This is a genomic window from Arcanobacterium urinimassiliense (assembly GCF_900119495.1).
Classification (GTDB): Bacteria; Actinomycetota; Actinomycetes; order Actinomycetales; family Actinomycetaceae; genus Arcanobacterium_A; species Arcanobacterium_A urinimassiliense.
The window spans coordinates 1357466-1439147 of sequence record NZ_LT632435.1; the positions used below are offsets into that span (position 1 = coordinate 1357466).

Here is an 81682-nt window from a genome sequence, read left to right on the forward strand (position 1 = left end):
GGTCAATAATGATCCAGTGGTATCTCAGACTATAAAAGTGGTATTTGTGGAAAACTACAACGTATCACCAGCTGAGCACATCATTCCTGCTGCAGATGTATCGGAGCAAATCTCCACAGCTGGAAAAGAAGCTTCTGGTACTTCCAATATGAAGTTCATGATGAACGGCGCGCTCACTTTAGGCACAATGGACGGAGCCAATGTGGAGATAGCCGAAGCAGTAGGAAAAGAAAATGCCTATATTTTCGGAGCTCTAGAGGAAGATTTGCCTGAGCTACGCCGTGGATACAATCCACAAGCTGTGGCAGAAGAAACTCCGGGACTGCGCCGCGTGCTAGATGCCTTTACCGATGGCACTCTCAGTGATGAAGGTACCGGCATTTTCCATGATTTGCAGCTTTCCCTCCTCGAATCCAACGGGTGGGAAGAAGCCGATGTGTACTACGTGCTCGGTGATTTTGCTGATTATCGGGAAACTCGCGACCAGATGGCCGCAGATTTCTATAGTGATCGGCGGCATTGGGCCCAGATGTGCTGGAAGAATATCGTCGAATCTGGGCGTTTCTCTTCCGATCGCACCATCAGTGACTATGCGGAAGAAGTTTGGAAGATTTCTCCTTCCGCTATCTAAATCCATAATTTCTATTCCAGAAGCCTAGCGCATTTCGAAATTTCCATTTCCTAAAGCGTTAGGCTTCTGGAATACTATAAATAGAATCAGTAGCGCAGTTCACAAGATATTTTGGGCAGTGAAGGTGGATACCATGGTGAAAAAGACGGCAGCGAAAACTACTTCTCCGCAGCCATCCAAAAGCAGAAAAAATAATCGAGAAAACACTCGTAAATCTGCGCCAGTTTCTCCGCCTGCCCAGCAACCTGCCCCCTACTACCGTATTGGCCGAATTCCCATAACGAATGTATACCCCGCTTTAGAAAACGGAGCACTTCCAGCAAAAGCGGTAGAAAATGAATCTATTCCGATTCGCGCCACTATCTTCCGAGAAGGCCACGATCAATTCGGCTGTGAATGCGTGCTCGTGAATCCCGCTGGCGAAGAAGTGGCCACTGCGCCGATGGTCGATATCGCTCCTGGGCTGCGCCGGCATGAGGGATGGCTCCGGCCAACTTATCCGGGCGAATGGAAATTTTTTGTACGTGCCTGGTCAGATCCTTATGCTACTTGGCATCACGATGCGGAAATTAAAATTAATGCGGATATGGATGTGCCTTTAGTGCTGCTCGAGGCCGCCGCCGTCTTAAATAGAGCTATGAAGAATATGCCACGGGGATCTGCCGAGCGGCAAACTTTGCGGCAAGCCTTAGAAATAGTCAATAAAAAGCGCACTCCCGCACTCCAGCGCTATGCGGCCGCCACATCCGCAGCTGTGCAAGAAGCACTCTCCCGCTATCCGCTGCGCGATTTTATTTCTACTTCTGCACAGTTCCCGCTGCAGGTAGATAGAGAACGAGCTCTCGTAGGCTCCTGGTATGAGATTTTCCCGCGCACTGTGGGAGCCCACTTCGATAAGCAACAGCAAAAGTGGATTTCCGGTACTCTACAAACTGCACGCGCTGGTTTGGATCGGATTGCTGATATGGGGTTTGACGTCGTCTATCTGACGCCGGTACACCCAATTGGCACTACCAATCGGAAGGGTAAAAATAATTCCTTGATTGCCGGCCCGGACGACCCCGGTTCTCCTTATGCAATTGGCAGCGCCGAGGGCGGGCATGATGCAATTAACCCCGATTTAGGGAATTTTGCTGATTTTGATGCTTTTGTGGCCCGGGCGAATGAGCTAGGTATGGAAGTCGCGCTAGATATTGCCTTGCAGTGTTCACCCGATCATCCGTGGTTAAAGGAACATCCAGAATGGTTTACTACCCGTGCGGATGGCACAATTGCTTTTGCGGAAAATCCACCGAAAAAATACCAGGATATTTACCCGCTCAATTTTGATAACGATCCAGAAGGCATCTACCAGGAAATTAAAAGCATCCTCGAGCTCTGGGTGGCACATGGGGTAACTATATTTAGAGTAGATAACCCACATACCAAGCCACTGTGCTTCTGGCAACGAATTTTGGAATACTTCCATCGGGTACATCCGGAAGTAATTTTTCTTTCCGAAGCTTTTACCCAGCCCCCGATGATGCAAACTCTGGGCATGCTGGGATTCCATCAGTCTTATACTTATTTCGCTTGGCGTAATGAAAAAACGGAGATTGAAAAATATTTATTAGAAGTATCGCACGAGAGCGACTACCGAATTAGACCTGCTTTTTGGCCGACTACTCACGATATTCTTACTCCTTATATGCAGCAGGGAGGCCTCCCCGCTTTCGCTATTCGCGCCGTACTCGCCGCGACTGGCTCCCCTACTTGGGGTATCTATTCTGGATATGAGCTAGTAGAGAATGTGGCTCGCCCCGGATTTGAAGAACAAATCGACAACGAGAAGTACCAGTTAAAAGAGCGCGATTTCGCAGCGGCAGAAGCAAATGGCATAGCTAATTTACTGCAGATGCTAAACGGTATCCGCGCTCGGCATATTGCCCTGCGGCGCTTACGCAATGTACAGATTCACGGTACCAGTAACGATAAGATTCTGTGTTTCTCTAAAATTGCTCGCCCGGAAGAAAATAACGGCAAGTTAGATGCCGTGCTCGTGGTGCTAAATCTAGATCCCTATGCTTCCCGCGAAGCTACTCTCTACCTGGATCTTTCTGCTTTTGGAGCACATGGACGCAGCGATGACGGCGCGGTATTGAAAGTATATGATGAGATTTCTGGAGAAACGTACTACTGGAATAGTCATCCTTATGTGCGCCTCGACCCCCATGGCCGGGTAGCTCATATTCTAAATGTGCAGGTGATTGCTGATGAAAACTGCTGAAGAAAATATAGCCGATTTTATCCGCCCCGAGGGTACAGCAGATTTAGAAATACTGCTCAATTCCTGGATAGGGGCGCGGCGCTGGTTTACGGGAGAAAGAAAAAATCCCGCAGCTGCTATTACCGGAATTTTTGGAATAGCTAAGCAAGAAGATGCTTTTACTGCTCTGTGTAACGTCCGGAGTGGCAATACCACCTATTTAGTGCCGCTAACTTTCCGCAAATACCCAATTGCTACCGCACTTCTCGCCGATAATCCCCAAGCTTTACTAGGAGAATGGGCGCAGGGCGGAGAAAAATATGCCGTAATCGACGCTACTGAAGATCCGCAAGGGCAAATTGCATTATTACAAACTTGTTTCGGAGAAACTGGCCCAGCTACAGCACACCCGGGCGAGGTTGGCAATATCTCTGCCCAAGCTCTCCGCGGCGGTACCGCCGGGCTGCCGGGAATTGAAAAAATACAGCCATTGCGCTCGGAACAATCGAATACCTCGATTATTTATTATTTTCCAGCTGCGCCCGAAGCTGAGCACACTAGTACTAATACACCGCACGAAGCAGGAATTATTCTAAAACTTTTCCGCATTGCCCACTGTGGAGCTAATCCTGATATTGAGCTACAGCAAGCGCTAGATAAAGCGGCTCCCGGATTAGTGCCAAAGCAGTACGGAGCAGCAGAAATGCAACTACCAACGGGCACCGCGGCCATTATGACGGCGCAGGAATTCATTGCCGGAGCGAAAGATGCCTGGCAAGTATTCCAAGAAGAATTAGCACTTCCTTCTGGAAAAGTAGCTGATCCAGCCGAAATTATAGCTTTAGGCCGCCTTACCCGCGATATTCACCTCGTACTGGCACAGATTTTCCCGACTGCCGAAGTAGACGGAATTGTAAAAGAAAATATCTATTCCACTTGGATTAACCAGGCGCAGAAAGCGGTGGAAAAAGCTCCCGAGCTGGAAAAATACCGCGAAAAAATCACCGAAATTTTCACCGCTGCCACGCAGGTACCCTGGCCGTTGCGGCAAAGAATGCATGGAGATTTTCATTTAGGGCAAGTGTTGAATGCACCCGGACGAGGCTGGGTGGCGCTAGATTTTGAAGGAGAGCCACTCCGTTCTTTAGCCGAACGCACCGCTCCTGGATTAGCGTTGCGCGACGTAGCAGGCATGTTACGCTCTTTCTCCTATGCAGCAGGAGCGGCAGAATTAGCTGGCCGCCCGAGCACTGCCACTGGCCCGTGGGAGCAAGAAGCCACGCAGCTGTTTATCCAAGGCTACGGAGCCTTGGCTGAGCGAGAGCAAATTTTACTGCGCGCGCTCCTCCTGGAAAAAGCACTTTACGAAGTAGTATACGAAGCTACTTATCGCCCGCGCTGGCTCCCTATTCCGATTCGCGGAATACAAAAACTGCTGAATAATCCCTAGTTTTTTGTGTAAGTTCTTCAGTTATCCCCCAGTAAATTTGAAAACATGAAAGAATAAGACCATGAACTCCAAAGCTATTCCCGTTTCTCCTGAAGTCCTATACGCAGTCTCGCAAGGTGCGTATCATTCCCCGCACGACGTATTGGGGCCGCATACGGACGGAGAAAATCTGACGATTCGTGTGATTCGCCAACTCGCTGATTCCGTAACTATTATTACTGCAGATGGGGAGTATCCAGCTACACACGAACACAACGGAATTTGGGTAACTGTCTTAGAAAATTCCGATATTGTAGATTATCGAATCCGAGCCACCTACGGAGAAGATGAGCTGGTAACTGACGATGGTTATCGCTTTTTACCCACAGTAGGCGATGTAGATAAGTATTTATTCGGAGAAGGACGCCACGAAGAACTGTGGAAAGTACTGGGCGCACATTTACAGGATTATCAGACGGAACTGGGCGAAGTAACGGGCGTCAGTTTTTCCGTCTGGGCGGCTAATGCGCGCGCCGTGCGGGTAGTGGGCGATTTTAATGCGTGGAATGGCGAAATTTCGGCTATGCGTACCCTCGGAACTTCGGGAATTTGGGAACTCTTCGTGCCGGGAGCTAAAGAGGGGCAAAAATATAAATTCGAAATCCAGTATCAGGATGGCTCTTGGCATCAGAAAGCCGATCCGATGGCGCGGCGCACAGAAGAACCTCCTTCTACTGCCTCTGTGATTACTGATTCTCAGTTTGTCTGGGACGATGATGAATGGATGGAGAAACGGACAACGAAGGATGTTCACTCTGGGCCGATATCTATATATGAAGTACATATCGGATCTTGGCGAAAAGGACTTTCCTATCGCGAACTAGCTGCCCAATTGATTGGGCACGTAAAATATCTCGGTTTTACACACGTAGAATTTCTCCCCGTAGCGGAGCATCCTTTTGGGCCTTCTTGGGGCTATCAAGTGACTTCCTACTACGCTCCCACGGCACGCTTCGGCACCCCAGATGATTTCCGCTATCTCGTCGACGAATTGCATAAAGCGGGAATAGGCGTAATCGTAGATTGGGTGCCAGCACACTTCCCTAAAGACGATTGGGCGCTGGCTCGTTTTGACGGTACGCCGCTTTACGAAGATCCCAACCCGCTCCGCGGCGAACACCCAGATTGGGGTACGTATGTATTTAATTTTGGGCGCAATGAGGTGCGGAATTTCTTAGTGGCTAATGCGCTGTATTGGCTGGAGGAATTCCATATTGACGGTATCCGCGTGGATGCAGTAGCTTCTATGCTCTACCTAGACTACTCCCGCGAAGATGGCCAGTGGCAGCCGAATATCTACGGTGGACGGGAGAATCTCGAAGCTATTTCCTTCATTCAAGAAGTAAATGCTACTGCCTATCGCAGCCATCCGGGGATCATGATGATTGCCGAGGAATCTACGTCTTGGGGTGGCGTCACCGGTTTGACGGAAAATGGCGGGCTGGGCTACGGCCTCAAGTGGAATATGGGGTGGATGAACGACACCCTCCGTTATATGCAGGAAAAACCCATCAATCGGCGTTGGCACCATGGGGAGCTCACTTTCTCCCTGGTCTACGCTTTCTCGGAGCATTTCCTCCTGCCGCTTTCACATGATGAAGTCGTACACGGTAAAGGTTCGTTGTATACGAAGATGCCAGGAGATCACTGGCAAAAACTAGCTGGACTTCGCCTACTCTTCGGATATCAGTGGTCGCATCCAGGTAAACAGCTACTCTTTATGGGGCAAGAATTCGGGCAGATTGATGAGTGGAGCGATAATCGTTCCTTGGATTGGTGGCTTACCGATAATCCGGGGCATGACGGCGTAATGTGCTGCGTAAAAGCTCTCAATGAAGTGTATAAAGCCCACCCGGCTCTCTGGTCAGATGATTTCACTAATTCCGGTTTCGAATGGATTGACGTATCAGACGGAGATAATAATGTGCTCTCTTATATACGTAAATCTGCAGACGGAAAAGAAGTAGTAGTAGCGGTATGTAATTTTGCCGGAATACCACATAATGACTACCGGGTAGGATTACCGAGCGGCGGCACCTGGGATGAAATTTTCAACTCTGATGCCTGCGAATTCGGCGGCAGCGGAGTAGGAAATATGGGCAGACTAGAGGCAGAAGAAATTACTTGGAATGGCCGCCCCTATTCAGTAAAGATGCAGCTTCCTCCGTTTGGAGTGGTTTATTTTACTCCGCATAAGGAAACTGCTAGCGAAGAATAAGAATCTCTGAGACTGAGCAATGACGAAAAAAATTCGACTTGTAGATTTAGCTAAGCAAGCAGGAGTTTCTACTGCCACCGTATCTAGAGTGCTGAATGACAAAGGATCAGTGGCGGTGGAAACTCGCCACGCGGTGCTAGCTGCTTTAGATTTATTGGGCTACGAACGCCCGGAGCGGCTACGAGAGCGCGGCGGCGGGCTAATCGGCCTGATTCTGCCGGAACTCACCAATCCGATTTTTCCCAGCTTTGCCCAGCATCTGCAGACCATGATGAGCATGCAGAATTACACTCCCCTATTTGGTACCCAAGTAGCGGGAGCTACCACTGAAGATGCTTATGTGGAGGCCATGCTGCGCCACCGGGTATCAGGCCTAATATTCGTATCTGGTCTCCACGCCGATTTAACGGCTGATTTAGAAAGATATGAAAGAATTACTGCGCGCGGTATTCCTTTTGTGACTATCAACGGCGCAAATCCGCAGTTAGACGCCCCTGATTTTTCAGCTGACGATTATTCTGCTGTCACCCAGGCTATGCGTTATTTAATAGCTCAAGGCCATAGCCGCATTGGACTCGCTACTGGCCCGCTACGTTTCGTACCGGCCAAAGTAAAAGCCGATGCCTATCGCGATGCCTTGCAGAAATTCTTACCCAATATACCTCCTATGCATGCCGTTACTCTTTTCACCGTAGAAGGTGGGCAATCAGCGGCACAAGATTTAATAAAACGCGGCTGTACGGCAATTATTTGTGGTTCGGATGTAATGGCACTCGGAGCAATTCGCTTTTGCCATCACGCGGGCATTCGCGTGCCGCAAGATGTATCTATAATTGGCTATGATGATTCACCACTTATCGCTTTCTCCGATCCGCCACTCACCACTCTCCGGCAACCGGTGAAAGCTATCTCCGAAGCAGCTATTAATGCCTTAATTACCAATATCCAAGGCACCAATACGATAAATAATTCTATGCGCTTTGCTTCTGAGCTAATTGTGCGCAGTTCAGCAGGGCCAGTAAATAAAAATAACCGCAGCTAGAATGGCTGTTTTAACTAGCTAACTAGCTATCCAATTAACCAACTATCCAACTAGCTAATTATCCAACTAGCTAATTATCCAACTAGCTAATTATCCAACTAGCCAGCTAGAACGGCGTATGGCTGAAACAGGAAATTACTAGAACAGCAAATTAGTAAGCTCACGCCGGGCTTGCTTCACAGTTGGATCTTCGCTACCTACTACCATAAATAACTCTAATAGCCGTTTACGCAGTTCTTCACGAGATTCGGCGGTATTATCCGCTATTCTATCTAGCAGTCGAGCAAAAGCCGCTTCGGGTCTTCCAATCGCTACCTCTACATCCGCGGCAGCAAGATGAGAATTTATATCTGCCGCCGGCGCTGCATTAGCTTTTTCTAAAATTTGCTGTAGCCCGCTCGGTTCTCCCAGCGGATTAAGCGCTTGTATTCTCTCCAATAAATCAATTTGTGCCAAAGCAGATTTAGCCACGGCGTCGCGCGGATTTTCCTTTAACGCCGCATGATAAGCTCGCCGCGCCGCCGGTAAATCATTTGCCGCAAGAGCAGCTTGCCCTTCTTGGTGTAAAGGGGGAATTTCTGGAGCAGCTGGAGCAGTATCTTCTCCGTCTAATACCCCGGTAATTCCGTATTTAGCTGCAGCTTCAAGCAGTTTCTCTAACGTGAGCGCTACATCTGCTTCTTCCGGTACGCCGGTAAAAAGCGGAATTGGCTGGCCTTGCAACAGAGCAGCAGCCGCCGGTAAAGCTTCTACCCCAAAGGCGGCAGCCACTTCTCGCTCTTTTTCGCAATCCACTATCCCTAGCTGCAACCGCCCCGCATAATCAGATATTAAGCGGCGCAGCAGCGTCAATAATTTTTCCGAATTAGAGGCCTGCGCGGTATGGAAAGCCAATACCACTGGCACCTGCGTAGAAGTACTCAGTACGGCAGATAAATTACTCTGCGTGACCTCTACAATCCACTCCCCCGGCACTTTCTGCCCGGCGGCAGGAGCTTTCGGTGTCGCACTTTTATTTTGTAATCCAGAAAGATCTACTGCGCCAGCTAAAGATCCCGAAAAAGAATTCATATCCACTTTTACTCTGCTTTCGTCACACCTAATAGAGTCGGTATAGAAGCACCGATTACTCCGACTGTTTTATCCTTTGCATCTGCGGGTGGAATATAGAAACTCACTAATACCCCATAGGAAGCAGTGACCGGATGGTCTACCGCCACCACTCCTTGATTATTTTTTGTAGACATCGCCCCAATATCTCCGCGCAACTGTAATTTAGCTCCGGCGGCAGTGCGGGTAATTTCTACGTTATAGCGCAGTTCTCCCATAATCACTAAACCGCCGTCTTCAGTGGCAACTCCCGCTACTCCGTGCTCCCCTGGAGCAAAGGTAGTCTTTACCGTACCCAAATTACCGACCGTGCTAGTCAAAGAATCCTGCTGCGCGGCAATTTCGGTATAGAGCAAATCTCCCGTGGTAAATTTGATATCTCCCAGCTTCCGCGCCTTATTGTATTCCACATAGGCGGGTAAAACTGCCGCCGGATCTACAGCATATTTATCTGCTTCTACCTGCGGGAAACCTGGTACATCGTTGAGCTTAGATTGTAAATTTGGCAATTTGGCCGAGGGAAATACACCGGTCTGCCCCCAGAGTTGATACTGCCCACGCGGGCCAGCTTGCCGCCAAAAAGTGAGCGTATTGAGGTTTTGCCCAGCAGCCGGTTCTGCTACTACTGCTGCTGTACGCGGAAAAGCCGCACCAGAGAATATGGGATTTGCGGACTTTTCGAGCACTAATTGCGGTAGCTGCCAACTCTCACCCCGAATTTTCTTCAATTCGTATTGCGCACTGCGATAAGCAAGCAGCGGATTAGCAATTCGCCCTCCTAGTTTATTGATATCTAGAGCCGAATCGGCTTCGGCAGCTGCTCCAGCAGTAGCCTCTACTATGCTCTGAAATTTTGCTTTCGGAAGGATAGTCTCTCCCGCTTCATTCGGGGCGGGCTGGAGCGAATTAGGGGCACTACAAGCAGCAGCAAATACACAAGTAAAGATAAGCGGGAATACTCTACGCGCTACTCTTTCCCATTTTTTCGACGCATCTTTTTGCGTACGAGAAGATTTCGAATCACTAAATTTTTTATCTACGAAATTCCACATATCTTTCCAGCTACGCACTTCTCCAGAAGACCCGCCGTCTTTATCTGACTCATCATCAGCGTCTTTATCGCCGACTTGCTCAGCTGCATCCTGCTCATCATCTTGCTCAGCTACTTCTTGGCCATCTGCTCCGTAAGTATCTGCACCCTGAGCATCCGTATCCTGATCAGTTTCCGCTTGATTATCCACCTCTTGCGCATCTGTGTCTTGATCAGATACCACCTGCTCTGCCTCTTTATCCACCGCAACTGCGGTTTCTAAATAGTCATTCGCGGGCGTATCACCAGCGGGATCTTCCGCTAGTTGATTCTCTGGCTGATCCTCTGGGAGAATGACAATTCGCTCTTCGGCTGCCAACTCTCGATTCCGCAGCTGCTCCGCATTCGCAATGCTCGGCAAAATAGCAGCTCCTAAGGCATGATTAGTGTGAGCCACTTGCACTTCTCGATCGGTAGCTGGATCAGCTAAATCCCCTTTGAATACTGGCAATACGGTAGTTTCTGCCGCAGCATTAGTTGCTTTATTCCGGCGCCGTTCCCGCTCTCTTTGAATGAAATATGCTAGACGCTGTCGCTCGGTGCCGTCGCTAAAGAGTAAATACAAACCAATTAGGGAAATAAGTATGCCGAAGAAAATACGCTGTATCGTGGAGAATCCCCGTTCCTGCACTTTCCAGCTAATAGTAATTTCTGGCGTAGTGGCCTGCGAAGTGGCAATAATAAGAGAACGATTAGCTTTCTCCGGAACTTTATAGGTTATATCAGCCATATTCTCGGCTTTTCCGGATTCCAACCACATATCGGATACAGACAAGGCAAAAGTACCAGCTTTTAAGGCCGCCGCGTCACTTTTGGCTACTTCGGCATCCCCCGCCTGCGTATCTAGTAGCGCCTTACCATCTTTCATTCCCTTTATTTGTGTAAAATGAGAATTTTCTACATAGGATTGCACATCTTTACTATTGCCAATTCCCCACATAATCTGGGCATCTGGCGCAGAAACTTTAATATGGAGATTGCTCATTTCCTCATTCAAAAGGCCAGGAGCAGTGATGAGAAAATTACCTTCTCCTGCTGGCACCTGCATCTGAGCTTTATCGTTACTGTGGGCAATTCCCAATATAAGAAATAGCAATGCCAACAGTAAACCGCCTACAGCACAGACGATACCGGCCATCTTCTTTATCGATGCTTTTTCCACAGTTACGCTCTCTAATAAGGTAGGTTTCTCCCGGGTATAAAACTCCGTTCTTCATCAATTATAATAATATATGGACTATGTGCCGATGCGAATCGGGCAAAGAATATGAATATCTGGCCGAAATGGAGAAAAAAAGCATGAGTGGCGAAGAAGCAGAATTTTCCGTAGTTATGCGCGGCTATGATCGGGCACAGGTAGATCAGAAGGTAGGGGAACTTACTGATATACTCGGCCAGACTCGTGCGCAAGTGGCTGAATTAGATAGCCAGATTTTGCAGCTATCCGGAAAACTTGCCCAAGCACAGGCAGAACTGCGGGAAAATAGCCGCCCCTCTTATGCCGGCTTGGGAGCGCGGGTAGAGAAACTGCTGCGCGCCACTGAAGAACAAGCTTTAGATGTGATGACGCATTCGCGGCGGGATGCCGAGAAACTTCTGGAAGATGCCCAGCGCAAAGCGGAGAATCTGCGGGCAGAGGCAGAGCGGGAAAGCCGTGATATTTTAGAAAAAGCACAGAAAGACGCCGCTAATTTAACTGATACCACCAAACGAAATGCAGAAGAGAAGACGGCTGCCGCCGGAAAAGTTAGCAGTGAAATGCTGGAATCGGCGCGGCGTGAAGCGGAAATGATGCGCACGCGCGCCGAAGCAGATGCCCAGACTCTCACCACGCAGACCGCACAAGAAATAAATACTTTAAAAGTAGAAGCTGCCAGTGCCGCTACTGCTCTCCGCAGCGCTGCCCAAAAAGAAGTAGCGGAAATGCGCAGCGCTGCCGCACAAGAAACTGCAAAATTACGGGCAGATACCGAAACTTTGGTCACTACAATGCGGGCAGATGCAGAAAAAGAAATTACCGAGCGCAACCAAGCGGCAGCTGCGGCTTTAGCGGCACAAGAAGCCGATTTACGCGAAAAAGCCGAAGCAATGCTGCAAACAGCTGAAAACACTGCTCAGCAGGCTGAAGCGCGCGTAGCCGAAGCTACAAAACGGGCTAGCGAGTTGCGCGCTGAATCTACGCAACAAGCGGCAGAAATACTTGCGGAAGCTCGCACGGAAGCAGCGGATATACTGGCAAAAGCACGGGCAGAAAGTCAGCAACTGCGGGCGGCAGCTGAAGAAGAAAGCACCGCTAAGCGTCGCGCCGCCGCTGAATACGTAGAATCTCTAGAGGCACAGCGCGCCGCTCTCACATCATATTTAGAGGATATGCGTGGAGTGCTGAATAATTCGGAAAATTCTCTCGCACTAGACGAAATGCTGAAAGCAGCTGCAGAAAAGGCAGCGGCGGGAGAATAGCGCAGATGCGCGCGAGTGCAGATTACGCAGCGCGCGCTGCCGCATAGAATTCGCGTAAAATCTTCGCTAAAGCGAGCGGATTCTCTAAAGCGGTAAAATGCCCGGCGGCGGGCACTTCTCTGAGCTGAGCATTGGCACTCCGCTCTCCCCAAGCAGCTAGAGCAGCGCGCGCACAGGTAGGATCGTCACTTCCGCGAATAAGATAGATCGGCCCAGAAATTTTTTCTACAGCTGTTTCATAGCTAGCGCGCCCTGCCATGGCTTCCTGTGCCCATTTCAGCCCGTCTTCTGGTATAGCTGCCAAACGTAACCGTAAATCCTGCCTTATTTCAGCAGTCGCCGCCGGCGAAAGCATAGTCTCCGGCCAATCGCTAAGCGCAATTTTTCCTTGCCCCTGTGCAGCTTGGGCAATAATCTCTTGCCGGCGCGCCCGCTGGGCGGCAGTATCAGCCGCAATATTCGTATCCATAAGTGCTAAAGCTCGCACTTGCGCATAGTGGCTGCAAGTAAATGCCGCAGCTGCCACTCCTCCCATAGAGAGCCCGCCCAGTGCAATTTTTTCTATTCCGAGCTTCGTTAAAGTATTTTTTAAGGCCTCCACGTAGGCACTAATACTTCCAGTTGCGGAGAACTCTTGCCCCGGGCGCGAACAGCCAAAGCCGGGGGCGTCTATCGTGAGCACATCAATATCATCTAGAAGTAGGCGCACCTTATCCCACATACTCCCATCTAAAGGAAGGGCGTGTAGCAACACTAACGGAAGCTCACTCTCCGGGCCACTGCGCTTATAGGCCAGAATTTTCTCCATCTTAGCTATCTCTTCTCTTTTAGAAATTTTCCTTATCAACGCTTTATCTTCGCTTTATCTTCGCTTTATCTTCTCCCGCGCGCCCGCCAACAAGCAGTATGCCAATGCCGCCGCTCCCGCAGTCCCGCTTCTCTGCCAAACCAATTTTCTTCCGTCCACGCCACTTCGTGCGCTTCCCCTATAGATATAGTTCCAGAGCAGCCAGGGCAAATATAGCGCTTTTTAGCACTTTGAATATGATGCACTTTATACTCACGGCCATCTTTGCCTATTTCTTGGCGCGTATAGCCCAGAATACGCTCCGTATTAAGCGGGCGCACCACTCGGCTATATTTGCGAGATTTCCGCATTAAAAGAGCCTATCTTTAAAAGAGCCTATCTGCTGCATCATTCAATCCGCGCATTTCATCATAATCTAGAATCAAGCAGGAAATTCCCCGATCCTCTGCCAAGGTACGTGCCTGCGGCTTAATTTCTTGCGCCGCGAATACCCCATGCACCGGAGTAATTGTAGAATCACGCCGCAGGAACTCTAAATAGCGCGTAAGTTGCTCTACGCCATCTATTTCGCCCCGCCGCTTCACTTCCACGGCAATATGCTCTCCTAAAGAATTTACGAGCATGAGGTCTACCGGACCGATAGGAGTGGGGTATTCGCGGCGCACTAAGCGCATATCTGCGCCTACTAGCTCTACTTGCTCCGCGAGCAGCGCTTGCAGATGAGCTTCTACCCCGTCTTTCTGCAGGCCTGGTTCATTGCCAAATTCATATTCAATATCAGAATAGACGCTAAAGACCTGGATATTTAATTTATCTTCGGTCTTGCGATGCACCACTTCCCAAACTTCAGTTATACCCGCAGTGGCTTCTTCTGCTGTCGCTTCCCGAGTATGTAAATCGCAGGGCGCACTCATCCAATTCAAAGGCTTATAAGAGCCCCCGTCAGCATGTACGAGCACCGAGCCATCTGCCTTCACCATAATTAGGCGAATAGCCGGCTCTAAATGCGCATCTAAGCGCCCGGCATAATCCACTGCGCACTTGGTTATCACTAAGCGCATCAGCTTATCATCTCATTCCTCTATCGCGTGGCCGCTCTCCACTAGTATCCGGATATTATCGGAATCCACCGTCATGAACCCATTACTAATTTCTGCATAGTTTTTCTGGCCAGAATCAGTGGTATAACGGACTTTTCCGGGCACTAGTACCGCCAATACCGGTGCATGCCCCGGAAGAATTCCCATTTCTCCCTCATAAGCCGGCACCACCACTTCGGATACTTGACCCGTGAAAATAACTCCGCGGCGCGATATTATATCCAGTTTCATTACTTAGTTTCCTGCTGAATCTCATACCAGCGGCGTTCGATATCTTCGATACCTCCGATATTAAAGAAAGCCTGCTCCGGTACCTGGTCATATACGCCATCACAGATACGCCGGAATGCCTCGACCGTTTCGGCGACCGGCACGGTAGAACCTTCTACACCTGTAAACTTCACTGCCGTATAGGTATTCTGCGATAAATACTGCTCAATCCGGCGCGCCCGTGCCACAGTAATCTTATCTTCCTCGCTCAGCTCGTCTACACCGAGAATGGAGATAATATCTTGCAACTCTTTATTCTTCTGCAGAATCTGCTTGACGCGCGTAGCTACCTCATAGTGCTCTTTCCCTACATACTGCGGATCAAGCAAACGCGAAGTGGAAGAAAGCGGATCTACTGCCGGATAAAGACCGCGGGAAGCAATATCACGCGAAAGTTCCGTAGTCGCATCCAAATGCGCGAAAGTAGTAGCCGGCGCCGGATCGGTGTAATCGTCAGCCGGTACATAAATAGCCTGCAGAGAAGTAATCGAGTGACCGCGGGTAGAAGTAATACGCTCCTGCAAAGCACCCATCTCATCAGCCAAAGTGGGCTGGTATCCTACTGCCGAAGGAATCCGCCCTAACAGCGTGGATACCTCAGAACCGGCTTGGGTGAAGCGGAAGATATTATCGATAAAGAGCAATACGTCTTGATTCTGCACATCACGGAAATACTCCGCCATGGTCAACCCGGAAAGAGCAATTCGCAAACGCACCCCCGGCGGCTCATCCATCTGGCCGAAGACCAGCGCCGTCTTTTCCAGCACGCCCGCTTCTTCCATTTCCATAATCAAATCGTTACCTTCACGGGTACGCTCGCCAACACCCGCAAATACGGATACACCACCGTGATCTTGGGCCACGCGCTGAATCATCTCTTGAATAAGTACCGTCTTCCCTACACCAGCACCTCCGAAGAGACCAATTTTTCCACCCTGAAGATAGGGGGTGAGTAAGTCGATTACCTTAATGCCCGTTTCGAACATCTTTGTCTCTGGCTCCAGCTGTTCGAAGCCCGGAGCAGAACGGTGAATCGGCCAGCGCTCTTTTACTTCTAGCTTCTCGCCTTCCTCCAGATTCAAACAATCGCCCACCACATTAAATACGCGCCCTTTTGTAGCTTCCCCTACCGGCACTGTGATTGGAGCACCCGTATTTTTCACCACTGCTCCCCGCACCAAACCATCGGTAGGAGCCATGGCAATACAACGCACAATATCGTTTCCGAGATGCTGCGCCACCTCGAGAGTCATCTTCCGCCACTGCGCATCTGCACTGGCACTATCGCTATTGATATTTTGTGCCTCGGTGGTGAGAGCATAGTTAATCGCCGGCAGAGCATCCGGCGGAAACTCTACGTCCACTACCGCCCCAATTACCTGCACTATCCGCCCATCTGAGAGGGGACGCGCGTCTGTATTCTGAGTCTTATCTTCGACGGTCATTTATCTCTTCCTCTTTGCTCCCGGCAGCTACCGCTACCGCATTTATTTGCCAGCCAGCGCATCTGCACCGGAAACAATTTCTGTTATTTCTGTAGTAATTTCAGCCTGACGAGCATTATTAGCTTGCCGGACATAATCATTAATAAGTTCACGAGCGTTATCGGTGGCCGATTGCATCGCTCTCTGGCGCGAAGCCAATTCCGAAGCCGCCGCCATCAGCAATACCGAATGGATACGCTGCGACACATACAGCGGCAGTAAGGCATCGAAAACCTCCTGCGCCGAAGGCTCAAATTCGTAGAGTGGATACTGAGTAAAACTCTTATCCGCACTTTCTTCTGCGCTATCTTCTTCCTCATCTACCACAACCAGCGGCAGCATACGGCGAATTTCTACCGTCTGGCGCACCATCGATTCAAAACGAGTCGATACCACGTGCAGTTCTGCCACGCCCCCAGCTGCGGCCGGAGCTAAAAATCGCGCTAAGAAAAGCTGCGCAATTTCCAGGGCAGTCTCATTAGACGGCTTATCTGATTCTCCCGTCCAGGCTTTCTCTATTTTTTCACCCATGAAGGAGTAATGAGATTCTCCCCGCCGACCAAATACAAATAGTATTGGCTCTTTACCGGCGGCACGTAAATCTTCAAGAAGCCCATCCGCTTCCCGCAGCACAGAAGCTGAATAGGCTCCCGCCATGCCGCGATCAGAAGTAATCACAAATACGATTACCTTATTAGTATCATTACGCTCATTAACCAAAGGGTGGTTAGTCTGCGCATGCACAGCTACAGCTGCCAGAGCTGCGGTGAGCTCTTTCGTATAGGGATCAGCTCCTAAAGCCTGCTTACGGGCTTTCCCAATCCGAGATGCAGCTATTAGCTCCATCGCCCGAAATACTTTTTCAAGCGTGGAGGTAGCTTGAATCTTCTTCTTGTAAACTCGCTGGCTAGCTCCCACGGTATTCCCTACTTCTTAAGCACAATTTTCTCTTGCGCAGATTCTGCGCTCACTTCTTCCTCCGGAAGCTTAGCCGCATTGGCTTCTAAATTAGCCAGGAAGCTCTCGTGAAAAGCTTTCACTTCCTTCTCTAATTCTGCTTCCGTCTCGGGGGTGAGCAGTTCCGTATCCGCGATTGTGGAAAGTATCTGAGAATTATGCCGGAGATAATCCAAAAGCTGCGCTTCATAAGCATGTACTTTTATCACCGGTATATCGTCCATAAACCCATGCGTACCTGCCCACACCGAAACTACCTGCTCCTCTATTGGATAAGGCGTATTTTGTGGCTGCTTAAGCAGTTCCATTAGCCGTTCACCACGAATGAGCTGCTTCTGAGTGGCAGAATCCAGATCGGAAGCGAACATCGCGAAAGCTGCCTGCGCCCGATACTGCGCCAAAGTAATCTTCAGCGTACCGGCCACTTTCTTCATCGCCTTAATCTGGGCATCTCCACCCACACGCGATACGGAAATACCCACATCTACTGCCGGGCGCTGATTGGCATTAAACAAATCCGACTGCAAGAATATCTGCCCATCCGTAATCGAAATTACGTTAGTCGGAATATACGCCGATACATCATTCGCCTTCGTTTCAATTATCGGCAAGCCAGTCATTGAACCGCCGCCATAAGCGTCCGAAAGTTTCGCACAACGCTCCAGTAAGCGAGAATGTAAGTAGAATACATCGCCCGGGTAAGCTTCCCGCCCCGGAGGTCTTCTAAGTAGCAGCGACATCGAACGATAAGCTTCCGCCTGTTTAGAAAGATCATCGAAAACGATTAATACGTGCTTAGAATCGTACATCCAGTGCTGGCCAATAGCAGAGCCAGTGTACGGTGCTAAGTACTTAAAACCAGCCGAATCAGAAGCAGGTGCGGCAACTATGGTCGTATACTGCAAAGCTCCGGCGTGCTCCAAAGTAGCGCGCACCGAGGCAATAGTAGAACCTTTCTGCCCAATTGCCACATAGATACAACGTACTTGCTTCTGTGGATCGCCAGTCTCCCAGTTTTCTTTCTGATTCAAAATAGCATCGATAGCGAGGGCCGTTTTTCCAGTCTGCCTATCGCCAATAATGAGCTGCCGCTGCCCCCGCCCAATCGGAATCATGGCATCAATTGCTTTTAATCCCGTATGCAGCGGTTCGCATACCGATTTCCGCATCATCACGCCGGGAGCCTGCAATTCCAGAGCGCGCCGCCCCTGCAGGTTAGTGATATCTCCCAGACCATCAATGGGATTACCTAGTGGATCTACCACTCGCCCTAAGTAACCATCGCCTACTGGCACGGAAAGCACTTCGCCGGTACGGCGTACTTCCATACCTTCCTGAATCATCGAGAAATCACCGAGCACTACCACGCCGATTTCTTTTTCTTCAAGATTCATTGCTAAACCTTGCGTGCCGTCTTCAAATGTCAGCAACTCGTTCGCCATCGTACCGGGCAGCCCGGACACACGCGCAATACCGTCTGCCGTCTCCAGTACCTGCCCGACTTCTTCCCCAGCCACCTGAGCTGGCTCATAAGACTCTACGAAGTTGCTCAGCGCCTCCCGAATTTTCTCGGGTTGGATGCCTAGTTCAGCCATTCCTCTTCCTCGTTCACTCTCAGCGGCCTCCGCCGCATTTATTTAAGATTTTTTGCAAATTTTTCCCGCACCGCTGCCAGCCGTGCTCCTAAAGTACCGTCAATTACCTCATCGCCCACGCGGATGCGCAATCCGCCGCCAATACTCGTATCAATAGTGGTATGCAAGCGTATATCCGCTCCATACTTCCTACTGAGAATATTGCACAATCGCTCTTCTTGCTCACTGCTCAGGGGCACTGCACTCAACACCGAAGCCACCAAATGTGCTCCCCGCTCCGCAGCAATATCCATATATCTACTGATAACCCGAGTAAACGATTCTTCTTCGCTCAGCTGCAAAGCCCGGAAAATAAGCTCTTTACCATAAGGATTAATATCAGAGAATACCTGCTCTGCTAGTTTTTTCCGCGCCGCCAGTTCGATATGGGTATCAGCCAAGGTGATACGTAAATCGCGCTCCCGGCTGAGCAGCCGCAGTAACTTATACAGTGATTCTTCCGTACTCTCTAAAAGATTAACGCGCTCCGCACCTGCCAGCACCGATTGAGTCGCTAAATTATCTAGCGCCACGCAAAAATCTTTTTCTTCTGCCCAGTTCGCAGCAATTACCCCGCTCAACAGATCTTGTACTGCTCCACTCACGCTATTGGCAAATACTTCCGCTGCCAGACGCTGGCGGTCTTCCATTGGGCGAGCACTATCAGCAAGAGCTCCTAATAAAGTGGCATTCTGCTGTAAAAGATCGCGCACCGCATATATTTCCTGCGCAAATTTTACTTCCTGCTCTGGGTGCTCTCGTAAAAGAGCATTCCAGGAATCCACTAAATTTCTTAAGGCAACTTCACTTCCGGTACGCACTAAGCCTCCCGGGAATCTGCTTTTTGCCGAATCGAATCTTGCTCTAATTCATCTAAGAATCGATCAATGACCCGCCCAGCCAATTCCTTATCACTCACTGCTTCGCCTATAATCCGCCCCGCCAAATCAGTAGCTAGAAGTCCGATATGAGCTTGCAGAGTACGAGAGGCAGCTTCTTGATCTGCTACGATACGCTGCTGAGCAGAATCAACGATATCAGCAGCATCATCGCGCCCCTTCATCTGGGCATCAGCAATAATCATCCGCGCATTTTCTTGAGCTTTTTCTCTGATTGATGCCGCTTCTTGCTGAGCAGAGGTGACTTCTTTGCGCAACTGTGCCTGCGCTGCCGCGATTTCTTCTTGCGCAGCAGCCGCAGCCTGCAAGCCGGCGTCAATCTTTTCTCCCCGCTCTTCTAAAAGCTGGGAGAAAGTAGGCCAGGCAAATTTATAAATCGCAATTGCCACAATTACGAAAGCGACCGTACCCCAAAGCAAATCCGGCAAAGCCGGCACCAATAGCTGGAAGCCACTGGCAGAAGCGGAGGCGGATGCAAAAATAGCCGTCTCCATAATCATCAGAATACGAATCCAGCGGCGAAGCCAATCAGACCCAGTGCCTCCGCAAAGGCGATGGCCAGAAACATATTAATACGCAGATATCCCTTCAGCTCTGGCTGCCGAGCGGTAGATTCCTGCGTCTTCGCGCCAATCATACCAATAGCCAGCGAAGGTCCTAGGGTGGCGATACCATATCCAATAGTGGCGATGCTACCAGTCATATTTAATTTCCTTTTCTGTGTTGTTATCTGTTTATGAAAGTTTATTCCGATATTGACATCAATACGTAGACGCCGGAGAGCATAGTAAAGATGAATGCCTGCAAAGCGGCCACGAAAATTTCGAATACTACAAAGACGATTCCGGCTAGCAGCGTGAGCGTACCAGCCCCCACCCCGATAGCACCGGAGATAGTGAAATAGAGGTAGTTAGTACCTAAGAAACAAAGCACCAGGATGAAATGCCCTGAAACCATATTCACTAAAAGACGCAAGGCAAGGGTGATTGGGCGCAATATGAAGGTCGAAAATAGCTCAATCGGAATCATCAGTATGTAGAGCGGAGCCGGTACCCCTGGGGGCATAAGTGAATTGCGGAAAAACTTAATACCCGAATTTCTTACGCCTGCCACTATAAAGCCGATATAGGCATAGATGCCGAAGATAAGGGGCATACCGAAAAGAGAAGTGCCGGCTATTTGCAAACCGGGTATCACGCCCGTCAAATTCATGAAAAGAATGCCGAGAAAAAGTGTGGCTAAGAAAGGCTGATAGGGGCCGGCTTTAGGCCCGAGAATCTGCTCCCCGATTTGTACTCGTGAAAACTCTAAAAGCGATTCCACCGCACTCTGTGCTTTTCCCGGCACTAAGCGAGCGCGCCGCGAATAGAGGAACATAATTAGGAAAAGGCAGAGCACCGCGATTAGCCGCACTAAAATAATACGATTCAAGGCAAAAGGAGTGCCCGCAAAAAGAATCGGGGCTGGATCAAATTCTCCTGCCAAAGAAGGGCCAGTAAAATCATTTCCCGCGGTAGCGGTGAAGTAAGCAGGGACGATGAGACTAAGCGGAGTATTCACTATCCATTTAATCCTATTCTAAAAATTTTTCCGCCTCCGCCCACGCGGCATCGCTGGATCCGGAGCAAAACCTAACGTTAATACTCTACATGAGAATTGCCGTATCAGCCAGCCCCGGGGCAGGTAAAAACGAAGATATTTTTTAAAGATCAGAAGTAGAAAAATCCGGGCCGGGGGCGCGCAAAATTACCAGCGAAGCTATGCAGAGTGAAATCAAGAGTCCGGCTATAAAACCGCCGCAAACTCCGCCGAGACTGGCAAAATTTCCTACTCGTACCACTACGAGAGCTATAAAAACTAAAAGTATTTTCCCGCCGTAGCTGATAAGACTAGAAAGGACGCTGTATTTCGGGAATTTAGCCGTAATATGTGCCTCAAATATCCAAGAAAACATATTAGAAATGCACACTGCAAAAAGACCGATTGCTACTCCGATTCCCAGCTGGGGCTTTCCCAAAATTATTCCCAAAATTCCTCCCAGGGCAGCACATAAGAAACAGATGCCGGTGGAGAGAAGAGAAACTAGACGCAGAATTTCTCCCGCATCGCGCCGTTTTCCAGGTATCCGGCGGTGAAAATGGAAATTATGAAACATCAGTAGCTATTTCTCGCTGGGGGAACAACTCCGGGGGCAGAGTCAACCGCAGACACAGAATCAGCTACAGGTGCAGAATCAGCTGCGATTGCGGGGTTGTGTTTTGCGGAGAATTTTTGGACGGTCAAGTAAATACTGCCCAGTATCGCCACTCCTATCAGAGCTAGCACCCAAGAATAGGGAAAAATCGTATATATAACTCCGGAAAAAGAAGCTACTCCCGCCCAGAGATAGAGCACTAAAACTGCTGTCACTTGTGAATGACCTCTGCGAAGTAACCGATGATGCAAGTGGCCAGAATCAGCCATAAAAGGAGAACGCCCTTGACGTAGACGCCGTACTACCGCCCAAGAAAAATCTATGAGCGGGATTAAGAGAATAACTGCCGGGATTAGGAGTGGCATAAAGGCGGGCATCGCCACTCGCATATTTACATTCGCCGGATCTATCTGCCCAGTAATTAGAATAGCCGCCCCGCTGATTACCGCTCCGAGCATAAGAGCCCCGGAATCCCCCATAAAAATCCGCGCGGGATGAAAATTATGCGGCAAAAATCCGGCACATACACCCACCAATGCTGCCACCACTGCAGTGGCCACTGAAGCGTAATCTCCCGGGGAAGATATCCGTACTAGATAGTAGGCGTAGCAGAAAAAGGCACAGGCAGCGATACCGATTACCCCTGCGGCGAGGCCATCTAAGCCATCAATAAAATTGACGGCGTTCACCACTACCACCACTACCAGAATTGTGCCGATAAGAGTAAAACGCTCCGAACCGATAGTGATACCGAGAAAAGGTAAAGAAATTAGCTGCACTCCAAACCAAGCCATGATTCCGGCAGCGAGAACCTCCCCCGCCAGTTTCGTATACCAATTCAATTCCCAAATATCATCAACTGTGCCGACCAGACACATAAATCCGGAACCGAGCACAATTCCCCACGCAGCTGAGTTGGGAGAATAGACATCCTGCAAAAAAGGGATCTGAGAAGCAAGTACAAAAGTGATAAGTAGCCCTAGATACATTGCGGTACCTCCCAACCGGGCTATCGGCACTTTGTGCACATCTCGCTGCCGCACCTGCGTAATAGCTCCGACGGAAAGGGCAATATGCAGTATTAAAGGTACGAGGAGATACGTGATTACTGCTGCAAAGAGCATAATCAGCAGATATACTCTCACTCCGCTACCTCCATTTGCGTAACTTCTGCCAGTGTTGCCGCCGGAATAGCGCCGGCGCGAAGAATATGTAATTGTGGAGCAGTATCCGAGAAGCTCACAATAGTTGAAGCCGTGCCACCCGGAGATTTTCCACCATCCAGATAGAGACTTATCGCTTCTCCAAGCTGCTCTTGCGCCGTTTCAACGCGGAGAGCCGGTGGATTTCCGCTCTTATTGGCACTGGTGACGGCGAGCGGGCCCGTCTTTTCTAAAAGAGCGAGAGTAAAAGGATGGTTGGGCATTCGCAAAGCGACCGTGCCGTGCGTTTCTCCTAAATCCCAGCCCAGAGTAGGGCGAGCCGAAAAAATCATCGTCAAGGCACCTGGCCAAAATGCTGCGGCAAGAGCGCGGGCTGGGTCTGGAAAATCAGCCACTAGTTCCAGAGCTTGCTCGATATTTGCTACCAGCACGGGAGAAGGCTTCTGGCGCGTGCGCGATTTAGCAGTTAAAAGCGCGTTCACTGCGGTGGCATTAAAAGGATCAGCACCAATGCCATATACCGTATCCGTAGGAAGGCAAATTACTTCTCCGCGTTTTACCGCTGCCAGTGCTTGCGCAATTGCAGCCGAACGCTTTTCCGCGGTTTGGCAATCCCATATCTGCATATTTTCCTCCCGCCTATATCCTACTCAGATTTAGGAAATTCGGGCAGCTGCCCCGCCGAATTTTCTGAGCTCACTTACGCATCTGCGGCGATACCCTCTGCATAGAGCCAGCGTTCTCGCCCGTTATAATCCTGGCCAGTCTGCACCTGCGCAAAAAACTTTTTCGCCTCCGCGCGCAGCGCTGCTCCCTGCGTATCGTCATGCTCCATTATAAGAGCCCCACTGGAATTGAGCAGCTGCGCGGAATGCGCAATTAACTGTCGGGGTATTTCTTCGCCGCGCGTCCCTCCGCCGAAGAGGGCAATCTCTGGATCAGCTTGCACTTCTAGGCTCAGTTCTCTTCCGGCGGGAATATACGGTGGGTTTGTGATTACTAAATCCACTTGACCGGCTAGTTCGCACAGCGCAGTGCGAGCATCACCCTGCAAGAAAATAACGGGATTCCCATAGCGAGCATTATTACGAAGAGCGGATTCGTAGGCGATAGCAGATATCTCTACCCCATACACTTTAGCGCGGGGACACTCCGTAGCTAGCGCCAAAGCAATCGCCCCTGACCCGCTACATAAATCAACTACCAGCGGATTTTCCCGCTTAGCGAGAAAATTCAAAGCAGTTTCCGCCACCAACTCCGTCTCCGGGCGCACAATGAAAACTCCCGGGCGCGCTTCTAATTCTAAGTAACGAAACCACATTTTCCCTAGGAGATGTGCCAGTGGCACGTGGTGCGCGCGCTGAGTGAGTAGGTGAAAAAAATAGCTCCGCGCAGCAGTAAAAGATTCGGGGAATTTTTCTACACTTGCTTCCGCCAACCATTTCACCTGCGGGAAAGTACTTTCCACCCCAGCTTCCGCCAGCTGTGCTACTCCAGCGCGAATCAATTCCTGCCATTGCGGCGCCTGCTGCACTTGCTCACGCCATTCTTGCTCGCACATCTAGGCAACTTTCGTTAAAAAGTTACTCATTTTCCGCTGCTTGCGCGAGCCGTTCGGCGTTATCGGCGTCGATGAGCGAATCAATTACTTCTTGCAGATTGCCATCTAGCACCGCGTCTAAGTTATAAGCCTTATAGCCAGTACGATGATCGGAAATCCGATTTTCCGGGAAATTATAGGTACGTATCCGCTCCGAACGGTCGACCGTACGTACCTGCGAACGCCGCTGCGCCGCTTCTTTTTCGGCCTGCTCATCTAACTGTTGCTGGCGCAACCGCGCCCGCAATACCCGCATAGCTGCTTCGCGGTTGCGAATCTGAGATTTTTCATCTTGCATCGACACCACTATTCCCGTAGGAAGGTGGGTGATACGCACTGCCGAATCAGTCGTATTTACGCTCTGCCCACCCGGACCTGAAGAACGGTAGACGTCGATACGTAAATCATTATCATTAATCTCTATTTCTCCGGGGTCATCTACTTCGGCAAATACCAATACTCCGGCAGCTGAAGTGTGGATACGCCCCTGAGATTCTGTGACTGGCACCCGCTGTACTCGATGTACGCCCGCCTCAAATTTCATGCTCGCCCAAACTCCTGCCGCTGGATCTTCCGGCACTTGTTTCGCTTTGATAGCAAGCTGCACATCTTTATATCCACCCATATCGGTGAGATTGGCAGAGAGAATTTCGGTACTCCAGCCCCGCCCTTCTGCATAACGCTGATACATACGCAATAAATCTCCGGCAAAAAGAGCCGACTCTTCTCCGCCTTCTCCCGCTTTGACCTCTAGAATTACATCGCGAGAATCATCGGCATCGCGCGGAATAAGTGCATCGCGCAAAGCGGTAGCGGCCTCTGCCACCTTTTCTTCTAAAGCCGGCAATTCCGGAGCAAAAAGCTCCGCATCTTCTCCGCCAGCTGCTACGATTTCTCGCATATCTAAGTAATCTTGCCGGGTCTTTTGCCAATTTAGGTAATGATTAACAATATGCCCTAGTTCCGCATAGCGCCGACCCAAAGAGCGCAGCTTTTCTGGCTTTCCCAACACCTCCGGAGAAGCCATCTGCTTTTCAATATCCTTGTATTCAGCCAATATGGCTGCCGCTGCCGGAAATTCCGCCTGCGCATCTACTTTCTGCTCTTCCACCGTTCCGCCTTTGCTTTGCTAACTACGTTTTTATACGCCGAACGCCGGTACCAGAGTACCGGCGTTCGAAAATACAAAACTACTTATTACGCTTGCCGTAACGGGCTTCGAAGCGTGCTACCCGCCCGCCGGTATCCAGAATCTTCTGCTTACCGGTGTAGAAAGGATGGCATGCAGAACATACATCCACCCGCAAATGATCGCGCTCCAGCGTAGAACGGGTATCAAACTCGTTCCCACAGGTGCAGCTGACGTGGATATCTGTATATTCGGGGTGAATTCCCTGCTTCATTATTACTCCTTGGATCGTTTTCTGCTCTGGGTCCACTTCCGAAAACGGCTAGCGGTGAACCAGAAGCCGACGGTATATTACAACACTTTTTTTAGGTATTTTCCAGCTAGGTGAGTAATCACTCACCTGCATTCTGCATACCGCGCACAATGGACATTAAAAATTCCTTATTGGACTCGGTATTACGCATTCTATTGAGGAGATAGTCCGAAGCACCTTGCACATCCAAAGTGCCCAAAGCCCGCCGCAAATGCCACACAATCTTCAGCTCTTCTGGGCTGAAGAGAAGTTCTTCCCGACGAGTGCCCGAAGCATTTACATCTACCGCCGGGAAAATACGCCGATCTGCTAGCTCGCGCGAAAGGCGCAACTCCATATTGCCGGTGCCCTTGAACTCTTCGAAAATCACTTCGTCCATCTTCGAGCCCGTCTCTACCAATGCCGAAGCTACGATAGTGAGCGAGCCACCGTTTTCTATGTTGCGAGCTGCTCCGAAAAACTTCTTTGGCGGATAGAGTGCCGCTGCGTCTACTCCACCCGAGAGAATACGCCCAGAAGCTGGAGCTGCTAAGTTGTAGGCGCGCGAAAGCCGAGTGAGTGAATCGAGCAGAATTACTACATCTTGCCCTAATTCCACCAGCCGCTTGGCGCGCTCGACTGCCAGTTCTGCCACTATGGTGTGATCGGAAGCCGGCCGATCGAAAGTAGAAGCTACTACTTCCCCATTTACCAGGCGCTGCATATCGGTAACTTCTTCGGGGCGTTCATCTACCAGCACCACGATTAAATGTACCTCCGGATTATTATGCGCGATTGCCATTGCCAATTGCTGCATAATAATGGTCTTTCCCGCTTTAGGAGGAGATACGATCAGCCCGCGCTGCCCCTTTCCGATTGGAGCCATCAAATCGACTACACGCGTGGTGAGCCCTTTTTTCGTGGTTTCCATCCGCAACATTTCTTGCGGATAAAGCGGCGTCAGTTTATTAAATTCCGGACGCTCAGCCGATTCTTCCGGAGAGAGCCCATTAATAGCGCTGATTTCCACTAGCGGGTTATATTTATGAGTCCGCTGCCCCCGGCGCATATTATTCTTTGCTGGGCGCACAAAACCGGAGACGGCATCGCCGCGCCGCAGACCGTATTTCTTAATTACCTGCTGCGATACATAGGCATCATTCTTGCCTGGCAAATAGCCGCCCGTGCGCAAATAAGCATTTTTTCCAGCTTGATCGAGGATTCCCGCCACCGGCAGCAGTACTTCTTCATTGCCATCTGCTGCAGCTAAAATTTCTTCTTCTTCATAGTCACTATCATCTGCACTGTAGTTTTTCTCTACCCGCGCAGTGGCCTCACTATGCCGATCGCGATTCTTCTCGTTGCGATTCCGCGCGCGATCACGGCGGTGGCGTTCCCGCTTATTCTGCGGACGCTCGTCCCCTGCAGCATCTTCTTTATTCTTATCTCTATTCCGATGCGCTTGGGCACGGCGCGCAGCAGCGTCACCAATCGCCTCTAAAGCCGCTTGCTTATCAGCAGGAATTTCTAAATCTTCTGTTTTTTCTACCGAAACCCGCGGCGCCTTCGCCGAGGCACTCGAATCCATATGCGCTTCTAAAGCAGCAATATAATCAGCTTTTCGGGAGCGGGGCGGCATCTTAATACCGAGCTCTGCCACCATTTTCTTTAATTCCGGTAAGAGTTTTCCAGCTAAATTGCCGGACTTCTGGGAGTTTTCGCTCACTACTTTCCTTCGCTAAGTACCTCTATAAGGTATGCAAATATTACTTTTACTAATCACTAAAAATTACGGAAGTGATATCGAGGCAAAGCGGCTATCAAATATCCTCCAAGAATATGCCATCCTCTAGGAATAAGCCGAATACGCTGCGAAACGAATTTTATTCAGATTCGCTCTTGCCTGCTTCATATTCTTGCACATTTAAAGAAAAAAATAAAATAAGCACTGAATCCTGCTATGTGCCATTCCCTACAGCTAAAGATGCCTTTTAGAGTAATTGCGCACCCGCGGCCGGGCGCGAAGATATCAATGTAAAACCTTGCTCACTGATAGTGCGGGCGAGTGCATCAGGCACCTCGGCAAAAAGCAACAAAGTGGGGCCAGCTCCCGAAACGACTACCGGCCAGCCGGCTTTGCGCAAGGCCGCGAGCAAATCTGCACTGTGCGGCATTTGCTCCGCTCGATAATTTTGATGTAAACGATCAGCGGTAGCGGAAAAAAGCAAATCTGGGCGGTGTTCTAACGCATGCACTAAGAGTGCGGCGCGTGAGAGATTAAAAACGGCGTCTGTATGCGGCACTTTTTCCGGCAAAGCCGTGCGTGCGGCCGCGGTAGAAAGTACCTCCTGTGGCACCAATAAGGTGGTGTGAATTTTTTCTGAAACAGGTAGCTGCACCGTATTTATCTCTTTTCCTTCTACCCAGGAAAGAGTCGCCCCTCCGTAAATACAGGGAGCGGCATTATCTGGATGACCTTCATAAGAAGTAGCCAATTCCAGAACCGTCTTATCATCTAGCACCTCTGGCTGGTCTATTATGCCACGTACCAGCATGATTCCGGCTACTACCGCCGCTGCAGAAGATCCGAGGCCTCTTCCGTGCGGAATATGATTTCGGCAAATCAAATCTAAGCCGGCGCGGGGCAATCCCAATTTATCTAATAAATCGTTAATTACCGTGATGATTAGATGCGATTCATCGCGCGGTACCGTATCTTTCCCTTCACCTAGTACCGTAACCCGCGTCGGGCCAGTAGTGAGAGAGACGAAAACTTCATCCCACAAATCATGCGCCATTCCGAGACAGTCGAAACCTGAGCCGAGATTTCCCGAAGTAGCAGGTACTCGCACCCGCGCATTTTCTTTTACAATCCGCATTTTCGCTCTTTTCTACTTCCGGTGCACTTCCGATTAGAAAAATTTTCTCCCACTACAGCTGCAATGCCTGGCGTACCGCAGCAGTATTCGGCGGAAGAGGCTCTTGGGTAAATTCTCGGCCTTGCAGAGCTGTGGCCGTATCTTTTAAGCCATTTCCCGTGACGGTGCAGACGATTTGCGCCCCCGCCGGCACTTCATTCTCATTTGCCGCCGCCAATAAACCAGCCACCGAAGCAGCGGAAGCTGGCTCTACAAAGATACCGGTTTCGGCCGCTAAGAGTGCCTGTGCCTGCAAGATTGCACTATCTTTCACTCTTCTTATCCAACCGTGCGAATCTTGCTTAGCAGCTTCGGCGTAATCCCAAGAAGCCGGATTACCAATTCGAATCGCCGTGGCTAGTGTTTCCGGTTTCTCCACTGGATGCCCTAGCACTAGCGGAGCAGCTCCCCAAGCCTGTACTCCCCACATCTGGGGCACTTTTTTCGCCACCGGAGGGAGACGCCGCGCAGTATCATCCAGAGAAGCAGCAGTAGTTTTCCCTGCATACTCCATATACCCCATCCAATAAGCGGTTATATTTCCCGCATTTCCTACCGGCAATACGTGAATATCCGGCGCATCTCCTAAGGCATCTACAATCTCAAAGGCGGCAGTTTTTTGCCCTTGTAAGCGATAGGGATTAATAGAATTAACTAAAGCCACTGGATATTTATCCGTCAGCTCCCGCACAATCCGCAAGCAGTCATCGAAATTGCCGTCAATAGCAATCAACTTTGCCCCGTGCACAATCGCTTGGGCCAGCTTTCCCGCCGCAATTTTTCCAGCCGGTAAAATTACTGCGCATTCCAAACCAGCCGCCGCCGCGTAGGCCGCAGCTGAAGCGGAGGTATTACCGGTAGAAGCACAAGCCACTACTTTCGTATCGCTTTGGCAAACGTGGCTAATAGCTGCCGTCATTCCTCGGTCTTTAAACGATCCAGTCGGATTTGCTCCCTCTACTTTTATGTAGACTTCGCCTCCAACCTTTGCACTCAAAGAACGGGAATAAATGAGCGGAGTGCCCCCTTCTTGCAGGGTAACCACCGGATCGGAATCCGAAAAAGGCATCCGCTCTAAATACTCGTAAATAACCCCTTGCCACTGATGTGCCATTATTTATCCTCCACCTGCAGTACTTTTGCTGGCGCGCCCGCCGCTAATTTATTCAATTCAACTACCGCGGCATCAATATCCGCCCGCCGCGCCATATGCGTAATAAAGATAATCTCTACCGGCTGCTTCTGCACCTGCGCAGCATTATCTTTATCGCTTTGCGGCTGACCTTCCTGGCTCACGGTAGAAAGAGAGACGTTGTGCTGCGCAAATATGCTCGCCATCTCTGCCAACACTCCCGGCCTATCTGCCACTTGTAACTTGATGTAGTAACGAGAACGGAAATCCCCTTTAGCGAGTATCGGATGGGAACCATAGACTATTTCCCGCGGAGCTTGCCCTCCATATACTCGTTTTCCAGCTGCCGCCACCAAATCTGAAAGCACCGCAGAAGCAGTAGGCGCTCCGCCGGCTCCACGGCCATAGAACATCAAACGGTCGGCAGATTCGGCCTCAATCATTACCGCATTGAAAGAATCACTCACTGTGGCCAGCGGATTTTCTTTCGGCACCAATGTAGGAGCTACGCTAGCTTCGATTCCACCTTGCCCCTGCGTGTCTTTACGAATCCGCGCCGCCGCAATTAGCTTAATTACGTAGCCGGCTTTTTCAGCCGCCTTAATATCTTCCGCAGTCACATCTCGAATACCAGTTATTTCCACATCATCTAGCCGCACCCGGGTGTGGAAAGCTAGCGAAGCCAGAATAGCGATTTTCGCGCCCGCATCTAAGCCGTCGATATCGGCACTCGGATCTGCTTCCGCAAAACCTAGCTCCTGCGCGCGTGCAAGCGCTTGGGAAAAATCTGCTCCCGTGGTGTGCATTTGATCGAGAATAAAATTGGTAGTGCCGTTCATAATTCCCAGTACTTGCTGGACTCGATCACCCGCCAAGGATTCTCTTAAGCCGTAAACTACCGGCACCGCTCCGGCCACCGCCGCTTCGTAGTAAAGATCTACATCATTAGCAGCAGCTAGTTCATAAAGTTCCGGCCCGTGAGTAGCCAAAAGGGCTTTATTGCCCGTAACTACCGAAGCTCCATTTTCTAAAGCGGCCCGTACATAAGCATGCGGTGGATCAATTCCACCGATAAGCTCGATTACGATATCTGCTTTCTTTATCAGCTCCAAGGCATCGGTGGTAAATAACGCCGGATCTACCGGTAAGTGACGCTCTTTTTGTAAATCATTTACTAAAATTCCCACTAATTCGAGACGAGCTCCTGCGCGCGCCGCGAGAATATCTGCCTGTTCGCTAAGCAGCCGCGCTACTGCGCTCCCCACTGTACCGCAGCCCAACAGAGCTACTTTTACGCTTTTTTCCACTGCTTTCCTCGCTATTCTTTTCCCGACTCTTCTCAGTTTACCCTAGGTCAAGAGCTAATAAATCTGCTACTGTCTCCCGGCGAATAAGCATTTCTGCTTTTCCGTCTCTCACCCCTACCACTCCGGGGCGAGGAATCATATTGTAATTAGACGCCATTGCTCTTCCATAGGCGCCCGTCACCGGTACCGCTAATAAATCCCCTGCTTTAATATCCGCAGGTAAAGCTACATCATGCACCACAATATCACCGGATTCACAATGTTTACCCACTACGCGGGCGCGCTCTAGGGGAGCGAGAGAAGTGCGCGATACGAGTGCCGCGGTATAATCGGCCGCATAGAGAGCTGGGCGAATATTATCTGACATTCCTCCGTCGACGGAGATATAACGCCTAATTCCGTCGGCTAGCTCCACCTCTTTAACCGTACCTACCGTATAGAGAGTGCATACAGCTGGCGCGATAATCGAACGCCCCGGCTCAATAGATACGCGCGGAGCTGGCAATCCGGTTTCCGCAATATGAGCGCCTACTTCTGCCGCTAAGGCGCAGGTAAATTCTTCTGGAGTAGGCGGAATACTATCTAATTCGGTGTAGCGCACTCCGTAGCCACCTCCGAAATCAATCTCAGATATTTCCGCTCCTTGCGCCATCGCCCAAGCTCTTTCCGCTAAAAGAATGCGAGCTGCCGCCCGAAAACCATCTAATTGTAAAATCTGCGATCCAATATGCGAATGTAAGCCCTGTAAGCGGATATAAGGTAACTCTAGGGCGCGTTTTATGGCTAGATGACTGGCTCCACTCGGAATTGAAATACCGAATTTTTGATCTTCGTGCGCAGTGGCAATAAATTCATGCCCACCGGCATGTACTCCCGAGGTGAGACGCAGGTATATGGGAGCTATTTTTTTCTGCGCAGCAGCCAGCTCATTTACTAGCTCCAATTCCGCTATTGAATCAACCACGATATGAGCGAGGTTATTCTCCAAGGCGGCAGTAATTTCCGCACGGGATTTATTATTGCCATGCAAAGCACAGCGCTCTCCCGGCACTCCGCCTGCCAAAGCAATCTGTAATTCTCCCGCCGAAGTGGCGTCAATATAGAGCCCGTCTTCCCACATCCACCGGGCAAAAGCCTTCGAAAGAAAAGCCTTTCCAGCATAATAGACGTCTCCACCCGCAAGATCAGCAAAAACATTATCGAGAGCTTTTTTCCAGCGCCGCGCGCGGGCCCGGGCGTCTGCAATATCGAGAATATAAAGCGGAGTGTCAAAACGAGCAGCTAAATCACTTACCGGAATTTTCGCCACCGCATACTCCCCCTGCGGAAGTACTTCCACCTGCTGCGACCAAATTCCGCTCCAGCTATTATCTGGGCGAGGGGCAGCTACATTTTCCAAATTCATCTTTTCCTCCTGCTCTGCCCGATGCGACTCTGGCTCTCTACTCTCACATTTGCTGCGGAGCTGCTACTCCCAGAAGCTGTAATCCATTTGCTAATACTTGCCCGGCAGCGTCATTCAACCATAAACGCGCCCGATGCGTAGCAGTCACAGGATCACTAGCACGCGGAGTGACACGCGATTTACCATACCAAGCATGATAGGCCCCCGCTACTTCCTCGATATAGCGCGCAATTCGGTGCGGTTCGCGCAGTTCAGCTGCTTGAGCTACCACTTCCGGATAGCGAGCTAAAGTGGCGAGCAGATCCTTATCCGCCTGCGTATTTAATAAAGCCGGATCAAAATCACGCCGTTCTACTCCATGCTCTTGTGCATTGCGCGCTACTGAACAGATACGCGCATGCGCATACTGTACGTAATAGACGGGGTTATCGTTGGTGTGCGCAGATATGAGTGCTAAATCAATTTCCAAAGGTGTATCCATTGCACTGCGTACCAACGAATAGCGCGCCGCATCTACTCCGGCTGCTTCTACCAAATCGCTGAGCACCACCACATTGCCGGCTCGTTTCGACATCCGTACCGGCTCCCCATCCTGCAGAAGATTCACCAATTGCCCAATGAGGATTTCCATGTTTTTTCCGCTGCCGGCTTCATCTCCAAAAGCGCGCGCCATCGCATACATCCGCCCGATATATCCGTGATGGTCAGCCCCTAGCAAATAGATGGCACAGTCGCTTCCCCGCCGGCGTTTATTGAGGTAATAAGCGATATCACCCGTAAAGTAAGCAGTCTCTCCGTTAGTTTTTATTACTACCCGGTCTTTATCATCGCCGAATTCTTTAGTGCGCACCCACGTCGCGCCATCTTTTTCGTAGAGGGCACCCCGCTCTCTTAACTGCTTTAAGGCTTCTTCTACTTCTCCCGAGGAGTAAAGAGAATCTTCATGAAAATAAACATCAAATTCCACTCGAAAATCGATAAGTTCCTTTTTTATTTCTGCAAACATCTGTGCGACGCCGTATTTACGGAAAAGCTCCTGCGCTTTTTCGCGCGGAAGTCCGGCGAAATCCACTTCCGGATGCTCCGCCTGCACCTGAGCAGCGATATTAGAAATGTATTCTCCACCGTAGCCATCTGCTGGCACTTCCTCTCCACGCGAGCGCGCAAGAAGGGAAGAAGAAAATCTATCTATTTGTGCGCCATGATCATTGAAATAGTATTCACGTACCACTTCCGCACCGGTAGCTGCCAAGATTCGCGCTAAAGAATCACCCACAGCCGCCCAGCGTGCACCGCCTATATGGATTGGGCCAGTGGGATTAGCGGAAACGTACTCCAAGTTAATTTTCTGCCCTTTATTGGCGGTAGAAGTACCATAAGCAGCTCCCGCTTCCACAATACTGCGCGCTAATTCTCCTGCTGCTGCCGCCTGCAAATAAATATTGAGGAACCCCGGGCCCGCTACTTCAACTTTGGCAATACCGCTTTCCTTACGCAGCTCAGCAGCTAAAATCTCCGCTAAATCGCGTGGAGCTAGTCCCGCTTTTTTCGCCAACTGCATAGCGATATTAGTAGACCAATCGCCATGCGCTCGGGCCCGCGGGCGCTCTACTCGCACGGCAGGCATATCCGTATCCGCAAAAGTAATTTCTTTATTCGCACGCACTTGGTGCAATGATTTCGCAATAAGTTCAGCAAGTTCCTCAGGAGTCATAATTGCATTCTACCGAGCCGTGCGGCAGAGCCTCTAGCGAGCGGAGGTGAACTTAGCCATTAAGTAATTTGCTCGGCTGCAATGTGCTACGTGTGACACTTCAAAAACTTAGTTCGGAATCTGCCGGCGTTCACTGCTACACTGAAATCCGATACAAAAAGTATCGCAAATATATCTGCCCCGATAGCTCAGGGGATAGAGCGTTCGCCTCCGGAGCGAAAGGTCGCAGGTTCGAATCCTGTTCGGGGCGCAGATTAAGAGTTAATTCAGAACTCAGCTAATTCTAAACTCAGTTAATTCTGAACTCAGCTCGCACTCGGGGTGGGCGGCAAACCTTTTTCACCCGGCTTATAAATCTTCCCGGAGAACTTAGGATTCAGAAATACCTCTTCACACAAATAGGTATCGATTTCCTCCTCCGTGAGCAGCCCTAATTCTAAAACCACTTCTTTTATATTTTTCCCACTCTGGGCGGCAGTTTTACCAATTAAATCGCCTTTTTCATGCCCGAGAATATCGTTGAGATAGGTGACAATACCGATAGAATTCATGACGTAGGAGCGCATAATCTCCCGATTCGCCGTAATTCCCTCAATGCAGCGCTGGCGCAACGTACGGCAAGCATTAGTGAGCAACTGGAAAGACTCACTCATCGCCTCCAAAATCACTGGCTCCATCACATTTAGCTGCAGCTGGCCGGCCGCAGCCGCCAGTAGTACTGCCGTATCGTTGCCAATCACCTTAAAGCAAACTTGATTTACCACTTCCGGAATTACCGGATTTACTTTTGCGGGCATAATCGAAGATCCGGCCTGCATCTGCGGCAAATTTATTTCATTCAATCCCGCTCGCGGCCCCGAAGAAAGTAACCGTAAATCATTACAGATCTTAGTAAGATTGTGTGCCAATCTTTTCAAATGCGAATGAATAAGCACATGGTCGCCGTTGTCATACGTAGCTTCCATCAGGTCAGGAGCATTTTTAATAGCTAAACCTGTAACTTCAGCTAGTTTTTCTGCCACTACTTGCGAAAAACCATCCGGCGTATTTACTCCAGTGCCGATTGCCGTGGCTCCCGAATTGACGTACAGCAATTTTTCCGCATCTTGCGCCAAGGCCGCTTTGGCACTCTGAATAGAACTGGCGAAGGCTTGAAATTCCTCCCCGAGACTCATCGGCACGGCGTCTTGCAACTGGGTACGCCCCATTTTCAGCATCCCCGCAAATTCTCTACCTTTTGCAGCTAAAGCAGCCTCCAGCTTTTCCAGCTCTTCCAATAGACACAATACTTCTTGGTATACAGCGAGACGAATCCCCACCGGATACGTATCGTTGGTGGATTGAGATTTATTCACGTGGTCATTGGGGTGAATAATATCGTAACGCCCTTTTTCATACCCCAGTGCTTCTAAAGCTAAATTAGCAATCACCTCATTGGTGTTCATATTGGTAGAAGTACCCGCACCACCCTGAAATAGGTCTACTGGAAACTCCTCAAGGCAGCGCCCTTTTTCCAGAACTTCATCGCACGCTTCCACAATAGCTGCAGCTATATCTTCTGGTAGTACTCCTAACTCAGCATTCGCAAGTGCACAGGCTTTTTTCACCTGCACCATCCCGCGCACAAATTCCGGAATATCCCGCACTTTTTTATTCGAAATCTGGAAATTTTCCAACGCCCGCTGCGTGTGGATTCCGTAGTATGCACTATCCGGCACTTCTTTTTCGCCAAGTAAATCGGCTTCCTTACGATTCGCCATTGAATTCTCTCTTATCGGTGAGTTAAAAATACAAACTAAAGCGACAGAACATTCTCCGCCTAATCGCATTCTATTACTCGGGCCGATTTTCTGCCTTAGATGCCCAAAATTCCTCTATTACGCACCGCGCCCGGCTCGGCTCATCGGTTATCAAAGCATCTATACCGAGCTCTAAAAGCCGGCGCATCTCCACTTCTTCGTTAATAGTCCATACGTGCACCGCTAGACCCCGCTGATGGCACAGCCGAATAAAAGCCGGAGTGATAATTTTTATTCCGTAAGCTGCTACCGGCACTTGTACCGCTTCTACTTTTTGCTTATTGCCAGGTACAAACCAGCAAAGAATATTTTGCAATGGAAATGGCAAGTGTGCAGCTAATACCAGCAAAACCAGCGCTCCTTCCCCGAGCGAAGAGGTAACTCCTGGGAGAAGACGGCGCAATACTTTCAAGCGCATTTCACTAAAGGAACTGAGAGAAATCCGCTCCTGCGCATCATGAATTTTAATTTCCCGTACTAAATGCCGTATTACCTGCCACTCTTTAGAATCAATATTCAAGACTAGCTGCGGAAATTTTTCTAAAACATCTGCAAATCGCAATAGAGAATGCCCCGAGTGATCCCGCACCTCGGTCAACTCTGCCCAAGATTTATGCGCAATTTTTCCGCGCCCATTCGTCGTGCGCTCCAAAGTATCGTCATGAAAAATTACTACTACGCCATCGCGGCTGGCGTGCACATCACTTTCAATATACTTAAAACCTTTTTCTTCCATATTGGCAAAGGCGAGAAGCGAATTCTCGGGCGCCTCGTTTCCCCCCGCGCGATGTGCAAGAACTATTGGTTTTTCCTGTAATTTCCACATTCTACCGGTAGCAGACATAATCAAACCTTTCCGGGTACGCTCGCATAATACGCTCTGCTCTTATTCTACCGACAGAAATTTTTCTAAGTACGAACTTTACCAACGAGAATTTCTCTAAATAAGAGCTTTACCGGCAAAAAATTCCGAAATAAAAGTTTTATCGGAAAAAATTTATCTCTAAGCGGTTTACCGGCAGGAACTTCCGATATCTACCGCGCCGTGCTTAGTTAAAAACTCTGCCGGATCTATCGCACTGGTCTTCATCCCAGCTCCTGGGTGGATTTCCAGATGCAAATGCGCGCCCGTAGAACGCCCCTGCGATCCCACAGCAGCAATTACCTGCCCTGCTTTTACTTTATCGCCCGCAGCTACATGGATACCGTCGTCATACATATGCAGATACCAGCTAGTGAATACTTCACCTTTTATCTCATGCTGAATCACAATTATATTCGCAGAGCCAGTCTCCGCTGTCTTCCCCGCAGCCAATACAGTACCATCCGCAATCGCATAAATCGGGGTACCAGCTGGAGCTGAATAATCTTGACCTTCGTGCATCTTAGCAGCACCACTGAAGGGATCAGAACGCACCCCAAAAGGAGAAGAAATCGTATAAGTGCCGCTCCGCATGGGGGAATAAATAATTTCTTCTGCGCTAGGAGCGAGTGCCCCAATTAGGGAATTCGCTCCTACCTGCGGCAAGCAATGTGCCCGCCCCGAATGGAGCGCCTCTAAAGCAGCCTGCATTTTTGCCGTCTCATCTGCTCCGGGCGCAGCCAATAAAGTATCGGGAGTAGTGGCAGAATCTACTACCACTTCCGAGAGCAAGGATTGCGCAGCGGTGAATTTAGGAGCCGCAATAGCTGCTTGCACTTGCACGAGCGCCATAGTACTCAAAGCTGCAGCTCCTGCTGCTATTAAGCTAGACATAAAAGAAGGAACTGGCAAACTCTGGCGAACCTGCTGTAGATGTTTAGCTGGAAAACTACTTTTTTGCGGAGGATATTTCGCCAAAGCTGGCATATAGGCAGTCACCGCGGCCGCAGAAGCACTTTCCGGCGCCGCCGCAATGAATTCCTGAGGCGAATCTGGCGAAACAGCGGATACTTGGGATGCCGAAGCTTTCTGCGCCGCCAAGCGGATTTCGCGGCGGGAAGGTAACCTCCGCCCAGCGCTATCTATTGCCAAAATTTTCCCCGCTTCGTCGTTATTTTCATCATTTGCGGCCGCTCCGCTATCTTAAAGAATAACGTTTTGATAACGGAAAGGCTAGCGGTTACGAGTATCTTCTCCGTGATACCCTCCACACCTATTTTATTAGCCCAAATGAAAGAAACTATTGCCGCTATATATTGGAATTTATCGCTGGTAAGAGCGCTATTTAGAGCCAGCAAATAAAGCTCAGGCATCGCCGGCACAACAAAGCCTTTCATTCTTAAAATCAGCGCCTTACTCTCCAGAGTAAACCCCTTTTACCGCAAAACAGCAGAGCTCATTATCGCCAAAGCAACACCTTTGTCTCTATAAAGTAAGTACCTGCGGCGGCATTTCTTTATAAGTTTTACGCGAAAAATAGTTAGAATATGGGCAGTGCCTTTAAAACAAGCAGCTGAAGGGTAATCATGAAGCGAAATCTACGAGTCTTTTTTGTAGGAGACGAGCTAATTGCCGGACTAGGTGATAAACGTGCCCTCGGCTGGAGCGGCCGGGTGGTGGCACGCACTCCGCTGGATCCCCCACTATTAGCTATCAATTTGGCTTTCCCGGGCGAATCTTCTGCTGCTTTAACTAATCGCTGGGAAGAAGAAGTGCTGCCCCGGCGCAGCAAGAATGCCGATAATCGCCTCGTAATTGGCCTCGGCTCCCACGATTTAGACGCCGGCTTGAGCTCAGCTCGCTCTCGGCTGTATCTAGCGAATTTATTGGACAATGCCGAACGCCATCAACTGGCATCATTTGTAGTCGGGCCGCCGCCGCGCCCCGATGTGGAACCGGCTCGCCTTGCCGAATTATCGCGAGCGTTTTCCGAAGTCTGCTCTCGCAGAGATATTCCCTACGTGGATACCTACGAGCCTCTTTCTAAACACGCCCAGTGGGCTACCGATATGGCTATTTCCGGCGGATATACCCCTCGCCAAGCCGGATACGGGCTAATAGCTTGGCTAGTTTTGCACCACGGCTGGCACCAATGGCTCGGAATAAATTCTGCTGATTTATTTTCCGAATAGACTTTAAAAAATAAACTTTCAAAAATAAAAATAGAGGTGAGAAACGGAGTTTCTCACCTCTGATTTTACTAATTTAGCAATTGGGCTTTTTACCGTGATTTGCTTTCTTCTTCCGGCGTGTACGCCGTTTATCTGCCCGCTTAGACATAACTTTGCTCCTTAAAAATTATTGACTGCCGGTTATCCAGTGTAGCGAAAAATACTGCTTTCAGCATCAGAAAGTGGCAAGCATAAAAGTAGTATTCCTCTCGCTTTCTCCGGCACTGACAAAATCTAATCCGTACAATCTCTTCTAATAGTCAGCTGTGTAATGCGTAGCCGCAGCGAGCGCGGAGCAAGATCCGTGAAAGAACGGCGAATAACCGCGCGCACTCGCAATTCTGCTCGGATCGTCTCTAAGCAATTTTCACAACCGCGACCATGCTCCAGCAGTCGATGCGCATACTCCGCCGGCACTTCGTAATCGAGTAATTCAAAAAGATGTTCTAGTAATTCATCGCAGCGGCAGGCGGCTCCACAAGTACAATCGGAACCACCGTGACACGGACAAGCATCTAATTCCGCCATTAACTCAGCGATTTTTTCTTCTGCAGATTGCCCACTCATTTTTCTTCCTTTGCTTGGTAGCCCTGCTTGCGAGCATAATCGCGCAATATTTTTCGCAACTGCATCCGCCCCCGATTCAAACGCGACATCACCGTGCCCACCGGAGTTCCCATAATCTCTGCTATTTCCTGATAGGAGAAACCCTCAATATCAGCTAAATAGACTACTGTGCGCCGTTCTTCCGGAAGGGCGTAAAAAGCTTCCTGAATTTCCTGGTTAGGCAGGTTCTCTATCGCTTCTGCCTCTGCCGACTGTAACCCCACAGCGTGATGAGAAGCGGCTTGATATTCGTGCCATTCTTCTACTTCCGCATGGTCAGATTCTTGCGGTCGGCGCTGACTTTTCCGGTAATTAGAAATAAAAGTATTGTTAAGGATGCGATAGAGCCAAGCCTTCAAATTCGTGCCCGGCTTATATTGGTGAAATTTAACAAAAGCCTTGGTGAAAGTCTCTTGCACTAAATCTTCCGCATCCTGTTTATTGCGGGTAAGACGCAGAGCACCCGCATAGATTTGATCGAGAAGCGGCAAAGCCTCCCGAGCAAATCTTTCTTCCAGCTCTTTCGCAGACTCCGCGGGCGGAGCAAGAACTGCATTTTTTTCTTTATTCATCATTTCTAGGATACTAAAAACGCCGCGCTCCTACTTCTCCGCAAACCACTTTCACAAGGTATTACTTTTTTAGAGAAAATTAGAGCTAAATATGCCGTCACCTAAAAAATATGCCTACACTTAAGATGCAAATCATTCGCCCTCTCTATAAGCGGAAAAGGATTTACTATGCCAGCTTCGTCTGCTTTCTCTCGTCTCTTAATTGCCGCTCCCTATATTGCATCTGGAGCTGATGCCCTACTGAATTCCCAAGCCCATCGAAAGCAGGGAGAAAAATTTGCCACTTGGCTAGAGAAAATCGGCATCAAATTCCCCGTAGAGCATTTACCTCTTATTACTCGGATTAGCGGCGGAGCCATGCTTGCCGCCAGCAGCGCACTGGCCGCGGGTCGATTTAGAAGACTCGCTGCAGCCGGGATTCTCGCCTTGCAGATACCAGTTTCTCTAGCTCGGCACCCTTTTTGGGAGCAGGAAAATTCAGAAAAGAATTTCGATATTCTCTACCTATTATCAGATGCCCTTCTGCTCTACGCAGCACAGGTTGCCGGCTGGAGCAATGAATATCGCTCTGCCAGCCACAAATAGTAGCGAAGTAAAATCCTGATGCCTGATTTATGGCCAGCCCCTCTTGCCGGAGCAGTAGCCGGAGATATTAATTTACCTGCTTCTAAGTCCGCTACTAACCGTCTGCTTATACTAGGGGCATTGAGTGAAAGACCCACTACTCTCTATTCCCCACTCCAAGCGGAAGATACTGATTTAATGGTGAGCGCTCTCCGTAATTTAGGGGTGAAAATCGAGCAAAGCGATACTGCTTGGAAAATATATCCCGCACCTTTACACGGCGAAAAAATTTATACCGGATTAGCTGGCACGGTAATGCGTTTCCTATTGCCGCTAGCTGCCTTAGCAAACGGGGAAAGCCTTTTTCACTGCACTGAACAAGCTGCGCGCCGGCCAATTTATCCGTTAATAACTGCCTTAAAAGATTTAGGTGTCGAAGTAGAAACAGCCGGCAACTCCCCCGCTGCCACTTTTCCTTTACGTATAAAAGGGAGCGGGCAAATAACCGGCGGAAAAATTCAGCTTGATGCGGCCGCTTCTTCCCAATTTATCTCTGCCTTACTTTTGGCTGCACCTCGTTTCCAACGCGGTTTAGAGCTAGTAGCTCCTGCTCCGCTCCCGTCATTTCCCTATATCGAAATGACGGCACATATGCTCCGCCAAGCGGGAGGAAAAATTACCGAACTGCACTCGGCAGAAATAAACTCTGCCGCGAGCGCATATCATTGGCGTATAGCGCCGAGCTCACTCCAAGTAGCTGCCCAAAAGGTAGAAGCTGATCTCAGTAATGCCGGGCCTTTTCTCGCGGGAGCTATGGTGAGCGGAGGAAAAGTGCGCATCGTAAATTGGCCGGCACACAGCCACCAACCAGGGATAGCTTATCGGGAGATATTTAGCCAGATGGGCGGAAAATTTTCGCACTGCCACTGCGAAGATCACAGCGGAAATCTAATTCTCACTGCCCCATCCACTCTAAAAGAAATAGATGTAGATTGCCGCGCCATTGGCGAATTAGTGCCCACTTTAGCTGCTGTATGTGCCTTTGCCGCCGGCACTTCTTATCTGCGCAATATCGCTCATCTGCGCGGCCATGAAAGTGACCGTTTAGCAGCTCTAAGTAGTGAATTAGCGAAAGTAGGTGTAAAAGCACGCATAGTTGGGGGCACTGACTTAGAGATCACTCCTCCCCGCTCCCAGCCCAATGCAACCAATCTGCCTAATATCCCTAGTCTGCCCAATGGAGCGCCGCGCGATATTGCGGCGCCCGATATTATTATTGATGCACATAATGATCACCGTTTAGCCACTTTCGGAGCTATTTTAGGAATGCGCATTGCGGGTATTAAGATAGCAGGCATAGCGGCCACTGCGAAAACTTTTCCAGATTTTCCCCGGCAATGGAAGGAATTTTGCCGTTGAGAAGAGATATCGGCACTGATGACTATCGCGTACGGGTGCGCCCAGGTAAAGGCTCCCGCCCGCGTACAAAAATTCGCCCTGATTACTCCCGCGCTCCTCGCGCCCGCGTATATCGGGTGGATCGTGGCCGTTATCATATGCGGTTACTTACAGATGGCACACCACTCGTAGGAGTGAAAGCGCGCGAACTTCCGCCGGGAAGCGTAGTGGTAGGCGATATCTGCGCGGTAGTGGGAGATCTTTCTGGAAAAAAGAATACTTTGGCGCGCATTGTAAAAGTGGATGATCGCCAGAGCGTATTACGCCGGAGCAGCGCGGAAGGAGAGAAAACCGGCGAAGAAAGAGTAATTGCTGCCAACGTAGATCAGCTACTTATTATTAGCGCCTTGGCGGATCCCCCGCCGCGCATCGGCATGATTGACCGTTGCCTTGTGGCTGCTTATGACGGCAATATCCGCCCAATTTTGGTGCTCACAAAAGCGGATTTAGCTTCTCCGGCAGCACTTTTAGCTACCTACCAAGATTTAGCTCTCCCCACCGTCATCACCTCTGCGCAAGTAAATACACAGCAAAAAGCCGAGATTAACGCAGAGAGCCTCCGCGAATTGCGCTCCTACCTGGAGGGGAAAGTTTCCGTACTGATTGGGCATTCCGGAGTAGGTAAATCTACTTTGATTAACGCCCTCGTGCCCAGCGCTAATAGGGATACCGGAGCCGTAAATGAAGTGACGGGCAGAGGCCGGCACACCTCCACTTCCGCTATGGCTTTTGCCCTACCGGAATCCGGAGTAGTGATAGACACTCCTGGTATCCGCACTTTTGGAATTTCCCATATCGATACGGAAAAACTACTGCCTAGTTTTCCAGATCTAGCAGAAATAGCAGCTGCTTGCCCCCGCGGATGCCGGCATAGAGAAGGAGAATTAGAATGCTGCCTCGGGGAAGTATCCGAAGCGCATCTACGCCGGCGCGTAGCTTCTTTCCACCGTCTTCTGGCAGCTATTGACGTACCGGAGTGGGATAAAAACTGAGATAGTACCTACTCGCTCATATTTCCACGTAGAATATGGCTATGGCTAAACGTTCTCGACTTTCCGACGATTTACAGGTAATTTCCGGCATAATTGATCAGGTAGATCATTTTACGAAGCAGCGCTTTCGCGCCTTAGATTTACAGGTAGAGACTAAACCAGATTTCACTCCCGTCACTGATGCCGACCGTGGCGCAGAGAAAATTATCCGAAATATGCTGGGTAAATACCGGACAAGAGACGCCATATTTGGAGAAGAAGAGGGCGAAAGCAGCGGATATTCTAACCGACGGTGGATTATTGATCCTATCGACAGCACCAAGAATTTTGTGCGCGGCGTGCCGGTGTGGGCCACTCTAGTCGGCCTAGAGGAAGACGGAGAGATGGTCTTAGGGATGGTCTCCGCACCTGCCTTACATCGCCGCTGGTGGGCAGTAAAAGGGCTGGGCGCCTATACCGGACGTTCTTGGACCACCGCCCAGCCGTTGCAGGTATCACGAGTGAACCGTATCGAGGATGCTTCTCTTTCCTATTCTTCTCTCCAAGGCTGGCAAGAGCGCAACCAATTGCGCGCTTTTCTCCGCCTCGCCCAGGCCGCTTGGCGCACCCGCGCTTATGGTGATTTTTGGTCGTATATGCTCGTAGCAGAGGGCGCCGTAGATATTGCAACCGAGCCGGAACTAGAACTTTACGATATGGCGGCACTCGTACCGATACTCACCGAAGCGGGCGGGCAATTCACTGACCTCGAAGGAAATCCAGGGCCGTACGGGCGCTGTGCGCTGGCAACGAATGGAATTCTGCACGCCGATGCACTCGAAGTACTTCACTCAGTGCGGGATAACGATTAATTGTGCGTATTCTGCATACTTCTGATTGGCATCTGGGGCGGAGCCTGCGCGGCGCAGATTTAACTCCTGCTTTTACCCAATGGTGCGATTATTTGGTGCAGTTAGTTAAAGACGAAAAAATTGACGCGGTGCTTATTGCCGGAGATATTTATGATCGCGGTGTGCCACCAGTGCTTATGGTAGAGCTGCTCTCTCAAACTCTCCACCGGCTTTTAGAGCATACTCAGGTGGTAATTACCTCTGGAAATCACGATTCTCCCGGGCGCTTAGGTTTTGCTTCCGAATTGCTGCGCGCCGGGCTCTATATCCGCACCAACGCCGCTGCCTGCTCCCAAGCTATCCCCTTGCGCAATGCCGTAGGAGAGATAGGAGCTTTGGTATATGGAATTCCTTATCTCGATCCCTATTTGGAAAGTAGCCGTTTATCTACTTCAAAAGAGGAAGTTGCGCGCAGCCACAGTGCAGTAGTAGGCGCGGCATTAAAAAATATCCACCGCAGCATTAAAAACGGCGAATATGCCACTGCTCCCCTCCCTCGTATCGTGATGGCGCATGCTTTTGTGACGGGCGGAGAGAGTAGTGATTCAGAAGTAGATCTGCATATTGGTGGAGTAGATTCCGTCCCCGCTTCGATATTCCATCTTCCCGCAATTAATGACCAGGAACCACTGAATTATATTGCCCTCGGGCATCTGCACAGCCCCCAAAAAATTACTGCTAAACAGGCACCGCTGATGCGCTATAGTGGCTCTCCGATTGCCTTTTCTTTTTCGGAAGAGCACCACAAAAAGAGCTCCGTGCTGCTGGAATTTGCAGAAAATTCTCCCGAACTTCCGCCGAAAATTACGCTTCTACCATCACCCGTCTATAGACCTTTAGCTACCTTGCAAGATAGCTACGATGCTTTGCTTTCCGCGAAGTACGATTCGTATCAAGAGCATTTTCTCCGTATTTACGTGCAAGATGCACAACGCCCTCTCAATATGAATGCCAATCTGCGCCGCAAATTTCCCTATGCTTTGGAGATATACCACTTAGGAGCGGAAAATACGGCGCAGGGAGAAAATAGGGGAAATGGGGAAACCGCCGTGCAGAAGAATTCTGGAATATCTGCCCCAAGCCGCGCGAGTGCGCAAGAAATACTGGAAGAGTTCTTCCTTGCCAACGGTGCGGCAGCGCTCGCGAAAAAAGAAAAAGAACTTCTCGATGTGCTGTGGAGGAAAGCCCAGCAAGAAGAGCAAGAATTATGATTATTCGGCGGCTAGAATTTTCGGGGATTGGCCCCTTTGGGAAAAAACAGAGTATTGATTTTACCGAACTCACGCAGAATGGGATTTTCTTATTAGAAGGCCCGACCGGTGCCGGAAAATCAAGTATTTTAGATGCCCTCGTATTTGCACTCTATGGGAGCGTAGCGGGGAAAGATAGCTCCGACGAGCGCCTCCGCTCCACCTATGCATCAGCGCAAGAAGAATCCTATGTAGATTTAATCTTCACCACTAGCAGCGGCACTTATCGAGTGTGGCGCAGTCCAGCGTGGAAAAAGCCCAAGAAACGCGGGGAGGGCTTTACAGAGCAGGCACAGAAAGCGCGGCTCTGGAAACTTTCGGAAGCAGCATTAGAAAGTGGAAATTTAGAAGACACCCAAGCCATCAGCTCACAGACGCGTGAGTCTAATCAGGAGCTACGCGAAATTATTGGGCTAGATAAGCAACAGTTTTTACAAACCGTGCTGCTACCCCAAGGGCAGTTTGCCGATTTTTTGCGGCTGAAATCTGCAGAAAGGGCGCCGCTCTTAGAAAAAATTTTTGCCACTACTCCGTATCGAAATCTGGCGGAGCTGCTGCAAAGCGAAGCCCGCAAAACCCAAAAAGAGATAGCGGCGGCCTATACTTCCTATCAAAACGCTATCGAAACTTGGTTGGGGATTGAGGCGATAGATAGTGATATTCGCGCAGAGATCACAGCTGCTCGCGCGGATTTAACCGAAATATTTCCCGCCAGCGCTAGCTGCGATAAAAAGCTTTTGACGCTTTTAACTCAGGGCGCGGCAGCCCTGGCAGATAGTGCAGTTAAAAAAGCAGATAATGCCCAAGCAGCGCGTGCGACTGCCGAAGAATTTCGCAGCCGCTGGGAAGCAGCGAAAGATTTAACAGCAGCGCTGGAGTTACGGGAAAAATTAGAAGCGGAGTGGGAAGAACTGCAAAAAGAGAAACCAAAAATCTCTGATCTGCGCCAGCAACTAGAAAAACACCAGCAGAGTACTACCGCCTACAAGGAATTACAAAGCTGGCGCCAGCAGCAGGAAAACTACACAGAGCAGCTAACGGAACTATTAGCAACTGCAGATACAGAAACTACCGAGAAATCTACAGTATCTGCTGCTGAGCTAGATTCTCCAGAGGCTGCCGGTACGGAAGCAAGGGCAGCCACCACAATAATTAATGCAATAGGGGAAATCGGCGAAACTTTTTCCGCAGCGGTAAGCCAGCTCGAAGCAAAAATTTTTTCTCCCCCAGCAGCGGCCTTGGAGCAAGAAATGCCAGATTTCTTGGCCGATAATGCGGAAAATATGCTGCAAGAACATCTGCAGAGCGCAGCAGAGTTACTCGGTAGCCTCAGCTATCCGCAAAAACTGGAAGAAGAACTATCTCAGCACCGCAAAGAAGTGGAAAAACTGCGCACCGAATTACAGACCCAAAAAGAATCCCAAGAGTTTGCAGAAGCTAAACAAGCAGAATTGCAAAAAGAAATTGCTACTTTAGAAAGAGAATTACCGGCTAAGCAACTGCAGCAGGGGAAACTCCCCCTGTTGGAAAAAGAAGCAGCGGAGCTGGAACTAGCTACCCAGCTACGCACCGAAAAACTAGAGATAAAAGAGCAGATAGCGGAGGTAAAAAACGCTTTAGAGATAGAAAAGCAAAGCTATAGAAGCGAAGAAGCTCTTTTACACCAGCTAAGTGAAAATTGGCTTAATTCGACGGCGGCTTCCCTCGCAAAGGATTTAACTCCGGGAGATCCTTGCCCGGTATGCGGATCGAAAGACCACCCAAATCCCGCTCCTATTTCTGCCCACTACACCTCTTATGAAGAAGTTACTTCCCAGCAGGAAAAATTGCAGGCACAAGGCCAGCAAGTACAAAAGTATGATAAATCTTTGCTGGAGCTAAACACGCGAAAAGATGATTTAGAGAAACGACTACCGGCGGATGAGGAAGAAAAATTAGCTAAAAAATCCCGCCAACTAGCAGAAAAATTAACGAGTGCACAGGCGGCAGCCCAAGAAGTGGGCGAATATCAAGAACAGCTGGAAAAACTCCGCCCGGAGCTAGAAGCTCAGAATACTTTACTCAGCTCCTTAGCGGAAAAAATGATTGCCGGGCAAGAACGCCAGAAACAAATAGAAAAAGAAATTGCGGAAGCCAGCTGCGAAATAGCTGCCGCCTGCGGAGATTTTACTTCGGTAGCGGAACGGGCAGATGCCGCTACACAAGAGCAAAAATCGCTGCAACTGCTGCAAAAACAGCTAAGTGCTTTGAAAATAACTGCAGCAGAGGTGCGCCGGCAGGGCAAGAAGTATTTAGAAGAATTAGCAGCAGGAGAATGTGGCAGCACAACTGAGCTAGAAGCAACCTATCTGCCGCCCGATTCTCTGGCAGAAATAACAGAAAAAGTAACTACCTATCAAGAAAAATGTACTAAGAATAAAATTCGCCGCCAGGATACAAAGTTACAAGAGCTCCCCCGCTGCCCCGCCCCAGATTTAACTGCCGCTGCCGCTGCTTGGGAAGAAGCCAGTGCCGCCCAGCAAGAGGCAGAACAGCAAGCTGGCCGTGCTAAGCAGGGAGCTGAAGATGCGCGGCGTTTGCTAGTGCCGGTGCAAAAATCTGCTCGCACTTGGCATAAAAAAGCGCAAGCAGCTACGGAGATTATTCGCTTAGCCAGTATTGCCAATGCGGGAGAATTTTCTACCTCCCGTATTCCACTGAATATGTGGGTGCTCTTGCACCGTTTCGAAGCAGTGGTAAACCGGGCGAATGAGCATTTAGAGAATATATCTGCTGGGCGTTATGCCCTTATACGCAGCGAAGATGAATCAAAGAAGATACGAAAAACCGGCTTAGGGCTCTCGGTAATTGATCACGACGGATCACCCACTGGGGATATTATTCGCCCGACGGCTTCGCTTTCCGGAGGGGAAACTTTTTACACTTCTTTGGCTCTAGCATTAGCTTTAGCAGAAATAGTGCAAGAAGAAAACGGAGGTATTCGCATCGATACTCTCCTTATCGACGAAGGCTTCGGCACACTTTCGGCTGGAGTACGCGATGCGGTAATGCAGACTTTACGCACTCTCACTGCACAAGGGCGAATAGTGGGAATAGTTTCACATGTTGAAGAATTAAAGAGCATTATTCCCAGCCGAGTCAGCATATCTCCTACACCTACTTGCGGCTCTGAACTGCGCACTATTTGCTAAAATGCACGCACTTAATGAAATACCAACTATTTATGGAAATGCGCACTATTTATTGAGCTCGGCATACAGCAAAGCCCGCTCTGCAGCATCATACCAAAGTAAATCTATATTTTCCGTATACAGAAAAGCTTCTTCATCTCCCGCTATAGCCCGTTGTACTAAATCTTCCCAGCCACTTTCATCCACTAAAAGAGATTCAATCTTGCTCCAAGCTAAGGGCATGCGCAGCTCTCCGGCACCTAATTCATTTTCTGCCGCAAAATTTTCTTCCCCCGCAAAAACTACCGCTTCTGCCGGCACTTCCCCTGCGCCCACTAAACGGCGATAACTTTTCGAGCCCTCCGCTAGGCGCCGTAAAGATTCATCCGCAGCAGCTAAAGTAGTAGCCATTTCTAAGTTTTCTTCTCCCCAATCGGGGTAAGAGCTACGAAACTCAGGAGTTACTGTATATATTCGACGCGGCGAAATCTCCGCAGCTGCCAAATCTGCTGCCGTGAGCGGTATGTAAATGCGCATATATCCATATTAAGTCATATTTTTTCGCGCGGAAAATAACTATAAAATATCTCGCCCCAGCTCTCGCGCGAACTTCATATTTTACCGTGTATAAACGGTAGCTATGAACTAAATAACTTCGTATACATAAAGAAATACCAATTAATTTTTACGTGGCGCTCCCTTTTACATCTTTTATCCCCTATTGATGTATCCACGCTCTTAATAGTTTCACACCTCTTTCCGGTCGAGAGCTGATAAAAGATAGGGATAATTATGTCTGCTCAACAGGCCATTACCGACGAAATACCTACAGATACACTGCCCAGTTCCGAAGAAATTTTTACGCTTTCGCACTCTATTTCTGCTTCGCAAGCACAAAAAATATCTGCATCTACCAAAAAATATAGACTCCCGCGCAGTAGCCGCGCTAAGAACGCGAACCAGGCAAGAAGCGCGAGCAGCGCAAACAACAATATACATATTTCTCGCCCTGCTCATACCAGCGATATTCGTACCGGTAATGCACACCCCAATGCTCCCCAACTAAAACGAGAATTGGGAGATATCGGGCTAGATTCGCCGCCCCCAATTTGGCAATATGATTCTGCCGCGAAAAAAGCCTCTCCTCCTAAATCCGCTCCCGCTAGACCTGGAGCAGCTACACCTGCTCCAAATAAAGCTATCCCCGCTACACCTACATCTAGCACTTATGACCGCATAGCATTGCACGCGGTGAGCAATAACAAATCCCTAACTGCCGCTTTTTTCGAAGAAGAAGCACCCCCGCTAATACCGGCGAAAAAACCGCGACCAAATGCGCGAAAATTTGCTGCCCAAATAACTATTCAAGCAATTGAAATTTTGCAAGGAAAACGCCCGCTTCGTCAATTACAAACTTGGCTAAATCCACAGGTATACCAAGCACTAGCGCGGCGAGCCAGCCTCGGAATGCGAATTTTCGGAAAGGCAGAACGCTGCCCGCTACCGCGGCTCCGCCGCGTACGCGCTTGCTATCCCCGCCCAGGTGTCGCCGAAGTATGCGTAATTGTGCACGATGGAATAAAAATGCGTGCCGCCGCTCTCCGTTTAGAAGCTCGGCGCGAAAATTGGCAAGTGACTGCGCTAGAAATTATTTAATTTCTGCCCCGCACTAAGTCTGCACTAGCCATGCACTAAGCCCAGTACTAGCCCTAATCCTGCAGCGCAGCAGCATGAAGCTGCCCTATTCTAAGGGCACTACTCCACGCCAGCCACGTGATCAGGGGAGAATATAATTTTATAGTTAGCGCCCGCGCCGGCGTTGCGCCTTTTTCGCCGCCCGCCGCTGCTCTCGGTTCATCCCCGAATAGGCAGCTGCATCTGTATCGGCAGCATTAGTACGCACCGAATTATTCTGCGGTTGCTGCGCCCCCGCGCCAGAATTAGCCGCCGAAGTGTAGTTCATCTTTTGCTCCGGCGTATTCTGCGCCCCAATCATCTGCGCTGCCATTTTTTCTGCACGCTTACTCGGCTGCATCAATACTGATGCTCCTACCTCTTGTAACTCTGCCTGCTGTTGCGCAGCAGCAGCTTCCGCTTGCAAACGCGATTCTTGCTCGGAAGGAAGCTCAAAATTAAAGAGAAAGCGCACCGTCTCCGATCGAATAGCATCGTTCATCGACTGGAACATTTGGTAGCCTTCTTGCTTATACTCCACCAAAGGATTGCGCTGTGCCATAGCGCGCAAGCCAATTCCCTCTTTCAAATAATCCATCTCGTAAAGATGCTCGCGCCACTTCCGATCCAGCACATTCAGCAATACTTGCCGTTCCACTTGCCGCATAGTTTCATCACCGAGCTCTTCGGCGCGCTCTGCATAAATATTGTGAGCATCGGTATCTAATTCTTGGAGAAGATTCTCCCGCTCCAAATTATGCTGGCCGCCGTATTCAGCTAAAAGCTCTTCTGCTGTAAAGGATGGCTTAAAGTAAGACTGTATTTCCACCCAGAGTGCGTGTAGATCCCAATCTTCCGAATTTCCAGCAGTTTCCGCCGTCACCACATCTTCTACTACGAAATCAATAAAAGATTGAATTTGCTCTTCCAGATTTTCTCCATTGAGGATGCGGTGCCGCTCTTCATAGACCACGGTACGTTGCTCATTCATAACGTCGTCATACTTCAAGACGTTCTTACGAATTTCCGCATTGCGCGCCTCGATAGCAGTCTGTGCCCGGCGAATCGTCTTAGCTAAAATCTTCAACTCTAAAGCCTGATCTTCCGGACCATTACGCAAAGGAGAAATTACCCGGGAATTGGCGAAGAGGCGCATGAGGTCATCTTCTAAAGAAATATAGAAACGCGATTCGCCCGGATCTCCCTGCCGGCCCGAACGCCCGCGCAGCTGGTTATCAATACGCCGCGATTCGTGCCGCTCCGAACCTAATACGTAAAGTCCTCCTAGCTGCACAACCTCATCGTGTTCAGCTGCCACCACTTCTTGCGCTTCTTTCAAAACCTCCGGCCAAGCTGCCTCGTATTCTTCCGGATTCTCTTGCGCATTAAGACCCCGTTTTTCCATCATGCCTACTGCAATATGCTCAGCATTTCCGCCGAGCATAATATCAGTACCACGCCCAGCCATATTAGTGGCTACTGTGACCGCGTATTTACGCCCTGCCATTGCCACTACCGCTGCTTCGCGTTTATGCTGCTTAGCATTCAATACTTCGTGCTTAATATGAGCCTTTTTCAAGAGCGCGGAAAGCTTTTCTGAATTCTCTACCGAAGCCGTACCTACCAGTACCGGTTGCCCCTTCTCGTAGCGCTGGCGAATATCTTCTACAATTGCTTGGAATTTTCCTCGCTCCGTGGGGTAAACCAAATCAGTATGATCTTGCCTAATCATTGGCTTATTAGTCGGTATCACCACTACGCCGATATGATAGGTAGAAGCAAATTCTTCTGCTTCCGTTTCCGCGGTACCGGTCATCCCAGAGAGCTTATCGTACATACGGAAATAATTCTGCAAAGTAATCGTAGCTAGAGTCTGATTTTCGGCTTTTATCTCTACGCCTTCTTTTGCTTCAATTGCCTGGTGCATACCTTCGTTGTAACGCCGCCCTGGCAATACTCGCCCAGTGTGCTCATCTACAATGAGTACTTCTCCGCCCTGCACAATGTAATCGCGGTCGCGGAAAAAAAGTTCTTTCGCTTTAATCGCATTATTCAGATAGCCGATAAGCGGAGTATTTACACTCTCGTAAAGATTGCTGATTCCGAGCAAATCTTCTACCTTATCTATCCCTGGCTCCAGAATGCCGACGGTGCGCTTCTTTTCATCCACTTCATAGTCGATATTCTTATGCATCGAAATTACCGCTTGCGCAAAGGCCTTGTACCATTTATTAGCATCGCCTTCCGCCGGGCCAGAAATAATTAACGGAGTCCGCGCTTCGTCAATAAGAATAGAATCCACTTCGTCGACGATGGCAAAATAGTGGTCACGCTGCACTAATCCGGAAGTTTCCCGCGCCATATTATCGCGCAGAAAATCGAAGCCAAATTCATTATTGGTGCCATAAGTAATATCGGCTGCATACTCTTCGCGGCGCTGCTCCGGAGTTAAACCGGCAACTATACAGCCAGTACGCATACCCAGAAAACGATAAATCCGCCCCATCAACTCTGACTGATAAGAGGCCAAATAATCATTGACCGTCACCACGTGCACTCCCCGCCCCGGAATAGCATTCAAATAGGCAGCCAAAGTGGCGACGAGAGTTTTTCCTTCACCAGTTTTCATCTCGGCGATATTTCCCAGGTGTAGCGCAGCTCCACCCATTATCTGCACGTCAAAATGCCGCTGGCCAATCGTACGCATAGCTGCTTCCCGCACGGTAGCAAAAGCCTCGGGAAGTAAATCATCTAAAGATTCCCCATCGGCATAACGCTGGCGGAATTCATTAGTCATTTCCTGCAATTCGCTATCACTTAACTCGTGAAAATCGCTTTCGAGCAGATTCACCTGCTCCACAATTTTTTGCAACTTTTTAAGTGTGCGACCCTCACCGGAACGCAGGACTCTATCTATCAGCTTACGCACATCTACTCCTGGTTTTTATTTTTTGAGCGGTAACTGAGCCTATTCTATGCTCTCTATGCTTTTCCCGCCCAATTATCAATTATTGCTGGCGATCTACCATCATATGAGCGAAATCTGTCAGTGCCGCTTTTACTTCCCCTGCCGGTAAAATTTCTAGCTCTGCCAGCCCTTTGCGGCAGTATTCCTCCGCAATAGCACGCGTCTGCTCCACCACTGCATGATGTGAAAGTAAATCTAGTAAGCGCGGCAACTGCTCCCGCCTCTCTTCGACCGAAGCAGCTAACATCCGCATTATTTCTTCTCCCGCAGTATCTAACATACCTGCTCGCTTTTGCTCAGCCAGGAGAAGAGTCGGCATAGTAGAGACATTTTCTAGTAAATCAGTACCAGGAATTTTTCCGGCGATATCCGAATCTGCCTGTAAATCTAAGACGTCATCTGCCAGTTGAAAAGCAATACCCAGATATTCTGCATATTGAGCGACGGCGGCCGCTATTTCTTGACTGCCCCGCGCTGCTAATACTCCGTCGCGGGCCGCGGCCGCAATAAGGGAACCAGTCTTATCCGAAAGTACTTCCAAATAATGCGTACGCGGATCTTTGCCCGCTTCTGGCCCCATAGCTTCTTGCAGCTGCCCATAGCAAAGCCGCTGGAAAGTACGTGCATACCGCTTTACGGCTGCTTCCCCTAGGCCAGAAATAACTAGCGAAGCCTGTGCAAAAAGCAAATCTCCCGCCATAATAGCGGCTGAATTACCATACAGCTTCTGAGCTGTAGGCACTCCCCGCCGGAGCGCGGCGTCATCCATGACATCGTCATGGTAAAGCGAAGCGAGATGAGTGAGCTCCACCGCCACTGCTACATCTAAAACATCGCCATTATCCGGCTCGGCGCCCAGCTCCGCAGTCAAAAGACAAAGCAGGGGCCGCAACCGCTTTCCTCCCGCGCGTACTAAATGGGAAGTAGCCTCGTTCAAAAGTGGAGTATTTTCGCTAGCTATCTTCTCTAGCTTGGCTTCCACTTCGCCAAGACGAGAAGAAATCTTCTCCCCTAAGGCTCCGTGGCTAGCCAAAGTATCAGCAATTACATTCACGCAAATGTTCCTTGTACTATGCCCAGTAATAAATCAGGGAAAATCCCCAATCCCAAAACTAGGATAGCAGCTGCGACGATAGCCGCAATAGAGAACCCAGCCGATTTCACTATTTGCACATTTTCTGCCGGCTCGGTAAAGAACATCAACTGTAAAATCCGGAAATAGAAGAAAGCCGTAGCTACAGAAGCTAAGACCGCTATTACCACCAAAATAGTGGCGCCTCCTGCTACACCAGCTTTGAAGACTTCAAACTTTCCAATAAAACCAGCTGTGAGAGGAATGCCAGCAAAAGAGAGCAGGAAAATGGTCATCGCAGCTGCGAGGAGCGGACTGCGTTTACCAAGACCGGCCCAGCTCGCCAAAGCAGTAGCTTCGCCGCCGATATTTCCGGCCGCATCTTTCTGCCGCACCAAGGTGACAATGCCGAAAGCACCCACCGTAGCAAGACCATAGGCCAAAAGGTAGAAAAGAATTGCCGAACTAGTCTGTGCGTACTGCTGCGGAGTAATTTCCTTTAAGTCCAGCACGCTGATGGCTACGAGAATAAAGCCAGTGTGGGCAATAGAGGAATACGCCAATAGTCGCTTAATATCTCCTTGTACTAAGCCCAATATCGTACCAATAAGAATTGTGGCGATAATGATAATCCACAAGAAGATGGTGAGCTGCGCGACCAAAGTTCCCGCTATATAGAGCATCACGCGCAACAAAGCCACGAAAGCGGCCACTAATACGCCAGCAGCCATGAATCCGGTAATAGGAGTCGGAGCTCCTTGGTACACATCTGGCTTCCAGCTGTGGAATGGAGCTGCCCCCGCTTTGAAGAGCAAACCAACCAGAATCATTACCGTACCGGCTAGCAGCAGCCACGTCTTAATATCGGTAGTTTGGAGAGCGACGCTGAGAATTTCGTTGAAGATCAGACTGCCAGTACCGCCGTATACTAGGGCAGCTCCCATAAGGAAGATAGCCGAAGAAAAGGCGCCGAGCAGGAAGTACTTAGCGGCAGCTTCCTGCGAAAGTAACCGCCGGCGGCGCGCTGTAGCAGAAAGTACGTACAGAGGCAGCGACATTACTTCCAAAGCAATGAAAAGCGAGAGCAAATCGAAAGCAGAAACGAATGCCATCATGCCTCCGGCGGCAAAAAGTACCAGCGGTAGCACTTCCGTCTGCCGGAGCCCATATTTACTAGCCTCTGCTTCTGCAGGTGAACCTGGCGTAGTAGCTGCATCTGCAGCAAAAGCACTTTCTTTTAATTCGGTGCGGTCCAGCATTACTAGCCCAGCCAGTAAAGTAATTAACACTATAATGGCCTGCGCAATAAGCGAGAAACTATCTTCTACGAAAGCTATTCCGGTAAATCCGCTCCCGCTTTGGGTAATGGAAAGCGGCGTGGTGGCCCAAACTTCTTGTTGGTTAGCCACCGTCCCGCGCCAGATAATCGCAGCTAATGCCGCAATTAAGGCGAGCAGGAAGAAGGGGCGCTGCACGATTGGGCGCAGCTTCCGCGGCAAAAATGCTTCCAATAGGGTAGCTATTACTGCTGCCCCTAGCACAATTAGCAGCGGAGCGAGAGCTGCCCATTGAATCATAGTGTTCGTCGTACTCACTTGTTGCTCCCTTCCAACGCAGCAGTGTTGGTACTAGCTACCGTTACCACCTGCTGCTGCGCGGTGATTGGATTTACTAAATCTAAAATAGGTGCCGGGTAAAAACCAAGGCCGAGCATAGCAGCGATTAGTATTCCTAATACTGCCTTTTCTCTTCCCCGTAAATCCTCTTTTTCCAACTCGGGGCGCGGCCCCGTGAAAATGCGTTGATAGGGAAGCAGAATATATAGCGCCGCTAGCACTACTCCGATGACTGCCAAAATCGCAGCTACCGGCAATACGTGGAAAGTACCCATTAGTACTAGGTACTCCGGTATGAAGCCCGAAAGCCCTGGCAAAGCCATAGTAGCTAAACCGGCAATTAAGAAAGTACCCGCGAGAAGTGGTGTGACGCGCTGCCAACCACCGTAAGCAGAAATCGCCGGGCTCTCTCCCCGCTTCGCGAGGAAGTCTACGGTAAAGAAGAGAGCAGCCGTACCCACTCCGTGTGCCACCATATAGAGCATTGCACCGGAGAGTGCCATGGCTGATCCGGAGAATATTCCCATCACCATAAAGCCGAAGTGGGAGACCGATGTATAGGAAACCAGACGCAGCAAGTTATCAGAGCTAATAGCCATCAAAGCACCCCAAATAATGGAGACGATGGCGAAGGCGATGATAATAAGAGCTGCTTTCCGGCTAGCTACGGGGAATAGCTGCAAGCAAATTGCAATCATTCCGTAGGTGCCAAGCTTATCCAGTACTCCTACCAAGAGGATAGAGGTACCGGTTGGCGCAGAGGCAGCCGTATCCGGCAACCAGGTATGCACCGGCCACATCGGGGCCTTGATAGCGAAAGCAAAGAAGAAGGCGAAGAAAATCCACATCTCTGCAGCAGGAGGTATGGCCAAGCCGGCGTGGAGAGTATCGAGCATATAGCCGCGTGGACCACCCGGGCCATAGAAGTAAACGGCGATTACCCCTACCAACATAATAAATCCACCCAGCAAGGAATAGAGCAGGAACTTCATAGCAGCCCGTTTGCGCCCTTGCCCGCCGTATCTTCCAATTAAGAAGTACATGGGGAGAATCATTAATTCGAAGAGAATATAGAAAAGGAATACATCGCGGGCGGCGAAAAGTGCAATCATTACGGCTTCGAGGAAAAGAATCCACGCAAAATAACCTGCTGCCTTTTCCGGAGTGAAATCATTCCAAGCAGCGATAATTACTAGCGGCACTAGGAACACGGCCAAACCGATCATAACTGCGCTGAACCCGTTAACACCCCAAGCTAGCGAAACTCCTAACTGCGAAATCCAGGTATAAGTTTCGCTTAGCTGCACCACTCCCGCTTCCTGGGGAGCAAAATCCATCAGCAAAGCGACGGCATAAAGTGCCAAAATTAGCAAAGAGATACCCAGCGTAATCTGCTTTGCGAACCGACCGGCTGGTTTTATTAAAGCCAAACCTAGCGATCCGCCGGCAGCGAGCAGGATAAGAACTGACAACCAGGGAAAGGTTGCTTCTATTGCTGTTTGCATTAGCTTATTTCCTTCCTAACTCACATCGATGCTGCCAAAGCAGCGATAAGAGAGATGAATAGACCGAGCACTATATAGCTGGCGTAAGTACGCACGTAGCCATCTTGTAATTTGCGAATCCACTTGCCCAAGTATTGGAGGAAACGCCCCAAGCCTTCGCCGGCTCCGTCTACCAACACTTCATCAGAAGTAGCGGTACCGGATACGAGGAGCATACCGGGACGCATGAAGAGAGCTTCATTGCACGTATCCTGATACAAATCTTGCCGTGCCGCCCGGGTGAGAAGATTTCCAGCCGGAACTTCTTTTGGCACGGGCTGCTTTATATACATTGCCCAAGCAATAGCTACACCAGCGGCTACTATTACTAAGGTCAAGCCAATTATCACGGGCAACGGCAGCACTGGAGCAAGATGCTCACTTTCGCCAATCACAGGCGTTAACCAGTTAAGGAAACCGCCGTAATTCAAAACTGCGCCAATACCGAGTGATCCAACAGCTAATACAGCCATCGGTACCCACATGAACGGGGAAGGATCGTGCGGATGATAAGCATTTGGCCCCTGCTTTTCCCACCGCTCTTCTCCGAAGAAAATCATGAAACACAGACGCGACATATAGAAAGCAGTCAGCCCGGCTACGAGTACCGTAATCAATCCGTAAATCCACGGGCGAATTCCACTGCCCGTAAAGGCAGCTTCAATAATGCCGTCTTTGGAATAGTATCCGGAAAGGAAAGGCACTCCGATAATTGCCAGATAGCCACAAAGGAAAGTAGCGCGCGTAATACGCATATGTTTACCGAGGCCACCGAAGCCCCGCATATTTACTTCTTCTTTCATTGCATGCATGACGGCACCAGCGCCCAAGAACATATTGGCTTTGAAGAAACCGTGCGTGACCAAATGGAAAATAGCAAAAGTAGCGCCTACCGGGCCTAAGCCGGCCGCCAGCATCATATATCCAATCTGTGACATCGTCGAAGCGGCCAGTACCTTCTTCATATCGTCTTTTGCGGCACCAACTACTGCTCCGAATATCAGAGTTATTAAACCGATTATCGTCACGGCGAGAGCCGCGGCCGGAGCTGCACTATAAATTCCCCCGGAACGCACCATCAAATATACACCTGCCGTTACCATAGTGGCAGCGTGAATGAGAGCGGATACCGGAGTAGGGCCTGCCATGGCGTCCCCCAACCAAGCTTGCAAGGGGAATTGCGCCGACTTACCGCAGGCAGCCAGCAGCAAGAAAATACCGATAAAGGTCAGCTGCCCAGAGGAAGCTCTTTCCAGACCGGCATTTACATCGGTAAAGTTTACTGAACCAAAGTTACTTACCATGGCCATCATGGCGATAAGCATTCCCAAATCGCCAACACGATTCATAATAAATGCTTTCTTACCGGCAGTGGCATACTCAGGTACCTGATTCCAGAAGGAAATCAAGAGATAAGAAGCCAAACCTACACCTTCCCAACCGAGGAAAAGCGCCAAATAAGAATTCCCTAATACCAGCATAAGCATGGAAGCTACGAAGAAGCACAGATACGCAAAGAACTTACGCCGTTCGGGGTCATGCTCCATATAGGCTACCGAGTAGATGAAGATTAAGGTGCCGACGAAGGTCACCAACATGACGAAGGTGAGAGAAAGCGGATCTACGCGCGTGCCGAAATTGACCACCATATCCGGGCCCGCTACCCAAGTGAAGAGCGTGGATTCGAGAATGCGCGCATTGGCGTCAAGCGCAACCAACTGCAGAGTAGCGGCTAGACCGATACCGAATGAGCAAACTGCCGCAGCAATCGCCAACCAGTGCCCCCATTTATCGGCTGCTTTTCCAGCTAGAAGTAAAACAGCACATGCGGCCAGTGGAATCGCAATTACTAGCCAAATTAGATTAGTCGCCCCCACAGCCGGCATTGCTGCTGGAGCAGTGGGAAGAAGTTCCGTAATCAAAATAATTACACCTGCTTCCTTAATTCTTCATCAGGTTTACACCGTCAAGCGATGCCGACCTGCGGGTCTTAAATATGGTGACAATAATTGCTAAGCCCACTACCACTTCCGCGGCGGCTACTACCATGACGAAGAAAGCAAATACTTGCCCTTCTAAATTTCCCCACATCCGCGAGAAGGTAATAAATGCCAAATTGCAGGCATTAAGCATAATTTCCACGCCGAGCAAGGCAATTACGCCATTCCGGCGGATAAGTACGGTAGCTCCTCCTATTACGAAGAGAATTAAAGCTAATATCACGTAATACAAGAGATTCATTATTTCTGCTCCTCCGCTTCTGCGGCTCCTGCTTTCTCCGCCTCCGCAGCGAATTCTGCCGGATATACGGGGGCTTTTTCTCCCGGCATTCCCGGAAGAGTGCTCCTGCCTACCACTCCATAAGTAGCGGGACCAGAAGGTACCTGACCGGCAGAAATACGCGCCACCGTCTCGGGCGAAATTTCTTCCACGCTCCGCGCTTGCCCGCGAATCTGCAAAATTCTATTTACCGAACCTTCCAGCGGCTCACCATAAGCAGTAAGCGACGGGTTGGCAGAAGAATTAGATTCAGCGTAGACACCCGCATTGGGTTTAATTCCCGGGTGCTCGCCTTGCTCTATGAAATCTTTAATTTTCTTTTCGGCCAAATCGGCTTGCGTAATGCGCTTATTAATACGCTGCCGGTGGGTGAGAGTCATAGCACCAAGAGCGGCAATTACTAGCAGCGTGCCGGTGAGTTCCAAAGTGAGAATATGGTTCGAAAAGATCAGCCGCGCTACGCCGAGTGGATTCGTTTCCGCATTGGCAGCCGCTAAACCAGCCGATTTTGGATAGGTAGAAGTCCAAACTACCGCAGCTAAGACGAAGAGAATGCCCGTCCCTCCCAGAATGGCGACTGGGCGCGGAGCTGGCAAAGTTTCATGCCGAGAATCCGCGGAGTCTACTCCGATGAGCATCAATACGAAGAGGAACATCATCAAAATTGCGCCGGTGTATACCACCACCTGCGCCACTCCCATAAAAGGCGCTTCGAGCATGGTGTAGATAAATGCTAAGCCCACCATAATGAAAAGCACCGAAATAATCGTATATACCGCTTTTCGAGCAATAAGTAAGCCATAAATAGCGCACAGCACCATACAGCAAGCCAGCAGAGCAAAAAGTATCGTTTCGCCCAGCGAAATTTCTAAAGGTTCTAAATTCGGCATCATCAGGCTCTTACCTCCTCAGTACCAGCAGTGACGGCCGTAGAAATAGATTCATCGCTGGGACGGTGCTGGCGCACCCAATCTACCTGCGCTTCCGTGGGGCCAGTAATTTGCCCCCGGTAGTACTCTGCATCAGAAGTGCCTTCCACCATCGGATGCGGCGGATTGAGCATTCCTTCTGCCAGCGGAACCAGCAAATCCTGCTTTTCATAAATCATTTCTTCCCGATGCTGCCCGGCAATCTCAAATTCCGTGCTCATAGTCAGCGCACGAGTCGGGCAAGCCTGGATACAGTAACCACAGAATATACAGCGCAGATAATTAATCTGATATACCCGCCCGTAGCGTTCTCCTGGAGAGTACTGCGCTTGCGGCGTATTGGAAGCTGCCTCCACATAAATAGCATCTGCAGGGCACGACCAGGCACAAAGCTCACAACCAATACATTTTTCCAAACCATCTGCATAGCGGTTCAGCCGATGTAAACCGTGGTAGCGCGGGCGCGGCGGAATCTTTTCAAAAGGATACTGCTCCGTCACCGTGGGGCGGAAAAGCGTAGTGAAAGTGACCCCAAATCCGGCTACTGGAGCGAGCAGCTTACCGAGTGGCCCCTTTTTATTAGGACTGTATAGAGCTTTATCTGGTTGCTGAAACTCATACTCTTCAGACATCCTTAACCTCCTCTACCGCAGCTTCTGCATCTGCATAATTTTTCCTTCTTCCCGCTCGTACAGAAGGGGGAAGATGCTGCCCAGGAAGCGGCGGCACTGGATAACCATTTTCAAAACCAGTAAATTCTTCCTGCTCGCGTGCCTTAATTAGCTCCGCTTGCGTAGGCCGTAAGCGATCGTCTCCTAATCCCCAAATGCAAAGGATTACTGAATAGCCAATTGAAAGTATTAGTAAGACTGCTTGCACGTTAATACCCAGCACCATATTTACCCCTACTACGCATCCCACAAGAGTGAGCCAAATCAGGGCCGCCGGAATTAAGCCTTTCCATCCCAGCTTCATAAATTGATCGTAACGGAAACGCAGCAGCGTACCGCGTACCCAAATAAATACGGCTACGAAAAGCCAGGTCTTGATAAGGAACCACAGCATGGGCAACCACCCCGTATTGGGGTCGCCACCCCAGAATCCGAAAAGACTCGTAAGCAAGGGGCCAGCGCGCCAACCGCCGAAGAAAAGAGTGGTGGCGAGCATCGACAAGTTCAGCATATTGATGTATTCCGAAAGGTAATACCAACCGAACTTCATGGAGGAATACTCCAAGTGGGCACCCGCTACGATTTCGCCTTCGGCTTCGATAAGGTCAAATGGCAAACGCCCTGCCTCACCGAACATGGTGATGAAGTAAATTATGAAAGCCGGACCGAGCAAAAGCACATTCCAGAGCTCTTGCTGCCCCGACACAATTCCAGAAGTGGCCATTGTGCGGCTGAGGATGAATACCGTCACCAAAGATAAACCCTGCGCCAGCTCATAAGAAATCATCTGCGTGGCCGAACGAACCGAGCCGTAGAGCGGCAGCGTAGACTTCGCAGACCAACCACCGAGTACTAATCCGTATTCGCCCAAAGCTGCGATTGCCAATACAAAGAGCATGGCCACCGGTGAATCAGTGAGCTGCAAAGGGGTTTGAATACCAAATATAGATACACCCGGCCCGAGCGGCACCACTGCCATAATGCTGAAAGCACAGAGAGCTGAAATTGCCGGAGCAATTAGGTAGACGACCTTATCCGCACCTTTCAGGTTAAAGTCCTCTTTGAAAAGAAGTTTAATTGCATCTGGGAAAGACTGGAGCAAACCGAAAGGACCTACCGTATTGGGCCCGAGCCGATTCTGCATCCGCGCCAAGAGACGCCGCTCAAACCACAAGGCGAAGATAACGGAGAATATTAAAAACAGTACGATAAAGGCTGCTTTTAATACCCATATCCACCAGGTATCTTGCGAAAAATCGGCAATCATCTGATTCGTAGCTGTATTCACTTTGCCACCTCGACATTTTCTAGCGTAACTACCGCTCCTGCCCTCAAGCCGATAGACGATAGCGAGTAGCCAACCGCATTTTGCGGCGCCCATACTACTCCGTCCGGCATATCGACTTGCACCGCTGGGAATTCTAAGTAACCATCTGGGCCGTGCAAACGCAGCTGCGAGGTAATTCCCGCTTGCTGCGCAGTAGCAGGCGAAAGCAGAGCCACCGCTTTATGAGCAGTATTTGCTAAATAAGGCTCAAAGCCCTGTAGCGCACCGCCATCAAGCATTTGCTTCCAAGTAGAGAGCACAATTCCGGAAGTATTAGCCGGTGCTGCTTCTACATTTGGCGAAGCGATCCGGATTCCTGCCCAGTGCGGAAGCGCTGTATATTCTGTTACAACGGCTTCCAGAGAAGAAAGCTGTAAATCAATTCCCATCTCAGCCGCAATATCGTTTAGCACTACCCGATCTGGCTCTGCCACCGAAGTGAGTACCTGACCGAAGGGACGCAATCTTCCTTCCCAGTTAATGAAAGTTCCGCCCTTTTCTACCGGCGGTGCCACGGGGAAGAGTACATCTGCAAAAGCTGCGGTATCACTATCGCGCACTTCGAGTTGAATTACGAAAGCCCGCTCGAGAGCTGCAGCAGCTCCAGCTGGTAAATCAGTGAGTTCTACTCCCGCCAGAATTAACGTATCTAATTCGCCTGCGGCGGCTACCGCTAGCATCTGCTCGGTATTCAAACCAGGAGCAGAAGGCAAATCTTCCACGCCCCAAGCCTGGGCAATTTCTGTTCGGGCGTCTGCATCTGCTACTGGCCGGCCACCTGGTAATAAATTAGGCATGGCTCCGGCTTCGATTGCAGCTCTATCGCCAGCTCGCCGCGGTACCCACGCTAAGCGAGCACCGGTACGCGCTGCCAAACGCAAGAGTGCACTCAATACTCCAGGAGTATCTCCAGCTCTCTCTCCGACCAGAATCACCGATTCTGGCTGCGTAAGATCTTGATAAAGATTACCTAAATCAGCACTGGCACTTTCAGTGATGGAATCTAGTAGAGCGCCTACCTTTTGCGGATGGGCAGGCAAGAAACGCGCTGCCATCTTCGCCGTGCCCCGCGTAGCAAAAGTAGAAATTACTGATACCGAAGTACTCTTTGCCAATACGCCTTTCCGCAGACGCAAGAAAATGGAACCACATTCTTCTTCGGCTTCCAGCCCGACCAATAGCACATGGCTGGCCTTTTCAATTTCGGAGTAGGTAACTCCTTGCCCCTGACCAGCTACTACTGCTCCTAAGAAAGCATCTTCTTCACTGCTTCCCGGGCGGGTACGGAAATCGATATTGTTAGTTCCGAGGACGCAGCGGGCAAATTTTGCATAAGCGTATGCATCTTCGAGTGGCAAACGCCCACCAATAATTACGCCTGCCCGCTGTGACTTACGAAGCTGCGTAGCTGCCGCGTCTACTGCGGCAAACCAAGAAGCGTTTTCCAAACCGGTGACGCGCGGAGAACGCAATCTATCTGCCCCGTTCTGCCAGCGGAAAGCGAAACGATCTTTATCAGTAATCCAATCTTCGTTCACTTCCGGATCTTCTAGAGCTAACCGCCGCAGCACACTACCGTGGCGGTAATCTACGCGAATTGCAGATCCAGAAGCATCGTGTTCAGTCACGGAAGGCACAGATACTAAATCAAAAGGCCGTGCCCGGAAACGATAGGAAGCAGAGGTTAAAGCTCCAACCGGACAAATCTGAATTATATTTCCCGAGAAATAGGATACGAAAGGATGCCCATTTACATCAGATTCAGCTGCACCAACTGGACCAGCGCAATAACCACTCGCAATTCCCGGTAAGCCGCGCGAACCCGCATATTCATTTGCTGCCGATTCAGAGGTGGCATCCGCGGAAGTAAAATCAAGTACTCCGCCATCAAAATTACCAATTTGCGAACCGTGTAGACCGTGATGCACTTCGTAACCTGGAGTGCCACCACCACGGCCTTGAAGCTGCACAAAAGCATCTCCCGCTATCTGCGTTGAGAAACGAGTACAACGCTGGCAGAGAATGCAGCGATCTCGATCTAGGAGAATCTGCGCCGATACGGAAATCGGCTTCGGATAAGTGCGCTTTACATCGATAAAACGCGAGGTGGTACGCCCATCTGAAAGAGCTTGGTTCTGCAGGGGGCATTCTCCGCCTTTATCACAGACCGGGCAATCCATCGGATGGTTAATGAGTAAGAACTCCATTACCCCCCGCTGCGCCTTTTCCGTAACTTCCGAAGTAGCGGCCGTATATACTTCCATTTGGTCAGCTACCATAGTGGAACAAGCCGGCTGCGGTTTCGGCATTTTTGCCACTACCCCTTGCCGGTTCGGGCTGGCTACTTCCACTAAGCACTGGCGGCAAGCAGCTACCGGGTTAAGAAGTGGGTGATCACAAAAACGCGGAATATGCACGCCGGCTTTTTCCGCCGCCCGAATTATGAGCGTGCCCTTAGGCACCGACATCTCTTTGCCGTCAATTTTTATAGTGACCATTTCTTGCTGAACTTCTGCCGTCATTTGGTACCTACTTCGCTAAAAACTACCGATTTTTCAATCGGGAACATCTCGGCCGCCGCAGTGTGGTAGCCGGCTTCGAATTCATCCCGGAACAAATCAATTCCCGATTTGACCGGAGTGGAAGCTGCATCTCCGAGTGCACAGAAAGAGCGACCCTGGATATTGCTCGCGATTTCGTAGAGCAAATCTACATCACCTTCCTGCCCCTTTCCGGCTTCAAGACGGTGTAAAATCTGGCGCATCCAGAAGGTGCCCTCTCGGCACGGGGTGCATTTCCCGCAAGATTCGTGCTGGTAGAAATCCATCCACCGCGTGATTACCCGCAATACGGATACCGTCTCATCGAATACTTGGATAGCGCGGGTAGCCAGCATGGAACCATTTTCCATTACTTCCTCATAGCCCAGCGGCACATCCAAATGATCTGCTGTCCAGAGCGGAGCAGAAGATCCGCCGATGGTGAGGAACTTTAACTGATGCCCAGCGCGAATACCGCCGCACATATCTAACAGTTCTCGCACAGTAATACCGAACGGAGCTTCGAATTGCCCCGGATGCTGCACGTGACCAGACACGGAGAAAATACCATGCCCACGCGAGTTTTTCGTTTCTGCGCCCATGCTCTGCAACCACTCGGCACCGTTATTGACAATACCGGGAATCGAAGAAATTGATTCAGCATTATTGATTACGGTAGGCCGAGCGAATAGACCTGCCACTGCCGGGAAAGGTGGTTTCAACCGCGGCTGACCGCGGTAACCCTCTAAAGAGTCGAGCAAAGCAGTCTCTTCACCACAAATATAGGCACCGGCTCCCGCATGGACAGTAATATCTAAATCATAATCGTGGTTGGGTCCCAGGCCTTTACCTAGCAATCCCGCCGCGCGCGCTTCCCGTACGGCCGCTAAAAGACGGCGATATACGTGCACCACTTCTCCACGTAGATATACGAAGCCGTGATGCCCTCCAATTGCAATTAGGCAAAGCATCATGCCTTCTAAAAGCAAATGCGGATTAGCGAGCAGAGCTGGAATATCTTTACAAGTACCTGGCTCAGATTCATCCGCATTTACCACTAAATAACGCGGTTTCCCATCCTGCGGAGGTAGGAACGACCACTTTAATCCAGTGGGGAATCCCGCTCCTCCACGGCCACGGAGCCCGGATTCTTTTATTAAGTTAGTAAGAGCAGCCGGATCTTGTGCTTGCAATTCCCAACCTTTATTTATAGCTTGATATCCCCCGTGCCGGCGATAAGTATCAATAGTCCAAGACTTATCGAGATCCCAGTAATCGCTCAATACGGGAGCTAGTAAATCTGGCTTCGTAAATTCAGCCATTACAATTCCCCTCCTTCTTTACGAGGAGCAGTCCAGTTATTGGCGCGGGCAATTTTTAGACCCCGCAAAGTAGGATCGCCGGGCAGACCGCCTTCATCCACATGGCCATCTTCGAATCCGGCCAATACTCTCTCATTTTCTTTGAAAGTGTGTACCTTATCCGGGCCGCGCGTAGGTTTAATATCTTTGCCGGCTTGAATATCGTCCACCAACTGCTTCGCTGATTCCGGAGTCTGATTGTCGAAAAATTCCCAATTGACCATAATCACCGGTGCGTAATCACAAGCGGCGTTACATTCCAGCTTTTCCAGCGTAATTTTTCCATCACTGGTAGTTTCGTTATCGGAAATCCCTAAGTGGTTGCACAGCTCGTTCCAAATGACGTCTCCGCCCATTACTCCACAGAGCGCATTGGTGCACACTCCGACGTTGTATTCACCATTTGGATGCCGACGATACTGTGAATAGAAAGTGGCTACTGCCGATACTTGAGCGCGCGTAAGTTCCAAAATATCCGCTACTAAGGCAATACCGCGCGGCGAACAGAAGCCGTCTTCGGACTGGATGAGATGCAGCAAAGGCATAATAGCCGAACGAGAACGCGGATAGCGGGCAAGCACTGCTTCTGCGTCAGAGCGCAGCCGTTCCTCCACTTCCGGTGCGTAATTAGCTGAATAGTTATCTGCCATCAGCGATCTACTCCTCCCATCACCGGATCGAGAGATCCGAGCGCCACGATTGTATCAGCGAGCAATCCGCCCTCTGAAAGAAGATTCAAAGACTGAATATTATTAAAACTGGGGTCTCGGAAATGCGCACGGAAAGGCCGCGTGCCCCCGTCAGATACCAGATGTACCCCTAATAGACCTTTCGGATGCTCTACCATTTGGTAAACCTGCCCAGCTGGCACTCGGAATCCTTCCGTCACCAACTTGAAGTGATGAATCAAAGATTCCATAGATTCCGTCATAATCTTTTGTACATGCGCCGGCGACTGCCCCTGCCCATCCGAGCTAATCGACAAACAAGCCGGCCAAGCAATTTTCTTATCATTCACCATAAATGGCTCACCGGCCGTTTGCTCCAACTGGTCAAGTACCTGGTAAACGATTCGCAAAGATTGATAGCACTCGGCGTAGCGCACCTTCACTCGGTTATAGGCATCAGATTTTGCCTCAACCGGCACATCGAATTGATATTTTTCGTATCCACAGTAAGGCTGCGTCTTCCGCAGATCCCACGGCACTCCTGCGGCACGCACCGAAGCACCCGTAGTAGAAAGAGCCATTAGCGCTGAAAGCGGCGCAACCGCTACATCTTCATGACGCATCTTGAAGATGGGGTTGGCCATAGTCAAACTTTCCATCTCCGAAATAGTGTTGCGAATCTTCGGCAGCAGCTCCCGAATATATTCAATTCCCCCTTCGGGAATATCATCGAGCACGCCGCCGGGGCGAATAAACTCATTATTCATGCGCAAACCGGTGATATCTTCCATAATGCGCAAGATATCTTCTCGGCACCGGAAACCGAGGGTGAGCATGGTGGTAGCACCTAGTTCGTTGCCCAAGGAGCCGATACCGAGGATATGAGAGCTGATTCGGCCGAGTTCCATGAGCAATACCCGAATTGCCGAAGCCCGCGCGGGAATCTGCTCCGTGATTCCGAGGAGCTTTTCCACCGCTAAGCAGTAAGCTACTTCTTGAAAAATCGGCGCTACGTAATCCATCCGCGTACAGAAAGCCACTCCCTGTGTCCAGGTGCGGTATTCCATATTCTTTTCAATACCGGTATGCAAGAACCCGGTAGAGGCCCGTACTTCTTTTACGTTTTCGCCGTCTAGCTCCAACTGCAAGCGCAGTACTCCGTGCGTCGCCGGGTGTACCGGCCCCAAGTTAATAATTACGTGCTCTTCACCTAATTCAGCAGCTTCTTTTGCCAGACTGGCCCAATCGCCACCCACAGCTTCGAAACTGGGATAGCTGGTAGCTTGCGCATCGTCAGCAGCTTTGGTGGCAAAAATTTCTTTATTTCCCATCAGTTGTACTCCCTCCGGACGTCTTGCGGCGGAATTACGGCACCTTTATACTCCACAGGAATTCCTCCGAGCGGATAATCTTTCCGCAGGGGGTGGCCGACCCAATCTTCCGGCATTGCCGAACGTGCCAAGCCGGGATGCCCGTCAAAAATAATCCCTAATAAATCAAAAGCCTCTCGTTCTGGCCAATCAGCTCCGGGATATAGCGAAGTTAAAGACGGCATATGCGGATCAGATTCTGGCACTGCCACCTCTAGCGAGAGAATCCGGTTGTGAGTAATAGAGAAGAAGGTAGTGAAGGCATGCAATTCCCGCCCTTTATCTTGGGGATAGTGCACACCAGAAACTCCTAAGCACATTTCAAAGCGCAAATCTTGATCATCACGCAAATAACGAGCTACTTCGAGTAAGTGCTCCCGCGGCACGAAAATTACTAATTGCCCGCGGTCTATAACCACTTTTTCAATTACTTCTGCCGCTTGGTGCCCAGCTTCTTCTGCTAATTCGATCAAGACATCTACTACTTCATCGAACCAGCCACCATAGGGGCGCTCAGCAGGAGCAGATATGTATACCGATTCTTCGTGCCCGGAAAAGCCAGTAGTATCCGGAGCATTTTTCACTCCCCAGAGACCCTGCCGCCGGCGCAAAAACTCCGCGCCTGCAGATGCGGTGGCTGAATCTTCCCGAGCCGCTTCCAGATTTTCGTCTATTTCTTTCACGCCAATAATCCCTTCTGCAGATGCAGCGGCTCCGCCTCTAAAGCAGCTTTTTCTACCGCTCGAGAAATCTCGATACGATTCTTCCCTAGCGGCTGCTTTTCCATTAACTGGTTGCGCAGCTCAAAAATTGCGTTAATGAGCATCTCGGGGCGCGGAGGGCACCCTGGTAAATAAATATCTACCGGCACAATGTGATCGATTCCTTGCACCAAAGCGTAGTTATTAAATACTCCGCCCGAAGAGGCACAAGCTCCCATGGATATTACCCATTTCGGCTCCATCATTTCGTCATAGATATTACGTACTACCGGTGCCATTTTTTGGCTTACGCGGCCAGAGACGATCATGATATCCGAATGACGAGGCGAAGCACGGAATACTTCCATTCCAATACGAGAAGCGTCATAACGTACAGCTCCGAATGCCATCATCTCAATTGCGCAGCAGGCCAGACCCATGGTAACTGGCCAAGGAGAGCGGGCGCGCGACCAGCCGAGTACGTTCTCGACTGTGGTGAGGGCAATTCCTTGCGGAAGTTTTTCTTCAAGACCCATTTATCATTCACTCCATTCCAAACCGCCGCGCCGCCATTCATAAATAAAAGGAACGGTGACGAGGAATAAAAAGGTCGCGATTGCGAGTAACCCCGGAATCCCTAACCGATCGTGGGATACCGCCCAGGGGTAAAGAAATACCACTTCAATATCGAAAATAATAAAGGTCATGGCAGTAAGAAAATACTTAATTGGAAAACGCCCGGCATCTCCAGCATTAGGAGTAGCTTCCAGACCGCATTCGTAATTGAGTACTTTCACGCGGTTGTATTTGTGCGGGCCTAAAATTGCCGAAGCTACCAGACCACCTACTGCAACGACACCTGCCGCTGCAATCATCACTAAAAGAGGAACATAGGGATTCATACTGCGCGTACCTGCTTTTCTAGTAGTGTATTCACCTTTAATTCTACCGCTCGGGGTAAAAATTCATCTAATTTCAAAAAATAATTCATGCTTTGGGCACCGCCTTCGTCAAAGCGGTGATTACTTTATCCATCCAATCGCCACCGCGGCGGTCGTAGTTATCGGAAAGCAGCTTCATTACCAGCTTCATTAAAACGGGACGCGGTAGACCGTACTTTACACAAAGATGCATGATTTCCGGGCGCTCAATAAGCGCGGCAAAAATTCTTCCGAGAGTATAGTAACCGCCCAGCTCTGCTCGTAATTCTGCTTCATACTGCTGCAGTACCCGATCCTGCGCCGCCACCGAATTTCTCCCCAGCGCTTGCGCGATAAATTCTGCCGCGAGACGCCCGGAAGCGAGCGCATAAGCAATTCCTTCGCCGTTAAAAGGCGAAACCATTCCGCCCGCATCGCCTAGTAATAACAAACCATCTCCGTAGTGGGGTTTGCGATTGAAAGCCATAGGCAAGGCGGCTGATTGTAGAGGACCACGCTGATTTTCCGCGGTAAATCCCCATTCTGGCGGCACATTTTGCATCCAGGTGTTGAATACTTTTCTATAGTTAATACCGGTGGGGCGCGCTGTAGAAGAAAGCGAGCCCAGCCCTACGTTTACTAACCCATTACCGACGGCAAAGGCCCAGCCATATCCGGGTAATAATTCCGATTTACCGGCCGCCCCTGCCCACAGCTCCAAATAGGATTCCATCATATCGGTGCTGGCCAAAGGAGAAGCAAAGTAGGTGCGTACCGCCACTCCCATCGGGCGGCGCATATTCTTTTCTCTGCCGGTGGCCACCGCTAAACGAGCAGAAACACCGCTCGCGTCTAGCACAAATTTGGCTTTTATCTCCGCTTCTGGAGCTTTTTTATCCGCGGTGGGAATTACCTTTACGCCAGTTATACGCCCCGCTTTATCTTGAATAGGAGCAGTGACGGTGCATCCTTCTCGTAAATCCGCTCCGCTCTTTTGCGCAAAACGAGCTAGCTTTTCATCTAATTCTTTTCGAGGGAGTGCACTTCCATAATTAGGCTGGGAAGCTAATTCTGGCCACGGCACCTCGATAGCGTGCCCACCGCCATAAGCGCGAATACCGTAATTGCGCACCCACCCTTCCGCTTCCGGAATTGGGAATCCCATGCGTATAAGCTCAGAAACAGCACGCGGAGTGAGCCCATCTCCGCAAGTTTTATCGCGCGGAAATTCGGCTTTTTCTAAAAGAATGGTATTTATCCCATAACGAGAGAGATAATGTGCAGCGGCGGAACCGGCCGGACCAGCCCCTGTAATAACTACGTCAGCTGACGCAACTACCATTCCGCTCTCCCGCTTTATATGTGTACTTGGGTTTCAAGTAACTTCTCTTACCCCCGTAAGTCTACGGTTTTTGCCTCCAAATTTGCACTCTCCCGTTGGCTATTTACGTAATAATTTACTTGCGTATAACGATTGTAAGTGACTATTTTTTCTTCCCGTAATGTAGCGCCACTAATCCGTTCGTGAGATTTTTATATCCCACTTCCATCCAGCCCGCGTCCGTTAAATACGCTGCCAATTCTGGCTGGGGCGGCCAGGCGAGAATAGACTCCGCTAGATACCCGTAAGCCTGCGCATCCGAAGAGAAGAAACGCGAGATGAGTGGCATAACTGTATGCAAGAAAATTTTATAGACGCCCCGAAAAAGCGCATTCTGTGGACGCGAAAATTCACATACCACTATTCGCCCTCCCGGTTTCGTCACCCGCAACATTTCTCGCAGTGCCAAAGCGGGATCGTGCACATTGCGCAACCCATAGGAGATAGTTACTGCATCGAAAGTATCCGCTGCAAAAGGCAGATTCATCGCATCTCCCTCTACGAAATGTAGATGTGGATAGCGTTTCTTTCCTTCCGCAATCATCCCCGGTGAAAAATCACAGGCCACCACTTCTGCACCGGCTTTTGCATAATTCTGCGCCGAAGTACCCGTACCGGCTGCTAAATCTAAAACTTTCATTCCTGGGCGTATCTGCAGCATTTGGGTGGTCTTTTTTCGCCAATACTTGACTAAGCCACCGGTGAGAATGCCGTTCATTAAATCATATTTACTGGCCACCATATCGAACATTCCCGCCACATCTTGTGGATCTTTCGCCAGCGTCGCCCTTTTACTACCCATTCTTCAACTTTCAGAAGTAACATCAATTACTGTGCTTACAATACCTAATCTTAGAGTAATAACCACGAAATTAAATTTTCTTCCGGCGCTGAGTGAATTATTAACTGCACCTCACAACCAGCTAGCTTGGCTACGCGCGGAAGACGGTGCAGTAGGCGCGGGAGTGGCCGCTACTTTTAACTACTCTCCCCAGCCGGCCGATACACCAGAGAGCCGTTTTACTGCCGCCGCAAACTGGTGGGAAGCAGTAAAACAATGCGCACAGGTAGACGATGACACCCAATTACCTGGCAGTGGATTATTTGCTTTTGGATCCTTTGCTTTTCATTCTGATTCTCCAGCAGGTTCCACTCTTATTATTCCGCAAGTATTGGTGGCTAAGAGAGGCAATACCGCCTGGCTAACTAGAATCGAAAATATCCAGCACCCCCAACCCTTAGCTCCGGAAGCCGCCGATTTATTGCATCTCCTCCAGCTCCGCACCCCAGATTCTTCTTCTGCACACCCCTTCGCTCCTACTCACACTACACATTCCTCCACTTTCTCCGGCATTTCCCCCACCCCTTCTTCCCCACAGTCCCCTTGGAAAACTGCCACTATTGAAAAAATATGGGAGACACCTAGTTCAGTGGAATGGATGGCACAGGTAGAGCATGTAATCGAAAAGATTCGCACCAGAGAAGCGCGCAAAGTAGTGCTAGCACGAATGCTCAATATTGAAGCGCAAGATCTCGATGAGCGCAGCTTGGTACATTCTCTACACGCCGCCTACCCTTCCACTTGGACTTTTGCGGTAGATGGACTAATTGGCGCCAGTCCGGAAATGCTTATCGCCGCTGATTTAGAGAGTGCCGGAGCCGATTTAGCCAGCACCACATCGGATTCGGTAAAAATTACGCCTTCTCCACTCCTTAAGTGCCGAGTGTTGGCAGGCACACTACCTAAAGCATCACCTGACTCAACAGAAAAGCGAGAGGCAAAGCAGTTAGAAAATTCCGCTAAAGACCAATTAGAGCACCAATACGCAGTAAATTCTGCTCTCACCGCACTATCTGAAATGACGCAGGCGCAAGCCGGACTCTCCTACGTTTTAGAGCTCCCCAATCTTTGGCATCTGGCGACCGATATAAATGCTCACCTGCAAGCCGATTATTCTATTTTCGATATACTCGGAAAACTTCATCCCACTGCTGCACTCGGCGGTGCACCGCGCCCGGTAGCTCTAAAAATCATTAAAGATATCGAGGCAGGTGAACGCGCGCGCTATGGTGGCCCGACTGGATGGATAGCAGGAAATAGCTGGGGGCAATGGTGCGTCGCTCTGCGCTGCTTAAAGGTAGATTCTCCGACTCGGGCGCGCGCTTGGGCGGGAGCGGGAATTATGGCTGATTCACAGCCGTGCAAAGAGCTGGCAGAAACGGAGGCAAAATTCGCTCCTGCTCTACAAGCTTTACAAATGCCCGTAGCTAAGAAAAACGGCGCGGAGTAACCAATAAGCCGATTCCGCTCAACAAAACTACCCCCATGAGACCCAGCAGCCCCATTCCGGCAAATCCGGTACGCGCAATTTCGGGTGGAGGCGGCGGCGCCGCAAAATTCTGCACCGATACCGTATTTATCTTCTCATTTCCCGTAACTGTCAATTCTGTGACTGCCGATTTGATTACGTATGGTTGCGGAGCACTCAGCTCTTTCAGGTAGTATCTTCCCGGCTCTAACCATTGCGCAGCGTTCGGCACGAATTTTCCTTGCGCATCCGTATAGAAAGTACCATCAGCCTCAGCACCCGGCACTGCTACCTTATTTACCGCCATGAGCTTACACGACGAAGCATCAGAATCTTTGGCACACACCTGCAAATCTTCTAGTGGCGGCAATTGCTCCCGCGAGCAGGCATATTTACGCGGATTATCATTTGCGTACTTTGTAGTATCTGCATATTCCCGCGTATCTGCTTCTCGATAAAGAGCGAAGCGCGCACCTGCTACGGGTTTACCCGTATTTCCATCCGTTTTTAGTAACTCAAAAGTAGTTAAATTCGGCTTATAGGTGTAGTAAAAATGCTGCACCCGATCCCCATTATGGTTATAGAGAAATTTAACATTCTTACCCTCTGCATATTCCCGACTTTCCGCAGTGCGTTTTCCACCTTTTGGATATTTATGTAAGTCGTTATCCACGTACGAATACCCGGGAATTTTTGCAACTATTGATTCTTCACTCGGTTTATAAGCAAAGTTCGCTTTTCCGGGCCGAACTTTTTCATAACTCTGGAACTCGCCATTTTCAATAAAAGTAGGCCGTAAACCGACTAACGGATCAAAATCACCTGGGGTAAACATGAGGAACTCATAAGGATGACGCGCGAATAAGAAAGAACCCACAACATCCGTAAAAGCGATATTGCTCTTATACGGAAGATCCGGATAGAGCTTATTAGCAGTTGTAGAAGCAGTGACTGGCGCAAGCTGGCGATCTTCTAGGCATTTTTCAATTGACAGAGTACTTCCAGCAACTTCTCCTTCAAAACTACCGAGCCGGCGGTTCGGCAATGCCTTTTCCGTATCCGCAATTTTCAGGAATTCCCGGTAATCGGAATCTTTTACATGGCGAAAATCTGCACTGCCAGGAAGATATATGCGCAAGTAGCTAGCGCGAGCTCCGATTGATCCACCCTCCGCATCGCCCGTAGAGCCAGTACCCCAGGTCATGGCAGCAGTATCTGCTTTGCGCGGGAAATAAATATCGTATTGGAAAGTGTGCTCTCCCGTGCCGAACTCGTCGAAGAAGCTAGGTAACTCCGGCTCGAAGTAACCATTACCATCTGCTTGTACATAGTTTCCATGTGCATCTTTAATGACGACATCGTCTTGGTTTGCAGGATTATAAACCTGCGGATCCACCGGTACGCCGTCAATCAAAAAATTCTCTACTGGCTTCCACTGGTAGCCGGCGGCCGGATTAGTGATATCACGGTACTGCCACACCGTGCCGAAACGGAAAAACCGGGTGGGTTCTTCCCCCTCTTTTAGCTGGTTGTGGAAGCGAGCATACACCCGCACTCCATCGCAAGGGTTGATGGAAGTAGAATTAGCAAAATATTCCAGGTGTGTCAGGGTGGGATTAGCTTGCCGCAAGCACCCGTCACCTACCGGATTATTTGGATCCCAATTTGGATCCAAAGTACCCACAATTCGCTCGTAAGTAACATCAGATACTGGGAAAGGCCGCTCTGCTGCGAGTGCAGGCATAATCCCGCAAAAAGCAAAAATTAACGCAAAAACTCCCACAACTGGCAAGGATGCACATAAAACTTTAGTTATTTGTTTCATTGGGTCTCTCATCCAATAAATGATGGAATTCAGGTGGAATGAATCGCCTCTTTTTTCCAGACTAACAAATAAATAAATTTATTTACAGCAAACGCATTCAAAAAATAAACCGGCGCTAGCTTGCCTACCGCCGGTTTATTGCTTTTTAGAAGAGATAAATACTTACTCTTTATCTACTTTCGTAGCTAAAGTGATGTCTAGCTCCTGTAACTCACCGTTACGTTCGATTGTCAACGTCACCTGGTCTCCAGACTGGCACTGACGCACAAAACCGGTAAGTGACACAGCCGAAACTACATTTCTGCCATTAAAGGCCACTACTACATCACCTTTTTGCAATTTACCTTTAGAAGCCGGAGTGCCCGGTTCAATCTGCTCTATCTGCGCCCCTACCCGAGAAACTCCGGAATATTCCGCGATTCCGTTGCGAATTACCACTCCCAGATAGGCGTGCTCAGCTACTCCTTTTTCAATGAGTTGCTGCGAGATATGCTTGGCTAGATTAATAGGAATAGCGAATCCGAGCCCGATCGAGCCACCGCCTTGCGAATTAGCTCCGCGCGAAGTAGTGGCGATAGAAGAGGCAATGCCGATTACCCGCCCCGAGGCATCAAATACTGGCCCGCCGGAGTTCCCCGGATTTACTGCTGCATCCAACTGAATCGCATTAGTAACCACGCGCGCTGCTTCTCCGTCGGTAATCCCTTCGGTAGAAACCGTCTGCACCGGCCGATCTAAAGCAGAAACAATGCCGGTGGTCATAGTAGAAGCCAATCCGAGCGGATTACCGATAGCAGCTACCGGTTCCCCCACCGTCACTTTCGAAGAATCTCCCAGCGCAGCTACCGTGATATCTTTCGGAGGATTCTTAATTGTGATTACAGCTAAATCGGTAGCGGCATCTGCTCCCGCTACTTCTGCTGCATAAAGACGCCCATCACTAAAGGTCACTTGTAATTTTTCGGCTCCGGAAATTACGTGGTGATTGGTTAATATATGGCCTTCTTTATCTATCACCACTCCCGATCCGGCTGCACCAGATTCACCTTTCTGCGCTTCGATAGCTACTGTGGCAGGGCCGACGGCTTTCGCTACCGCTTGCCAATCTGGCGCAGCAGCCTTGGAATCTACCACTGGCTCTACAGTGGGTTCCCCTTCGGCCGCAGACACCGGGCGCGTACCGGAATATCTCCACGTCATTACCCCTACTCCGAGGACGCCTCCCAGTAGAGCTGCCACTATTGTCATAGCTAACAAAGCTGCCCAACCCGGATGCTTAGGGGTCTTTTCCTTTTTCACAGGGGGAATTGCCAATATCGGCTGCGGCGCCGCACTATCTGAAGAGGTATTTTCTTCATTCTCAGTAGGAGTAGCCGGCAGCGAAGTATTTATTTCTGAATCTGCTGGCATCTCTGCTGAAGTTCCATCTGGCCTATCAGCTGGCATCTCGGCCGCTCCATCAGCAGAAGCCGGAGTGGACGCAGGCATAGCAGTGGCAGGTGCCGGCACGCTATCTGCAGGGATATTTTCTTCAGCAGCTGCAGCAGCCTTATCTGCGGATTCTGGAGTCGGTGGAGTTGGCGGAGCCGGTGGCTCTCCCCAATTAGAATCATCCCGCAACGGCGGCCAACCTTCATTGTTATTCATATAAAAACCTCGTTTCCATTCGCAAAAATTTTCTCTCTATCGTATGCGCAACCCCGTTTACCACGGGATTCTTCCCAGCCTATTTAATTATGAGTTTTATAATAATAAATCCATTAAAAAAAGAAAAAGAGAAACCCTATATAATTTTCGCCCTCAGTATAACCCTCCCAAGAGAATTTCCTAGACGGAGAACCATCTTAAGCGTAAAACTGCCCGCGGAACGCGCCAAACTATTTTTTATCTACACCTGAGAATCTGCAGAACCCAATAGTTTTTCTACTCGCACACAGATCTCTTCCCCTAGATCTGCTCCATGATTTTGCTGAGAAACTTCTAAATCACCGGCGAGCTCTATACTCAACACCTCCAAACCCGTTATTGGCTCTGCCAAAGTGCGGCGCAGAGCAGATACGTCTGCTCCGCATTCACGCCAACGCACTCGCTCTTTTAAGGCCGGAAGGAAATCCGGTACCGAGAAATCTTTTGCCGTGCGGAATACGCGGTTATAGAGCGGCTGCGGTAATTTTCCATATTCAAGGGTGGCAAAAAGCGATCCACCTTGATCATCTATCACCACTACCTGCAAATCAGGTAGCGGCTGATCCTGTGTGGCCACTAAAGACCCGAGGTCGTGAATAAAACTCAAATCCCCTACCACTACTCGCATCGGCTGCTTTACCGCACTCGCCATACCCCGCGCAGTGGAAATCACTCCGTCAATTCCCGCCAAGCCGCGGTTAGCAAAAAATACCGGGCCGGGTACGGGTGCAAAAGTATTTACAGTGCGAATTATCGAAGAGGCTCCTAGGAAAGTAGGTACTGCCGACTCACTGAGCAGAAGAGCAATCTGGGGGAAATCTAGCGGATGCCCTGCTGCTAAGTACTCGCTACAGCAGTGTTGTGCTTCCCGCCCCGCGGCTTTCCATACTTCTAGCCATTCTGCACTACCAGTTAACCAAGAAAATACTTCTTCCAACGCCACCACTGCCGCCGCATTGCCGGAGATATCCGTGTAGGTAGGGTATTCATCTACTACCACTACTTCTATCTGCGGATCAGCTAGTAATTCTGCTACTTCCCGCGTCAAGGTGGGGTGCCCCACCACCACTACGCGTTCGATTTTTTGCCGAAGCTGCGTGCGCAAGAGGAGCTGATGTGCCGGTATAGCTTGCACGCTATTGCGCAACTTACTACTGGGCTCTACTAAAAACGGAACAGCTCCTGCCCGCCGGCTAAATTCTTCCACTCCCACTTTATCTAGAAAGACATTATCGGAACCAGCTATTACTACGGTACGTTTCGGAACTGCCTGCAGAACAACCGGCGTGCAATCAGCATAAATACTTTGCCATTCCCCCGCTTTTTCTAAATCCTCCGGTATGAGCGGCGGGCGAAAACCGATATTTATATGTACCGGCCCCGGGCCACTAGCTCCGGCTATTCCTTGGCCGAGCATTATTCGCACTGCGCGGGTAATTTGATTTTCGAGCTGCGCTAAATTCACCACCGGTGGAGGAAGCTGCACTTGATATTTTACGGAAGCAGCCAATAATGCACAGTGGTCAGTAGTCTGATTCGCCCGCACCTGCTGCAATTCGGGAGGGCGATCTGCCGTGAGGAGTAGCAAAGGTAAACCGGAGTGAAGAGCTTCGGCAACCGCTGGATGTAAATTAGCTACGGCAGTGCCGGAAGTAGTAACTACAGCAGCCGGCTGCCCTGCTTTCCCCATGCCCAGGGCAATGAAAGCTGCCACTCGTTCATCTATCTCTACCTCTAAACTAATTAAACCAGCTTGCTCGGCTGCCGCAAGCGCCAAAGCAAGAGGAGCAGAACGCGAACCAGGGCAGAGCACAAAATTTTTTATCCCCGCTTTAATGAGCGCTGCTACGACTCCGCGCGCCGTTTCTGTAGCTTCCAGCATTTCTCCGCCTTTTCTTTTCGTCTCTGCGTATTTTCTCGTATCTACTGCGTATTTTCCGGTATCTACTCGGAGGCAAGCCCACATTCCTCTGGAGTGACCCAGCGATAGCGCGCCTCCCGCCCGAAAATCTTCCAGGTACGTAAATACTCCCACATCTGCTGGAGGCGATCTTGCCAAAATACAGCTAATTCTCCAGTGGCCGCCACCGCCGCGAGATTTTCCGGAACTATTTTCTGTAATTTTATTTTTCCGTGGCGCGCCCGCAGCGAATGAGCAGTAACGTCGGCCGTAAAAAGATCAATGGTACCCAATCCACATGCATAAGATAACTGCGGCAGAGCAGCTGCGCACGCTAATCCAGCCTCCAAGCCTACAGAAGTTTCTAAAGCTGAAGAAAGCACGGCCGGAAGCTCTAATTTTGCCGCTAGTTCTAAGGCGGCTCGCACACCTCCCAGGGGCTGATTCTTTATTACCGCAATATCTGCCGCCGCTAACCGGCGCACTTCCAAGGGATCAACACTTCGCCGCAGAGATTCATCAGCTGCTATCGGTACTGACACGCGGCGGCGTACAGCTGCTAGATCTTCCACCTGCGCACAGGGCTGCTCTATATACTCCAGACCACCAGCTGCCCGTTCATAACGAGGAATATTGAGTAATGCCGTATCTAAATCCCATTTTCCGTTTACGTCTATGCGAATTCGCGCCCGCTCCCCTAAAGCTTCCCGCACCGCCGCTAGACGAGATAAATCAGCTGCGCGGCTTCCACTCTCTTCCACTACTTTTACTTTGGCGCTCAGCGCTCCCGACTGAATAGCGATTTGCTGCGCCTGCGTAGGAGATACCACGGGAATAGTCACATTGACCGGAATTTCAGAACGAAGTGGCTCCGGAGCCCCATATACGGCCTGCTCCACAGCTCCAATTAGCCATCGCGCCGCATAAGGAACCTGGTATTCCAAAAAAGGAGAAACTTCCGCCCAGCCGGCGGGGCCATGCAAGATAATGCCAGAGCGCGTGGATATTCCCCGAAACTTAGTGCGCAGTGGAATAGTATAAACGCAGGCAGTAAGCACAAAATTAGCACTAGCCAAAGGGCTCCAAGCTCGCGGAATAAAATTTCCAGCTACGTATTCTCCACTCATCACTGCCCAATTATACGCAACCAAAATGGAACTAAGAGATATACGTGGCAGAATATCCTTATGGTGCAAAATAACGCAGGGGTACTGCCCCCGAAAGTATCGGAAATATTCGATCCGCAACAATGGCGGAGTATAGAGGGGTTTCCAGATGCCGATATTACCTATCATCGGGGAGTAAAAAGAGAATATTCCCCCGCTGGGGAGCTACAAAGCGAAATTGATTTGCCAGTGGTGCGCATAGCTTTTAACCGGCCCGAAGTGCGCAACGCTTTTCGCCCGGAAACGGTTGATCAACTCTATCGCGCTATCGACCATGCCCGGCTCACCCGGGAAGTAGGATGCGTAATTCTTACCGGTAATGGCCCTTCCCCGAAAGATGGTGGTTGGGCTTTCTGCTCCGGTGGCGACCAGCGGATTCGCGGAAAAGACGGCTACCGCTACCACAATGACCAAAGCTCCCCACAGGCAGATTTAGCGTTACGAGAATCGGTAGATCCGCAAGATGCCGGCAGATTACATATTTTGGAAGTGCAGCGCCTGATGCGCAATTCGGGGATGGTATTTATCGGCGCTATTTCTGGCTGGGCAGCTGGGGGCGGGCATTCCTTAAATGTGCTCTGTGATTTATCGCTGGCTTCCCGAGAATACGCACGCTTCAAACAAGTGGATGCCAATGTTGGCTCTTTTGACGGCGGCTACGGATCGGCACTTTTAGCTCGGCAAGTAGGCGATAAACGAGCCCGTGAGATTTTCTTTCTCGCCCGCACTTACAGCGCCACAGATGCCGCCCAGTGGGGAGTAGTGAATGAAGCGGTACCGCACGCCGATTTAGAGAAAAAAGCTCTCGAATATGCCCGCTTAGTGGCAGAAAAATCTCCGCAAGCTATCCGAATGCTAAAATTTGCTTTTAATATGGCCGATGATGGCTTAGCTGGGCAGCAAGTATTTGCCGGCGAAGCCACTCGTTTGGCTTATATGACTGCAGAAGCTCAAGAGGGGCGGGATGCTTTCCTGGAAAAGCGCTCTCCGGATTGGTCGGGTTACCCGTACTATGCCTAGAAAATCTACTACCGAGTGCCCACAGCCGGAACCGGTGATTTGTACCGGCGGTAGCTCTCCCGCCGCCCT

At 50.0% G+C, this 81682-nt stretch carries 71 protein-coding genes and 1 tRNA gene (1 of these 72 only partly in view); 17 read left to right on the forward strand and 55 right to left on the reverse strand.

Annotated features, from left to right (window positions below; genetic code table 11):
- The 5 genes from BQ7117_RS06100 to BQ7117_RS06120 all read left to right on the forward strand — a co-directional run.
- Window positions 1-631: the final stretch of a glycogen/starch/alpha-glucan phosphorylase gene (locus BQ7117_RS06100; protein WP_073996655.1), read on the forward strand. The gene continues 1742 nt to the left of window position 1, outside the view; only the last 631 of its 2373 coding nucleotides appear in the window; its start codon lies beyond the left edge, outside the window; the stop codon is at window positions 629-631.
- 133 nt (window positions 632-764) lie between these two features.
- Complete coding sequence (locus tag BQ7117_RS06105) at window positions 765-2897, forward strand: alpha-1,4-glucan--maltose-1-phosphate maltosyltransferase (RefSeq protein ID WP_073997026.1); 2133 nt, start codon at window positions 765-767, stop codon at window positions 2895-2897.
- Window positions 2884-4326, forward strand: coding sequence for a maltokinase N-terminal cap-like domain-containing protein (locus tag BQ7117_RS06110; protein ID WP_073996656.1), 1443 nt, complete (start codon window positions 2884-2886; stop codon window positions 4324-4326). The genes BQ7117_RS06105 and BQ7117_RS06110 overlap by 14 nt, the downstream gene beginning before the upstream one ends.
- A 61-nt stretch (window positions 4327-4387) precedes the next feature.
- A complete protein-coding gene (gene glgB, locus BQ7117_RS06115; RefSeq protein WP_073996657.1) occupies window positions 4388-6583 on the forward strand; it encodes a 1,4-alpha-glucan branching protein GlgB in 2196 nt (731 codons plus the stop codon).
- A 19-nt stretch (window positions 6584-6602) separates the two neighbouring features.
- A complete protein-coding gene (locus BQ7117_RS06120; RefSeq protein WP_073996658.1) occupies window positions 6603-7625 on the forward strand; it encodes a LacI family DNA-binding transcriptional regulator in 1023 nt (340 codons plus the stop codon).
- A 138-nt stretch (window positions 7626-7763) separates the two neighbouring features.
- Here BQ7117_RS06120 and BQ7117_RS06125 read toward each other — a convergent pair whose 3' ends face one another.
- Window positions 7764-8696, reverse strand: a complete 933-nt coding sequence (locus BQ7117_RS06125) for a tetratricopeptide repeat protein (RefSeq protein WP_073997027.1) — start codon at window positions 8694-8696, stop codon at window positions 7764-7766.
- 8 nt (window positions 8697-8704) lie between these two features.
- Complete coding sequence (locus BQ7117_RS06130; RefSeq protein ID WP_073996659.1) at window positions 8705-10987, reverse strand: hypothetical protein; 2283 nt, start codon at window positions 10985-10987, stop codon at window positions 8705-8707.
- A gap of 137 nt (window positions 10988-11124) precedes the next feature.
- On the opposite strand from BQ7117_RS06130, the gene BQ7117_RS06135 reads away from it, so the two are divergent.
- Entirely contained in the window at window positions 11125-12285 is a 1161-nt protein-coding gene (locus BQ7117_RS06135) for a hypothetical protein (protein WP_073996660.1), read from the forward strand.
- Window positions 12286-12307: 22 nt separating this feature from the next.
- On the opposite strand, the gene BQ7117_RS06140 is transcribed toward BQ7117_RS06135, so the two are convergent.
- The 23 genes from BQ7117_RS06140 to argS form a co-directional block, all read right to left on the reverse strand.
- Complete coding sequence (locus BQ7117_RS06140) at window positions 12308-13093, reverse strand: alpha/beta fold hydrolase (protein WP_073996661.1); 786 nt, start codon at window positions 13091-13093, stop codon at window positions 12308-12310.
- Between the two features lie 65 nt (window positions 13094-13158).
- Window positions 13159-13443 carry an ATP/GTP-binding protein gene (locus BQ7117_RS06145; RefSeq protein WP_202613026.1) on the reverse strand — a complete coding sequence of 95 codons (285 nt, stop codon included), beginning with the start codon at window positions 13441-13443 and terminating at the stop codon, window positions 13159-13161.
- 15 nt (window positions 13444-13458) lie between these two features.
- Window positions 13459-14154, reverse strand: coding sequence for an endonuclease NucS (gene nucS / locus BQ7117_RS06150; RefSeq protein WP_073996662.1), 696 nt, complete (start codon window positions 14152-14154; stop codon window positions 13459-13461).
- Window positions 14155-14166: 12 nt separating this feature from the next.
- Complete coding sequence (gene atpC / locus BQ7117_RS06155; RefSeq protein WP_073996663.1) at window positions 14167-14424, reverse strand: ATP synthase F1 subunit epsilon; 258 nt, start codon at window positions 14422-14424, stop codon at window positions 14167-14169.
- Window positions 14424-15908, reverse strand: a complete 1485-nt coding sequence (gene atpD, locus BQ7117_RS06160) for a F0F1 ATP synthase subunit beta (RefSeq protein ID WP_073996664.1) — start codon at window positions 15906-15908, stop codon at window positions 14424-14426. Before atpD ends, atpC begins: the two co-directional genes overlap by 1 nt.
- Window positions 15909-15950: 42 nt before the next feature.
- A complete protein-coding gene (locus tag BQ7117_RS06165; RefSeq protein WP_073996665.1) occupies window positions 15951-16865 on the reverse strand; it encodes a F0F1 ATP synthase subunit gamma in 915 nt (304 codons plus the stop codon).
- An 8-nt stretch (window positions 16866-16873) separates the two neighbouring features.
- A complete protein-coding gene (gene atpA / locus BQ7117_RS06170; protein ID WP_073996666.1) occupies window positions 16874-18499 on the reverse strand; it encodes a F0F1 ATP synthase subunit alpha in 1626 nt (541 codons plus the stop codon).
- 38 nt (window positions 18500-18537) lie between these two features.
- Window positions 18538-19359 (reverse strand): ATP synthase F1 subunit delta, encoded by an 822-nt coding sequence (gene atpH / locus BQ7117_RS06175; protein WP_073996667.1) that lies wholly within the window; start codon window positions 19357-19359, stop codon window positions 18538-18540.
- Window positions 19359-19937 carry a F0F1 ATP synthase subunit B gene (locus BQ7117_RS06180; protein WP_073996668.1) on the reverse strand — a complete coding sequence of 193 codons (579 nt, stop codon included), beginning with the start codon at window positions 19935-19937 and terminating at the stop codon, window positions 19359-19361. Before BQ7117_RS06180 ends, atpH begins: the two co-directional genes overlap by 1 nt.
- Window positions 19937-20140 carry an ATP synthase F0 subunit C gene (gene atpE / locus BQ7117_RS06185; protein WP_073996669.1) on the reverse strand — a complete coding sequence of 68 codons (204 nt, stop codon included), beginning with the start codon at window positions 20138-20140 and terminating at the stop codon, window positions 19937-19939. The genes BQ7117_RS06180 and atpE overlap by 1 nt, the downstream gene beginning before the upstream one ends.
- Before the next feature lie 41 nt (window positions 20141-20181).
- The gene (gene atpB / locus BQ7117_RS06190) at window positions 20182-20997 is read right to left on the reverse strand and encodes a F0F1 ATP synthase subunit A (protein WP_073996670.1); all 816 of its coding nucleotides are present in this window, start codon (window positions 20995-20997) and stop codon (window positions 20182-20184) included.
- A gap of 142 nt (window positions 20998-21139) precedes the next feature.
- A complete protein-coding gene (locus BQ7117_RS06195; RefSeq protein WP_073996671.1) occupies window positions 21140-21592 on the reverse strand; it encodes a hypothetical protein in 453 nt (150 codons plus the stop codon).
- The gene (locus BQ7117_RS06200) at window positions 21592-22776 is read right to left on the reverse strand and encodes an MraY family glycosyltransferase (RefSeq protein ID WP_073996672.1); all 1185 of its coding nucleotides are present in this window, start codon (window positions 22774-22776) and stop codon (window positions 21592-21594) included. Before BQ7117_RS06200 ends, BQ7117_RS06195 begins: the two co-directional genes overlap by 1 nt.
- Window positions 22773-23420, reverse strand: coding sequence for an L-threonylcarbamoyladenylate synthase (locus BQ7117_RS06205; protein ID WP_073996673.1), 648 nt, complete (start codon window positions 23418-23420; stop codon window positions 22773-22775). The genes BQ7117_RS06200 and BQ7117_RS06205 overlap by 4 nt, the downstream gene beginning before the upstream one ends.
- A 74-nt stretch (window positions 23421-23494) precedes the next feature.
- On the reverse strand, window positions 23495-24355 hold the full coding sequence (prmC, locus tag BQ7117_RS06210; RefSeq protein WP_073996674.1) for a peptide chain release factor N(5)-glutamine methyltransferase: 861 nt from the start codon (window positions 24353-24355) through the stop codon (window positions 23495-23497).
- A 22-nt stretch (window positions 24356-24377) separates the two neighbouring features.
- Complete coding sequence (gene prfA, locus BQ7117_RS06215; RefSeq protein WP_073996675.1) at window positions 24378-25505, reverse strand: peptide chain release factor 1; 1128 nt, start codon at window positions 25503-25505, stop codon at window positions 24378-24380.
- A gap of 79 nt (window positions 25506-25584) precedes the next feature.
- Window positions 25585-25797 carry a 50S ribosomal protein L31 gene (gene rpmE, locus BQ7117_RS06220; protein WP_073996676.1) on the reverse strand — a complete coding sequence of 71 codons (213 nt, stop codon included), beginning with the start codon at window positions 25795-25797 and terminating at the stop codon, window positions 25585-25587.
- Between the two features lie 118 nt (window positions 25798-25915).
- Complete coding sequence (gene rho / locus BQ7117_RS06225; protein ID WP_073996677.1) at window positions 25916-27541, reverse strand: transcription termination factor Rho; 1626 nt, start codon at window positions 27539-27541, stop codon at window positions 25916-25918.
- Window positions 27542-27806: 265 nt separating this feature from the next.
- Window positions 27807-28694 carry a homoserine kinase gene (gene thrB / locus BQ7117_RS06230; protein ID WP_073996678.1) on the reverse strand — a complete coding sequence of 296 codons (888 nt, stop codon included), beginning with the start codon at window positions 28692-28694 and terminating at the stop codon, window positions 27807-27809.
- A gap of 52 nt (window positions 28695-28746) precedes the next feature.
- A complete protein-coding gene (thrC, locus tag BQ7117_RS06235) occupies window positions 28747-29847 on the reverse strand; it encodes a threonine synthase (protein ID WP_073996679.1) in 1101 nt (366 codons plus the stop codon).
- Window positions 29847-31172: a homoserine dehydrogenase gene (locus BQ7117_RS06240; protein ID WP_143273986.1), complete on the reverse strand. Its 1326-nt coding sequence runs from the start codon at window positions 31170-31172 to the stop codon at window positions 29847-29849. The genes thrC and BQ7117_RS06240 overlap by 1 nt, the downstream gene beginning before the upstream one ends.
- A gap of 37 nt (window positions 31173-31209) precedes the next feature.
- A complete protein-coding gene (lysA, locus tag BQ7117_RS06245) occupies window positions 31210-32577 on the reverse strand; it encodes a diaminopimelate decarboxylase (RefSeq protein ID WP_073996681.1) in 1368 nt (455 codons plus the stop codon).
- Between the two features lie 43 nt (window positions 32578-32620).
- Window positions 32621-34291, reverse strand: coding sequence for an arginine--tRNA ligase (gene argS, locus BQ7117_RS06250; protein WP_073996682.1), 1671 nt, complete (start codon window positions 34289-34291; stop codon window positions 32621-32623).
- A 177-nt stretch (window positions 34292-34468) separates the two neighbouring features.
- On the opposite strand from argS, the gene BQ7117_RS06255 reads away from it, so the two are divergent.
- Window positions 34469-34541: transfer RNA gene (locus BQ7117_RS06255), tRNA-Arg, on the forward strand.
- A 55-nt stretch (window positions 34542-34596) separates the two neighbouring features.
- Here the strand turns inward: BQ7117_RS06255 and aspA are convergent.
- The 4 genes from aspA to BQ7117_RS07870 all read right to left on the reverse strand — a co-directional run bounded on the left by aspA (window position 34597) and on the right by BQ7117_RS07870 (window position 38349).
- Complete coding sequence (gene aspA, locus BQ7117_RS06260; RefSeq protein ID WP_073996683.1) at window positions 34597-36051, reverse strand: aspartate ammonia-lyase; 1455 nt, start codon at window positions 36049-36051, stop codon at window positions 34597-34599.
- A gap of 73 nt (window positions 36052-36124) precedes the next feature.
- Window positions 36125-36934 carry a glycerophosphodiester phosphodiesterase family protein gene (locus tag BQ7117_RS06265; protein ID WP_084789967.1) on the reverse strand — a complete coding sequence of 270 codons (810 nt, stop codon included), beginning with the start codon at window positions 36932-36934 and terminating at the stop codon, window positions 36125-36127.
- A 168-nt stretch (window positions 36935-37102) separates the two neighbouring features.
- Window positions 37103-38104 (reverse strand): M23 family metallopeptidase, encoded by a 1002-nt coding sequence (locus BQ7117_RS06270; RefSeq protein ID WP_084789970.1) that lies wholly within the window; start codon window positions 38102-38104, stop codon window positions 37103-37105.
- Window positions 38095-38349, reverse strand: a complete 255-nt coding sequence (locus tag BQ7117_RS07870; RefSeq protein WP_073996684.1) for a hypothetical protein — start codon at window positions 38347-38349, stop codon at window positions 38095-38097. Before BQ7117_RS07870 ends, BQ7117_RS06270 begins: the two co-directional genes overlap by 10 nt.
- A gap of 189 nt (window positions 38350-38538) precedes the next feature.
- Here BQ7117_RS07870 and BQ7117_RS06280 point away from each other — a divergent pair, with 189 nt between their 5' ends.
- Window positions 38539-39144 (forward strand): GDSL-type esterase/lipase family protein, encoded by a 606-nt coding sequence (locus tag BQ7117_RS06280; protein WP_073996685.1) that lies wholly within the window; start codon window positions 38539-38541, stop codon window positions 39142-39144.
- A gap of 73 nt (window positions 39145-39217) precedes the next feature.
- Here the strand turns inward: BQ7117_RS06280 and BQ7117_RS07990 are convergent, their stop codons facing one another.
- The 3 genes from BQ7117_RS07990 to BQ7117_RS06290 form a co-directional block, all read right to left on the reverse strand.
- Window positions 39218-39292, reverse strand: a complete 75-nt coding sequence (locus BQ7117_RS07990) for a 50S ribosomal protein bL37 (RefSeq protein ID WP_419865612.1) — start codon at window positions 39290-39292, stop codon at window positions 39218-39220.
- Window positions 39293-39417: 125 nt separating this feature from the next.
- Complete coding sequence (locus BQ7117_RS06285; protein WP_084789972.1) at window positions 39418-39750, reverse strand: hypothetical protein; 333 nt, start codon at window positions 39748-39750, stop codon at window positions 39418-39420.
- Window positions 39747-40364 carry a sigma-70 family RNA polymerase sigma factor gene (locus BQ7117_RS06290; protein ID WP_073996686.1) on the reverse strand — a complete coding sequence of 206 codons (618 nt, stop codon included), beginning with the start codon at window positions 40362-40364 and terminating at the stop codon, window positions 39747-39749. Before BQ7117_RS06290 ends, BQ7117_RS06285 begins: the two co-directional genes overlap by 4 nt.
- A gap of 165 nt (window positions 40365-40529) precedes the next feature.
- On the opposite strand from BQ7117_RS06290, the gene BQ7117_RS06295 reads away from it, so the two are divergent.
- Genes BQ7117_RS06295 through BQ7117_RS06320 form a run of 6 tightly spaced genes read left to right on the forward strand, consistent with a single transcriptional unit; the run spans window position 40530 to window position 48706 of the window.
- Window positions 40530-40946 carry a DoxX family membrane protein gene (locus tag BQ7117_RS06295; RefSeq protein WP_073996687.1) on the forward strand — a complete coding sequence of 139 codons (417 nt, stop codon included), beginning with the start codon at window positions 40530-40532 and terminating at the stop codon, window positions 40944-40946.
- Between the two features lie 18 nt (window positions 40947-40964).
- Window positions 40965-42344, forward strand: coding sequence for a 3-phosphoshikimate 1-carboxyvinyltransferase (aroA, locus tag BQ7117_RS06300; RefSeq protein WP_073996688.1), 1380 nt, complete (start codon window positions 40965-40967; stop codon window positions 42342-42344).
- A complete protein-coding gene (rsgA, locus tag BQ7117_RS06305; RefSeq protein WP_073996689.1) occupies window positions 42323-43375 on the forward strand; it encodes a ribosome small subunit-dependent GTPase A in 1053 nt (350 codons plus the stop codon). Before aroA ends, rsgA begins: the two co-directional genes overlap by 22 nt.
- Window positions 43376-43416: 41 nt before the next feature.
- The gene (hisN, locus tag BQ7117_RS06310) at window positions 43417-44226 is read left to right on the forward strand and encodes a histidinol-phosphatase (RefSeq protein ID WP_073996690.1); all 810 of its coding nucleotides are present in this window, start codon (window positions 43417-43419) and stop codon (window positions 44224-44226) included.
- A gap of 2 nt (window positions 44227-44228) precedes the next feature.
- Complete coding sequence (locus BQ7117_RS06315; RefSeq protein WP_073996691.1) at window positions 44229-45476, forward strand: metallophosphoesterase family protein; 1248 nt, start codon at window positions 44229-44231, stop codon at window positions 45474-45476.
- Complete coding sequence (locus BQ7117_RS06320) at window positions 45473-48706, forward strand: AAA family ATPase (protein ID WP_073996692.1); 3234 nt, start codon at window positions 45473-45475, stop codon at window positions 48704-48706. Before BQ7117_RS06315 ends, BQ7117_RS06320 begins: the two co-directional genes overlap by 4 nt.
- Before the next feature lie 45 nt (window positions 48707-48751).
- Here BQ7117_RS06320 and BQ7117_RS06325 read toward each other — a convergent pair whose 3' ends face one another.
- On the reverse strand, window positions 48752-49222 hold the full coding sequence (locus BQ7117_RS06325) for a DUF6912 family protein (RefSeq protein ID WP_073996693.1): 471 nt from the start codon (window positions 49220-49222) through the stop codon (window positions 48752-48754).
- 255 nt (window positions 49223-49477) lie between these two features.
- Between BQ7117_RS06325 and BQ7117_RS06330 the strand changes: the two genes are divergently transcribed.
- A complete protein-coding gene (locus tag BQ7117_RS06330; RefSeq protein WP_073996694.1) occupies window positions 49478-50341 on the forward strand; it encodes an Rv3235 family protein in 864 nt (287 codons plus the stop codon).
- A 145-nt stretch (window positions 50342-50486) separates the two neighbouring features.
- Here BQ7117_RS06330 and secA read toward each other — a convergent pair whose 3' ends face one another.
- The 18 genes from secA to BQ7117_RS06420 all read right to left on the reverse strand — a co-directional run bounded on the left by secA (window position 50487) and on the right by BQ7117_RS06420 (window position 72509).
- The gene (secA, locus tag BQ7117_RS06335) at window positions 50487-53288 is read right to left on the reverse strand and encodes a preprotein translocase subunit SecA (protein WP_073996695.1); all 2802 of its coding nucleotides are present in this window, start codon (window positions 53286-53288) and stop codon (window positions 50487-50489) included.
- 79 nt (window positions 53289-53367) lie between these two features.
- Window positions 53368-54381: a polyprenyl synthetase family protein gene (locus BQ7117_RS06340; protein WP_073996696.1), complete on the reverse strand. Its 1014-nt coding sequence runs from the start codon at window positions 54379-54381 to the stop codon at window positions 53368-53370.
- Entirely contained in the window at window positions 54378-55994 is a 1617-nt protein-coding gene (gene nuoN / locus BQ7117_RS06345) for an NADH-quinone oxidoreductase subunit NuoN (RefSeq protein WP_073996697.1), read from the reverse strand. The genes BQ7117_RS06340 and nuoN overlap by 4 nt, the downstream gene beginning before the upstream one ends.
- Complete coding sequence (locus BQ7117_RS06350) at window positions 55991-57520, reverse strand: NADH-quinone oxidoreductase subunit M (protein WP_073996698.1); 1530 nt, start codon at window positions 57518-57520, stop codon at window positions 55991-55993. Before BQ7117_RS06350 ends, nuoN begins: the two co-directional genes overlap by 4 nt.
- 20 nt (window positions 57521-57540) lie before the next feature.
- Complete coding sequence (gene nuoL / locus BQ7117_RS06355; RefSeq protein ID WP_084790069.1) at window positions 57541-59445, reverse strand: NADH-quinone oxidoreductase subunit L; 1905 nt, start codon at window positions 59443-59445, stop codon at window positions 57541-57543.
- A gap of 55 nt (window positions 59446-59500) precedes the next feature.
- The gene (nuoK, locus tag BQ7117_RS06360) at window positions 59501-59800 is read right to left on the reverse strand and encodes an NADH-quinone oxidoreductase subunit NuoK (protein ID WP_073996700.1); all 300 of its coding nucleotides are present in this window, start codon (window positions 59798-59800) and stop codon (window positions 59501-59503) included.
- Window positions 59800-60732 (reverse strand): NADH-quinone oxidoreductase subunit J, encoded by a 933-nt coding sequence (locus BQ7117_RS06365; protein WP_073996701.1) that lies wholly within the window; start codon window positions 60730-60732, stop codon window positions 59800-59802. The genes nuoK and BQ7117_RS06365 overlap by 1 nt, the downstream gene beginning before the upstream one ends.
- Window positions 60732-61400, reverse strand: coding sequence for an NADH-quinone oxidoreductase subunit NuoI (gene nuoI, locus BQ7117_RS06370; RefSeq protein ID WP_073996702.1), 669 nt, complete (start codon window positions 61398-61400; stop codon window positions 60732-60734). Before nuoI ends, BQ7117_RS06365 begins: the two co-directional genes overlap by 1 nt.
- On the reverse strand, window positions 61393-62706 hold the full coding sequence (nuoH, locus tag BQ7117_RS06375; protein ID WP_073997031.1) for an NADH-quinone oxidoreductase subunit NuoH: 1314 nt from the start codon (window positions 62704-62706) through the stop codon (window positions 61393-61395). The genes nuoI and nuoH overlap by 8 nt, the downstream gene beginning before the upstream one ends.
- 17 nt (window positions 62707-62723) lie before the next feature.
- The gene (locus BQ7117_RS06380) at window positions 62724-65288 is read right to left on the reverse strand and encodes an NADH-quinone oxidoreductase subunit G (protein WP_073996703.1); all 2565 of its coding nucleotides are present in this window, start codon (window positions 65286-65288) and stop codon (window positions 62724-62726) included.
- On the reverse strand, window positions 65285-66628 hold the full coding sequence (gene nuoF / locus BQ7117_RS06385) for an NADH-quinone oxidoreductase subunit NuoF (RefSeq protein WP_073996704.1): 1344 nt from the start codon (window positions 66626-66628) through the stop codon (window positions 65285-65287). Before nuoF ends, BQ7117_RS06380 begins: the two co-directional genes overlap by 4 nt.
- Entirely contained in the window at window positions 66628-67317 is a 690-nt protein-coding gene (nuoE, locus tag BQ7117_RS06390; protein ID WP_073996705.1) for an NADH-quinone oxidoreductase subunit NuoE, read from the reverse strand. Before nuoE ends, nuoF begins: the two co-directional genes overlap by 1 nt.
- On the reverse strand, window positions 67317-68666 hold the full coding sequence (locus BQ7117_RS06395; protein WP_073996706.1) for an NADH-quinone oxidoreductase subunit D: 1350 nt from the start codon (window positions 68664-68666) through the stop codon (window positions 67317-67319). Before BQ7117_RS06395 ends, nuoE begins: the two co-directional genes overlap by 1 nt.
- Window positions 68666-69379 carry an NADH-quinone oxidoreductase subunit C gene (locus BQ7117_RS06400; RefSeq protein WP_419865613.1) on the reverse strand — a complete coding sequence of 238 codons (714 nt, stop codon included), beginning with the start codon at window positions 69377-69379 and terminating at the stop codon, window positions 68666-68668. Before BQ7117_RS06400 ends, BQ7117_RS06395 begins: the two co-directional genes overlap by 1 nt.
- Before the next feature lie 5 nt (window positions 69380-69384).
- Entirely contained in the window at window positions 69385-69942 is a 558-nt protein-coding gene (locus BQ7117_RS06405) for an NADH-quinone oxidoreductase subunit B (RefSeq protein ID WP_073996707.1), read from the reverse strand.
- A gap of 3 nt (window positions 69943-69945) precedes the next feature.
- Window positions 69946-70308, reverse strand: coding sequence for an NADH-quinone oxidoreductase subunit A (locus BQ7117_RS06410; RefSeq protein ID WP_073996708.1), 363 nt, complete (start codon window positions 70306-70308; stop codon window positions 69946-69948).
- 85 nt (window positions 70309-70393) lie between these two features.
- On the reverse strand, window positions 70394-71668 hold the full coding sequence (locus BQ7117_RS06415) for an NAD(P)/FAD-dependent oxidoreductase (protein ID WP_073996709.1): 1275 nt from the start codon (window positions 71666-71668) through the stop codon (window positions 70394-70396).
- Between the two features lie 142 nt (window positions 71669-71810).
- The gene (locus BQ7117_RS06420) at window positions 71811-72509 is read right to left on the reverse strand and encodes a demethylmenaquinone methyltransferase (protein WP_073996710.1); all 699 of its coding nucleotides are present in this window, start codon (window positions 72507-72509) and stop codon (window positions 71811-71813) included.
- A 31-nt stretch (window positions 72510-72540) separates the two neighbouring features.
- Between BQ7117_RS06420 and BQ7117_RS06425 the strand changes: the two genes are divergently transcribed.
- On the forward strand, window positions 72541-73998 hold the full coding sequence (locus tag BQ7117_RS06425; RefSeq protein ID WP_073996711.1) for an isochorismate synthase: 1458 nt from the start codon (window positions 72541-72543) through the stop codon (window positions 73996-73998).
- Here BQ7117_RS06425 and BQ7117_RS06430 read toward each other — a convergent pair.
- The 4 genes from BQ7117_RS06430 to BQ7117_RS06445 all read right to left on the reverse strand — a co-directional run bounded on the left by BQ7117_RS06430 (window position 73976) and on the right by BQ7117_RS06445 (window position 80554).
- Window positions 73976-75841, reverse strand: a complete 1866-nt coding sequence (locus BQ7117_RS06430; protein ID WP_073996712.1) for an MSCRAMM family protein — start codon at window positions 75839-75841, stop codon at window positions 73976-73978. The genes BQ7117_RS06425 and BQ7117_RS06430 overlap by 23 nt on opposite strands.
- Window positions 75842-76003: 162 nt before the next feature.
- Window positions 76004-77488: a S1C family serine protease gene (locus BQ7117_RS06435; protein ID WP_073996713.1), complete on the reverse strand. Its 1485-nt coding sequence runs from the start codon at window positions 77486-77488 to the stop codon at window positions 76004-76006.
- A gap of 241 nt (window positions 77489-77729) precedes the next feature.
- Window positions 77730-79409 (reverse strand): 2-succinyl-5-enolpyruvyl-6-hydroxy-3-cyclohexene-1-carboxylic-acid synthase, encoded by a 1680-nt coding sequence (gene menD, locus BQ7117_RS06440; protein WP_237563071.1) that lies wholly within the window; start codon window positions 79407-79409, stop codon window positions 77730-77732.
- A 62-nt stretch (window positions 79410-79471) separates the two neighbouring features.
- Window positions 79472-80554 carry an o-succinylbenzoate synthase gene (locus BQ7117_RS06445; RefSeq protein ID WP_073996715.1) on the reverse strand — a complete coding sequence of 361 codons (1083 nt, stop codon included), beginning with the start codon at window positions 80552-80554 and terminating at the stop codon, window positions 79472-79474.
- 60 nt (window positions 80555-80614) lie between these two features.
- Here BQ7117_RS06445 and BQ7117_RS06450 point away from each other — a divergent pair, with 60 nt between their 5' ends.
- Complete coding sequence (locus BQ7117_RS06450; protein WP_073996716.1) at window positions 80615-81613, forward strand: 1,4-dihydroxy-2-naphthoyl-CoA synthase; 999 nt, start codon at window positions 80615-80617, stop codon at window positions 81611-81613.
- Window positions 81614-81682: the final 69 nt, after the last annotated feature.

Coding starts and splice junctions, on each gene's coding strand:
- BQ7117_RS06105 (WP_073997026.1), top strand. CDS start 765: ATGGTGAAAAAGACGGCAGCGAAAACTACTTCTCCGCAGCCATCCAAA.
- BQ7117_RS06110 (WP_073996656.1), top strand. CDS start 2,884: ATGAAAACTGCTGAAGAAAATATAGCCGATTTTATCCGCCCCGAGGGT.
- glgB (WP_073996657.1), top strand. CDS start 4,388: ATGAACTCCAAAGCTATTCCCGTTTCTCCTGAAGTCCTATACGCAGTC.
- BQ7117_RS06120 (WP_073996658.1), top strand. CDS start 6,603: ATGACGAAAAAAATTCGACTTGTAGATTTAGCTAAGCAAGCAGGAGTT.
- BQ7117_RS06125 (WP_073997027.1), bottom strand. CDS start 8,696: ATGAATTCTTTTTCGGGATCTTTAGCTGGCGCAGTAGATCTTTCTGGA.
- BQ7117_RS06135 (WP_073996660.1), top strand. CDS start 11,125: ATGAGTGGCGAAGAAGCAGAATTTTCCGTAGTTATGCGCGGCTATGAT.
- BQ7117_RS06140 (WP_073996661.1), bottom strand. CDS start 13,093: ATGGAGAAAATTCTGGCCTATAAGCGCAGTGGCCCGGAGAGTGAGCTT.
- BQ7117_RS06145 (WP_202613026.1), bottom strand. CDS start 13,443: ATGCGGAAATCTCGCAAATATAGCCGAGTGGTGCGCCCGCTTAATACG.
- nucS (WP_073996662.1), bottom strand. CDS start 14,154: ATGCGCTTAGTGATAACCAAGTGCGCAGTGGATTATGCCGGGCGCTTA.
- atpC (WP_073996663.1), bottom strand. CDS start 14,424: ATGAAACTGGATATAATATCGCGCCGCGGAGTTATTTTCACGGGTCAA.
- atpD (WP_073996664.1), bottom strand. CDS start 15,908: ATGACCGTCGAAGATAAGACTCAGAATACAGACGCGCGTCCCCTCTCA.
- atpA (WP_073996666.1), bottom strand. CDS start 18,499: ATGGCTGAACTAGGCATCCAACCCGAGAAAATTCGGGAGGCGCTGAGC.
- BQ7117_RS06180 (WP_073996668.1), bottom strand. CDS start 19,937: ATGATTATGGAGACGGCTATTTTTGCATCCGCCTCCGCTTCTGCCAGT.
- atpE (WP_073996669.1), bottom strand. CDS start 20,140: ATGACTGGTAGCATCGCCACTATTGGATATGGTATCGCCACCCTAGGA.
- BQ7117_RS06195 (WP_073996671.1), bottom strand. CDS start 21,592: ATGTTTCATAATTTCCATTTTCACCGCCGGATACCTGGAAAACGGCGC.
- BQ7117_RS06205 (WP_073996673.1), bottom strand. CDS start 23,420: ATGCAGATATGGGATTGCCAAACCGCGGAAAAGCGTTCGGCTGCAATT.
- prmC (WP_073996674.1), bottom strand. CDS start 24,355: ATGTGCGAGCAAGAATGGCGTGAGCAAGTGCAGCAGGCGCCGCAATGG.
- rpmE (WP_073996676.1), bottom strand. CDS start 25,797: ATGAAGCAGGGAATTCACCCCGAATATACAGATATCCACGTCAGCTGC.
- thrB (WP_073996678.1), bottom strand. CDS start 28,694: ATGCGGATTGTAAAAGAAAATGCGCGGGTGCGAGTACCTGCTACTTCG.
- thrC (WP_073996679.1), bottom strand. CDS start 29,847: ATGGCACATCAGTGGCAAGGGGTTATTTACGAGTATTTAGAGCGGATG.
- lysA (WP_073996681.1), bottom strand. CDS start 32,577: ATGAATTTGGAAAATGTAGCTGCCCCTCGCCCAGATAATAGCTGGAGC.
- argS (WP_073996682.1), bottom strand. CDS start 34,291: ATGACTCCTGAGGAACTTGCTGAACTTATTGCGAAATCATTGCACCAA.
- aspA (WP_073996683.1), bottom strand. CDS start 36,051: ATGGCGAATCGTAAGGAAGCCGATTTACTTGGCGAAAAAGAAGTGCCG.
- BQ7117_RS06265 (WP_084789967.1), bottom strand. CDS start 36,934: ATGTCTGCTACCGGTAGAATGTGGAAATTACAGGAAAAACCAATAGTT.
- BQ7117_RS07870 (WP_073996684.1), bottom strand. CDS start 38,349: ATGAAAGGCTTTGTTGTGCCGGCGATGCCTGAGCTTTATTTGCTGGCT.
- BQ7117_RS06280 (WP_073996685.1), top strand. CDS start 38,539: ATGAAGCGAAATCTACGAGTCTTTTTTGTAGGAGACGAGCTAATTGCC.
- BQ7117_RS06285 (WP_084789972.1), bottom strand. CDS start 39,750: ATGAGTGGGCAATCTGCAGAAGAAAAAATCGCTGAGTTAATGGCGGAA.
- BQ7117_RS06290 (WP_073996686.1), bottom strand. CDS start 40,364: ATGATGAATAAAGAAAAAAATGCAGTTCTTGCTCCGCCCGCGGAGTCT.
- BQ7117_RS06295 (WP_073996687.1), top strand. CDS start 40,530: ATGCCAGCTTCGTCTGCTTTCTCTCGTCTCTTAATTGCCGCTCCCTAT.
- aroA (WP_073996688.1), top strand. CDS start 40,965: ATGCCTGATTTATGGCCAGCCCCTCTTGCCGGAGCAGTAGCCGGAGAT.
- rsgA (WP_073996689.1), top strand. CDS start 42,323: ATGGAAGGAATTTTGCCGTTGAGAAGAGATATCGGCACTGATGACTAT.
- hisN (WP_073996690.1), top strand. CDS start 43,417: ATGGCTAAACGTTCTCGACTTTCCGACGATTTACAGGTAATTTCCGGC.
- BQ7117_RS06320 (WP_073996692.1), top strand. CDS start 45,473: ATGATTATTCGGCGGCTAGAATTTTCGGGGATTGGCCCCTTTGGGAAA.
- BQ7117_RS06325 (WP_073996693.1), bottom strand. CDS start 49,222: ATGCGCATTTACATACCGCTCACGGCAGCAGATTTGGCAGCTGCGGAG.
- BQ7117_RS06330 (WP_073996694.1), top strand. CDS start 49,478: ATGTCTGCTCAACAGGCCATTACCGACGAAATACCTACAGATACACTG.
- BQ7117_RS06350 (WP_073996698.1), bottom strand. CDS start 57,520: ATGCAAACAGCAATAGAAGCAACCTTTCCCTGGTTGTCAGTTCTTATC.
- nuoL (WP_084790069.1), bottom strand. CDS start 59,445: ATGCCGGCTGTGGGGGCGACTAATCTAATTTGGCTAGTAATTGCGATT.
- nuoK (WP_073996700.1), bottom strand. CDS start 59,800: ATGAATCTCTTGTATTACGTGATATTAGCTTTAATTCTCTTCGTAATA.
- BQ7117_RS06365 (WP_073996701.1), bottom strand. CDS start 60,732: ATGATGCCGAATTTAGAACCTTTAGAAATTTCGCTGGGCGAAACGATA.
- nuoI (WP_073996702.1), bottom strand. CDS start 61,400: ATGTCTGAAGAGTATGAGTTTCAGCAACCAGATAAAGCTCTATACAGT.
- nuoH (WP_073997031.1), bottom strand. CDS start 62,706: ATGATTGCCGATTTTTCGCAAGATACCTGGTGGATATGGGTATTAAAA.
- BQ7117_RS06380 (WP_073996703.1), bottom strand. CDS start 65,288: ATGACGGCAGAAGTTCAGCAAGAAATGGTCACTATAAAAATTGACGGC.
- nuoF (WP_073996704.1), bottom strand. CDS start 66,628: ATGGCTGAATTTACGAAGCCAGATTTACTAGCTCCCGTATTGAGCGAT.
- nuoE (WP_073996705.1), bottom strand. CDS start 67,317: ATGGCAGATAACTATTCAGCTAATTACGCACCGGAAGTGGAGGAACGG.
- BQ7117_RS06395 (WP_073996706.1), bottom strand. CDS start 68,666: ATGGGAAATAAAGAAATTTTTGCCACCAAAGCTGCTGACGATGCGCAA.
- BQ7117_RS06405 (WP_073996707.1), bottom strand. CDS start 69,942: ATGGGTCTTGAAGAAAAACTTCCGCAAGGAATTGCCCTCACCACAGTC.
- BQ7117_RS06410 (WP_073996708.1), bottom strand. CDS start 70,308: ATGAATCCCTATGTTCCTCTTTTAGTGATGATTGCAGCGGCAGGTGTC.
- BQ7117_RS06415 (WP_073996709.1), bottom strand. CDS start 71,668: ATGGTAGTTGCGTCAGCTGACGTAGTTATTACAGGGGCTGGTCCGGCC.
- BQ7117_RS06420 (WP_073996710.1), bottom strand. CDS start 72,509: ATGGGTAGTAAAAGGGCGACGCTGGCGAAAGATCCACAAGATGTGGCG.
- BQ7117_RS06430 (WP_073996712.1), bottom strand. CDS start 75,841: ATGAAACAAATAACTAAAGTTTTATGTGCATCCTTGCCAGTTGTGGGA.
- BQ7117_RS06435 (WP_073996713.1), bottom strand. CDS start 77,488: ATGAATAACAATGAAGGTTGGCCGCCGTTGCGGGATGATTCTAATTGG.
- menD (WP_237563071.1), bottom strand. CDS start 79,409: ATGCTGGAAGCTACAGAAACGGCGCGCGGAGTCGTAGCAGCGCTCATT.
- BQ7117_RS06445 (WP_073996715.1), bottom strand. CDS start 80,554: ATGAGTGGAGAATACGTAGCTGGAAATTTTATTCCGCGAGCTTGGAGC.
- BQ7117_RS06450 (WP_073996716.1), top strand. CDS start 80,615: ATGGTGCAAAATAACGCAGGGGTACTGCCCCCGAAAGTATCGGAAATA.